The 115,343-nt window shown below is 37.0% G+C and carries 115 protein-coding genes (1 of these 115 running past the window's edge); 37 read left to right on the top strand and 78 right to left on the bottom strand.

The features are described 5' to 3' along the window. The 11 genes from nuoL to Q0983_RS12450 form a co-directional block, all read right to left on the bottom strand. Window positions 1-410: the start of an NADH-quinone oxidoreductase subunit L gene (nuoL, locus tag Q0983_RS12500; RefSeq protein WP_299553662.1), read on the bottom strand. The gene continues 1,510 nt to the left of window position 1, outside the view; the window shows 410 of its 1,920 coding nt (coding positions 1-410); the start codon lies at window positions 408-410; its stop codon lies beyond the left edge, outside the window. A 166-nt stretch (window positions 411-576) separates the two neighbouring features. Next, a complete protein-coding gene (gene nuoK / locus Q0983_RS12495) occupies window positions 577-894 on the bottom strand; it encodes an NADH-quinone oxidoreductase subunit NuoK (protein ID WP_299553659.1) in 318 nt (105 codons plus the stop codon). 98 nt (window positions 895-992) lie between these two features. Next, window positions 993-1,553 carry an NADH-quinone oxidoreductase subunit J gene (locus tag Q0983_RS12490; protein WP_299553656.1) on the bottom strand — a complete coding sequence of 187 codons (561 nt, stop codon included), beginning with the start codon at window positions 1,551-1,553 and terminating at the stop codon, window positions 993-995. Between the two features lie 3 nt (window positions 1,554-1,556). After that, the gene (locus tag Q0983_RS12485; protein WP_299553653.1) at window positions 1,557-2,033 is read right to left on the bottom strand and encodes a 4Fe-4S binding protein; all 477 of its coding nucleotides are present in this window, start codon (window positions 2,031-2,033) and stop codon (window positions 1,557-1,559) included. Window positions 2,034-2,038: 5 nt separating this feature from the next. Next, on the bottom strand, window positions 2,039-3,103 hold the full coding sequence (nuoH, locus tag Q0983_RS12480) for an NADH-quinone oxidoreductase subunit NuoH (RefSeq protein WP_299553650.1): 1,065 nt from the start codon (window positions 3,101-3,103) through the stop codon (window positions 2,039-2,041). A 10-nt stretch (window positions 3,104-3,113) separates the two neighbouring features. Then, a complete protein-coding gene (locus Q0983_RS12475) occupies window positions 3,114-4,238 on the bottom strand; it encodes an NADH-quinone oxidoreductase subunit D (protein WP_299553647.1) in 1,125 nt (374 codons plus the stop codon). Window positions 4,239-4,243: 5 nt separating this feature from the next. Then, entirely contained in the window at window positions 4,244-4,795 is a 552-nt protein-coding gene (locus Q0983_RS12470; RefSeq protein WP_299553644.1) for an NADH-quinone oxidoreductase subunit C, read from the bottom strand. Window positions 4,796-4,799: 4 nt separating this feature from the next. Continuing rightward, entirely contained in the window at window positions 4,800-5,366 is a 567-nt protein-coding gene (locus tag Q0983_RS12465; protein WP_299553641.1) for an NADH-quinone oxidoreductase subunit B, read from the bottom strand. Beyond that, window positions 5,357-5,707 carry an NADH-quinone oxidoreductase subunit A gene (locus tag Q0983_RS12460; RefSeq protein ID WP_299553638.1) on the bottom strand — a complete coding sequence of 117 codons (351 nt, stop codon included), beginning with the start codon at window positions 5,705-5,707 and terminating at the stop codon, window positions 5,357-5,359. The genes Q0983_RS12465 and Q0983_RS12460 overlap by 10 nt, the downstream gene beginning before the upstream one ends. Window positions 5,708-5,720: 13 nt before the next feature. Beyond that, window positions 5,721-6,734, bottom strand: coding sequence for a 2-oxoacid:ferredoxin oxidoreductase subunit beta (locus tag Q0983_RS12455; protein ID WP_299553636.1), 1,014 nt, complete (start codon window positions 6,732-6,734; stop codon window positions 5,721-5,723). Window position 6,735: 1 nt separating this feature from the next. Further along, complete coding sequence (locus Q0983_RS12450) at window positions 6,736-8,589, bottom strand: 2-oxoacid:acceptor oxidoreductase subunit alpha (protein ID WP_299553633.1); 1,854 nt, start codon at window positions 8,587-8,589, stop codon at window positions 6,736-6,738. A gap of 169 nt (window positions 8,590-8,758) precedes the next feature. On the opposite strand from Q0983_RS12450, the gene Q0983_RS12445 reads away from it, so the two are divergent. The 3 genes from Q0983_RS12445 (at window position 8,759) to Q0983_RS12435 (ending at window position 13,408) form a co-directional block, all read left to right on the top strand. After that, window positions 8,759-9,109, top strand: coding sequence for a 4Fe-4S dicluster domain-containing protein (locus Q0983_RS12445; RefSeq protein ID WP_299553630.1), 351 nt, complete (start codon window positions 8,759-8,761; stop codon window positions 9,107-9,109). A gap of 283 nt (window positions 9,110-9,392) precedes the next feature. Beyond that, a complete protein-coding gene (gene nifJ / locus Q0983_RS12440; protein WP_299553627.1) occupies window positions 9,393-12,923 on the top strand; it encodes a pyruvate:ferredoxin (flavodoxin) oxidoreductase in 3,531 nt (1,176 codons plus the stop codon). Window positions 12,924-13,030: 107 nt separating this feature from the next. Further along, window positions 13,031-13,408, top strand: coding sequence for a HEPN domain-containing protein (locus Q0983_RS12435; RefSeq protein ID WP_299553624.1), 378 nt, complete (start codon window positions 13,031-13,033; stop codon window positions 13,406-13,408). Between the two features lie 10 nt (window positions 13,409-13,418). Here the strand turns inward: Q0983_RS12435 and Q0983_RS12430 are convergent, their stop codons facing one another. Together Q0983_RS12430 and Q0983_RS12425 are read right to left on the bottom strand one after the other, a co-directional pair. Further along, entirely contained in the window at window positions 13,419-13,661 is a 243-nt protein-coding gene (locus Q0983_RS12430; RefSeq protein ID WP_299553621.1) for a NifU family protein, read from the bottom strand. 53 nt (window positions 13,662-13,714) lie between these two features. Continuing rightward, complete coding sequence (locus Q0983_RS12425) at window positions 13,715-14,851, bottom strand: Mrp/NBP35 family ATP-binding protein (RefSeq protein WP_299553619.1); 1,137 nt, start codon at window positions 14,849-14,851, stop codon at window positions 13,715-13,717. Between the two features lie 159 nt (window positions 14,852-15,010). On the opposite strand from Q0983_RS12425, the gene Q0983_RS12420 reads away from it, so the two are divergent. After that, complete coding sequence (locus tag Q0983_RS12420; protein ID WP_299553616.1) at window positions 15,011-15,844, top strand: hypothetical protein; 834 nt, start codon at window positions 15,011-15,013, stop codon at window positions 15,842-15,844. Window positions 15,845-15,903: 59 nt separating this feature from the next. On the opposite strand, the gene Q0983_RS12415 is transcribed toward Q0983_RS12420, so the two are convergent. From Q0983_RS12415 to trmB, 3 genes are read right to left on the bottom strand one after another with little or no spacing between them, the layout of a single operon-like run. After that, window positions 15,904-16,233, bottom strand: coding sequence for an MGMT family protein (locus tag Q0983_RS12415; protein WP_299553613.1), 330 nt, complete (start codon window positions 16,231-16,233; stop codon window positions 15,904-15,906). A 2-nt stretch (window positions 16,234-16,235) separates the two neighbouring features. Beyond that, window positions 16,236-16,865: a LysE family transporter gene (locus Q0983_RS12410; protein WP_299553610.1), complete on the bottom strand. Its 630-nt coding sequence runs from the start codon at window positions 16,863-16,865 to the stop codon at window positions 16,236-16,238. Between the two features lie 2 nt (window positions 16,866-16,867). Beyond that, window positions 16,868-17,542, bottom strand: a complete 675-nt coding sequence (trmB, locus tag Q0983_RS12405) for a tRNA (guanosine(46)-N7)-methyltransferase TrmB (RefSeq protein ID WP_299553608.1) — start codon at window positions 17,540-17,542, stop codon at window positions 16,868-16,870. A 125-nt stretch (window positions 17,543-17,667) separates the two neighbouring features. Between trmB and Q0983_RS12400 the strand changes: the two genes are divergently transcribed. Further along, window positions 17,668-18,732: a glycosyltransferase gene (locus tag Q0983_RS12400; RefSeq protein ID WP_299553606.1), complete on the top strand. Its 1,065-nt coding sequence runs from the start codon at window positions 17,668-17,670 to the stop codon at window positions 18,730-18,732. On the opposite strand, the gene Q0983_RS12395 is transcribed toward Q0983_RS12400, so the two are convergent. Further along, window positions 18,706-19,749: an ATP-binding protein gene (locus Q0983_RS12395; RefSeq protein ID WP_299553603.1), complete on the bottom strand. Its 1,044-nt coding sequence runs from the start codon at window positions 19,747-19,749 to the stop codon at window positions 18,706-18,708. The two genes, Q0983_RS12400 and Q0983_RS12395, sit on opposite strands and share 27 nt — an antisense overlap. Window positions 19,750-19,755: 6 nt before the next feature. Continuing rightward, window positions 19,756-20,436 carry a response regulator transcription factor gene (locus Q0983_RS12390; protein WP_299553600.1) on the bottom strand — a complete coding sequence of 227 codons (681 nt, stop codon included), beginning with the start codon at window positions 20,434-20,436 and terminating at the stop codon, window positions 19,756-19,758. Between the two features lie 196 nt (window positions 20,437-20,632). Here Q0983_RS12390 and Q0983_RS12385 point away from each other — a divergent pair, with 196 nt between their 5' ends. From Q0983_RS12385 to Q0983_RS12375, 3 genes are all read left to right on the top strand, one after another. Continuing rightward, complete coding sequence (locus Q0983_RS12385) at window positions 20,633-20,980, top strand: T9SS type A sorting domain-containing protein (protein WP_299553597.1); 348 nt, start codon at window positions 20,633-20,635, stop codon at window positions 20,978-20,980. 110 nt (window positions 20,981-21,090) lie between these two features. Beyond that, complete coding sequence (locus Q0983_RS12380; protein WP_299553594.1) at window positions 21,091-22,005, top strand: T9SS type A sorting domain-containing protein; 915 nt, start codon at window positions 21,091-21,093, stop codon at window positions 22,003-22,005. Between the two features lie 79 nt (window positions 22,006-22,084). Beyond that, entirely contained in the window at window positions 22,085-23,065 is a 981-nt protein-coding gene (locus tag Q0983_RS12375; RefSeq protein ID WP_299553591.1) for an acyl transferase, read from the top strand. Window positions 23,066-23,213: 148 nt separating this feature from the next. Here Q0983_RS12375 and tyrS read toward each other — a convergent pair whose 3' ends face one another. After that, window positions 23,214-24,509, bottom strand: coding sequence for a tyrosine--tRNA ligase (gene tyrS, locus Q0983_RS12370; RefSeq protein WP_299553588.1), 1,296 nt, complete (start codon window positions 24,507-24,509; stop codon window positions 23,214-23,216). A 290-nt stretch (window positions 24,510-24,799) separates the two neighbouring features. Here tyrS and Q0983_RS12365 point away from each other — a divergent pair, with 290 nt between their 5' ends. Further along, window positions 24,800-25,810, top strand: a complete 1,011-nt coding sequence (locus Q0983_RS12365) for an NAD-dependent epimerase/dehydratase family protein (RefSeq protein ID WP_299553585.1) — start codon at window positions 24,800-24,802, stop codon at window positions 25,808-25,810. Here the strand turns inward: Q0983_RS12365 and Q0983_RS12360 are convergent. The 3 genes from Q0983_RS12360 to Q0983_RS12350 are packed head-to-tail and all read right to left on the bottom strand — an operon-like array spanning window position 25,785 to window position 28,414. Continuing rightward, window positions 25,785-26,324 (bottom strand): DUF4296 domain-containing protein, encoded by a 540-nt coding sequence (locus Q0983_RS12360; RefSeq protein ID WP_299553583.1) that lies wholly within the window; start codon window positions 26,322-26,324, stop codon window positions 25,785-25,787. The two genes, Q0983_RS12365 and Q0983_RS12360, sit on opposite strands and share 26 nt — an antisense overlap. Further along, a complete protein-coding gene (locus tag Q0983_RS12355) occupies window positions 26,321-27,661 on the bottom strand; it encodes a dihydroorotase (protein WP_299553580.1) in 1,341 nt (446 codons plus the stop codon). Before Q0983_RS12355 ends, Q0983_RS12360 begins: the two co-directional genes overlap by 4 nt. Before the next feature lie 30 nt (window positions 27,662-27,691). Beyond that, the gene (locus Q0983_RS12350) at window positions 27,692-28,414 is read right to left on the bottom strand and encodes a polyprenol monophosphomannose synthase (protein ID WP_299553577.1); all 723 of its coding nucleotides are present in this window, start codon (window positions 28,412-28,414) and stop codon (window positions 27,692-27,694) included. Between the two features lie 115 nt (window positions 28,415-28,529). Between Q0983_RS12350 and Q0983_RS12345 the strand changes: the two genes are divergently transcribed. Both Q0983_RS12345 and Q0983_RS12340 read left to right on the top strand, forming a co-directional pair. Further along, window positions 28,530-29,174, top strand: a complete 645-nt coding sequence (locus Q0983_RS12345) for a DUF4271 domain-containing protein (RefSeq protein WP_299553574.1) — start codon at window positions 28,530-28,532, stop codon at window positions 29,172-29,174. A gap of 22 nt (window positions 29,175-29,196) precedes the next feature. Next, window positions 29,197-29,946, top strand: coding sequence for a uroporphyrinogen-III synthase (locus Q0983_RS12340; RefSeq protein ID WP_299553571.1), 750 nt, complete (start codon window positions 29,197-29,199; stop codon window positions 29,944-29,946). 61 nt (window positions 29,947-30,007) lie between these two features. Here the strand turns inward: Q0983_RS12340 and pckA are convergent, their stop codons facing one another. Next, entirely contained in the window at window positions 30,008-31,624 is a 1,617-nt protein-coding gene (gene pckA / locus Q0983_RS12335) for a phosphoenolpyruvate carboxykinase (ATP) (protein ID WP_299553568.1), read from the bottom strand. Window positions 31,625-31,687: 63 nt separating this feature from the next. Beyond that, the gene (locus tag Q0983_RS12330) at window positions 31,688-32,083 is read right to left on the bottom strand and encodes a DUF423 domain-containing protein (RefSeq protein WP_299553565.1); all 396 of its coding nucleotides are present in this window, start codon (window positions 32,081-32,083) and stop codon (window positions 31,688-31,690) included. Between the two features lie 193 nt (window positions 32,084-32,276). On the opposite strand from Q0983_RS12330, the gene Q0983_RS12325 reads away from it, so the two are divergent. Together Q0983_RS12325 and Q0983_RS12320 are read left to right on the top strand one after the other, a co-directional pair. After that, window positions 32,277-32,747 carry an Lrp/AsnC ligand binding domain-containing protein gene (locus Q0983_RS12325; RefSeq protein ID WP_299553562.1) on the top strand — a complete coding sequence of 157 codons (471 nt, stop codon included), beginning with the start codon at window positions 32,277-32,279 and terminating at the stop codon, window positions 32,745-32,747. A gap of 72 nt (window positions 32,748-32,819) precedes the next feature. After that, window positions 32,820-33,353, top strand: coding sequence for a hypothetical protein (locus Q0983_RS12320; RefSeq protein ID WP_299553559.1), 534 nt, complete (start codon window positions 32,820-32,822; stop codon window positions 33,351-33,353). 93 nt (window positions 33,354-33,446) lie between these two features. Here Q0983_RS12320 and Q0983_RS12315 read toward each other — a convergent pair whose 3' ends face one another. Then, a complete protein-coding gene (locus tag Q0983_RS12315; protein ID WP_299553556.1) occupies window positions 33,447-34,988 on the bottom strand; it encodes a glycine--tRNA ligase in 1,542 nt (513 codons plus the stop codon). Window positions 34,989-35,095: 107 nt separating this feature from the next. Here Q0983_RS12315 and Q0983_RS12310 point away from each other — a divergent pair, with 107 nt between their 5' ends. Continuing rightward, window positions 35,096-35,776, top strand: a complete 681-nt coding sequence (locus tag Q0983_RS12310) for a phosphoribosyltransferase family protein (protein WP_299553553.1) — start codon at window positions 35,096-35,098, stop codon at window positions 35,774-35,776. Between the two features lie 55 nt (window positions 35,777-35,831). Further along, window positions 35,832-37,547 (top strand): Ig-like domain-containing protein, encoded by a 1,716-nt coding sequence (locus Q0983_RS12305; protein WP_299553550.1) that lies wholly within the window; start codon window positions 35,832-35,834, stop codon window positions 37,545-37,547. Here the strand turns inward: Q0983_RS12305 and Q0983_RS12300 are convergent. The 11 genes from Q0983_RS12300 to Q0983_RS12250 form a co-directional block, all read right to left on the bottom strand. Further along, window positions 37,534-38,313 carry an amidohydrolase gene (locus Q0983_RS12300; RefSeq protein WP_299553547.1) on the bottom strand — a complete coding sequence of 260 codons (780 nt, stop codon included), beginning with the start codon at window positions 38,311-38,313 and terminating at the stop codon, window positions 37,534-37,536. The genes Q0983_RS12305 and Q0983_RS12300 overlap by 14 nt on opposite strands. 2 nt (window positions 38,314-38,315) lie before the next feature. Continuing rightward, window positions 38,316-39,461 carry a methionine aminotransferase gene (locus tag Q0983_RS12295; protein ID WP_299553545.1) on the bottom strand — a complete coding sequence of 382 codons (1,146 nt, stop codon included), beginning with the start codon at window positions 39,459-39,461 and terminating at the stop codon, window positions 38,316-38,318. 144 nt (window positions 39,462-39,605) lie between these two features. After that, a complete protein-coding gene (locus tag Q0983_RS12290) occupies window positions 39,606-40,298 on the bottom strand; it encodes a LytTR family DNA-binding domain-containing protein (RefSeq protein ID WP_299553542.1) in 693 nt (230 codons plus the stop codon). A 70-nt stretch (window positions 40,299-40,368) separates the two neighbouring features. Next, window positions 40,369-41,364: a histidine kinase gene (locus Q0983_RS12285; protein ID WP_299553538.1), complete on the bottom strand. Its 996-nt coding sequence runs from the start codon at window positions 41,362-41,364 to the stop codon at window positions 40,369-40,371. Between the two features lie 252 nt (window positions 41,365-41,616). Next, entirely contained in the window at window positions 41,617-42,840 is a 1,224-nt protein-coding gene (gene lhgO / locus Q0983_RS12280; protein ID WP_299553535.1) for an L-2-hydroxyglutarate oxidase, read from the bottom strand. A 322-nt stretch (window positions 42,841-43,162) separates the two neighbouring features. Next, on the bottom strand, window positions 43,163-44,932 hold the full coding sequence (locus Q0983_RS12275) for a DNA mismatch repair protein MutS (RefSeq protein ID WP_299553532.1): 1,770 nt from the start codon (window positions 44,930-44,932) through the stop codon (window positions 43,163-43,165). A gap of 62 nt (window positions 44,933-44,994) precedes the next feature. After that, complete coding sequence (locus Q0983_RS12270) at window positions 44,995-45,687, bottom strand: zinc metallopeptidase (RefSeq protein WP_299553529.1); 693 nt, start codon at window positions 45,685-45,687, stop codon at window positions 44,995-44,997. Window positions 45,688-45,873: 186 nt separating this feature from the next. Further along, complete coding sequence (gene ald / locus Q0983_RS12265) at window positions 45,874-46,974, bottom strand: alanine dehydrogenase (RefSeq protein ID WP_299553526.1); 1,101 nt, start codon at window positions 46,972-46,974, stop codon at window positions 45,874-45,876. Between the two features lie 217 nt (window positions 46,975-47,191). Further along, the gene (locus Q0983_RS12260) at window positions 47,192-47,461 is read right to left on the bottom strand and encodes a SemiSWEET transporter (RefSeq protein WP_299553523.1); all 270 of its coding nucleotides are present in this window, start codon (window positions 47,459-47,461) and stop codon (window positions 47,192-47,194) included. A 9-nt stretch (window positions 47,462-47,470) separates the two neighbouring features. Beyond that, on the bottom strand, window positions 47,471-48,457 hold the full coding sequence (locus Q0983_RS12255) for an AbiH family protein (protein WP_299553520.1): 987 nt from the start codon (window positions 48,455-48,457) through the stop codon (window positions 47,471-47,473). Next, window positions 48,457-51,486 (bottom strand): class I tRNA ligase family protein, encoded by a 3,030-nt coding sequence (locus Q0983_RS12250; protein WP_299553785.1) that lies wholly within the window; start codon window positions 51,484-51,486, stop codon window positions 48,457-48,459. Before Q0983_RS12250 ends, Q0983_RS12255 begins: the two co-directional genes overlap by 1 nt. 142 nt (window positions 51,487-51,628) lie before the next feature. On the opposite strand from Q0983_RS12250, the gene Q0983_RS12245 reads away from it, so the two are divergent. The 4 genes from Q0983_RS12245 to Q0983_RS12230 all read left to right on the top strand — a co-directional run bounded on the left by Q0983_RS12245 (window position 51,629) and on the right by Q0983_RS12230 (window position 54,119). Next, window positions 51,629-52,540: a DMT family transporter gene (locus Q0983_RS12245; RefSeq protein ID WP_299553517.1), complete on the top strand. Its 912-nt coding sequence runs from the start codon at window positions 51,629-51,631 to the stop codon at window positions 52,538-52,540. Window positions 52,541-52,637: 97 nt separating this feature from the next. Continuing rightward, entirely contained in the window at window positions 52,638-53,516 is an 879-nt protein-coding gene (locus Q0983_RS12240) for a permease-like cell division protein FtsX (RefSeq protein WP_299553514.1), read from the top strand. Window positions 53,517-53,526: 10 nt separating this feature from the next. Continuing rightward, window positions 53,527-53,862 carry a hypothetical protein gene (locus Q0983_RS12235; RefSeq protein WP_299553511.1) on the top strand — a complete coding sequence of 112 codons (336 nt, stop codon included), beginning with the start codon at window positions 53,527-53,529 and terminating at the stop codon, window positions 53,860-53,862. A 2-nt stretch (window positions 53,863-53,864) separates the two neighbouring features. Then, a complete protein-coding gene (locus Q0983_RS12230) occupies window positions 53,865-54,119 on the top strand; it encodes a DUF3098 domain-containing protein (protein ID WP_299553508.1) in 255 nt (84 codons plus the stop codon). 138 nt (window positions 54,120-54,257) lie between these two features. Here Q0983_RS12230 and Q0983_RS12225 read toward each other — a convergent pair whose 3' ends face one another. Next, window positions 54,258-54,482 carry a helix-turn-helix domain-containing protein gene (locus Q0983_RS12225; protein WP_299553505.1) on the bottom strand — a complete coding sequence of 75 codons (225 nt, stop codon included), beginning with the start codon at window positions 54,480-54,482 and terminating at the stop codon, window positions 54,258-54,260. Window positions 54,483-54,668: 186 nt separating this feature from the next. Here Q0983_RS12225 and Q0983_RS12220 point away from each other — a divergent pair, with 186 nt between their 5' ends. Further along, window positions 54,669-54,974, top strand: a complete 306-nt coding sequence (locus Q0983_RS12220; protein WP_299553503.1) for a hypothetical protein — start codon at window positions 54,669-54,671, stop codon at window positions 54,972-54,974. On the opposite strand, the gene Q0983_RS12215 is transcribed toward Q0983_RS12220, so the two are convergent. The 5 genes from Q0983_RS12215 to Q0983_RS12195 form a co-directional block, all read right to left on the bottom strand. Next, entirely contained in the window at window positions 54,943-56,070 is a 1,128-nt protein-coding gene (locus Q0983_RS12215) for a glycerate kinase (protein WP_299553501.1), read from the bottom strand. The genes Q0983_RS12220 and Q0983_RS12215 overlap by 32 nt on opposite strands. 11 nt (window positions 56,071-56,081) lie before the next feature. Beyond that, window positions 56,082-57,689 (bottom strand): sodium:solute symporter, encoded by a 1,608-nt coding sequence (locus Q0983_RS12210; RefSeq protein ID WP_299553499.1) that lies wholly within the window; start codon window positions 57,687-57,689, stop codon window positions 56,082-56,084. Further along, entirely contained in the window at window positions 57,686-58,303 is a 618-nt protein-coding gene (locus tag Q0983_RS12205) for a GNAT family protein (RefSeq protein ID WP_299553496.1), read from the bottom strand. The genes Q0983_RS12210 and Q0983_RS12205 overlap by 4 nt, the downstream gene beginning before the upstream one ends. Before the next feature lie 4 nt (window positions 58,304-58,307). Further along, window positions 58,308-59,621, bottom strand: coding sequence for a trehalase family glycosidase (locus Q0983_RS12200; protein WP_299553493.1), 1,314 nt, complete (start codon window positions 59,619-59,621; stop codon window positions 58,308-58,310). 178 nt (window positions 59,622-59,799) lie between these two features. Continuing rightward, window positions 59,800-62,475, bottom strand: coding sequence for a carboxypeptidase-like regulatory domain-containing protein (locus tag Q0983_RS12195; RefSeq protein ID WP_299553490.1), 2,676 nt, complete (start codon window positions 62,473-62,475; stop codon window positions 59,800-59,802). Window positions 62,476-62,601: 126 nt separating this feature from the next. Here Q0983_RS12195 and Q0983_RS12190 point away from each other — a divergent pair, with 126 nt between their 5' ends. From Q0983_RS12190 to Q0983_RS12175, 4 genes are read left to right on the top strand one after another with little or no spacing between them, the layout of a single operon-like run. Next, a complete protein-coding gene (locus Q0983_RS12190) occupies window positions 62,602-63,624 on the top strand; it encodes a LacI family DNA-binding transcriptional regulator (protein ID WP_299553487.1) in 1,023 nt (340 codons plus the stop codon). Window positions 63,625-63,680: 56 nt separating this feature from the next. After that, window positions 63,681-64,475, top strand: coding sequence for an undecaprenyl-diphosphate phosphatase (locus Q0983_RS12185; RefSeq protein ID WP_299553484.1), 795 nt, complete (start codon window positions 63,681-63,683; stop codon window positions 64,473-64,475). Window positions 64,476-64,478: 3 nt separating this feature from the next. Beyond that, on the top strand, window positions 64,479-65,168 hold the full coding sequence (gene truB, locus Q0983_RS12180) for a tRNA pseudouridine(55) synthase TruB (RefSeq protein WP_299553481.1): 690 nt from the start codon (window positions 64,479-64,481) through the stop codon (window positions 65,166-65,168). 42 nt (window positions 65,169-65,210) lie between these two features. Next, the gene (locus Q0983_RS12175; RefSeq protein WP_299553479.1) at window positions 65,211-65,933 is read left to right on the top strand and encodes a hypothetical protein; all 723 of its coding nucleotides are present in this window, start codon (window positions 65,211-65,213) and stop codon (window positions 65,931-65,933) included. Here Q0983_RS12175 and Q0983_RS12170 read toward each other — a convergent pair. Next, window positions 65,917-66,534 carry a thioredoxin family protein gene (locus tag Q0983_RS12170; RefSeq protein ID WP_299553476.1) on the bottom strand — a complete coding sequence of 206 codons (618 nt, stop codon included), beginning with the start codon at window positions 66,532-66,534 and terminating at the stop codon, window positions 65,917-65,919. The genes Q0983_RS12175 and Q0983_RS12170 overlap by 17 nt on opposite strands. Before the next feature lie 93 nt (window positions 66,535-66,627). On the opposite strand from Q0983_RS12170, the gene Q0983_RS12165 reads away from it, so the two are divergent. Beyond that, window positions 66,628-67,194 (top strand): DNA-3-methyladenine glycosylase I, encoded by a 567-nt coding sequence (locus Q0983_RS12165; protein ID WP_299553473.1) that lies wholly within the window; start codon window positions 66,628-66,630, stop codon window positions 67,192-67,194. A gap of 3 nt (window positions 67,195-67,197) precedes the next feature. Here Q0983_RS12165 and Q0983_RS12160 read toward each other — a convergent pair whose 3' ends face one another. Continuing rightward, the gene (locus tag Q0983_RS12160) at window positions 67,198-69,027 is read right to left on the bottom strand and encodes an alkaline phosphatase D family protein (RefSeq protein ID WP_299553471.1); all 1,830 of its coding nucleotides are present in this window, start codon (window positions 69,025-69,027) and stop codon (window positions 67,198-67,200) included. A gap of 105 nt (window positions 69,028-69,132) precedes the next feature. Between Q0983_RS12160 and Q0983_RS12155 the strand changes: the two genes are divergently transcribed. Further along, complete coding sequence (locus Q0983_RS12155) at window positions 69,133-69,711, top strand: hypothetical protein (RefSeq protein WP_299553468.1); 579 nt, start codon at window positions 69,133-69,135, stop codon at window positions 69,709-69,711. Next, entirely contained in the window at window positions 69,692-70,375 is a 684-nt protein-coding gene (locus Q0983_RS12150; RefSeq protein ID WP_299553465.1) for a DUF2490 domain-containing protein, read from the top strand. The genes Q0983_RS12155 and Q0983_RS12150 overlap by 20 nt, the downstream gene beginning before the upstream one ends. Window positions 70,376-70,433: 58 nt before the next feature. On the opposite strand, the gene aat is transcribed toward Q0983_RS12150, so the two are convergent. The 3 genes from aat to Q0983_RS12135 form a co-directional block, all read right to left on the bottom strand. Continuing rightward, on the bottom strand, window positions 70,434-71,063 hold the full coding sequence (aat, locus tag Q0983_RS12145) for a leucyl/phenylalanyl-tRNA--protein transferase (protein ID WP_299553462.1): 630 nt from the start codon (window positions 71,061-71,063) through the stop codon (window positions 70,434-70,436). Window positions 71,064-71,195: 132 nt separating this feature from the next. Then, window positions 71,196-71,573: a DUF3127 domain-containing protein gene (locus tag Q0983_RS12140; RefSeq protein WP_299553459.1), complete on the bottom strand. Its 378-nt coding sequence runs from the start codon at window positions 71,571-71,573 to the stop codon at window positions 71,196-71,198. Window positions 71,574-71,592: 19 nt separating this feature from the next. Further along, window positions 71,593-72,471, bottom strand: coding sequence for a flavin reductase family protein (locus Q0983_RS12135; protein WP_299553456.1), 879 nt, complete (start codon window positions 72,469-72,471; stop codon window positions 71,593-71,595). A gap of 121 nt (window positions 72,472-72,592) precedes the next feature. Between Q0983_RS12135 and Q0983_RS12130 the strand changes: the two genes are divergently transcribed. Beyond that, window positions 72,593-73,744, top strand: a complete 1,152-nt coding sequence (locus Q0983_RS12130) for a HAMP domain-containing sensor histidine kinase (protein ID WP_299553453.1) — start codon at window positions 72,593-72,595, stop codon at window positions 73,742-73,744. Window positions 73,745-73,747: 3 nt separating this feature from the next. Beyond that, the gene (locus Q0983_RS12125) at window positions 73,748-74,098 is read left to right on the top strand and encodes a hypothetical protein (RefSeq protein ID WP_299553450.1); all 351 of its coding nucleotides are present in this window, start codon (window positions 73,748-73,750) and stop codon (window positions 74,096-74,098) included. Here Q0983_RS12125 and Q0983_RS12120 read toward each other — a convergent pair. Beyond that, window positions 74,093-74,482, bottom strand: coding sequence for an HIT family protein (locus tag Q0983_RS12120; protein WP_299553448.1), 390 nt, complete (start codon window positions 74,480-74,482; stop codon window positions 74,093-74,095). The genes Q0983_RS12125 and Q0983_RS12120 overlap by 6 nt on opposite strands. Before the next feature lie 10 nt (window positions 74,483-74,492). After that, complete coding sequence (greA, locus tag Q0983_RS12115; protein WP_299553445.1) at window positions 74,493-74,966, bottom strand: transcription elongation factor GreA; 474 nt, start codon at window positions 74,964-74,966, stop codon at window positions 74,493-74,495. Window positions 74,967-75,206: 240 nt separating this feature from the next. On the opposite strand from greA, the gene Q0983_RS12110 reads away from it, so the two are divergent. Then, a complete protein-coding gene (locus Q0983_RS12110; RefSeq protein ID WP_299553442.1) occupies window positions 75,207-75,635 on the top strand; it encodes a hypothetical protein in 429 nt (142 codons plus the stop codon). On the opposite strand, the gene pnuC (Q0983_RS12105) is transcribed toward Q0983_RS12110, so the two are convergent. The 10 genes from pnuC (Q0983_RS12105) to Q0983_RS12060 form a co-directional block, all read right to left on the bottom strand. Then, window positions 75,632-76,195: a nicotinamide riboside transporter PnuC gene (gene pnuC, locus Q0983_RS12105; protein ID WP_299553439.1), complete on the bottom strand. Its 564-nt coding sequence runs from the start codon at window positions 76,193-76,195 to the stop codon at window positions 75,632-75,634. The two genes, Q0983_RS12110 and pnuC (Q0983_RS12105), sit on opposite strands and share 4 nt — an antisense overlap. After that, window positions 76,195-76,953, bottom strand: a complete 759-nt coding sequence (locus Q0983_RS12100; protein ID WP_299553436.1) for a 2OG-Fe(II) oxygenase family protein — start codon at window positions 76,951-76,953, stop codon at window positions 76,195-76,197. Before Q0983_RS12100 ends, pnuC (Q0983_RS12105) begins: the two co-directional genes overlap by 1 nt. A gap of 7 nt (window positions 76,954-76,960) precedes the next feature. Then, window positions 76,961-79,096, bottom strand: coding sequence for a TonB-dependent receptor (locus tag Q0983_RS12095; protein WP_299553433.1), 2,136 nt, complete (start codon window positions 79,094-79,096; stop codon window positions 76,961-76,963). A gap of 339 nt (window positions 79,097-79,435) precedes the next feature. Next, window positions 79,436-79,843, bottom strand: a complete 408-nt coding sequence (gene arfB / locus Q0983_RS12090) for an alternative ribosome rescue aminoacyl-tRNA hydrolase ArfB (RefSeq protein ID WP_299553430.1) — start codon at window positions 79,841-79,843, stop codon at window positions 79,436-79,438. Then, complete coding sequence (locus Q0983_RS12085) at window positions 79,843-81,393, bottom strand: DUF4301 family protein (protein WP_299553427.1); 1,551 nt, start codon at window positions 81,391-81,393, stop codon at window positions 79,843-79,845. Before Q0983_RS12085 ends, arfB begins: the two co-directional genes overlap by 1 nt. Further along, a complete protein-coding gene (locus Q0983_RS12080) occupies window positions 81,383-81,961 on the bottom strand; it encodes an ATP-binding protein (protein ID WP_299553424.1) in 579 nt (192 codons plus the stop codon). Before Q0983_RS12080 ends, Q0983_RS12085 begins: the two co-directional genes overlap by 11 nt. Then, entirely contained in the window at window positions 81,922-82,554 is a 633-nt protein-coding gene (gene pnuC, locus Q0983_RS12075) for a nicotinamide riboside transporter PnuC (RefSeq protein ID WP_299553421.1), read from the bottom strand. The genes Q0983_RS12080 and pnuC (Q0983_RS12075) overlap by 40 nt, the downstream gene beginning before the upstream one ends. After that, window positions 82,538-82,798 carry a thiamine-binding protein gene (locus Q0983_RS12070; RefSeq protein WP_299553418.1) on the bottom strand — a complete coding sequence of 87 codons (261 nt, stop codon included), beginning with the start codon at window positions 82,796-82,798 and terminating at the stop codon, window positions 82,538-82,540. Before Q0983_RS12070 ends, pnuC (Q0983_RS12075) begins: the two co-directional genes overlap by 17 nt. A 133-nt stretch (window positions 82,799-82,931) precedes the next feature. After that, on the bottom strand, window positions 82,932-83,657 hold the full coding sequence (locus Q0983_RS12065; protein WP_299553415.1) for a geranylgeranylglyceryl/heptaprenylglyceryl phosphate synthase: 726 nt from the start codon (window positions 83,655-83,657) through the stop codon (window positions 82,932-82,934). 1 nt (window position 83,658) lies between these two features. Continuing rightward, window positions 83,659-84,285 carry a 4'-phosphopantetheinyl transferase superfamily protein gene (locus tag Q0983_RS12060; RefSeq protein ID WP_299553412.1) on the bottom strand — a complete coding sequence of 209 codons (627 nt, stop codon included), beginning with the start codon at window positions 84,283-84,285 and terminating at the stop codon, window positions 83,659-83,661. Window positions 84,286-84,350: 65 nt separating this feature from the next. Here Q0983_RS12060 and ahcY point away from each other — a divergent pair, with 65 nt between their 5' ends. Further along, window positions 84,351-85,667 carry an adenosylhomocysteinase gene (gene ahcY / locus Q0983_RS12055; RefSeq protein ID WP_299553409.1) on the top strand — a complete coding sequence of 439 codons (1,317 nt, stop codon included), beginning with the start codon at window positions 84,351-84,353 and terminating at the stop codon, window positions 85,665-85,667. A 173-nt stretch (window positions 85,668-85,840) separates the two neighbouring features. Here the strand turns inward: ahcY and Q0983_RS12050 are convergent, their stop codons facing one another. Further along, a complete protein-coding gene (locus Q0983_RS12050; protein ID WP_299553405.1) occupies window positions 85,841-86,845 on the bottom strand; it encodes a phytase in 1,005 nt (334 codons plus the stop codon). Between the two features lie 20 nt (window positions 86,846-86,865). Then, a complete protein-coding gene (locus Q0983_RS12045; RefSeq protein ID WP_299553402.1) occupies window positions 86,866-89,640 on the bottom strand; it encodes a TonB-dependent receptor in 2,775 nt (924 codons plus the stop codon). Window positions 89,641-89,924: 284 nt separating this feature from the next. On the opposite strand from Q0983_RS12045, the gene Q0983_RS12040 reads away from it, so the two are divergent. Then, window positions 89,925-90,698: a T9SS type A sorting domain-containing protein gene (locus tag Q0983_RS12040; protein ID WP_299553399.1), complete on the top strand. Its 774-nt coding sequence runs from the start codon at window positions 89,925-89,927 to the stop codon at window positions 90,696-90,698. Between the two features lie 105 nt (window positions 90,699-90,803). Here Q0983_RS12040 and rpmA read toward each other — a convergent pair whose 3' ends face one another. From rpmA to Q0983_RS12020, 4 genes are all read right to left on the bottom strand, one after another. Then, window positions 90,804-91,064: a 50S ribosomal protein L27 gene (gene rpmA, locus Q0983_RS12035; RefSeq protein WP_299553396.1), complete on the bottom strand. Its 261-nt coding sequence runs from the start codon at window positions 91,062-91,064 to the stop codon at window positions 90,804-90,806. Between the two features lie 58 nt (window positions 91,065-91,122). Then, window positions 91,123-91,644: a 50S ribosomal protein L21 gene (gene rplU, locus Q0983_RS12030; protein WP_299553393.1), complete on the bottom strand. Its 522-nt coding sequence runs from the start codon at window positions 91,642-91,644 to the stop codon at window positions 91,123-91,125. A 97-nt stretch (window positions 91,645-91,741) separates the two neighbouring features. Then, complete coding sequence (locus tag Q0983_RS12025; protein WP_299553390.1) at window positions 91,742-92,194, bottom strand: DUF4199 domain-containing protein; 453 nt, start codon at window positions 92,192-92,194, stop codon at window positions 91,742-91,744. Between the two features lie 181 nt (window positions 92,195-92,375). Continuing rightward, window positions 92,376-93,254, bottom strand: a complete 879-nt coding sequence (locus Q0983_RS12020; RefSeq protein WP_299553387.1) for an EamA family transporter — start codon at window positions 93,252-93,254, stop codon at window positions 92,376-92,378. A gap of 160 nt (window positions 93,255-93,414) precedes the next feature. Here Q0983_RS12020 and Q0983_RS12015 point away from each other — a divergent pair, with 160 nt between their 5' ends. Next, entirely contained in the window at window positions 93,415-93,804 is a 390-nt protein-coding gene (locus Q0983_RS12015) for a heavy metal-associated domain-containing protein (RefSeq protein ID WP_299553384.1), read from the top strand. Window positions 93,805-93,913: 109 nt separating this feature from the next. Here Q0983_RS12015 and gldD read toward each other — a convergent pair whose 3' ends face one another. The 4 genes from gldD to mutY form a co-directional block, all read right to left on the bottom strand. Further along, window positions 93,914-94,471, bottom strand: a complete 558-nt coding sequence (gldD, locus tag Q0983_RS12010; RefSeq protein WP_299553381.1) for a gliding motility lipoprotein GldD — start codon at window positions 94,469-94,471, stop codon at window positions 93,914-93,916. Window positions 94,472-94,575: 104 nt separating this feature from the next. Beyond that, the gene (locus Q0983_RS12005; protein WP_299553377.1) at window positions 94,576-95,880 is read right to left on the bottom strand and encodes a gliding motility-associated protein GldE; all 1,305 of its coding nucleotides are present in this window, start codon (window positions 95,878-95,880) and stop codon (window positions 94,576-94,578) included. Between the two features lie 114 nt (window positions 95,881-95,994). Next, on the bottom strand, window positions 95,995-96,444 hold the full coding sequence (gene ssb / locus Q0983_RS12000; RefSeq protein WP_299553374.1) for a single-stranded DNA-binding protein: 450 nt from the start codon (window positions 96,442-96,444) through the stop codon (window positions 95,995-95,997). A gap of 82 nt (window positions 96,445-96,526) precedes the next feature. Beyond that, on the bottom strand, window positions 96,527-97,567 hold the full coding sequence (gene mutY, locus Q0983_RS11995; RefSeq protein ID WP_299553370.1) for an A/G-specific adenine glycosylase: 1,041 nt from the start codon (window positions 97,565-97,567) through the stop codon (window positions 96,527-96,529). A 142-nt stretch (window positions 97,568-97,709) separates the two neighbouring features. On the opposite strand from mutY, the gene Q0983_RS11990 reads away from it, so the two are divergent. The 3 genes from Q0983_RS11990 (at window position 97,710) to Q0983_RS11980 (ending at window position 102,202) form a co-directional block, all read left to right on the top strand. Then, complete coding sequence (locus tag Q0983_RS11990; RefSeq protein ID WP_076698473.1) at window positions 97,710-98,000, top strand: HU family DNA-binding protein; 291 nt, start codon at window positions 97,710-97,712, stop codon at window positions 97,998-98,000. Between the two features lie 524 nt (window positions 98,001-98,524). Continuing rightward, entirely contained in the window at window positions 98,525-100,069 is a 1,545-nt protein-coding gene (locus tag Q0983_RS11985; RefSeq protein ID WP_299553360.1) for a ribonuclease E/G, read from the top strand. A 234-nt stretch (window positions 100,070-100,303) separates the two neighbouring features. Then, window positions 100,304-102,202 (top strand): AAA family ATPase, encoded by a 1,899-nt coding sequence (locus tag Q0983_RS11980; RefSeq protein WP_299553358.1) that lies wholly within the window; start codon window positions 100,304-100,306, stop codon window positions 102,200-102,202. Between the two features lie 30 nt (window positions 102,203-102,232). On the opposite strand, the gene Q0983_RS11975 is transcribed toward Q0983_RS11980, so the two are convergent. The 5 genes from Q0983_RS11975 to Q0983_RS11955 form a co-directional block, all read right to left on the bottom strand. Further along, a complete protein-coding gene (locus Q0983_RS11975; protein ID WP_299553355.1) occupies window positions 102,233-102,946 on the bottom strand; it encodes a membrane or secreted protein in 714 nt (237 codons plus the stop codon). Window positions 102,947-103,031: 85 nt separating this feature from the next. Further along, window positions 103,032-103,478 carry a hypothetical protein gene (locus Q0983_RS11970; RefSeq protein ID WP_299553352.1) on the bottom strand — a complete coding sequence of 149 codons (447 nt, stop codon included), beginning with the start codon at window positions 103,476-103,478 and terminating at the stop codon, window positions 103,032-103,034. Between the two features lie 14 nt (window positions 103,479-103,492). Next, the gene (locus tag Q0983_RS11965) at window positions 103,493-104,533 is read right to left on the bottom strand and encodes an aldo/keto reductase (protein WP_299553349.1); all 1,041 of its coding nucleotides are present in this window, start codon (window positions 104,531-104,533) and stop codon (window positions 103,493-103,495) included. A gap of 300 nt (window positions 104,534-104,833) precedes the next feature. Then, entirely contained in the window at window positions 104,834-105,793 is a 960-nt protein-coding gene (locus tag Q0983_RS11960; protein ID WP_299553346.1) for an OmpA family protein, read from the bottom strand. 32 nt (window positions 105,794-105,825) lie between these two features. Continuing rightward, complete coding sequence (locus tag Q0983_RS11955; protein WP_299553344.1) at window positions 105,826-106,590, bottom strand: exodeoxyribonuclease III; 765 nt, start codon at window positions 106,588-106,590, stop codon at window positions 105,826-105,828. A gap of 309 nt (window positions 106,591-106,899) precedes the next feature. Here Q0983_RS11955 and Q0983_RS11950 point away from each other — a divergent pair, with 309 nt between their 5' ends. Further along, window positions 106,900-110,322: a hypothetical protein gene (locus Q0983_RS11950; protein ID WP_299553341.1), complete on the top strand. Its 3,423-nt coding sequence runs from the start codon at window positions 106,900-106,902 to the stop codon at window positions 110,320-110,322. Here the strand turns inward: Q0983_RS11950 and Q0983_RS11945 are convergent. The 4 genes from Q0983_RS11945 to Q0983_RS11930 form a co-directional block, all read right to left on the bottom strand. Continuing rightward, window positions 110,319-111,239: a M28 family peptidase gene (locus Q0983_RS11945; RefSeq protein WP_299553338.1), complete on the bottom strand. Its 921-nt coding sequence runs from the start codon at window positions 111,237-111,239 to the stop codon at window positions 110,319-110,321. The genes Q0983_RS11950 and Q0983_RS11945 overlap by 4 nt on opposite strands. A 10-nt stretch (window positions 111,240-111,249) precedes the next feature. After that, window positions 111,250-112,419, bottom strand: coding sequence for a carboxypeptidase-like regulatory domain-containing protein (locus tag Q0983_RS11940; protein WP_299553335.1), 1,170 nt, complete (start codon window positions 112,417-112,419; stop codon window positions 111,250-111,252). 118 nt (window positions 112,420-112,537) lie between these two features. Beyond that, a complete protein-coding gene (locus Q0983_RS11935; protein ID WP_299553782.1) occupies window positions 112,538-113,278 on the bottom strand; it encodes a succinate dehydrogenase/fumarate reductase iron-sulfur subunit in 741 nt (246 codons plus the stop codon). Between the two features lie 22 nt (window positions 113,279-113,300). Next, complete coding sequence (locus Q0983_RS11930) at window positions 113,301-115,316, bottom strand: fumarate reductase/succinate dehydrogenase flavoprotein subunit (protein WP_299553332.1); 2,016 nt, start codon at window positions 115,314-115,316, stop codon at window positions 113,301-113,303. Window positions 115,317-115,343: the final 27 nt, after the last annotated feature.

The following is a 115,343-nucleotide window of genomic DNA, read 5'->3' as shown; positions in this document are numbered from 1 at the left end:
CCGTACATAGAAAAGGTAAACAGCCCCAGAAACGCAAAGAACTTCGTATAGCCTTCATCCCCTTTCATATAGCCCCTGCTATAAATATGCACCATTAATGATACTACGGAAACCACTACGAGCATCATGACTGAAATAGGGTCCACCAGTATACCCATGTCTATATGAAGGGTGTCCGTAAAATGCATCCAGACAGTCTTTTCTGTGAAGGTCTGATAGACGCCATCTACTTTCCCATTTACAAAAAAGTATTGATACGCTGCATAAAAAGACAACATGGCGGAAGCTAACAATCCGAAAACCCCAACGTAACCAGAAACAGCAGGTTTAATTTTTTGGTTAAAGATTCCTAATAGCAGGAACACTATAAAAGGAATGATCGGGATCAGTATGATGTATGTTATATTCATAGACTATTCAACTTCAACTTGTGACAACAGCCTGTCTTTGACGTTTCCTTCGACAGAAGACCAGTTTAAAAACGCTGTTGTGTTTATTGAACTCATCTTATTTAATCGTCTTCTTATTAATCAATTGTTTTATACTTCTAACTTCCAACTTCGGGCTTCTAACTTTCTAGTGCTTCATGACCTCAGTGTCTTTAACTTCAACAGAGCTAATTTGCCTGTACAGATTTATTATTATGGAGACCGCCAAAGCAGTTTCCGCGGCCGCCACGGCAATAATAAAAATTGAAAAAAATACACCCTGCAACATATCCGGATATAAATATTTATTGATCACCACGAAATTCACTACGGAGGCATTTAAGATCAACTCCACAGAAATTAACATGGATATCAAATTCTTTCTTGTTAAAAACCCATAAACCCCAATAAAAAACAGGATGGTGGTTACGGTTAGTATTTCATATATGGTAATCCCTTCTATCATAAAACTTAATTTAAGACGGTAGACCGATGACGGCAGACCGAAGTTGAAGGGTTAATTTTTATTTTATTTCTCATCTTGCCTGATATTTTTACTAAAATTCAAATCTCATTTGAACCGGTATTAATTTGGCTTCTGTCTTCTGTCTCCGAGCTTCCTTTCTCTAATTTCTTGCCCTTGGCAATGATGATGGCCCCGATCATAGCAGCCAGCAGTACCACACTTATCACTTCAAAGGGCAGAATAAACCCTCCGGCTTCAACACTTAATAATTTTGATCCAATATCGGCTGTGCTAGTGGTCAGATCATTTTCCACAACTTTAAAATCATGCGTGTAAATTGTATTTAAAACCACGCCAATTCCCAATAAACAGGCAATCCCTGTAATGACCTGCTTTAAGGGTTTTGCTACTTCCAGTTCTAATTCAATATGGTGTACCAAAAGCACGGAAAATATTATTAAAACAATGATGCCCCCGGCATAAACCGTAAGTTGTACCGCCGCCAGAAAATTATAGTCTATCAAAAAGAAAATGCCTGCAATGCCTGCCAGAACAAATAATAAAAAAATAACCGACCTCAACATCTTACGGCTCCTCACAGCCGCCATGGCAAATACGATCATGGTTAAGGCTAAAATGTAAAATATAATTCTTTCCATTGTTTAATCTTCCACTCCGGGTCTTAACTTAGAACCCGGCTTATTTAAAACCCTGGTTAAAGCGGTTCTATCGTAAACTGAATTTTCAAAATTCTGTCCCCATTCAATAGCATCGGTTGGACAAACATCAATACACAGCCCACACATAGTGCACATACTTAAATGGTACACAAACTTGTCTATTTTCTTTTTCTTTTTACCGGTATTTTCATCCAAGCCTCTATCCCAAATAATCTCTATGGTACCATTGGGACAAGCAATTTCACATTTCTGACAGCCCGTGCATGCATGCTCATTATTCTCATCATGCGGCATAATAACTTCGCCACGGAATCGATCAAACATTTTAAGTGTTGCTCTGTTATCCGGATATTGCTGGGTAATCGCTCCTTTTCTGGAATTCAAAAAATACTTTCCGGTCACACTCATCCCCTTCAGCAATGTTTTAATTCCCTGGTATATGTTAGAAAAATAGCCCATACTATTTATATCTGAATAATTAAGTTTTGCCAAACAATAAATGCCATAATTACAATATTTACCAGATTAATCGGTAGTAAATATTTCCACTCAAGTGTTAATAGCTGATCTACCCGTAATCTTGGAAAGGTCCATCTGAACCACATCATTAAAAACACAAGTATTAAGGTCTTTGCCAGAAACCAAAATGCTCCTAACCATGGAACGGATTCGGTGATCCCGAAAGGAGACAACCAGGCTCCGAAAAACACCGTGGTTCCAATGGCTGCTATTAAGAACATATTGATAAACTCCGCTAAGAAAAAATAGGCGAACTTCATTCCCGAATATTCCGTATGGAAACCGGCTCCTAATTCCGATTCGGCCTCCACCATATCAAAAGGTGCTCTGTTGGTTTCTGCAGTTCCGGCTATCATAAAGATCATAAAGGCAATGATTGCAGGAATATGCCCCTGAACAATCAACCACCCGCTTTTTTGTACTTCTACAATTTCCGAAAGTTGTAATGATCCTGTTAAGAGAATCATAGTTAAAAGCGACAAGCCCACTGATAATTCATAGCTAATGGTTTGAACGCCACTACGCATGGCACCAATTAGGGCAAACTTATTGTTACTAGCCCAGCCTCCTAATAAAATACCTATGACCCCTATTGAGGATATTGCTATTAAAAAGAAGACGCCAATATTGATATCAAAAGCCTGAAATTCTTTAGTAAAAGGTAAAACTCCCAACGCCATTAAAGAAGAGATGATCACAAAATACGGGGCTAAATTGTACAGAAATTTATCGGCCCTATCAGTCCCAGTAAGCTCCTTTGATACCAGTTTCAGGGCATCTGCCATGGTTTGAAGTAAACCCTGAAAACCAACCCGGTTCGGACCAATACGCAATTGAAACCAGGCGGCTACTCTTCTTTCTATCAAAACAAGAAATAAGCCTGCTACTGAAAATATCCCTAAATAGATCAAGGCAACAATGACCATGGCCATATAATTAGCCGCAGTCTCGGACATCATTCCAAGTAGCCATTCCTGAATATTTTCGGTTATATTTAAAGCTATTCTCATGCTCTGTTCTTTATCTATCTATATCCGGAATTACCAGATCTAAAGTAGCCATAGTGGCCACTAAGTCTCCTATTTTCCCACCAACTGCCATATGGTTAAGGGCAGATAAGTTTGAAAACCCCGGCGACCTGAATTTTAATCTATAGGGGTTTTTCGTTCCTGTACTAATGATATAAACTCCTAATTCGCCTCTTGCCGTTTCCACTTTTTGATAGAATTCCCCCTTAGGTAGTTTTATCACAGCATTTGTTTTTACCCTGTACTCTCCATCCGGTATATTATCTATTAACTGTTCTACAATTGATAGTGATTCCCATAATTCCTTAATTCTCACATTATAGCGTGCGAAGGTGTCTCCATCAGTTTCTAATGCTTCATTAAAGGTAACTTTATCTAACGCACTATAAGGGTGGTATTTTCTAACGTCGCAGGAATAACCGGAACCTCGCCCTACAGGCCCTGAAACACCAAATGATATGGCATCTTCTTTTGATAAAACACCTACGCCTTTGGTACGCTTCTGAAATATGATATTTTCTGTCAATAATCTATCGTATTCCGGAATTTTCGTCTTGAAATGTGCCACAAAGTTCTTAACCCTGTTAATAAAGTTAGGATGGATATCCCACATTAATCCTCCCGGAACATTGTAGTTCATAGTTAATCTGGCACCACAGGTTTCTTCAAAAATATCATTGATCATTTCCCGGTCTCTAAACCCGTAAAAAAAGGTAGTAAGCGCACCTACATCCATTCCCATAACACCCCACCAAAGACAATGCGATGCAATCCTGGTAAGCTCTCCAATAATGGTTCTTACCACTTTTACACGATCCGGGATCTCAAGTTGTAAAGCGTTTTCAACCGTTAAACAAACCGCTTCATTATTAATATGTGAAGACAGATAGTCCATTCTATCTGTTAAGTGCACTATTTGTTGGTAGCTATCCCGTTCACACATCTTCTCGATGGAACGATGGATATAACCCAGATCCGGTTCTACTTTTTTGATGATCTCACCGTCAATAGTTAATAAAAGGCGAAGCACCCCATGCGTAGCAGGATGCTGAGGTCCCATATTAATGAAATACTCTTCCGATTTAAAACTATTATTCAAAGTAGTGGTTTCTTGCATACACACTATTTAACGACCATATTTATAGCATCTTCATAATCTTTTCTAAGCGGAAACCCATCCCATTCCGGTGTTAAAAAGAGACGCTTTAAATTTGGGTGATTATTAAACTTTATTCCGAAAAAATCAAAGACTTCGCGTTCATGAAACTCTGCGGTTCGCCATATATCCCAAACCGAATCAAAGGTTGGATTTTCCCTGTCCTCTGTCTTTACTTTAACTACTATATTATGCCGATGAGCCGTAGATTCCAGATGGTATACGATGCCCAGTTCCGTTCCCCAATCAACACCGCTTAAACAGAATAAATAATCAAAACTTGTTTCTGTATTGGCTTTTAACTTACTCATTAATTCATGTAAATGGTCCGGACTTACCTCAACATTTAAAAATTGTGACCCTTCCTCGGCAAATTCCAACAAACTGGGGTTTACAGGATCTTGTGGTACAGGATCCTCCCCATCATCAGCCAAGACTTCTACCTGATCAACAACCTTATCAGCCTCAGGATTCGGAAACCAACTACCAATTAGTATTTGCAATGCTTCGTTAGTCATAATCTTATTGATAAAAGCCTTCATCAAACCCTTCAATAGGGTTCTTCTTTTCTTTCATGTTCTCGGTCCTGATCTTGTCCTGTAACATGAGCATACCTTCCAATAAAGCTTCGGGCCTTGGCGGGCATCCCGGAACATAAACATCTACGGGGATCACATGGTCTGCTCCTTTTACTACGGAATACGTATTATAGAAAAATGGCCCTCCGGAAATAGCACAGGCTCCCATCGCTATAACATATCTGGGCTCTGCCATTTGATCATACAACCGTCTTAACACAGGCGCCATTTTATTTACAATAGTACCGGCAATAATAATTAGATCGGCCTGACGCGGTGAAGGGCGTGCTACTTCAAATCCAAACCGCGAATAATCGTGCCTGGAGGCTCCCGTCTGCATCATCTCAATGGCACAACAACTGGTTCCAAAATATAAGGACCACAACGAGTTTGATCGGCCCCAATTAATTATTTTATCTAATGAGGTCACCACAATATTGGCACCGTTCCCGGCAGGAATTACTTTTCCGGGAAAATCATCCGGTATTTTGTATGTGTTATCTACTCCCATTTTAATGCGCCTTTTTTCCATGCATAAAGTAACCCCAGTCCAAGTATGAATAAAAAGATGAATATCTCAATAAAAGCTAAGCCTCCAAAATCACCAAAAACCACTGCCCAGGGCACCAAAAAAGCTACTTCCACATCAAAGATCAAAAACAATATGGCGAAAAGGTAATATCCCACTTTAAACTGTACCCAGGTAGGTCCTATGGTTTTCATACCGCTCTCATAGGGTTCCCGCTTCTGCGTGTTATCTGATTTATGAGATACTAAATTTGACAAAAAATTAGCTCCCGCCACCAGTACAACTCCGGCAAGAAAAAAAACAATTATAGCTTCTGATCCCATAGATCTTTATTATTTATTCAACCTCGTAAATATCCCCGGAAAAGAACAAATCGTCAGTAACACTGAACTTCGAATTTGATTTAACTTGTTCTATTTGATCATTTTTTCGTTCCTCCAGGGTTACATCATCAAAACTTCTGATAATACCCGTAACTTTAGGGTAATGTAACCGCACCAGCATTTGGTGTAGCGTAGGATCTTGTTCTTTAGCATCGTGAACCAGAATATCTTCTTCTGTAACACCATCCTCTCCAATGGTTACCACTTCAAGTTTCAAACCGTTTAGAACAAGCCCTTTATCTTTTTCTTTACCAAAGATCATAGGCTTACCATGCTCAACATACAATTGCCTGTCTTCCCGAACAGCTTTATCTGTAAACTCGTCATAGCAGCCATCATTAAAAATCGGGCAGTTCTGCAGTACCTCGATAAGGGAGGTCCCTTTAAACTTTTCAGACTCAATAAAAATTTGAGTCATTTCTTTTGGTGTATTACCCCCAATTCGTGCGAAGAAACGCGCTTGAGCCCCTATGGCCAATTCTCCGGCTGAAAACGGTGGTTGCGTATTTCCGTAAGGGGAAGATTTTGTTTTCTGTCCTACCAAAGAGGTTGGCGAAAACTGTCCTTTTGTTAAACCGTATATTTCATTATTAAAGAGTACGATGTTTAAATCAACATTCCTTCTTAAGGCATGTATAAAATGATTTCCACCAATGGCCATGGAGTCGCCATCACCTGTTATTACCCATACACTCAGGTCAGGGTTAGCTAATTTAGTTCCGGTAGCAATGGCCGGCGCCCTCCCATGAATACTGTGCATACCATAGGTGTCCATATAATAGGGAAAACGCGAAGAACAGCCTATTCCCGAAATGAACACTACATCTTCTTTTTTAACACCCATCTCAGGAAGCGCCTTTTGCATGGCTCTTAAAATAACATAATCGTCACAACCGGGACACCATCTAACTTCCTGGTCACTGGCAAAATCCTTAAAGGTGTATTTATTGTCTACCGTTGTTTCCATACTATTTTACCAATTGTTTAAATTTTTGAACTAACTCCTCATTACCAAAAGGTAATCCCTGGATCTTATTGAACTGCAAGATTTCAATATCAAAATGTTGTTTTAATACTTTAGCGAACTGTCCGTTATTTAGTTCACAAACCAATACTTTCTTAAATCGCTTTAATACATCCAACGTATTTTTAGGCAAGGGATTTATATAATTGAAATGTGCAAGACCTATAGTATCAACCCCTTCCTCTGTTACATGTTTTACAGCCGAATATATGGATCCGTAAGTACCGCCCCAGCCAACAACCAATAAATCACCTGAATCAACAAATTCCGGTTTTAATTCCGGGATAGCATCCTGAACGCGCTTTATTTTTTCAGCCCTGATATTGACCATATACTCATGGTTATCCGGAACATAAGATACGTTTCCACTTACACGGTCTTTTTCCAGACCACCAACTCTATGTTCTAAACCGGGGGTTCCCGGTATAGCCCAAAAACGTGCTAAGGTTGTATCGTCTCTATCATATGGATGCCAATTCTCTTTAGCCTCCCGGATAATTTTACTTTTAATTTCAGGCATGTCCTTAACGGATTTAATCTTCCAGGGCGCCGAACCATTTGCAATATATCCGTCTGTTAACAAAACTACCGGAGTCATATGCTCCAAGGTAAGTTTTGCGGCTTCATAGGCAAAATCAAAACAGTTTGCAGGTGTACTGGCGGCAATAACAATAACGGGGCTCTCACCATTTCTGCCGTACAATGTCTGAAGCAAATCAGATTGTTCCGTTTTTGTTGGTAATCCTGTTGATGGCCCTCCTCTTTGTACATTTACCACAACCAAAGGCATTTCAATCATCATGGCCAAACCCAAAGCTTCTCCTTTAAGGGCCAAACCCGGCCCAGAAGTTGTGGTAAGCGCCAAATTCCCTCCAAAGGAGGCACCTATGGCGGAGGTTATACCGGCAATTTCATCTTCTGCCTGAAACGTTTTTACTCCAAAATGCTGGTGTTTTGCCAACTCATGAAGAATATCGGAAGCCGGAGTAATGGGGTAAGACCCTAAAAACAGATCCAAACCACATTTCTCAGACGCTGCCAAAAACCCCCAGGCGGTTGCCGTATTACCCATTATTATTCTATAGGTTCCGGCCTCCATCTTGGCAGGAGCAATAGCATAAGCATTGGGAATCAATTCAAGCGTTTCGGCAAAATAGTACCCTGTGTTTAGTACTTTAGTGTTAGCCTCAATTAATGCGGGTTTTGACTGGAACTTTTTCTTAAAGAACTCTATGGTGTGATCTGTAGATCTGTCATACATCCAGTAAACCATCCCTAAAGCAAACATGTTTTTACTTCGTGTAATACTCTTATTGTCTAATCCTTCAACATCTTTTAAGGCTTCTTTTGTCAATGACGTCATGGTGACCTCAATAACCCGGTAGTTATCTAAACTTCCGTCCTCTAAGGGGTTGCTCTCATATTGCGCCTTTTCCAGGTTCTTTTTAGTAAAAGCATCTGTATCTACAATAATGGTATGACCAGGCTTTACCGCATGTAAATTGGTCTTTAAACCGGCTGGATTCATTGCAACTAATAAATCTACTTCATCTCCGGGCGTACTGATCTCAACACTACCTATATGCACCTGAAACCCGGACACGCCATACAGACTCCCCTGAGGGGCTCTAATCTCCGCAGGATAATTAGGAAATGTTGCTATATCATTACCAAACATAGCAGAAGTATCAGAGAACTGCGTACCGGTTAATTGCATCCCATCGCCGGAATCACCAACAAATCTAATAATAACTGCTTCAAGTGTTTCCGGATGATGCTTAATTTGAGTTGTTGTCATGCAATAAAAAAGTTAAAAATCTAATTAAATTTATTAAAAATCTATAATTTTATGGATACGATAAGTTTCAAATATAATTTTACTTTTTTGCAAGCAATATGAAATTTATCATATAAATATTTTAAAAAGATAGCTATTTTTACAAATCATGTCTTAAAAATAATAAATTATGGCGATTATAATAACCGATGAATGTATTAATTGCGATGCCTGTATCGTAGAATGTCCTAATAACGCAATTTACGAGCCTGATCAGGAATGGGCCTATGCAGACGAGACCGCTTTAAGTGGTACTGTGACGACTCCTGGTGGAGAGGAAGTTGATGCTGATGAAATGAACGAACCTATCTCTGATGAATTCTATTATATAGTACCTGATAAGTGTACCGAATGTAAAGGTTTTCACGAAGAGCCACAATGTGCTTCTGTTTGTCCGGTAGACTGTTGTGTGCCTGACGAAGACCATGTAGAATCAGAAGAAGAATTATTAGAGAAAAAAGCCTGGTTACACGCCGAATAATTGTTCGGTATAATACTCGGGCTTAAACAATTTTATATTAAGAAAGGGATCTCTTAAAAGGGAACCCTTTTTTATTTCCCTTTATACGCCACATTTTCAGACATGATAATTGTCATAGTCTAATACGGGTATTCATTTTAAATTTATGTGATATTTAATTGTACACACCTAAACGTTATTCACTTTTATAACCTGATTAGGTCTACTCTTAGTCTGTAATTTTATAGAACAGAGGTCTTCAGCCTTATTAAATTCCACATTGCTAAATTAAGACTCCTTTATTATGAAAAATGAATTCCCAAAACTCATTTGTGATGCTAATGAAGCCGTTGCAAGAGTTGCCCATAAGACCAATGAAGTATGTGCCATTTATCCTATAACACCTGCCTCTCCCATGGGGGAGCATGTTGATGTATTTAGTTCCAAAGGCCAAAAAAATATTTGGAACAATATTCCGAGAATCGTAGAAATGCAAAGTGAAGGTGGTGCCGCCGGAGCCGTTCACGGGTCCTTACAGGCAGGAGCACTGACAACTACGTTTACGGCGTCTCAAGGATTGCTGTTAATGATCCCGAACATGTACAAGATAGCGGGAGAACTACTGCCTTCAGTCATTCATGTTGCGGCAAGGACAGTGGCTACGCATGCACTATCCATTTTCGGAGATCATTCCGATGTCATGGCGACCCGCCAAACCGGATTCTCAATGCTATTTGGTGGTTCCGTTCAGGAAGCCCATGATTTTGCTTTAATATCTCAAGTAGCCGCATTGAAATCCAGAGTGCCTTTCTTAAATATATTCGACGGATTTAGAACGTCTCACGAAATCTCTAAAATTGACGGGTTTACTGATGACATTATTAAGGACATGATGCCTGATGACGACATCATGGCTCACAAAAAAAGATCACTAGATCCTGACAACCCGGTCATTAGAGGTACATCACAGAATCCGGATGTATTCTTCCAGGCCAGAGAAGCTGCAAATTCCTATTATCAGAAAGTTCCAGACATTGTTGATGACACGATGAAGGAATTCTACAAGCAAACAGGCAGACGTTATAGCTTATTCTATTACGTAGGACATCCCGAAGCAGAAAGAGTTATTGTTATTATGGGATCAGGCCAGGGCCCTGTTATGGAAGCTGTTGACACCATGGTTAAAAACGGGGAAAAGGTTGGAGCCGTTATCGTACGCCTGTTCAGGCCTTTCTCTATTAAACATTTTGTTGATGCCTTGCCGGAAACTGTTAAAAAAATTGGGGTTTTAGACAGAACAAAAGAGCCCGGAAGTTTAGGCGAACCGCTTTATCAAGACGTTGTAACCGCATTTAACGAAAGTGACAGAGCCATGCCGAAAGTTGTAGGTGGGCGTTACGGTTTAAGTTCCAAAGAGTTTGACCCGGCCATGGTTAAAGCTGTATTTGATGAACTTGATAAACCGGAACCTAAAAATCACTTCACAATAGGTATTAATGACGACGTTACGCATACAAGTTTAGAAATTGGTGAACGATTTAAAACAGCTAAGAACACATTTAACTGTATGTTCTTTGGTTTAGGATCTGATGGTACGGTTGGCGCCAATAAAAATTCCATTAAGATCATTGGAGAAACTACGGATAATTATGTCCAGGGGTATTTTGTATATGACTCTAAAAAAGCCGGAGCACAAACAGTGTCTCACCTGCGCTTTGGACCTGATCCGATCTACTCCACATATTTAATCCATAAAGCTAATTTCGTGGCCTGCCACCAGTTTCACTTTATAGAAAAATATAACATTCTGGATCATATTAAAAAAGGAGGTACCTTCTTATTAAATGCACCTTATAGCAAGGATGACATATGGGAAAAACTTCCAAAATTAATGCAGGAACAGATCATTAATAATGAGCTGGAATTTTATGTGATCGATGCCTCGAAAGTGGCTCACGAAGCCAGCCTTGGCAAGCGCACCAATACGGTTTTACAAACGTGTTTCTTTGCCATCTCCGGTGTATTGCCTAAAGACGAAGCTATTGCTAAAATTAAGGAAGCCATTATAAAATCATACTCCAAAAAGGGAGAGGCCGTAGTTCAAATGAACTTTAATGCCGTTGACAAATCGCTGGAAAACCTACAAAAAGTAGATTATCCAAAACAGGTTACGAGTGATGCAGGTCTTAAGCCTATATTAACCGGCGACGCAGACCCGTTTGTAGAGGAAGTTCTTGGCAAGATCCTGGTCGGTAAAGGCGATGACCTTCCGGTAAGTGCCTTCCCGGTAGATGGCACCTTCCCGGTAGGAACCTCTCAGTTTGAGAAACGCGGTATTGCCGATTTTGTTCCGGTTTGGGATGATGTGAACCTATGCACGCAATGTAACAAGTGTATAGCTATTTGTCCGCATGCCGCCATAAGGGCAAAAGTGGTTAAAAACGATGAATTGAAAGATGCACCGGCTACTTTAAAATCTGTGCCGGCTAAAGGAAGGCCTTTCTCAAAAGAAGAGGAGTCTTATGTGCTTCAGGTTTCCCCACAAGATTGTACGGGTTGTGACCTTTGTGTAGCCTTCTGTCCTGCTGTTAGCAAGGAAGACCCAGACTTTAAAGCTATTAACATGCATAGTAAACTTAAAGTTGAAAGTGTGGAAGATCTGAACTGGAATTACTTTGTAGACCTTCCGGATTATAACAGAACCGAATTGCAAATTACTAATGTAAAAGGATCGCAATTCCTTGAACCGTTATTTGAGTTCTCAGGGGCCTGCTCCGGTTGTGGTGAAACACCCTATATTAAAATGTTGACACAATTATACGGTGACAGCATTATGATTGCTAACGCCACGGGTTGTTCTTCAATTTACGGTGGTAACCTGCCAACTACACCCTATAAGGCAAATAAATTTGGAAGAGGTCCGGCCTGGGCCAATTCATTGTTTGAAGACAATGCCGAATTTGGTATGGGAATGAAATTAGCCTTATCAAAGAAACAGGAATATGCAGCCGACTTATTGGAAAGTTTGAAGGGTGAGGTTGGAAGCGAATTGGTTGAAGCCATTCTAAACAATCCGGAAAAAACGGAAGCTGAAAAGGCGGAAAATTTTGCGAACATAGATAAACTGAAAATTAAGTTAGCGCAAATTGATAATGCTAATGCCAAAAGGTTAATGCAACTAACCGAATACTTACGCAGAAAATCTGTTTGGATCGTTGGAGGTGACGGTTGGGCTTATGATATAGGCTATGGTGGTGTTGACCATGTACTGGCCTCTGGTGAAAATATTAACATCATGGTGCTAGACACAGAGATTTACTCCAATACCGGCGGGCAAACTTCTAAAGCAACACCTTTGGGTGCCAGTGCTAAGTTCTCCGTTTCCGGAAAACGCACAAGCAAGAAAAATCTAGCTTTACAAGCCGTGTCCTATGGCAATGTTTACGTGGCTCAAATAGCCATGGGTGCCAAAGACCTTCAGTCTCTAAAAGCAATTGAAGAAGCTGAGGCGTATGACGGACCGTCCCTAATTATAGCTTATTCACATTGTGGTGATCATGGTTATAACCTAAGAGACGGCGCTAAGCAACAGGAAAAAGCCGTACAGAGTGGGTACTGGCCACTGTTCAGGTTTGACCCTTCTAAGCCTAAAGGCAAGAAATTTAAGCTTGATTCTAAAGCACCTTCCATTCCTTTGGAAGACTTTATGTATAACGAAACCCGTTTTACCAGAGTTGTTAAGGAGAATGCTGAATTAGGAGCTCAATTATTAAAGCAAGCACAAGAAGAAGTAAATACCAATTGGGAACGTTTAGAACTGTATAGGGACATTTAACATTCTTATGGTATGATAAATATGATAAGTAACATTCAGAGTAGCACAATTTGGTGCTATTCTGAATGTAAATAATTAAAGATCACAAACTAAATAATTAATGGATCATGGAATCTAGCGCTGACAAACTTTTTTCGACGGCCATTGAAAATCTCAATGCGGCTAACAAAGAGTTGTACAAACCTGAAGAAGACGTTGTGTCTTACGCCGTTTGTAAGAACTCGCAATATGCTATTGAAAACTATTTACGAGGATTCCTAACAAAAAACGGAATTGACACAAGTAGTTTAATTACTATCGCTGAACTTTATGAGGCATGTAAGAACATAAATATCAACTTTGAAAAAATTGATCTATCAGACTTTCAATGCAAATCCTATAAAATAGATTCAGGCTATTGCAACGAATATGCTAAAGTAAACAGTTGCTTTGCTACGGCAGACGATTTGGATACGTTTCTCAGGAAAGAGAAGATAATATCATAGCAGATTGACATTAAACCTCAATATTGATAACCTCTTCAATCTGGGGGGCATACTTTTTTATGGTCATTTCAACACCAGATTTTAAGGTCATTTGGTTAACACTACAACCAACACATGCACCTTCTAGTTGTACGCGTACTAATTTATCGTCCTCTATAGACAAAAGCGAAATGTCACCGCCATCACTTTGTAAAAACGGACGGATCTCATCTAACGCCTTTTCAACATTTAGCTTAATTTGCTCACTAGTCATTATTTCTATATTATTGAGTTCGCGAAACTTTGTTTTCTTCCGATGTCATCTTTTTACTTTTTAATTGCCGAACAACCTGCCATCGTTGTAATCTTTATAGCTTCTGTTGGCGGTAAATTATCGTTTCGTCTAACCACCTCCTGCACCACATTCTGAGTCAGCTTTTCAAAGGCCTTCTCTAACGGCGTGGCCGTCTGCAACGCTGCCGGACGACCAACATCACCGGCCTCTCTGATACTTTGCACCAATGGAAGTTCTCCTAAAAACGGTACGTTTAAATCTTCGGCTAAATTCTTGGCACCTTCTTTTCCAAAGATATAATATTTATTATCCGGCAATTCTTCCGGTGTAAAGTACGCCATATTTTCAATAATTCCTAAAACCGGTACATTAATACTGTCTTGCTGGAACATAGCCACACCTTTTTTGGCATCGGCCAAAGCTATATTTTGCGGAGTACTAACCACCACAGATCCGGTAATTGGTAATGACTGCATAATACTTAAATGAATATCACCCGTTCCCGGTGGTAAATCTATCAACAAGAAATCTATGTCTCCCCAATGCGCATCAAAGATCATTTGGTTTAAAGCTTTGGATGCCATGGGCCCACGCCATACAACTGCCTGATTAGGCTGGGTAAAGAATCCGATAGATAATACTTTTACACCGTAATTTTCAATGGGCTTCATTTTAGACTTTCCGCCTACATTGACCGCTAATGGTTTTTCATTGGCAACATCAAACATAATGGGTATGGAAGGCCCGTAAATATCGGCATCTAAAACACCTACCTTAAAACCCATTTTTGCAAGTGATACTGCTAAATTGGCTGTGACCGTAGACTTACCCACACCGCCTTTACCCGAAGCTACCGCTACTATATTTTGAATCCCGGGGATAGGTTTTCCTTTGATCACATTTGCTTTAGGTGTCGCCGGTGCATCAACCTTTACATTTACAGTAATTTTAGCTTTTTCATAGACCTTCTCATGAATGGTTTTAAGAATATCAACCTCCGTACGTTTTTTAGCTTGCAAACTAGGGTTTTTAATAGTGATGTCAACAATAACCTCATCAGCAAAAGTCACCACGTTTTTTACAGCACCGCTTTCTACCATATTCTGACCTTCACCAGGAACCGTAATATTCTCTAAAGCCTTTAATATGTCTTGCTTGTTAAGTTTCATTTCTTTTATTAAGAATCGTTCTAAAAGCAAAGATAATCATTAAAGCTAGAAGATAGAAGGCCGAAGCCAGAAGTTTTATTTATGGTATAATGTAAAATACTTATACTACAAAATTGGTATGATTTGTGTGTCAAAAATGGTATTCTGAATACATTACCAATGCAACAAAAACTACTCTTAATTTTACTGGTTGTTTTTATTGGCAACACGGGTTTTTCCCAAAGTAAAATAGAAAAAGCTGAAGAAAGCTTAAAGCAAAACGACGACTCTAATAGTGAAGTTAAATTTGAGGGCAATGATAACGCTTCTACAAATTCTGACACCTCTCTTCTGGAAGAAACTATAGGTAGATTGTTTGTGGAAATTTTTGCCTATACAGCTTATGGTATTTTAATTGAAAGTCCTTTCGAAAAAGATAGTCCCAGTAGTTCTGCTACATTAACGAAACATCCCTATTTTAATTCTAATAATGGTAATTATAGTTATGAATGGGATGATCATTCTGCGGTAGGCAGAACAACCATTTCATCAAGGTATATTTTTGAAAACTCACGTTTAGATGGCAACCACTTAAACATAAACTTTCGGTTTTATAATAAACTAGCTTTAGAAATGGACTACCTTCAACTCTGGGAGCATAATCCGAATTTCGGATATCATACGCTTGCCCTTTATACGGCTTTGGCAAAATACCATAGAGTTAGAACGAAACGATTTGACGGTTGGTGGGGTATTGGAGCATCTTATGTAGATGGGAACGTTGATGATTTTGGTTTTACACTTGGTCTGGGTGCTGAAATTTTCCTGGGAAAGCCTATTAGTATTGAAACCAATTTCAATCATACTTTTATAAATAATAATTCCATTAATAAGTTTAACGCTTTAATTAATTATCACATAAAGCAATACAAATTAAATGGAGGCTATGAGTCCTTAAAAATCGGGAGTCAATACTTTTCAACCATAAGCTTTGGTTTGGGAATGTCTTTTTAGTAATTATTTGTAAATTTTTTGAAAAATTAGGAAATAATAACAAAAATTCCGTATGACAACTACAGTTCTACGGAAGGATCCCAAAAAACGACCTCAAAATCCTGAATTTGATTATCAACAACTTTGATGCCTTCACTTTCCAAAAGTTGTTGCATAAGGTTTGTGCCATCAAAATGATGCTTTCCGGTAAGTAGCCCCTTTCTGTTTACCACTCTGTGCGCCGGTACATCCTTTCCTCCGGAACCATTCATAGCATACCCCACCATACGGGCACTTCTTACCGCACCCAAATATTTTGCGATGGCCCCGTAACTGGTAACACGTCCGTAAGGGATCAACCGGGCCACCTCGTAAACTTTATCAAAAAAACTTAAAGTCTCCGGTTTCATTACTACAGTTCTTTTATAATATTTATTAAGGTAAAAACGGAAATAACTCCGGTAATCCCACCAATGATATAATTCATATTCCTTTGAGATGTGAAGGCCCTGCTTTTGATCTTATCAAAAAAGAAAATATACATATACAACATAACAAAAGTTCCGGTAGCGGCACCAGCGACATAAGAAATAATGCTTATCTGCTCAAAATTCAACCAGCCGAATGACGCCAAAGTAATGGTCATATAGGCCTGATACGGTATAGGGAATACATTTATGGAAGATAAAAACATGCCTTGAAAAAACCGGCTGTGCTTACTTCTGATTTTTGGGGTAATTTGTTGTTTTGTTGTGGCTTTTGCAACGAATAAAAAATAAACCGTTATGAGCACAAAAATTACAAAAGCTACCCGCTGAAGCACGTCAATTACTTCCGGATGATTACTTAAATATCTGGCAAATATTGAGGCAATATAGGTTTGTACCGCAACGATGGCACATACCCCGATTGAAAAAATAATACCTCTTCCATGACCATCTTTTAAACTAATTTTTGCTGCTGTCATATTTAATAACCCGGGCGGAATAACACCAATTAAAGCAATAAACAACCCTAAAAAGAAGATAAACGTAATATTCAATGTTAGTTAATTTTAAATCTAATATACGTAATTGGTTTGTTTTGTTCCAGGTATTGAGACTCATAAAATGTTTGAATGGCCGTGACGTCTTCAGGGCTTCCTTCCTGCTTGTAAACATCGTGATTGGCATACAAAACATCATGGCCTGCACCATGCAAAAGGCCTAATGTATAACCATGCATAAACTCGCTGTCGGTTTTTAAATTGACAATACCATCCGGTTTAAGGACACGCCTGTATTTATTCAAAAAATCTGTATTGGTCATTCTGTGTTTGGTACGCTTGTATTTTATTTGCGGATCCGGAAAAGTAATCCAGATTTCATCTACTTCATGCTCCGCAAAAGCATATTCTATAAGTTCTATCTGCATACGCAAAAAGGCCACATTGGAAATGTTTTCTTCAATAGCAGTTTTGGCCCCTCTCCAAAAGCGCGCTCCTTTTATATCAATGCCTACAAAATTTTTGTCAGGATATTTTCGTGCCAATGCCACCGAATATTCCCCTTTTCCACAACCCAGCTCTAAAATTATGGGATTGTTGTTGTTAAAAACCGTGGTTCTCCAATGTCCTTTTAACTCATATTCCGAATTTACCAATATGTCTCGTTTAGGTTGATAGACGTTTGAAAAGGTCTCGTTTTCCTTAAATCGTTTTAGCTTATTTTTACTACCCACTTATTTATTAACTATTTCTTATTATTTGCAATTATTTGGTAAAATTAAGGAAATATACAACAGTGTTTATATCTTTATTTTTGCATTTACTCATTACTTGAGATTTCAAACGAAACGCTATTTTCGTGAAGCAAAATAAAAAACGGATTTTAGTTGCGCCCTTAAACTGGGGGTTGGGGCACGCCACCAGATGCATCCCCATTATAAATGCTTTATTACACCAGGGGTTTGAGCCTGTAATTGCCAGTGATGGTGTAGCCTTAACATTGTTGCGAAAGGAATTCCCAACACTTTCATCCATTGAATTACCATCATACAATGTTACCTACGCCAAAAAAGGCAAGAACTTTAAATTAAAACTGATCAAAGATGCTCCAAAAGTTTTACAAGCTGTTAAAGCGGAAAGAAGAGCTACTAAGAAGATTGTTGAAATGCAGAACATTTCAGGGGTTATTTCCGATAACAGATTGGGTGTACACAGCAAAAAAGTGCCATCCGTTTTTATAACGCATCAGCTTAATGTGTTGAGCGGAAGCACCACCTGGCTAAGCACTAAGATGCACCAAAGGATCATTAAAAAGTTTGATGCGTGCTGGATACCTGATACTGAAGGTGATATTAACCTAAGTGGCAAATTGGGACATACGGATACTTTTGACATTCCCACTAAATATATCGGTCCGTTGAGCAGGTTTGAAAAACAATTTGTAAAACCTGTAAACAAAATTTTGGTTTTAATTTCAGGCCCAGAGCCTCAGCGTACTTTACTTGAAGAAAAGCTACTTTCTGAACTAAAAAATTATCCTGAAAAAGTAGTGTTTGTTAAAGGGGTTATGGAAAGCGAACAGACCATACAGGTTAAGGGTAATATGACGGTTTATAATTTTATGACCTCAGGTTTGCTGGAAAAAACAATAAATGAAAGTGAACTTGTTATTTCAAGGTCCGGTTACACGACTGTAATGGATTTGGCAAAATTGAATAAAAAAGCCTTTTTTATCCCTACGCCGGGACAATTTGAACAGGAATATTTAGCTAAACGCTTAACCAAACTAAATCTCGTCCCCAGTTGTAAGCAAGAGGAGTTTACTATTGATAAAATTGAAGAAGTCAGAAAATTTGAAGGTTTAAAAGCCTTTGATTATGTGATAAATTACAAGAAATTATTCAGCCTTTTCAAGAGTAAATGAAAACTCACTTCCTACACCGTACTCACTTTCAACATATATTTTCTCGTTATGGGCTTCAATAATATGCTTTACAATAGATAAGCCCAAACCCGAGCCGCCTTCTTTTCTGGAGCCACTTTTATCTACCCTATAAAAACGCTCGAATAAACGTGCCAAATGCTCTTTTTCAATACCTTCTCCATTATCTGTAACCCGGACAATCACCTTGTTTTTAATAAGATTTTCTATGCTAACCTCGGTAGTTCCTTTTTGCCTTCCGTACTTTAAAGAGTTCATGATCAGGTTTGCCAATACTTGCTGAATCCGCTCTTTATCTGCATTGACCATCACCGGACTGTTGTAATCCATATCAAAGGTTAAGGTTATCTTCTTTTTACTGGCTTTCATCTCGAACATTTCAAACACACTTTCAACCAATTCTATGATATTAAACTTTTCCGTTTTCAGACTTAAATCACCCACTTCCAACTTGGTAATCATATCCAGGTCTTTAATGATATAACCCAATCTTTCAATGCCTTTACTGGCTCTTGTTAAGTACTTCTTCCTGATTTTTTCATCATCCATAGCACCGTCAAGTAAAGTTAAAATGTAACCCTGAACGGTAAACAAAGGTGTTTTTAACTCATGAGACACATTTCCTAAAAATTCTTTCCGGTATTGCTCTCTAACTCTAAGGGTTTCTATCTCTATTTTCTTATCCCTGGCATACTTATCAATCTCCTGGGTTAAGGTTCTCATATCTGTAGTAATGGCCCCTTTCGTTAAACTTGCCGACTCTAAAAGTGTTAAATCGTCGTATATTCTTTTAACCCGCTTGTAGATAAAACGTTCTACCCTAAACTGAATAATAGCAAAAGAAAACACGTATATACCAACAGCCAGAAATAGTGGATGATACCATTTTAGTTCGAAGAAATAATATAAAAAAACACTCGTTAAGAGCGTTATATAAATGGTTATATAAAGCGATGTATTTATCGCAAACCTGTACGATCTTTTAAATTTTGTCTGCATTTGGCATTAATCAACAAACTTGTATCCAACGCCTTTAATGGTTTTAAAACTATCGTCTCCTAATTTCTCGCGTAGTTTACGAATATGAACATCAATGGTTCTACCCCCAACTACCACTTCGTTACCCCATACGGTATCAAGAATTTCATCACGTTTAAAAACCTTACCCGGCTTTGATGCCAATAAAGATAATAATTCAAATTCTTTTCTGGGTAAGATTATCTCTTTTCCTTTGGAGGTAACTTTGTATTCATCCCTGTTAATTACCAGGCTGCCAATTTTAACCGTATCGGCAATATCTTCTTCTTTATAACGTCTTAAAAGTGCCTTTACTTTACTAACCAGTACTTTTGGTTTGATCGGTTTAGTGATATAATCATCTGCCCCCGCATCAAAGCCGGCCACTTGTGAGTAATCTTCACCTCTGGCAGTTAAAAAAGTTATGATTGTATTTTTTAAATCGGGATTTTTTCGCATTAATTCACAAGCCTCTATACCATCCATTTCAGGCATCATTACATCCAAAATAATTAACTGCGGCAACTCTTTTTTTGCCTTTTTAACACCTTCAAAACCGTTCTCTGCAGTAATTACCTGGTAGCCTTCGCTCGATAAGTTATATCCTACTATCTCCAAAATATCCGGTTCATCATCAACTAGTAGTATTTTGATATCTTTTTTCTTCATTCTAAATTAAAGTTTGTAAAAAGTAAATATAAAACTTAATGGACAATATACTTAATATAGCCTAATTAATAACATTAAGGTAACAAACAACTTACTGAAATTTAACCTTTCGACCAATAACATAAATCTTTAACACTTTTTTGGTACAACTTTTGTAATAATTTTATTAATTTTAATGCAAGTGTAAATAAAGCGTATGAAAAAAAACTACTTGTTAACCATATTTTTCTTTTTAGCATTTTTATTTTACTCTCAGCTTGGAGAGGCTCAAAATTTTGCTAATGATACCCCTGTTCAGGAAAAAATAGAAGGACTGTCTATATACCCCAATCCCGTTAACAGTGGTAAAACCTTTGTTTATATTACTTCAAAAAAGAACTTAGTAAAAAGAATTGAGTTTTTTAATGTTTTAGGAAAACGAATTTATTCCACAACATTAGTTGGTAAAGAATTAAACATTTCTAACCTAAGCAAAGGTGTCTATATTTTAAAGATTACCGAAGGCGGTGTCAGCGAAGAAACCAGAAAATTAGTAATAAAGTAAGCATAGTGTTATTTCGTTTTATCGTGGAATAACAACCTTACGTCGTATATTTATATATTTTTGTAAGATTTTTATTTATATTAAAAGACTAATTTTATTAATCTTTTATTATGAAAAATCTTAACATTTTATTTTTGTTTTTATTAATTTCAGGTGTTTCCTTTGGGCAAACTACATCAGATCGTTTTGCCTATACCGATGGAAATCTTGTTGGAAATGGCGGATGGACCAGCCATAGTGGTTCCGGGGGCTTTATACAAGTTTCATCAGGTCAAGCCGTAATTGTTCATGGATCTGGATCAAAGGAAGATGCCAACATCTCATTTTCTGCTGTTTCCGGAAGTATTTATTACAGTTTTGACTTTTCAGTTGATGATTTAGGCAACCCTTATTCTGGCACAGACAATGAATATTTTGCTCATTTTATGGTTGGAACCGGTAGTTTTAGTGCACGTCTTGACATAGTTCCTCCTTCAGCTGGTGGTGATTTTAACGTAGGCATATCCACTCTTGAAAGTAGTGCTGATAATACTTGGCCCACAGATCTGAGTTTTGCAACTACTTATCGTGTTACAGTTAAATATGATCAAAACTTGAATCAAGCCCAATTATGGATAGATGCCACCCTGGAAACTGACACTTCTATTTTAGGTTCAGATGAAACTGATCCCGGAAATGCTATAACAGCTTTCGCACTCCGCCAATCAACTTCAAGCGAAAATGAAACGATCAGGATAGACAACTTAGTAATTGCCAGTTCTTTTAGTCAGGCTTTGTCAACTAAAGAAAACCAAATTGAAGGCTTCTCAATGCACCCCAACCCAACAGATCCGGGCTATGTAACTATTTCAAGCAAAAGCAATTCCAAAATGCAGGTGAGTGTATTTGATATGCTAGGAAAACAAATTTTAAGCAGCACTGTTAGAGATAATACTTTAAATGTGTCGGACTTAAATACTGGTATATACCTATTAAAAGTATCACAAGACGAGACCATATCTACAAAAAAACTGGTAATCAAATAATAACGGGAAACATATATTTTAAAAGCGTTGCTGTAGGTAACGCTTTTTTATTTTATCTACTTTTGTCTAACGAAACATTATGACAGACCCTAATACCATCTTTGACATTAAAACAGAACAAGCGTTTGACCAAAAAGCGCTTGAAGTTTTTAAATTTCAGTTTGAAAACAATAGGGTGTATCGGTCTTTTTGTGATTTATTATATAAAACACCCAGTGACGTACATACCACAAAAGACATTCCTTTTTTGCCCATTCAGTTTTTTAAATCCCATCCTGTTTTAAGCTCGAAAAAACCTATTGAAACAACGTTTACAAGTTCCGGAACCACGGGAAGTTCAATCAGTAAACATCATGTTACTGATCTAAAAATGTACGAGCAAAGCTTTAGTCTGGGCTTTAAACAATTCTACGGAAATATTAAAGATTATGTAGTTTTGGCCCTGTTACCATCGTACTTGGAGCGTGAGGACTCCTCACTCATTTATATGGTGGACGCGTTAATAAAACAATCCAACCATCCTGAAAGCGGCTTTTATTTAAATAACCTATCGGAATTAAAAGAAACCCTGGTCAGGTTGGACTCCCGGGAGAAAAAAGTATTACTTATAGGGGTGTCTTTTGGGCTTTTGGATTTAGTTGAAAGGTATCAATTCAACCTAAAAAATACTGTTGTAATGGAAACCGGGGGTATGAAAGGCCGTAGAAAAGAATTGATAAGAGAAGAGTTACACCAAATACTAAAATCCGGGTTCGGGGTGGCCACCATACACAGTGAATATGGTATGACAGAGCTTTTAAGTCAGGCCTATTCAAAAGGCAATGGTATTTTTAATTGCCCGAACTGGATGCGTGTTCTTTCCCGGGATACCGAGGACCCGCTTTCTATCCAAAAAACAGGTAAAACAGGTGGTTTGAACATCATTGATCTGGCCAATATCAATTCCTGTTCCTTTATTGCTACTCAGGATTTAGGACGCATACATGCTGATGGTTCTTTTGAAATTATCGGACGTTTTGATCACTCTGATATTCGTGGTTGCAATCTTATGGTGTTATAACTATCTGCCCTTAAAAAATTTGAAGTTTTTTGTAAGCTTTTGAACTATAAAACGACAAAACCTTAAAGCTAAGAAAAAGAAAGATTAGTTTTTAATTGGTTGGTTAGTTGTATAAGGCCTGATGTTCTTGCATCGGGTCTTATATGTTTTACGCTATTTTAATTATAAAATAGTTTCTTCTCCCGCGTTGAAGCAGAACAAATTTCTCATTTATCAACTCGTTAGAAGTAATCATAAACCCTTCTTTTACCTTTTCTTTGTTTACAGAAATAGAGTTTTCTTTTAAGGCCCGTCTGGCTTCGCCGTTAGATTTTAAAAACCCGCCTTTTTCAGCTAAAGCAGCAATAATATCCAAACCGTTTTCCACATCAGAAGCTGAGATTTCAGTTTGTGGCACACCATCAAACACATCTAAAAAGGTCTGCTCGTCCAGCTGTTTTAAATCATCTCCGGTAGATTTCCCGAAAAGGATATTACTTGCTTTTATAGCGTTATCCAAATCAGCTTCAGAATGTACCATTTTGGTTATCTCTTCGGCCAAACGCTTTTGCAAGACTCTCAAATGCGGTGCTTCTTTGTGCGCTTCAATTAAAACATTTATTTCTTCTTCGTTTAAAAACGTAAAGATCTTAATATACTTCTCGGCATCTTCATCAGAAGAATTCAACCAGTATTGGTAAAACTTGTACGGTGATGTTCTTTTAGCATCCAGCCATACATTTCCGCCTTCAGATTTTCCAAATTTAGAGCCATCGGATTTTGTGATCAACGGACAGGTAATGGCATAACCTTTTCCTCCTGCAATACGTCTGATCAATTCTGTTCCGGTAGTAATATTTCCCCATTGGTCACTTCCGCCCATTTGCAACGTGCAATTATCCGTTCTGTATAAATGAAGAAAATCATACCCCTGCACCAATTGATAGGTAAACTCCGTAAAACTCATACCTTCTGAAGCATCAGAGGATATTCTGTTCTTAACCGAATCTTTAGCCATCATATAGTTTACAGTAATGTGCTTGCCAACATCTCTGATAAATTCAAGAAACGAGAAGTCTTTCATCCAATCGTAATTATTCACGAGAACAGCGGCATTATCGGCGTCGCCTTCAAAATCTAAAAAGTGTGCTAACTGCCCTTTTATGGCCTCCTGGTTATGGCGAAGTGTCTTCTCGTCCAATAAATTACGTTCGTTAGACTTCCCGGAGGGATCTCCAATCATACCTGTGGCACCACCAACCAAAGCAACGGGTTTATGTCCGCAACGCTGGTAATGCGCCAAAATCATAATAGGTACCAGGTTTCCGATATGTAAAGAATCTGCAGTAGGATCAAACCCAATATAAGCACTTTTCATGCCTTCCATTAAATGTTCTTCTGCTCCGGGCATAACCGTATGAACCATCCCTCTCCAGGTTAATTCTTCTACAAAATTCTTTATCATCTTATCTGTCTAAATTTTAATAACGCACTAATAATCAAGTCTTAATAATACCTGTAAAACAATGACTATTGTTTACCAAAAGCCCACCACGGGCCATCGATTTTTATAAAACTATGCAAAGATAAAAATCAATGTATAATTACTTAGGTATTCTGAATAATTCTTTACTCAAAAGTCATTCCTTTAGTTTACTAAAGGTTTCCGTTGAAACTGTCATTCCCGTGAAAATGGGAATCTAAGTAATGAATATTTCAACTAATATAATTTGAAATATTCATTACTTTAGTCGCATGATTTTAGTAACAGGCGGTACAGGATTAGTAGGTGCACATTTGCTTTTTAAGTTAATAAGTGATGGTGAAAAAGTAAAAGCCATTTACCGAAACGAAAAAAAATTAAACAATGTAAAAAATGTGTTTTCCTGTTACACAGAAGACTTCCAAACCTATTACAATAAAGTCGATTGGGTTAAAGCCGATATCATAGACATTCCAGCCCTTACTGAAGCTTTTGAAGGTATTGATTACGTATACCACTGCGCTGCATTTGTATCATTTGAACCGGACAAGTATCATCTTTTAAGAAAAACCAATATTGAAGGCACGGCTAATGTTGTAAATCTTTGTTGTGCTTTCAACATTAAAAAACTTTGTTACGTAAGTTCCATTGCTACCCTGGGAATGACTCTGAACAACGAACCTATTACCGAAGAAACCATTTGGAACCCGGAAGCGGATAACAGTGTGTATGGCATTACAAAATATGGTGCCGAAATGGAAGTGTGGCGTGCCACCCAGGAGGGGTTAGATGCTGTTATTGTGAATCCCGGTGTTATTCTTGGTGCCGGTATATGGCGGTACGGCAGTGGAAGTTTGTTTAAAAGAGCGCGTAACGGATTAAAACATTACACTACCGGAACTGTTGGATTAGTATCTATTGATGATGTTGTTACGATTATGATACGACTTATGAAAAGCACTATTAAAAATGAGCGTTTTGTTTTAGTTGCAGAAAATTGGACTTATAAACAGTTCTTACAGGCACTGGCTGTGTCTGTGAATGCAGATCTGCCAAAAAAACTAGCTAAAGCTTCACTATTAAAGTTTGCCTGGAAATTAGATTGGCTAAAAACAAAACTAACCGGAAAAAGAAGACGTTTAACAAAGCATATTGTTAAGTCTTTATCTACAGAAAAGGACTATAATAGTGATAAGGTTAAAAACACTTTAAACTACGCTTTTAAGCCTATTGATAATAGCATTAAAGAAGTAGGTGCTATTTTTCTAAAACAGGAGGCGTAATTAAAACGCCGCCTTCTTCACTTATATCTGAAAGCGACTTCTTAGATAAAGAATCTTGTATTCTCTTAATAACTAAAGAATCACTGACCTTTGAAAGTTTAACAGAGTCTCTTTCTTTTAAAACAGTCTCAAGTGAGTCTTTACTTTTTTGCTCTGCTTCCTTTCGCTCTTTATCCTGTAGTTCCTTATAATGGGCCTTAAGCTTATCCAAACTGTCTTTTACCATAAGGTAAATCTCTTCGTAATCTTTTATATGATAGGCATAGTAAGCATTGCTTTCCGCAAATTGAGTACTATCAATATTATATTTTTCAAAAATATAAGTATCCTGAAAAACACCGTTTTCCTCCAGAATCCTACGATTAATTGTATTAGCCGACGCTATTAACTTAGAATCAATTAATATATTAACCATCTTTTTTTTAGAAATTAAATTCTTAGGTTTTTTAGGGCCACCACAGCCAACAATGGTTAATACCGAAATAAAAACTATGATAAATCGTTTTAACATCATCTATTAAAAGTTAATCGTTTAGCATATCTAACCTTACTAAATTTGGCATTTTGATAGGCAATATTACCGTTTATAAACGTATGGGTAATTCTCGATTTAAAAGTGGCGCCCTCAAACGGCGACCATCCGCATTTATACAAAATGTTCTCTTTTGTTACGGTCCAGGGGTTATTTAGATCTACTAAAACCAAATCTGCAAAATACCCTTCTTTTATAAAGCCACGCCTGTCAATTTCAAATAAAATAGCCGGATTATGACACATTTTTTCCACTATTTTTTCCAATGAGATCTTCTCCTTATGATACATCTCTAACATGGCCGGTAAAGCATGCTGCACTAAAGGTCCTCCGGACGGTGCTTTAGTATAAACGTTCTTTTTCTCTTCTAAAGTATGTGGTGCATGGTCTGTAGCCAGAACATCTATTCTGTCATCAAGTAAGGCTTCCCATAATTGTTCCCTGTCCTGCGCTGTTTTTACGGCCGGGTTCCATTTAATAAAGGTTCCTTTTTTATCATAATCCTCATCTGAGAACCAAAGGTGATGTGTACAAACCTCGGCGGTAATCTTTTTATCTTTTAAAGGAATATCGTTATCAAACAACCCGGTTTCCTTTCCTGTTGACAAATGAAAAACATGCAACCTTGCCCCGGTTTCTTTTGCTAATTCTATAGCTTTTGAAGATGACAAATAACAGGCTTCTTCACTTCTGATTACAGGGTGTTGCCTGATTGGAATATCATCCCCATATTTTTCAATATGTTCCTGAAGATTCTTTTTTATGGTGCCTTCATCTTCACAATGCACTGAAATTCTCAAATTGGTGCTCTCAAAAATCTTCTTCAAAACTTTGGGATCGTCTACTAACATATTCCCTGTGGAAGATCCCAAAAACAATTTCAATCCTGCTACCTGGTTGACATCCAGCTTTAAAATTTCGTCCAAATTATCATTGGTCCCACCAAACATAAATGAATAGTTAGCCGAAGAGGTTTTAGCTGCCATCTTAAACTTCTCTTCTAACTTTTCAATCGTTGTGGTTTGCGGGTTGGTATTAGGCATTTCTATAAAAGAGGTAATCCCACCGGCAATAGCGGCTTTAGATTCGGTTTCAATATTGGCCTTATGGGTAAGGCCCGGTTCTCTAAAATGCACCTGATCATCAATAGCTCCGGGTAACAAATATTTCCCTTCGGCATCCAAAACCAAAACATCCGGAGATTTTGGTGTAAGAGATGTTCCTATTTTCTTTATATACTGGCCTTCAATTAATATATCGCCATTAAAAACAACACTTTCATTTACAATGTTGGCATTCTTAATAAGTGTTTTTTTCATCTGCTTTAAATTTTTAGTCATCAATAGACATTACTTTTTAAAAAGACTCTTTAGTTTCATTGATATAACTCCAAAAATAGCTTCAGATATGATGCCCTTGCTTAATTTAGATTCTCCTTTGGTCCTGTCAGTAAAAATCACGGGAACTTCGGTTATTTTAAATTTCTTTAAATAGGCTTTAAACTTCATTTCTATTTGAAAGGCGTAACCGATAAACTTAATAGTATCTAAATTTATAGCTTCTAAAACCTTGCGTTTATAACAAACAAAGCCAGCCGTAGTGTCGTTAATGTTCATCCCCGTTATAAATCGTACGTATTTTGAGGCACAATAAGACATCAACACTCTTCCCATGGGCCAATTAACTACATTTACACCTGTAATATACCGGGACCCAATTGATAAATCTGCACCTTCAAGGGCACAGGCATCATATAAACGCTTCAAATCTTTCGGATCATGTGAAAAATCCGCATCCATTTCAAAAATATACTGATACGCTTTGCTTAAGCACCACTTAAATCCATGAATATAAGCCGTCCCTAACCCGGATTTTTCCTTGCGTACTTCTAAAAATAATCTGTCCGGGAAATCGGTTTGAAGTTCTTTAACTTTTAATGCTGTTAAATCCGGTGAGTTATCATCAACAACAAGAATGTGGATATCATCCGATTGAGAAAATACCGCCTTAATAATTGCCTCTACATTGTCAATCTCATTATAAGTAGGAATAATAACTATGGCTCCTGTCATTCTTATTATATTGAGCTTTTATATTTAGCAAATGTACGGTAATAAGCGTTTATTTTTTTTAAATTTTCCTTAATTATTTAAGGGTCTTGTTATTAATTTGTGATAATTTTAGGGCATGCTTAGGGAAATTGTATCAAATGAGTTATTTACGGTTTTATTGGTCATTGGACTTGCCGTTGTGGCCATTGCCAAATTAACGGATCCTAAGCGTTTTAATGATTTTATCTTCGTAATAGGCAATTCAAAATACCTGAAAATTTATACTAAAGATCAAAAATTCTTTGACAAGTTTGATGCCTTACTATTTGGGAACCTGATTATTACCAGCTCCATATTTACCTATATTTCTTTTCAGTATATAACTGATAATAAAGGTATTTCAATCAATACACTTTTTAAACTGGCCATAGGCATTGGTGCTTTTATTTTAATCAAAGTGCTTATTGAAAGACTTATAGCTAGCCTTTTTGAAATTGATAAATTAATTGATGACTACATTTTTCAGAAAATAAGCTATAAAAATTATTTGGGTATTTTACTCCTACCCGTTAATGCCCTTTTGTTATACAGTTTCCAGTTATCGTTACCTTTAATTTATGTAATGATTATAATTTTATTAATAGTGAATGGTATCGGGTTAATTACTTCTTTTAAAACGCATCAAAGTTTAATAAAACAGCATTTTTTCTATTTTATTTTGTATCTTTGCGCTCTCGAAATTGCACCCTATGTGATATTATATAAGGTGTTTATGACCTAGAACAAAGAACAAACTTGCGCTTATGAAAGTGAAAACAATTTTAGTATCTCAACCAGAACCTAAAATAGAGAACTCACCTTACTTCGATTTACAAGAAAAACAAAAAGTAAAAATAGATTTCAGACCTTTCATTCATGTTGAAGGTGTTACTGCAAAAGATGTAAGACAACAAAAAGTTGATTTAACCAAGTATACTGCTATTATCCTAACTAGTAGAAATGCTGTGGATCATTTTTTCAGGGTTGCCGAAGAAATGCGTTTTAAAGTACCTGACACTATGAAATATTTCTGTCAGTCTGAAGCTGTTGCCTATTATCTTCAAAAATATGTGGTATACAGAAAACGTAAAATCTATGTTGGCAAACGTACTTTTTCTGAGCTTTCACCTTTAATTAAAAAATATAAAGACGAGAAATTCTTATTACCTAATACTGATAAGGTAAAACAAGAAGTTCCTGATACCTTAAATGCTTTAGGTGTAGACTGGAAACAAGCCACATTTTATAAAACCGTTGTTAGCGATCTGTCTGATTTAGCAGATGTTTATTACGATGTATTGGTGTTCTTCAGTCCTTCCGGAATTGAATCATTATTCCAAAATTTCCCGGATTTTAAACAAAATAATACGCGTATTGCCGTTTTTGGAAATACTACTATTAAAGCGGTGAAAGAAAAAGGATTACGTGTTGACATTGCGGCACCAACTCCTGAAACGCCTTCAATGACTATGGCTTTGGAAAAGTACATTGAACAGGTGAATAAAAGAAAATAATTAAGATCTTATATAAGGTAAAAAAGGCTGATTTTTAAAAAAATCAGCCTTTTTTATTTCTTTAAAATGCATAACGTTGCGGTCCGCCACGTCTTATTTCTTCATTGCAATGCGCTTCAAACTTTTTAAAGTTATGTCTAAAGGCATTGGTCAGTTTGAACGCCATAGTATAATAAGCCTTGTCGTCATTCCATGTTTGTCTTGGACTTAAAACACTTGTTGGCACGCCCGGACACGTTCTGGGTTGTGCCACTCCAAAAACAGAGTGAATGTGGTAATCGTCATAATTATACAATCCCAAATCGCCATTCAATACGGCATTGATCATCGCCCTGGTGTATTTTAACTCCATACGCCTGCCAACACCATAAGGGCCTCCGGTCCATCCGGTATTTACCAACCAAACATTAACTTTTGCTTCAATCATCTTCTGACTCAACATTTCAGCATACTTAGCCGGATGCAATGGCATGAACGGTGCTCCAAAACATGCCGAGAACGAAGGTACCGGCTCCACTACGCCTGCTTCTGTTCCTGCTACTTTAGCCGTGTAACCGGAAATAAAATGATACGCTGCCTGGCTTGGTGTTAACTTGGAAATTGGTGGGATCACCCCAAAAGCATCAGCTGTTAAAAAGAAAATATTCTTTGGATTCTTACCAATAGACGGTATTTGAATATTTTCAATATGGTGAATGGGGTAGCTAACCCTTGTGTTTTGGGTAATGGAGGTATCTTCGAAATCCACCACCCCGCTCGAATTTAAAATGACGTTTTCAAGAATAGCGCCTTTTTTAATAGCATCATAAATTTCCGGTTCTTTATCTCTTGAAAGGTTTATCACCTTGGCATAACAGCCCCCTTCAAAATTGAACACGGTGTTCTCATTGGTCCATCCATGTTCGTCATCGCCAATCAAGCTTCTGCTAGGGTCTGTTGACAAAGTGGTTTTTCCTGTTCCGGAAAGCCCAAAGAAAATAGCGGTATCACCATCTTTCCCAATATTGGCACTACAATGCATTGGCAACGTGTTCTTGAACACGGGAAGCACAAAATTTAAAACTGAAAAGATACCCTTTTTAATTTCGCCGGTGTATCCCGTACCGCCAATGAGGGCTATTTTTTTAGAGAAATCCAAAATGGCAAAGTTGTGTTGACGGGTGCCGTCTACTTCAGGATTTGCCCTAAAACCGGGTGCATTAACAACTGTCCACTCCGGGTTGAAATTATTCAGTTCTTCTTCAGTAGGCCTTAAAAACATATTATGGGCAAACTGATTACTCCAGGGGTATTCATTGATCACCCGGATACTCAACTTGTAATTTTTATCCGCACAAGCATAACAATCTCTAACAAAAACTTCCTTACCGGACAGGTAATCCACTACCTTACTGTAAAGTTTATCGAACTTATCAGCATCAAAAGGGATGTTAATATCACCCCACCAAACGCGGTCTTTGGTAATATCATCTTTAACAATAAACCGGTCTTTGGGAGAGCGCCCTGTAAATTCACCCGTATTTACTGCTAAAGCTCCGGATGACGCTTCGGCCCCCAATCCTTTTTCAATGGATATATCATGTAATTGATCAGGGGAAAGCTGGTAATTTATTTCAGCATGCTTTATGCCGTAACGTTCCAACGAAATCGTTTTCGCAACTTGATTGTAGTTATCCATAATTTGCTCATAAATTATTTAAAGCGCAAAATTAATACAATTATTTTGATAAATTATTTATTTCTAGCGTATTTTATATGTTAATTTTGAGAAATTCACAATTAGCACGCCCCAGGCTAAAATAAAAAGTAAACCGCCAATGGGCGTAATAAAACCAATGGTTTTAAAATTGAAAGAGGACAAATCATTAGTTGCTAACCCATAAATTGAGCCTGAAAAGAACAATACTCCAAAAACAATTAAATAAAAGATAACTTTTTTAATCTTTTCATTAATTAGTGTACTACTTCCAACAAACAATAGCAGAATGGCATGATACATTTGATAACGCACACCTGTTTCAAAGGTTTTCTGCGCTTCCGGTGAAATTAATTCTTTTAGACCATGAGCTCCAAAAGCGCCTAAAATAATTGCAATAAGTCCTAAAACTGATGCTGTAACCAATAGTGTTTTCTTCATTTTAATTGTTTTCTTAATTATTGCAAAATTACTTAACTAATCTTAACAGGGAGTATTTTTGAGATTTAAATAAATGTCCTAAACAATTGATTAAGAACAAAATCCCATTTAAACGAACAATCATTTACATAAAAATAGTTTTAATTTGAAACCAAATGATTAAATTTGTCTTTTAAACAGAAACTATAGCTACATGAAAAATAAAGATAAAGCCCTTACTATTGATGGCATAGATAAAAAAATATTGCGTGCTTTAATGGTGGACGCCAGAACACCTATTCTTGAGATAGCGCGTAATGTGGGTATTTCAGGTGCCGCTATTCATCAACGTTTACGTAAACTTGAAAAATCCGGATTAATTACCGGATCTAAATTTGTAATTAACCCCAGGGTTTTAGGATATACGACGGTTGCTTTTATTGGTGTTTATTTGGATAAAGCCATTCATAACCCGGAAGCTATCAAGCAGCTTAAAAAAGTACCTGAAGTTCTTGAATGCCACTATACCACGGGAAACTGGAACGTTTTAATTAAGATTATTTGTAAAAATAATGCCCATTTAATGCATTTACTTAATGATGAGATCCAAACCATCTCAGGGGTTTCCAGGACAGAAACATTTATTTCATTAGACCAACAGATTGACAGACAAATGAGGATTTGATACATGTAAGATATTTTCTATATTTGGTACGATTATTGCGTCCATTTTCCAAATCAACTTAAGCTATTAAAAATGAAAAAATCTTCTATTATTTTAATTGCCCTATTACTGTTATCATTACCATCATTTTCACAAGAAAAACAAGTTAGTAATCAAAGTCTGGAAAATGTGAGCGAAATTAAGCTCAATGGCATTCTATTGATCCTAGGTGTGTTTGAACCCTCTTATGAGTTCATTTTAAATGAAGAATCTGCAATCGGCATTTCAGCCTTCTTACCTTTTGATAAGGATGTTACAGATGAAATAAAATATTATATCTCACCTTATTACAGAATGTATTTTGGTAATAAGAATAATGCTTCCGGTTTTTTTGGAGAGGCATTCGGTATGTTAAATAATTCCAACAGAGAGTTTGATTTATTTGATACCGAGGAAGACAATTTTAAAACCGATTTTGCGCTCGGGTTTGGGTTTGGAGGTAAATGGGTCAACAAAAGAGGTTTTATCTTCGAATTATCTATGGGTATTGGCCGAAACTTATTTTACAATGATGATGACGATCCTTTAGTTGGAAAAGGAGGCATCACTTTAGGCTACAGGTTTTAACTTTGAAAAGTGATAAAAAACAAAATCCCGGATATTTTATCCGGGATTTTGTTTTTTTATAGATTCTTCACTACGCTCAGAATGACAAGGTTATTACATTTTCATCAACCAGGAACGCACATCCACTTCTTTCTTAATAATGTCGCGTAAATCGTCAATCTTAACACGCTCCTGCTCCATAGCATCTCTATAACGAATCGTTACCGTATTATCTTCCAGAGTATCATGATCTACCGTGATACAGAATGGCGTTCCATTGGCATCCTGACGCCTGTAACGTCTGCCAACGGCATCCTTTTCATCATAAATAACATTAAAATCCCACTTTAAATCCTCTACAATTTTACGAGCTATTTCAGGCAGTCCATCTCTTTTAATCAATGGTAACACAGCTGCTTTTACAGGTGCTAAAACACTTGGTAATTTTAATACGGTTCTGGTGGTACCATTTTCCAAAGCTTCTTCCTGTAATGAATTTGAGAATACCGCTAAAAACATTCTGTCTAAACCAATAGACGTTTCCAGCACATAGGGCACATAGCTTTTATTTTCTTCAGGATCAAAATACTGTAACTTTTTTCCCGAGTATTTTTCGTGCTGGCTTAAATCGAAATCCGTTCTGGAGTGAATGCCTTCCAACTCCTTAAATCCGAATGGAAATTTAAACTCAATATCAGCCGCGGCATCAGCATAATGCGCCAGTTTTTCATGATCGTGGAAACGATATAAATCTTCACCCATTCCTAAAGATAAGTGCCATTTTAATCGGGTTTCCTTCCAATGCTCATACCATTCTTTTTGAGTCCCGGGTTTAATAAAGAACTGCATTTCCATTTGTTCAAACTCACGCATTCTGAAAATAAACTGCCTGGCTACAATTTCATTTCTAAACGCTTTACCGGTTTGCGCTATTCCGAAGGGGATCTTTAAACGACCGGTCTTTTGAACGTTCAGGAAGTTTACAAAAATACCCTGGGCTGTTTCCGGACGGAGATACAAATCCATGGCACTATCTGCAGAAGCTCCTAATTTGGTATCGAACATCAAATTGAACTGCTTCACATCCGTCCAGTTTTTTGAACCTGTTAAAGGATCAGCAATACCCAACTCTTCAATCAGTGCTTTTACATCTGCCAGATCTTCATTCTCTAAAGATTTAGCCATTCTTGACAAGGTAGTATTTATTTTTTCCTGGTATCCAAGAACCCGCCCGTTAGTGCTAACAAATTCTTCTTTATTAAAGGCATCCCCAAAACGTTTGGCAGCTTTGGCCACTTCTTTATCTATTTTAGCCTCCAGTTTCGCGCAATAATCTTCAATTAAAACATCGGCTCTGTAACGCTTTTTAGAGTCTTTATTATCAATTAAAGGATCATTAAAAGCATCCACGTGTCCTGAAGCTTTCCAGGTAGTTGGATGCATAAAAATGGCAGCATCGATCCCTACAATATTTTCGTGCATTTGTACCATGGCTTTCCACCAATAGTCACGAATGTTTTTCTTTAATTCCGCTCCGTTCTGAGCGTAGTCATATACTGCACTTAAACCATCATATATTTCACTACTTTGAAACACATAGCCGTACTCCTTAGCATGCGAAATAACCTTCTTAAATTTATCGTCTTGATTTGCCATAGGTGCAAAAATAAAAAACCCTAGTAAACTAATAGCTTTCAGCCTTAAAAATTAAGGTGAAATTGCTATATTTTTCCTTAAGTTTATAACTGTCTAACTATTTTTAAATGCTAAAATCATTAGTAAACCTATTTTTTCCTAAAGTATGCTATGCCTGTCTTAATGTATTGCAAGACAATGCGGATACTATTTGTATTGATTGCAGGCACGATTTGCCGGTAACCAATTTCCATTTTGATGACGATGACAGCATAAAACAAGTATTATACGGTCGCGCTGATATTGAAAACGGCACGGCACTTTTTAGATTTGAAAAACAAGGGATCGTTCAAAGGCTTATCCACGGACTAAAATATAAAGGTTACGAAAACATTGGCTACACCCTGGGAAATTGGTTAGGCGGTGAGTTGAAAGAAATTGAAAGGTATCAAACTATTGATGCTGTTATTCCGGTACCGCTGCATAAAAAGAAGTTACGTAAAAGAGGCTATAATCAGGTCGCCAAATTTGGACAACAAATTGCTTCAAACTTAGGAACTGACTACGTTGATGATGTTTTGGTTAAAATAACGAATACCAGGTCTCAAACTAAAAAAGGCCGTTTTTCAAGATGGAAAAACAGCGATGAGCTTTTCTCATTAAGTAATATGGCCTCTATTAAAAATAAACATATTCTGCTGGTTGATGACATTATTACCACTGGTGCTACACTGGAAGCCTGTACATCGGTATTAAAGCAAGTCCCAAACGTTAAAATTAGTATTGCTACTATGGCAATAGTCCCTTAAGTCGTCCGTTATATCTCTAAAATTGCGTAGGTTTGTGCAAAATTTAAAATTGGTAATGACTAAGACCCTTTCAAATTTTATTTTACTCGATAATCGAGATTTAAATACACCCAAATTTGTTTCAAAATTGTTAACGTTTTTTTCTTCTAAGTATCTGGTAGGTTTGTTCCGAGTTAACGCATTATTTTTTTTAAGTCTTGTTTTTATAAACTGTGCTAACCGTGGCACTCCCGAAGGCGGGCCAAAAGATGAAGAACCACCAAAAATTGAAAAAGAATTCCCAGAAAATTATACTACCAATTTTGAAGGCAATGAAATTGAGATTGAGTTTGATGAGTTCATAAAGATTAAGGATTTACAAAAGCAGCTTATTATTTCGCCTCCAATGGAATACCAGCCAGAAATAAAACCCCTGAGTGGTGCCAGCAAGAGAATCACCATTAAAATTCTGGATACCCTTCAACCCAATACAACATACGCTTTTAACTTTGGCAATAGCATTACCGATAATAATGAAGGCAATCCATATCCGTACTACAGATATGTATTTTCAACCGGTGATTTTATAGATTCGCTAACCGTTAACGGGAACATTGTTGATGCATTTCATAAAGAACCCGAAACCTTTGTTAATGTCGCCTTATACGAAGTAGATTCCACCTTTACAGATTCTATTGTTTATAAAGATGTTCCTAAATATATAACGAATACCCTTGATAGTTTAACCACCTTTTCCATTGAAAATGTAAAAGCCGGAAAATACATGCTCATGGCTTTAAAAGACAATAATGGGGATAATAAATTTCAGCAAAAATTTGATCAAATAGCGTTTCATAAAGCATTTATTACAGTTCCGACCGATTCGCTATATACTATGAAATTGTTTAGCGAGAACTTAGATTTTAACGCTGTGAAACCTAAATTAGTTTCCGGAGAGAAGATCATGTTCGGTTATGAAGGTGATTATAAAAACATGAAAATTGACATACTTTCTGAAGTTCCGGAAGAATTCAAATACTATATTACCAAAGATGAAAAAGCAGATACTTTATACTATTGGTACATACCAAGGTTAGAAGTGGATTCTTTACTTTTTAAAGTATCACATACTGATTATGAAAAAGAATACACGGCCAGAATTAGTGTGCAGGAAAGAGATTCATTAATAATCGAAGAGTCGGTTTCAGGAACTATCGGACTTGATGAACCCTTTAAAATTACCGGTAGCACCCCGTTTGCTGCTTTTGATGTTTCAAAAGTGACACTTATTGATAAAGACTCTGCTAATGTTGATTTCACAACCAGGTTTGACACTATAAACAACACTTATGTTTTCGACTTTAAAAAAAGTTATGAAAACAAGTATGCCATGAAAATTTTACCGGAAGCTTTTAAGGATATTTTTGATGACACACATGCTGACACCCTATTGTATTCTTTAGGCACCAAAAAAGAATCTGATTATGGTTTTGCGCGCCTTACATTGGTGGGTGCTAAATATCCGGTAATAATCCAGTTAACAGATTCTAAAGGTGATGTTAAAGTTGAAAAATATTCTACAAAACCGGAACAAGTTGATTTTTATAATATAACACCCGGTAAATATTACATTAGGGTTATTCATGACGCAAACGGCAATAAAAAATACGATCCCGGAAACTATTTAAATAAGATACAACCGGAAGATGTAAGCCATTTTATTTTTAAAGATGATGAACAAATACGAGCAGCCTGGGGATATCCAACTATTCTTAACTTTACTTCAGAATAAAATCATCTCTGTCATTTAAAAACTTCAGGGTATTTCGATACTTTTGAATGTGCCGCTTTTCCAGAGTTATCGTTTCAATTTGCTCTTCATAAGGTCGAATAGACGTCATTTGGTTTCCTAATACATCATATGCCGCCGAATGACCGGAATACCCAATTTTGACACCATCTACACCAACTCTGTTGACGCCGATACAATAACTCATGTTTTCAATGGCACGGGCCTTTAACAACGCATCCCAGGCAGACACTCTTGGTTTCGGCCAATTAGCAACATAGATCAAGACGTCATAATCTTCAGTGTTTCTGGCCCAAACCGGAAAGCGCAGATCATAACAAATAAGCGGGCAAATTTTCCAGCCTTTATAACTGATAATTACCCTTTCTGTTCCGCCGGCATATGTTTTCTCCTCACCTACCAAAGTAAACGTATGCTTTTTATCATAGGTAGTTAGCTTTCCCGAAGCCTCAACAAACAACAGACGATTGTAAAACTTCCCGTCTTCAGAAATAACCACACTACCCATAATAGCTGTATCCAGTTTTGACGCCATTCGCTTCATCCAGGAAACTGTTTCTCCTTGCATGGTTTCGGCCACCTCACCCGCATTCATGGTAAAACCGGTTGTAAACATTTCGGGCAAAACAACAAGGTCGACTTTTTCAGAAATCGACTCTAATTTTTCTGAAAAATTATTACGATTTCCTTTTGGGTTTTCCCAAACCAAATCCGACTGAACTAAGGCGACTTTTAATTGATCTTGCATGCTTAAATGGTGTTTAAAATATCGGCGGCTCGTTTAAGGGTATCTTCCTTTTTTGCAAAACAAAACCGAAGTACCTTTTCATCTGATCCATCTGCATTAAAAACGGATAATGGTATGGAAGCGATTTTCTTTTCGATCGTCCATTGTTTTGCTAAATCCACATCATATTCCTGATTGATCCCGGAATAATCCAATAGCTGAAAATAAGTCCCTTTTGCCGGTGTGAATTTAAACCTGGACTCCTTTATCAACTCTAAAAACAGATCTCTTTTCTGTTGGTAGAAACCGGGTAAGCCTAAATAATGCTCCGGGTTTTTCATATAGTCTGCTATGCCTTTTTGTGTGGGATGGTGGATACAAAACACATTAAACTGATGCACTTTTATAAATTCTTTCATCAGTTCCCTGGGGGCGCAGCAATACCCAATCCGCCATCCGGTATTGTGAAAGGTTTTGCAAAAAGATGCCACTACAAAAGTTCTCAATTTTAAATCGGGAAACAAACAAGCACTTTGGTGTTGAAGCCCGTCGTAGATCATGTGCTCATACACCTCATCACTTAACACAATAATATCGGTATTCCTGGTCAGTTCCTGCAATGTCAACATATCTTCTTTCGAAAAAACCGAACCTGTGGGATTATGAGGCGAATTAATAATGATCATTTTGGTTTTATCATTGAGCTTCTCCCTGACCTCATTCCAATCCACTTTAAAATCAACAGACGCCCGCATATGAATGGGCACAATGTTGCCTCCGTTAAGCTCCACCATAGGTTGATAACTGTCATAAGCAGGTTGAAAAACAATAACCTCATCATTCTGATTTACGAACGTTGTTATTATAGTAGCAATAGCCTGAGTAGCTCCTGCCGTAATGGTGATCTCTCTTTCAGGATGATAACTTGTACCATACAGTGCATCAAACTTCTTTGCAATGATCTCCTTCAGCTCTAAAAGGCCACGCATGGGTGCATAGTGATTACAGCCGGAATTCATAGCTTTGCTTACCAGGTCAATTAACTTTTTGTCACTATCGAAATCCGGAAAACCCTGAGACAAGTTGATGGCATTATGCTCAGTTGCCAAAGTGCTCATAACCGTAAAGATGGTAGTCCCTACATTTGGAAGTTTAGAAGTATGCTGCATAGGTTAAATGTACATGTTTTTTTTCATTTTTACATGTTTGAAACATACCCCTTACTGCCCTCTTATTTGGAAGGATTACGGGAGGTGTAAAATTACTTCTCTCTGGTTTATTCCGGAAAGAAAAACAACACATATCCACAAACCCTAAATCCCTAAGGCGTTTAATAAATTAGGTTTATACGTTCTGCCTATCGGGATTTTATATCCACTCAGAAATACGGTGTTCCCGGATATCTTATCCACAAATTCGCTGTTAATAATAAAGGACTTGTGCACTTGAATAAACTGCTTCCCCCGGAGCTTCTCTGCCCAGTTTTTTAGTGAATCTATAAAAGAAAATTTTTGAGTCTGTGTAACGAGTGTGATATAATTTCTATCAGATTCAATATAAATAATGGTATCCAATACTATTTTATGCATGGTCTTATCCACATTCAAAAAAATAGTTTCGCTCTTATTTTCTTCTGAATTGTTTTTCGGAACGTCTACTCTTTCCTTAGCTTTATTAATGGCTTTTAGGAACCTGTCAAACGAAAACGGTTTTACCAGGTAATCAACAATGGTTCTAAGTTCAAAACTGCTCACGGCATAATCCGGATAGGCTGTGGTCATGATCACAGCCGGTGGATCTTTGATGGTTTTTATAAAATCAAGTCCGGAAATATCGGGTAGATTAATATCCAGGAACACTACATCCACCTGATTGGAATTCAAAAACGAATTCGCCTCAATAGCTGCTTTAAATGTGTTCAGCAATTCCAAACCCGGTATTTTACCAATGTAGTTTTGTAAAATTCTTTGGGCCGGTATTTCGTCTTCTATGATAATGCAAGTCATATTCTAATAGTTTGTCTGGTCTAGTCTTTCGTCTTCGCTTAAGATAATCCAGAGTTGAGACCTTTTCAATTTACCTCTCGACTGCGCTCGAGGGGACATTAGTTAAAATTAATTTTAAATACACTTTAAAAGTCTCTCCCTTTTTGATATTAAGTTCATAAGCATCTTCATAGATAAGCGCTAATCGCTTTTCTAAGTTTTGCAATCCGATCTTAAAACTGGAAGCTTCGTCTTCATCCTTAAACCCATTTTCACATACACATTCCAAAACACCACTCCCAACTTTAATTAAAATAGAAATATCACTATGCAAGGCACTGTGCTTAAACGCATTTTCAATGATCGTAATCAATAATAACGGCGCTATTTCATAGTCATAGGAATCTATATCTTTTTCATATTGAATCTGCTTAACACCTTCAACTCTTATTCTTTGAAACCTGATGTAATTATCTATGAACTGAATTTCTTTTTCCAGGGGAACAGTCTTTGAATTGCTCTCGTGCAAGACATGTTTTAAGTTATCAGACAGCATTAAGATCATGTCAGGCACTTCATTAGGTTTTTCTATGGAATACGAATAAATGGTATTTAAATTGTTGAACAACACATGGGGGTTTATTTGAGATTTTAAAAACTTCAGTTCCATTTCCACATGTTCTTTTTTTACGGCCGCTACTTTTTCCTGTTCATCTAAAAACCGATACAGCATCCAAACAAATGAGAAGAAGATCAAGGGTACTAAAGACTGCCACAGGTAATCACTCAAACATTTAAAAACGGTACAACCGCATTTTGCAAAAGAATAACAATACAACTGTGTGGCTAAAAAGGATATGATGACGAACACAAAAATATAGCCTACATACATTTTCTTTTTTACAAAAAAGGGTAACAACCACAGGTTATTGGCATACACAATTATAACCAGAAGGAACAAGTATTGAAGAAACGGATTTTCCTTCCAATAGAAATTCGAGAACAGAAAAAGGGACACAAATACAAACAGCATCCAGAACAGGATGTGTACCAGTACTCGCGAAATATGTTTATTTACAATTCCCATATACAGATGAAAAGTACTGAGAAAAGTAAAAACCATCAAAAAGTAATGTACAAAATAACGTTTTGTAGTTACCAACGTCAAAATATGTCGTTTGTAAACAAATCTATTTCATTAATCACGTCAATTTAACTGTCTGTACAGTTTATTGGAATTTGATGATGCTACATGCTATTTTTGGTAAACAATCACTAAACGAACAGTTTTCAAAACCTCACCTTACTTAACCTACGTTTTTTAACATTCAGAGCGTATTTAACCCAAATCAAAATGTGTTGTTGCCATATCACAGATTTGATCACCAATAGCTAAACAGGCTGTGGCTGCCGGTGATGGGGCATTGAGCACATGAATGCCCTTGTCTTTGTATTCTATCCTGAAATCGTCTTGCATGGTACCATCTTCTTTTAATAACATGGCACGGACACCGGCTCTTCCGGGTTCAATATCACTCATGGTTAACGACGGTATTAATCGTTGCAATGTTTTTAAGAATCTCTTTTTTGAAAAGGCCCTTTTGTATTCATTGATAGCAAAACCGGTATGGTTTTTAAGCAGGTTCCAGGTTCCGGAATAGGATAAGGCATCCATGGTATCTTTTAAATTGAAGTCTGTTTTTCCGTAACCTTCCCGTTTAAAAGTCAATACGGCATTGGGTCCGCACTCCACATCGCCATTGACCATTTTGGTGAAATGGACACCCAAAAACGGGAACGCGGGATTCGGCACCGGATAAATTAAATTCCTGACCTTAGTTTTCGCTGCTTCCGTTAGGTTGTAGTAATCACCCCGGAAACTGACAACCCGTTCTTTAAGGTTTATGTTATCCTTTTTTGCTAAACGGTCTGCCTGCAAGCCGCCACAAAAGATCATATGTTTGGTCTTGTAGGTGTTTTTAGAAGCAATGACTTTGGTTGTTTCGTCATTATGCTCATAGGCAAGCACTTCTTCCCCTAAAACAATGTGACTTTCCGGTTGTTTGGCCTTTAGCAAATCTGCCATGGTATGGGTAGCGCCTATAAAATCGATGATACCGGTACAAGGCACCCAAATACCGCCAATACTTTTAACATGTGGTTCAATATCTCTTAATTGGTTCGCATTGATCTTTTCTATGCCTTCGGTATTATTGGCCAAACCATTATTGAATATCTTATCTAAATACGGCAACTCACTGTTATCTACAGCTGCCACCACTTTACCACATACTTCATGTTTTACCTGATACTTTTTAGCGAAAGCCACCAGCTGTTTTCTGCCATCCACACAATTTTTTGCTTTTGAAGACCCCGGTTTATAATACAAACCGGAATGAATAACTCCTGAATTATTCCCGGTTTGGTGTGCAGCCAGTTCCTTTTCCTTTTCTATAAGCAATATTTTTAAGGAAGGATATTTCAATTGCAATTTGTAAGCCGAAGCTACGCCAACAATACCGCCGCCAACTATGGTAATATCATAAACTTTTTGAGTACTCAAAATAATCTTTTTAAACGTGAGTTTGCCATAGTTATTTTTTATTAACACCGAAGGTCATTAATTATGTATGTCGGGTTGAGCGCAGTCGAAACCTAATTAAGATTCCTGTTTTTTAAGACCTTTCGACTGCGCTCAAGGTGACAATCATTCATTTGAGTGATTAAAACGGATTAATAAATAATTTTTTTAAACTATATTATTTAGATTCCCGCTTTATTCATTGGTTCTTATTTTAAATTTTTGAATTCATGAATCTTCGATTTCGCGGGAATGACAATTTAAAAGGAAATCCGAAGCGATGCTTCGGAAAACATGTTTCAATTTAAACAATATCCATCTTTTTTAAGAGAAAAGAGGCATTCATATTCTGGCAGACCCCTTGCTTTAATTTATAATCAAAATGAAGTTCATCCTCAATAATTTGAGCATCGAAAAAATAGTTCTTTACATCATCCAATTGGGCTTCAATCTCGCATAAGCTCAAATCGTGGGTGGCTATGATCCCGGTGGCATTGGAGGCTACTAATTTCTCAACAAACTTCTTCGACCCTATAGCTTTATCCGTACTATTGGTGCCTTTTAATATTTCGTCTAAAACTATAAAATAAGGCTCGTTAGCGATGGTATCTACTATGAATTTCAAACGCGTTAATTCCGAGAAGAAATACGAGCTATCATCGGTTAACGAGTCGGTGGTCCGCATACTGGTGATCAATTTCACCGGTGTATACCGACTTGATCCGGCACAAATCGGTAATCCGATATTCGCCATCACGATATGCAAAGACACGGTTCTTAAAAAAGTACTTTTACCTGCCATATTGGCTCCGGTAACAATAAAGAACTGTTCGTTGTTAATGGTTAAGTCACTATCTATTCGCTTGGTTTTATCTAGAAGCGGATGCCCTAAATCTTTAGCTTTTATAACGACATCATCCTCTAAAATTTCCGGATAAACAAACTCCGGGTGATTATATGCATAATTCCCTAAGGCGTTATAAGCGTCAAAAAACGATACTACTTCAAACCAGTCTTCTACCTTATTGGCATATTGCTGTATCCATTGCTCAATACGATAACTGTTTTTAATATCAGTTAAAAAATAGCCATTCCCAAAAATAGCGCCGATAATGTTGTTCCGGTTATCTAAAGCATCGAGGGCCCTGGAAAGCTCCTTAAAAATAGTGGAGGCTTCTTTCTTTTCAGACTTAATTTGTGCTTGCTTTTTATTTAAAAGTTCCGAAGTAAAAGACTCTTGTTCGATTAACTTCAACAACTGCGCATATTGCCTAAAGGTATCTTTGACCTTATCTACATGTAAGGACAATACATTTATCTTTTTTATATAGCGCCCGGTGATAGCCAGGCCTACCAACAACCAATAACCAATTAAGGATACGTCGATTAGATTAACCAGGATTAATCCAAGTAAAACAACGGTTGCGACAGTAAAACCTAATGGTAGCCATCGCATCATATTTGGCAAAAATGTCTGGTAATTTTTTAACCAACCCACAATCTCTTTGGCAGGTGTTTCAACCTTGACCAAACTTGAGGTTGCGGAATAATGTTGTCGCCATTCGGGTTTGGTAGCAAGTTCTTTTATAGCCTCCTGCCTTACGGGAATATCTTCTATATTATTGGCCTTTAATAAAGAGGCAAGCGTTTTTGTACCTTCGTTTATGGTGGTTCTATTTAAGAATTGAAAAAACGATCCCCGACCGAATAAATCGATATCCAAACTATAATAGTGATTCGGGTCCTGAAACTGCAGCCCCTTATCTCTATTGTGAAAATCGCCGGAAGCTATTTTTAATTCCTCCTGATTGATATTAGCTAAAGCTTCATTAAAAGCTTTTTTATGTTTAACATCGGTATACCTTGAAAGCAGTTTTACAAATATGATGATCCCTGCTATAGCAATTGCAACTGCTAATTGCCAAGTATGGAATGCCAGGTAAACCCCAAAACCGGTTAAAACAAAAACCAGCAGGCGCAACAAACTCAAAGTGGTCATTCTTTCATAACACGCTTTAGCCTTTAGCTGATACGTTTCCCGGTGTTCTTTATAATATTCCAAAGGATTGTTCATAAAATCAAAGAAACAAAAAAGCCCTGAAACATCAGAGCTTTCGTTATCTTATATTGAAATGGTTAATCTCTGCCAAAAACTTGCAGCGCCCAATACAATAAGTTGGCCAACGCGCCAATGGCCGCTACTAAATAGGTTCTAGCCGCCCATTTAAGCGCATCTTCAGATCCTTTGTATTCTTCCTGAGACACCATATTTTTATTTTTTAACCAGGCTAAGGCACGATTACTGGCATCGTATTCCACGGGAAGCGTAATAAAACTAAACGCCGTTGCGAATCCCATCATGACCAAACCGGCTACGGCAACCCACCAGCCCAGACCTAATCCGGCTGCACCACCTAAAATAAGGCCTCCGATAATTAACCATTGCGACATACCCGAACTTACACTCACCACAGGTACTAAGGTAGAACGCATTTGCAACCAGCTATAAGCTTGTGCATGTTGTACGGCATGCCCGCACTCATGAGCAGCCACAGCCGCAGCAGCTGCATTACGTTGATGATATACGGCTTCACTTAAATTAACGGTTTTATTCTTTGGGTTGTAGTGGTCTGTTAACCTTCCGGGAGTTGAAATCACCTCAACATCGTAAATGCCATGGTCTGCTAACATTCTTTGAGCAATTTCCGCGCCGCTCATCCCATTTCGTAACTGGGTTTTAGAATACTTTTCAAACTTTCGCTTTAAAGTATTACTAACGGCCCAACTGGCCAACATAATAGCTCCTATTAGTATATAATATCCAAACATAATTTTAGTCTTTAATTTATAGTAAAGATAGCAATAATTACACCACTTTAGCTCTCATGAAACTTTGTCAGATTGAAAAATCGATCATTTAACATTTTTTAACCTATTAAGTGCTTTTTAAACAAAAAAAGCCCTGACAAACGAATCTGTCAGGGCCCTTCTGCTATTAATCAATTCAACTATTACCTAAGCCATTTCGAATTCCAGATCGAAAGCTTCGGCTATTTCTTTATATACAATTTTACCATTAACCACATTTAAACCTTTGGCAAGTGGTATACTATTTTCACAGGCTTTTTCCCAACCTTCATTGGCTAACTTAATGACATAAGGCAAGGTTACATTGGTTAACCCAACAGTAGATGTATAAGGAACGGCTCCCGGCATATTGGCAACCGAATAATGCACCACATCATCAATAATATAAGTTGGCTCTTCATGGGTTGTTGGCCTTGTGGTTTCAAAGCACCCGCCCTGGTCCACTGCAACATCCACAATCACCGTTCCGGGACGCATCTCTTTTAGCATGTCCCTGGTTATCAACTTAGGGGCTTTGGCACCTTTAATTAATACGCCTCCAATGATTAAATCGGTATGCGGTAAATGCCTTCTGATATTATACTCACTTGAAAACTCCGTATGTACATTTTCAGGCATGATATCGGCAATGTATCGCAACTGTTTCATGTTGATATCCATAATAGTTACGTTAGCGCCTAATCCGGCAGCCATTTTAGCCGCCTGAATACCAACAATACCACCACCCAAAACCAATACGTGCGCCGGAGGCACACCAGGGATACCACCTAATAAAATACCACGTCCTTTAATTGGCTTTTCCAAATATTTGGCGCCTTGCTGAATAGACATTCTTCCTGCCACTTCAGACATCGGGATCAATAGCGGTAATGACCCATCCGGATCTTCAACGGTTTCATAAGCAATACAAACCGCTTTACTATCGATCATGGCTCTAGTAAGCGCTTCACTGGAAGCAAAATGAAAATAGGTAAATACCGTATGGTGTGACTTAATTAAAGGATATTCCTTTTCAATAGGTTCTTTTACCTTAACAATCATGTCTGCGGCACCATAGATATCTTCAATGGTGTCAAGAATAGTAGCACCGGCTTTAATATAATCTTCATCGAAAAAACCACTGCCAAAACCGGCATTTTTCTGTACAAAAACGGTATGGTTTCTTTTAGTTAATTCAAACACGCCCGAAGGTGTCATACCCACACGGTTCTCATTATTTTTTATTTCAATAGGAACACCAATTTTCATATCGTAATAATTTTTAAGTTATTTCTAAAAAATGATTGCAAATTTAAAACAATAGATTGAAAAATAATTCGAAAAAATCGAAATAATTAAAGAAACCATAACAAATTTAACTTTTTATTAGGAATCAAATAAAATAGACCGATTTACTAGAGATTTGTTATGGTTTCTTTAATCCAAGACGCTCGCTTAAGACAAAACCCCTAATTTGTTAAGCTGTTTATTGACGTTTATCGTACTTTATCTTAAAATACAGTAGTAAAAAAGACGATATAACGGTGATGGTATTGGCAAGGATCATGGCAATGCTTTTTACCAATATCCCGTAGATAAGCCAAAATATAATACCTATAAAAAAGATTAGGAACATAGGTAATGAAAACGAAGATACATCCCTGGTTTTCCAGGTTTTATAGACCTGGGGTAAAAAAGCCGAGGTTGTTAATACCGCAGCAATTAAGCCTATAATTTCGATGTAGTCAATAACCATATAAAACCTTTAAGCTTTTATTGCCTGCGCCATTGGCTCACATTCTGGCATTGGAACTAGTTTCGAGTCAATAATTGAATTGTTATTTAGGGTCTTGAAAATATTAGATGAAATATCTTGAAAATTATTTTCGCCGCTATTTAAATGATAAAAAATCTTAATTCTTCTTACATTATTGTGTTCAAATATTTGTCTTAACAAAACCCTATCTGAGATTCCACATGAATGACCAAAAACATTTAATTCAATATTAGAATGATTATTTAAAAAAGCCAACAAATTTCTTTTGTGAGATTTTAAGGGGTATATGTGTGTTTTATGAAAAAGAGTGAAATCATTGTCATAGTCTCTAATCCTAAAATAATCGTCATTTTCATCCCCATAACCAAAAACTATTGGATTATCAGTCTTAAATAGCTCACCATGTATATGAATCATTTTAAAATTAAAATCAGGAATTTTTGACTTCAATTTTGGCAAATATTTACCTAATGTATTCGTATAATTGAAATTTAAAAACAAGTTATCCTTATGTTTGACATCTACAAACTGCTCCAGATATTTGTCAATGATTTCGTCTTCACTATTATTTGATAAATCAAATAAATATTTCTCCAAATACTCTTTTACTTGTATAAACTCACGTTGTAATTTTTCAAGTTGACTCCAACTCCCGTTTTTAATATTTTTTAATAAGATGAAATAGTACTCTTCAATATCAACCCAATTTGCTTCAAAAAACCTATCCATTAAATTTCTGAGAAAATCGTTCTTAAATGATATTTGCTTGAAATTAACTAGGTCCCGAAGTTTAGTCTTTATCGTTTCATAGTCTTTGTCTTCCTGTGGAACTTTTCCAACATCAAACAAATTGTCTCGAATATCCTGATTAAAGTTAATTGATTCTTTAACTAAATATCTTATGAAATCACCGTAAGAAGTTTTTAAGTCATGTGACCTATCAAAGCCATTTCCAACTATGTTTAATACTGCCATTAACCTACTATATTTACGATCTTCCCGGGCACCACAATCACCTTTTTAGGCGTGCGCCCCTGAAGCTGGTCTTTAGTTTTATCAAACTCTAAAACGGTTGCTTCAATATCGTCTTTACTCATATCTAAAGGCAGTTCCATGGTAAAACGCATTTTCCCGTTAAAGGAAATAGGATATACTTTAGTGCTTTCTACCAAATGACTTTCATCAAATTCCGGGAAGGGAGCCGTTGCAATAGACTCAGTATTTCCTAAGGCTTCCCAAAGTTCTTCCGCAATATGTGGTGCATATGGCGATATTAAAATCAATAAAGGTTCCAAAATGGCTTTACTGCGACACTTTTGAGCGGTTAGCTCATTAACCGCGATCATAAAGGTAGATACCGAGGTATTGAATGAGAAATTCTCAATGTCTTCCTCTACCTTTTTAATGGTTTTATGAAGCGTTTTTAGATTATCCTTTGTTGGTTCGGCATCGGTAACTTTCAGGACACCCTCCTGGCCTCCCTCAAGGGAGGAATAATACAACTTCCATAATTTCTTAAGGAATGAATACACACCAGTAATACCGGCTGTATTCCAGGGTTTGTATTGTTCTAAAGGCCCAAGGAACATTTCGTATAGACGTAAACTGTCGGCTCCATAGTCTCTAACAATGTCATCCGGGTTCACCACATTGTATTTGGATTTGGACATTTTTTCGACGTCTCTTCTTACTTTATAAACATCATTATCTTTAATAACCTCACCATTTTCATCAAGAAAAACAGCGTCCTTATATTCTTCTCTCCAGTTTTTGAAGCCTTCAACATCCAATTCATCAGAAGAATTTACAAGTGAGACATCTGCATGAATTTCATTATTGTAAACTATCCAACTATACTTTGGATTGCTATTTAGCATTTCTAAATCTTCAGAAGACATATACTTTTTCAAATTATCTTTGAAGTTAGAATCTTCTTCCTCATTATAATATAAGGGAATGAATATCGACTTATCAAACTTAATTTCCTTAACAAAACTTCTAGCCTTGTTTCCCTTTTTCAGTTCAATAATATTACCCCCAGCTCTATAAACAAAAGCACTCGTCCCTAAAATCATCCCCTGGTTAATCAGCTTTTTAGCATACTCATCATGGTTTACATAGCCTTTATCAAACATGAATTTTTGCCAGAAACGCGAATACAATAAGTGTCCCGTAGCGTGCTCGGAGCCACCGATATACAGATCTACCTGTTGCCAGTAATCGATCGCTTCTTTTGAAAAGATGGCTTCGTCATTATTCGGGTCCATATAGCGGTTAAAATACTGCGAACTTCCGGCCCAGCCGGGCATAGTATTCAGCTCCAATGGAAAGACCGTGTTATTATCGATCTTATCGTTTTCAACCACTGTATTACTTTCAGTATCCCAGGCCCAAACGGTAGCATTCCCTAATGGTGGTTCTCCGGTTTCGGTCGGTAAATATTTTTCAACTTCGGGTAGTTCAACAGGCAAATGTTCCGTATCGATCATTTGTGGCAACCCGTTCACATAATACACCGGGAAGGGTTCGCCCCAATAGCGTTGGCGACTAAACACCGCATCTCGTAAACGGTAATTGGTCTTGCCTTCGCCCTGACCTATTTGCTCCAATTCGTAAATAACCCGTTTGGTAGCTTTTTTATAGTTCATGCCATTAATGAAATCACTATTGGCAATAATGGTGTTGTCTTTATCAGCAAAAGCTTCTTCCGATATATCAATGCCTTCAAAAATATTGGGGATCGGAATATCAAAATGTTTTGCAAAATCATAATCACGCTGGTCTCCGCATGGCACCGACATCACCGCACCCGTTCCGTAGCTTGCCAATACATAATCGCCAATCCAGATGGGGATCGGTTCTTTAGTAAACGGGTGTTCTGCATAAGCTCCTGTAAACGCCCCTGAAATGGTTTTTACATCAGACATTCTATCTCGTTCACTACGTTTGGCTGTGGCTTCTATATAAGCATCCACCTCCGCTTTTTGCTCCGGTGTTGTGATTTTTGAAACAAGATCGTGCTCCGGGGCCAAGGTCATAAAACTTACTCCGAATATGGTATCCGGACGCGTCGTAAAGACTTCAATAGTGTGAGACCCTTCGACTGCGCTCAGGGTGACATTTGGCAATACATTAAAAGCCACAGAGGCTCCAACCGATTTCCCTATCCAGTTACGCTGGCTTTCCTTAAGTGAATCGGTCCAATCAATAGTATCTAATCCCTGAAGTAAACGTTCCGCATAAGCTGAAATACGCATACTCCATTGGGTCATTTTCTTTCTAATTACGGGATGTCCGCCACGTTCGGAAACCCCATTTACAATTTCATCATTGGCCAATACCGTTCCTAAAGCCGGACACCAGTTTACTTCGGTCTCCGCCAAATAGGTCAATCTGTATTGTAATAAAACTTCCTGTTGTTTTTCTGATGAAAATGCGTTCCAGTCTTCAGCAGTGAAATTCTCAACTTCATCGTCGCAAGCCGCATTTACATTAGTATTCCCTTCGGCCTCAAATAGTTTTATTAATTCGGTTATATCCTCAGCTTTGTTAGTATCGTAATTGAACCAGGATTCAAACAGTTGGATAAAGATCCATTGGGTCCATTTATAATATTTAGGATCTGATGTACGAACCTCACGCGACCAATCAAATGAAAATCCAATCTGGTCCAACTGACGACGATAGGTGGCAATATTCTCCTTGGTAGTGATTGCCGGATGCTGTCCGGTTTGTATGGCATATTGTTCTGCCGGCAAACCAAAACTATCATACCCTTGCGGATGCAGTACGTTAAAGCCTTTATGACGTTTGTAACGTGCATAAATATCAGAGGCAATATACCCTAAAGGATGCCCAACATGCAGGCCGGCTCCGCTGGGATAAGGAAACATGTCTAACACATAATACTTAGGCTTCTCTGAATTATTTTCGGCTTTAAACGTTTGGTTATCGGCCCAATATTTTTGCCATTTGGCTTCTATCTGGTTGAAATTGTATTTCATCATCAGTCTTTTTCAAGGTGCAAATTTAAGCTTTAAATAGAAATAAGTGTGCCTAATCCTTAAAAAATGGCCTGACTAAACATTTGTAAAATAATAGACCTAAATTTGGTTTTTGAAATCCTTCAATTTAAAAAGTAAGGCATTGCAAAGCAATATTATAAAAGCACACCTGGCACTTTTTGCGAGTCATGTTATTTATGCAGCAAATCACTTTATTGCTAAAGGGATCATGCCTGAAAAAATCAATCCAAATGCATTGGTTGTATTTCGCGTTATTGGTGCCGGGTTACTATTTTGGGGGATCAAGTACTTTATAAGGGAACGGGTAGCCGGAAAAGACCTGTTTAAACTGGCATTATGCGGATTGTTTGGTGCTTCTATGAATCAACTGTCTTTTTTTCACGGACTTAATTTAACATCGCCAGTAGACACTTCAATCATCATGACCTCAGCGCCTACAGTTGTTTTTATATTGAGTATTTTCTTTTTGAAAGAAAAAGTTACCGGCGCCAAACTACTAGGCCTAAGCATTGGTGCTTTAGGTGCCATAAGCTTAATCTGGTACGGACAGGTAGCAGATGATAACAGCTCTTTTTTAGGAAACCTGTTCATTTTTATTAATGTCTTGTTTTACTCGTTATATCAGGTGCTAGTAAAACCATTAATGCGCACCTATCATTTTATTACTATTATAAGCTGGGTTTTTCTATTTGGGCTTATCTTTTTAGTCCCCATTGGTTTAAAAGATGTTATTTACAATACAAATTACGGAGCCTTTGATACGAGTACCAGTTTAGCCATTGCCTATATTATTGTATGCACGACATTTTTAACATTCTTATTTAATATTTACGGATTGCGGCAAGTATCTCCGGCCGTGGCGGGAAGTTATTCCTATGTGCAACCAGCTGTAAGTTTTATTATTGTTCTTATTTTATCTTATGTGTTTCACAATGAGATTTACAACAAAGACATTGATCCGGTAAAAATTATCAGTTGCTTTTTGGTCATTATTGGGGTATATCTCATCAGCAGACAACCAAAAACCGGTTAAAAACCTGAACCCTGAAAGCAACAATGTTGATATGTTTTAGTTTATATAAATAGACATGTCATATACTTTACTATTTTTACAACATTAATCGCTATTTATGACTTCATATTACGAAAAACAGCAAAAACGCCGACTCATTTCTTCCTATTTTTCAGTGGTTTTAAGTATTGCCTTGGTGTTGTTTTTATTAGGATTACTGGGTATCATTCTCTTAAATGCCAAAAAAGTATCGGATCATTTTAAAGAGCAGGTGGTGGTCACCATTTATTTAAAGGAAAATGCCAAAGACATAGAAATCAAACAGCTTGAAAAAAGCTTAACCATGAGCGATTATGTAAAATCTACCGAATACGTCTCGAAAGAACAAGCGGCTGAATTCATGAAGGTGGAAACCGGTGAAGATTTTATGGATTTTGTGGGATACAATCCGTTGCAGAACTCTATCGATGTACATTTAAAAGCGGATTATGTCACCTCGGAACATTTGGAAACAGTTTCTGCCGAGGCCCTGAACAAAAAGTTTGTGGATGAAGTAAGTTATGATAATGACCTGGTGAACCTTATGAATGATAATGTCAAAAAGATCAGTTTTTGGGTATTGGTTATCAGCGCCTTATTTACAGTTATTGCTGTTTTACTTATAAACAGTTCGTTGCGGCTTTCCGTATATTCCAAGCGTTTCACTATTAAGACCATGCAAATGGTTGGCGCTACCAAGCAGTTTATCAGGCGTCCGTTTGTCTGGAAAAGTATTCGCCTGGGCATTATTGGTGCTACGTTAGCGCTAATAGGGATGGCCATTGTTTTTTATTATCTGAACAGAACATTCCCGGAACTGGAATTAATGAGTAATGCGGTACTTGTTGTATTGTTATTTGTTGTGGTTTTTGCTTTGGGGATTGTAATTACCTGGATAAGCACACATTTTGCCACCCAACGTTTTTTGAATTTAAGGACCGATGAGTTGTATTATTAATATAAAAGCAATGAAAAAATTTATACTTCTCTTGGGTATTGCTTTAATAGGTGTGTCTTGTATCATAAAAGACCCCAAACCGGAAGATTGTGTCATTCAAACTGAAACCATTATTAATATTAAGGAGGGAACATCATTTGACATTGTGTTTAGCGATAGTCATGGAGACCACTATTACATAAACCGAGGATTGGAACGCGGACTAAATTTAGATTCTCTTAACGCAAAAGTTTTAAATAAATCCGTTAATTTGCATCTGGCTAAGGTATTGGGTGGTTTGGTAATTTCAGAACATATTACCCAATTATCTGTTGATGATGCTATTATTTTTACCGAATTTAATTAACCATGGGAGAGAAGAAACGAAAAGAAAATGCGAAGCCAATCTTTGTATTTGGCAAGAAAAACTACAAATGGATGTTTATAGGTTTGGCTTGTATTGCCCTTGGCTTTATTTTAATGTCCGGAGGCGGTAGTGACGATCCTAATGTTTTTAATGAGGCTATTTTTAGCTGGAGACGTATCCGATTAGCGCCTGCTTTAGTCCTTATTGGTTTTGGGATTCAGATCTATGCTATTTTGTTGAATCCTGACAAGAAATAGTTTTGGATTCCTGCCGTAGTCTATCTTGAGCGACAGTCGAAAGGCAGGAATGACAGTCCTTTTCACTTTGACCTCCCATCGATTTCTATAATGAAAACCACTTGAATAAGTAAAACTTCGCATGGTGAGATAGAGACATTACTCTCCAATCATTTTGAAAAACTCGGAAATTTTTATTTCACGAGCTTCGCAGATCTTATACAGTGTTTTTACCGGTATACGATAGCCTTCTTTTTCTTTCACAATCTTGCGAACTGTCTTTTCGTCAATATTGTGGTCGATTGCAAAGCTACTTTTAGTTTTCGCTTTAGAAACCCATTCATTAGCTATATAATTACATATTTTCTTATCTATATCAACCATTTAACAAAGAAAAATTTTGCTAAACGATTATTTCGGACTATCGTCCGATTTTAAAAAAATCTTCATATATTTGAATAACCCAATTCAAAATACCATGACAAAAACGAACCAATCAAACAATAATTTTTGTGATTTAACAACTAATGAAACCATCAGAAAACTAGCCCTGGAATGAAAACAACAAAAATGAGCCCACAAGAATTTAAAGCAAAGTATGGGCATACGCTGCACACAGACCCCAAAACGAAACAGAACTATATAAAACTACCTATCTGTAGCTTAAACGAACTAGCCTATATGCAAGAATCCTTACTCGACGGTATATTGCTACTAACACAATTAGAGAAAAGACATTATAAAAATGAACAGATGCAAAGTACCGTGTACTGGTTGTGCAGGTTAACCCTGAACAGTTATGCGCATGATGAAATAAACGGGCTATCTGAATGGTTAAAAAATATTAATACAGAAAACTCTCGGCAAAATCCTTAGCTATCTGTCTTACATAAACGTATCCGTTTTGCATGGCATCTTCTAAAGAAATTGCTTTACCGATAACCGAATCGGCATAATCAATTCCCATATTTACTGTTTCTTTTTTGGAAAGTGCTATAGCACCACAAAAAGCAGCGACTTTTATTTGGTTTGCTTTGGCTGATGACAGCACCCCCTGAATGGTTTTACCTGACATGGTTTGGGAATCCAGTTTACCTTCCCCGGTGATGATCCAATCAGCACCTTGTATCAGTTCATCAAACCGAGCCAAACTTTTAATCAATTCAATTCCGGGTTTTAAATCGCCATTAAGAAACACTTTAGAGCCTATTCCCATACCTCCAGCCGCTCCGGCTCCTCTTACCTGTTGTGCATCTACATTAAAAACAGCCTTAATGATCTTAGAAAACGATTCCAGGCCTTTGTCCAGCATATCGATGTCTTCAGCAGAAGCCCCTTTTTGAGCGGCATACACATAAGCGGCTCCATTTTTTCCGAACAACGGGTTTGTAACATCACATGCTACGCTAAAACTTACATCATTTAATTTTGGATGTATTTTTGAAACATCCACAGAGGCTATTTTTGATAAATTGGCTCCAATGGGAAGCAACTCCTGACCGTCCTTATCTAAAAATCGATATCCCAGAGCCGTGGCCATACCTATACCACAATCGTTTGTGGCACTACCTCCAATCCCCAAAATAATTTTCTTAGCACCTTTTTCAATGGCATCTGCTATCATGTCTCCGGTACCCAAAGTAGTGGCATTTTTACAATCAAAGGCTTCCGGCTCCAGAAGTTTTACACCGGAGGCTTCAGCCATTTCTACAAAAGCGGTCCCGGTTTCTTCAGAATATAAATAAGAGGCATTAACAGGTTGAAAAAAAGGGTTGTTTACCTCAACATCTAAAACCTGGCCTTTTAGATAATAGTCAATCACCTCAATGGTTCCGTCGCCACCATCGGCAAGCGGTAGCTTAATAATTTCCGCATCCGGTATTACTGCAAGAACACCTTCTTCTACGGCATTACAAAACGCTGATCCCGTTAGAGAATTTTTAAATTTATCCGGTGCCAGTATTATCTTCAAAGTATTATTATTTAACCTAATAGTTTAGCCATAGAGATGGCAACAAGTGTAATAACTACAAAGAAACCTAAAAGTATTGCAACTTCGCGTTTTCCGGCCTTATAAAAAACAACCTCAAGCCCTTCCCGAACCTCTTTTTTAATAACCAAACTTATAGTATAAGCTACAATGACTGTTACCAGGCAACCTATGGCATTCCACCAGAACCAAAATACCTCGGGAACATATAGCCATAAGTACATATTGAACAACACGCCTGCTACAATACCAATATTGGCACCCAAAGCATGTGTTTTTTTGGTAAGAATGGCTAAAATAAAGGCCGCTAAAATCGGTCCGTAAAACACAGAACTGATCTTGTTGATCACTTCGATAACAGTACCTTCTATACTGCCGGCAAAAAATGCAAAGAACAGGCATACCAGACCCCAAAATACTGATAATAATCTTGAATTCATTACATATTGTTTATCAGTCATATCAGGCTTAAAACGTTTAATAAAATCTTCTAAAGATACTGCCGATAATGAATTAACCGTAGAACTGAGGGATGACATAGCTGCCGACATAATAGCAACAATAAGAATCCCTATAATCCCATTAGGTAAATATTTAATAATAAAAACCGGCACCATAAGATCGGCTTTTTTACCTTCCAGGCTACCAATATTACTTTGATACACACTATCCATGAGCTCCTGGAATCCAAAATCCTGTAATAACAAAGTTCCTAACACCAGTCCCATGATACAATACGTTAGTGTGATAGGGAAACGTAATAAGCCATTGGCTAAAAGTAATTTTTTAATGGTGGGCATGCCTTTAGCCGATAACAGGCGCTGAGACTGCGTTTGGTCTGTTCCGTAATAGGAAGCATACAGGAAAAATCCACCAATGACCATAGGCCAAAAACCAAATTCGTCCTGTTTGTCTCCATTATTGAATCCCCATTTTGAGAAATCAACTGCCGTAAGCCGGTCTTTATCTACATGGGTTAAAAAGTTGTCCAGTCCCCCTAATTCACTAAGTCCGTATACCAAACAAATGATAATGCCGAAGAATAGTATAAGCATCTGGATTACATCACCCCAGATGACTGCTTTCATGCCTCCCTGAAAGGAATATATCATAGTAATGACCCCGATGATCAAAATGGATATCCAAAAATCAATTCCAACCGTAGCCTGAAGTATTAGTGCCATGGTGTATACCATAACACCGGTAGCTACGGAACGGCTTATTTGAAACACAAAACTTATTAATAGGCGCGAAGACGCATCAAAGCGTTTTTCAAGGTATTCATAAACACTTACTATACCTGAATTGTATAAGGTTGGAATGATTGCAATGAGCAGAAATGCCATGGCCAGAGGCACACCGAACTCGTATGTTAACCATTGCAGACCGCCGCCTTCTTTTAACCCTACAAACGCCGGTGCCGAAATAAAACTTATAGCCGACAATTGGGTTGCCATAGTTGATAAACTCAACGGAAACCAACCCATGGATTGTCCGCCTAAAAAATAGTCTTTGGAATCATTATTCTCTTTAAAGAAGTAACCAATGCCTAAAAAAGCCAATAAGTACACTACTATGATGATATAATCTATGTAATTCATAATGCTTTACTTTTAGTTTTTAACTTTTGTTCCAACATCCTTTTTGCGCTGTGCTTCCATTCATGCTTAAGGATACTCATCAACACAATATCGGCCCTTCCTTTTCCGTCTAATGAAGGTATAAAATTTCTTAAAACACCTTCTTTTTTACAGCCAACACTTGTCATTGCCGCAATACTTACTTTATTTTCTATATGAGCCCCGAACCCTATACGCTCTAATTGCAGTTTTTCAAATATAAATTCAAATAAGAGATACTTACAATGCTTATTTAATCCGGTTCCCCTAAAATTTTCACCATACCAGGTATGCCCAAGTTTGATGGTTTTAAGATCTTTTGAATACTCATATAATCGGGTCATGCCTGCATATTCATTCTTAGTTTTATCAAAAACCACAAATGGGTATTCCTTTTTAAACCTACGATTCTCAATTGCAGAAAGTACATACCTGGTTAAGTTTTCCAATCCGTTACCTTTTTCCAGTATATAGGTCCATAAATCTGTTTCGTTAGCTATAGACAATAACGGCTCTATGTGTTCTAACTTCAGCGGACTTAATCTTACGCGGTTATCTTCTAAAACATAATCTGTATCAAAATCAAACTTTAACACTTCATCAATTCTTTTCCAACAAATCAATTAACAAGGCTGCACTCCAGGAAAAATTGTTGCCACCATAACCTGCATTTCCGGCCTTGTGGACTTCTTTTCTGGAATCGAAATACTCGTAGAACCCGTTTTTATCAATAATCTCTATGGAATCACTTTTTACGCGTTCAGCAATATCAGTATAACCATATCGATTTAACCCATCAAAAAGCATCCAATTTAAATTTATCCAAACCGGGCCTCGCCAATATTTTTTGGGGTTGAAGCGTTCACTATCCGGATCGAAAGAGGCACATAAATATTGACTTTCTTTCCCGAACTTATTCATCATTACTTTAATCATATTGTCCGCCCTTTCTTTACCGGGAATGTTAGCAAATAAAGGTGCAAAAGAAGAAGACGATAAAAACCTTAAGGGCCTTTTATTTCTTAAATCATAGTGCACGTAAGCTCCCAAGTCTTCATCATACAGCTTTTTGTTAAAAGCATTTATGGCTTTTTCCTGCCATTGTTTTAGCTGACTTATTTTCGCCTCATTGTTTCCTATCAATTCATACAAGGTCAGTAAACTTTCATTGGACTTTATCAGCATGGCATTAAACAACGGATCCTGAATCAAAAAAGGAGAAAGTTCTGCTATTTTCTCATCACTGTAATTATGCTCTTTTGCAATGTCTATGATGTAAAGATAATGGTCATACTCCCGCTTTGATGGCCTTTCCGAAGCATCAACATGCGTAGTATCTCTACGCTCGAATGTATATTCCGGCGGGTTCATAGTATCCCAGATATCGTCCCAAATAGGAGAATTATCAGTCCCTGACTCCCAATTGTGATATATATATACCAAGCCTTCATTTTCAGGGTCTCTATGCCGATAAAAATAGTCATGATTGAAATATACCTTATCTATAAGATCTTCAATAAACTTTAAAGTAGCCTCCTTATCCTTGCTGATTCTATAAATTTCTTCCAATACAAATCCTGTAACCGGTGGTTGTGTCATTCCGGTAGACCTATATTTTTTTGAAGACTGCGGATGTAAATCGGAACGATGAAAATCCGGACCCGGGAAGTAGGTATCACTTTCCGTATGAAAGATAATATGAGGAATAAACCCATTACCCCATTGGGCATCAAGCAATGTTTTTATTTCCTGTTCGGCTTTTTGCATATCAAAATGTGCAAACCCAATAGCTATTAAACCGGAATCCCAAAACCACTGGAACGGGTACAATTTAGCACATGGAATGCTAAATCCTGCTCTCCAGTTGTTTTGAAGAACCTCCTTCGCTTTATTGTATAGTGATGCATTTTTCATTATTTCTACTAATCAGTTTTTATTTAAATAAAGGCTTGCCAGATTCAACAAGCCTTTAGATTGAGAGATGCCATTAATCATTATAAACAGCTCTTTAAAAAAACTCACCACCCAAAACCTAAGCCAAAAAGTGGTGAGTCAACTAAACCTAACTACTTCTGAACAAACGAAAACAATCTTAAAAATTAAATGTGGCTGTTAGGAAAAAACGTCTGGGCAATATGGGTCTTCCGAAGAAAAACTCCGCATCACCTTGTTGATTAATGTTTCTGGGATCTCCCTCGGTCACGCCTTCATCGTCAAATAAATTGAAAATAGAGAATCCAAGTCTTAATGTATCACCACTGTCATTGGCTCCCATAGGGAATTCATATCCGGCTCCCAGACGGCCTATAGTGATGGCATCCAGCTCTACATTATTATTATCTGCTGCGAATTTGCTACCTGTATGATTAAGTGAGAATAAGGCATCCCATTTACCATTGTCAAAATACACGCCTAAGGTCCCCAAGAAATTTGGTTGTCTGGCTAATTCGTTACCCTCATCTACCGTTGTTGTTGTATTTGCAACCAAATCTGTTCTTTCGTTCTTTGTTATTTCATGGGCCTGATACGTAGTAGACCCTCTTAAATTAAAGTTTTCAGCAAACCTCCAATCGTACGTTGCTTCTAAACCTAAGGTGCTCGTACTTTGGTCTGATCTGAATAAATCCACTAAGGTTCCATTACTAAACCCTTGATCAATTTTAATTCTGTCACTTAGACCAACATAGTAAGCAGCCAATGAGCCTTTCAATTTCTCTGTTCCAACTTTTGCACCGGCCTCAAACTGAATAATTCTTTCCGAATCATATTTACTTCCGGTTACACCTGTAGCAATGGGAGCGAACCCTCTGATCTGAGGGAAAAAGAACCCTTTAGAGAAGTTGGCATATAAATTAACCGCTGTACTTAATTTGTACAAACCGGCTAAAGAAACCGCCCAGTCTGTAGCATCAACATCCGCACGCGTAAAGCTGCCGTCTGCAAAATTCACATTGGCCAGCTCCGGAGTCAGCTCCGGATTATCATATACCTGGGACTCTACTATATTTCCGTTATTAAAAGTTCCTTTAGTGTTTTCAATTCTAAACCCAACATCAAATCGCCATTTATCAAAAACCATCTCATCTGTTAAGTAAAAAGCCGTTCTACTTTGTGATAAAAATCTGTTAGAAGTCATCCCAATTCTGTTATACAATCCACCATCTGAAAAGACTACATTGTTTCCACCGGCATCTGTATAGCTTAAGTTTACCAATTTAGGGTTATTGTTAAATTCTGATAAAACTCTGTACTGGTAGTTTACATCTTCGGCCTCAGTACGCGCTAAAAAGAAACCTCCTGTAATATTGTGAGTACCATTCTCTACATTAAGCGTCTTAGTTAAAGAGGCCTCCCCTGAGTAGTCTGTCATTGGTCTTAAACGGTCAATATGCAAATTATCCAAAACCAGGTCAGAACCACTTATTTGATCGCTTGTTCCCTGATAAGAGGCAGAAAAGCCAAGATTTCCGGGAGCAATATTATTTACATATTCGTTTAATGTAATCGGGTTGTTGTTGTCTCCATTACCGCCAATGTACAGGGCGAAATTATGCTTATAATTTGCATATCTTATTTTGGACTTAAATTTTAAATCATCCGAAAAATTGTATTTAAAATCACCCATTATATAACCTCCCTGGGTGTGAACACCATCTTCAATAGGACTTTCATAAACGCCACCGGCTGTCAGGAACGAAGTCCGCGCCAATTCACCCGAAAGTAACTGAGAGACAGCCTTCCCATCATTACCGGGAAGCCTGGTTCTGGTAGCACCATCTAAAGGAAGCGGTAAGAAGAATTGTGCCTTATCATTGATAAACTGTCCGTGAATTGTAAAGGATCCATTTTCAAACTTCTGTTTGATATTGGCTCGGAACTGAACCCCTTTGGTAGGTAATCCCGTATCAATAGGGCCATCATCTTTTCTAACAAAACCGGTGAACGCATAATAGGTATTGGATTCCTCGCCTCCTAATTTTCCACCGGTGTAGAAGTCTGTCTTTAACCTACCTTCATCTGCCCACTCAATGTTGATTATGTTTTCATCATTAGAATCTCCTGTTTTACTGGTATAATTAATAATACCTGCCACGGAACCGGCCCCGTATAACACGGCGGCACCTCCTCTAACAAACTCCACACCTTTAAAACCGATGTCCGGTCTTGCATACACATCATGAGCCGAAGAGTTTAAACCAAAGGTGCTCATTAGAGGCATACCGTCATATTGTAAAGGATTAAAAACATATTGTCCACCGGAAGGCAACCCTCTTACAAATATGTTAGAGGCCGTTTCACCACCACCACCTTCGGCAGTAATACCCGGAATACTTCTTAAAACATCCGCCTGAGAGTTTACAGAAAGTTTGGTTATTTCTTTCTGCTTTAAGGAGCTAATAGACATAGGTGTTTCTTTTTGTGATCTGAAGGTTGCGGATGCCGTTAAAACCACCTCATCCAAACTGGTACCTCCTTCCTTTAAAACGATTTGTAGGGTAATAGCCGTTCCATTTAGTTCAATGTCTTGCGTATAAGTTTCATAACCAATATATGACACTTGTAATTTTTGAGTTCCCGTAAGACTGGTACTAAAACTAAAATTTCCGTCAAAATCTGTTGTTGCTCCGGAAGAACTGTTTAGTATCAAAATATTTGCTCCGGTCACCGGCACGCCACTTCCATCTTTTACTGTTCCTGAAATATCAGTTTGCGCAACCATTGCAGAAACACTAAAAATGCATAATAAAGTTAAAATAGCTTTTTTCATTTTTTTGATAATTAGTTAATTTTGACGCTAATTAAATAATAACTTTCTATTAAAATTCACAAAATATTGCCATATTTGTACGCAAACGTTTGCGGGAACGTTTGCATTTTTTAATATTATTTGGTAATGAAAAAAGAAACCACCTCTTTAAAGAAGTTAGCCCAAGAATTAAATTTATCGGTCTCTACCATCTCCAGAGCTTTAAATGACCATCCTGATATTAGTGAAGCTACTAAAGAAAAAGTCCAAAAGTTAGCTGCAAAACTGAATTATGTCCCCAATATATTTGCCAAAGGTTTCAGGCAGCAAAAAACCAACATTATCGGGGTTCTTGTTCCCAATATTACGCATTACTTTACTTCTACTATTTTAAAAGGCATCTTAGAAGAAGCCTCTTTAAAGGGATACAGGGTTATTATTTCTGAGTCGAATAATGATGCTATTAAACAAACCGAAATGCTTAATACCATGTTACAATTCAATGTAGATGGTATTTTAATGTCCATTTCAAAAGTAACCAGAGAAGTTGATGATATCCTTAAAGTTATTGATAATGTTCCACTAATATTATTCGATAAGGCCTCAAACAAAATCCCTTGCTCGCAAGTTGTAATTAATGAAGAAGAATCGGCCTATAATGCCATTGAACACTTAATTAATATTGGCAAAAAGCGCATAGCCATTATAAAGGAAAACGAATATTCTTATAATTCAGAACGTCGTTATTCCGGTTATTTACGTGCTCTGAAGGAACATAATATCCCAATAGATGAAAAAATAATCATAAGTGTAGATGATATATCACTAAGACAGGGGAGACGTATGGCTAACTTACTGTTAAGTATTAAAAACAAGCCGGATGCAATTTTTGCTATTACCGATAGTGCCGCCATAGGTGTTATACAGACCCTGAAGAAATTCAATATAAATATCCCGGAAGAAATAGCTGTGGTAGGCTTTAGTAATTCTAAAAATTCTACCATTATAGAACCCATGCTCACTACCATTGATCAACCCGGAGAACGCATTGGTTCTACTGCGGTCAAATACCTCATTGAAGAAATTGAAAATCCTGACTCTATTGGCAATAAAACCATTGAGATCAAGGGCCATCTTATAATCAGGGATTCCACGTTTAAAGCTTCTTAAACATAATTTCATCTGCAATTCCTCTTTTAGTATTCCTATTTTAATATTTTTGCGCCATGGATATTATAGACGCAACTATTTTAGGTATTATTCAGGGGCTGACCGAGTTTTTACCGGTTTCTTCCAGTGGCCATTTAGAATTAGGAAAAGCCATTCTGGGTGATAATTCCATTCCGGAAGAAAGCTTATTGTTTACCGTAGTACTTCACTTTGCCACGGCTTTAAGCACCATTGTTGTATTTAGAAAAGATGTTTTAGATATCATCAAAGGTTGCTTGAAATTCAAGTGGAATGAGGATCTACAATTTGTTGCAAAAATTGCTGTTTCCATGATACCGGCTGTCGTAATCGGGTTCACATATGAATCCCAATTTGCTGAATTGTTTGGTGGCAATATAAAACTAGTAGGCTTTATGCTTATAATAACTGCCTTATTACTTTATCTGGCAGACAAAGCCAAAAACACCGACAAAAAGGTAAGCTTTAGTAATGCCTTTGTAATAGGTGTTTCACAAGCTATTGCCATGTTACCCGGAATTTCGCGTTCGGGAGCCACGATTTCCACATCGGTATTATTAGGCAACGATAAAACCAAAGCCGCTCGCTTTTCATTCTTAATGGTGGTACCACTGATCTTTGGGAAGATAGCCAAGGATATCATGAGTGGTGATATTTCAACGGAAAGCCAAAATTTCACTACTTTATCCATTGGGTTTATTGCTGCATTTATTGCCGGTTTATTCGCATGTACCTGGATGATTGCCTTGGTAAAGAAGAGTAAGCTATCTTATTTTGCTATTTATTGTGTAATCGTTGGACTTATTGCCATTGCAGTTTCATTTTTAAACTAAAATATGACTGCTGAAGATTTCCTTTCCGGACAAATAATATTGATAGATAAGCCGCTTCACTGGACCTCCTTCCAAGCGGTTAATAAGCTACGTTGGGAGATCAGGCGTGCTTTCAACATTAAAAAAATAAAGGTTGGTCACGCCGGCACTTTAGATCCTTTGGCAACCGGGTTGCTGGTGATCTGTACCGGTAAAAAAACCAAAGAAATCAATACGTATCAGGCACAAATAAAAGAATACACCGGAACCTTTGTTTTAGGAAGCACTACGCCTTCATTCGACCTGGAAACTGAAATAGACCAACAACATCCTACGAGCCACATTACAGAAGATCTAATTCATGAAACCACCAAAAAATTTATTGGTGATATTGAACAATATCCCCCGTTATTTTCAGCTATAAAAAAAGATGGCAAGCGCTTGTATGAATTTGCCAGAGCAGGAAAAGCCGTAGAAATAAAACCAAGGATCATCCACATTTCGGAATTTGAAATCACTAAAATCAATGGTCTTAATATTGACTTTAGAGTCGTTTGCGGTAAAGGCACTTATATCCGTTCTCTGGCTGATGATTTTGGAAAAGCTTTAAATTCCGGCGCACATTTATCCGCTTTAAGACGCACCAAAATTGGTGATTTTAATATTGAAAATGGGGTTTCCATTAAAGGGTTCATAGCCGGTTTAAAAGGCTAAAACACATATTTTTACGTATATTGGGTAAACATTTTGTTAAAAATGCAGCTCTCAGATCAACATAAAGCCCTACTCTTAACCCTTCTTGTTGCAGGAACGGTGGTGCTTTCCGTATTTAGTTTGAGCCTAAAAAGGCAGCAAAAAGGTATTGCTGAAAGTTATTATGAAATTGAAGCTGAAGAAGAATTAACCGAAGAAGAAATCAAAGTTCTGGAAGCTTTAGAAAAGCTTAACAGCAGCAAAGCAGAAACCAACAGTGCTTTTAATCAAACCCAAAGAGCGAACCAATTTGCCCAGGCTTATAAGCCCATTGCCCCTCCTGAAGATTACGTACCTGAACACAATGACTTCAACAGTGACGAAACCTTGAACAACTATAAGGAAAAGTATAAGAATACTCATAATGATAAACTAAACGACGAAGCCTTTTCGCAGTTCAACAAAGCCAACGATGTTTTAAAAAAGCAACAGGAAGAGGCCAATAACGTTAACAGCACCATTGGTTTTTCTTTAAAAGACAGGTCTAAAGTTCATATTCCCATACCTGTTTACCTTTGTGAAACCGGTGGTAAAATAGTGGTGAATATTACCGTAGATGCCAAAGGAAATGTAGTTGACGCCTATGTCAATACCTCTTCAAACTCTGATAATGAATGTTTGGTTGAACACGCCTTAGAATACGCCAAAGAATCTGTTTTCAGTACAGATACTTCAAAACCAACCCAAATCGGGTCCATTACTTTTAACTTTATTGGTAAAAACTAGGTTGGAATTTGCGTAACATTTCGGTTACATCCTCAACTGCCGTTAAGCCCCTATCGTTATTATACCAATGTTGTAAATCTTCTTTAAATTGTGGCGTTAAAGCACCGTTTGCAGCCTTAAACCTGTTCACATAGCCTGTGGCTTCACTCGGCCTGGGCCCATAAGTATCCAAAACCACCCCTGTTTCATCATCTATCATTATTAACTTAGGAACTGCTCGATTTCCATCGGTTAAAAACAAATCCATCAATTCCGGGTTTTCATCTCTTATAATCAGTCGCATGCTTATCTTGGGGTTCAATTCAGCGATCTTATTCAATACAGGTATTATATGAGCCGCATCACCACACCAGCTTTCCGTAATAACCAACCAGGTTACATTGGTGCTAAAATCCAAAAGCTGTTTTTTAGATTTTTCACTTATTTTTAAAGTTTTATCCCAACGTTTCATACGCCGGTCATTCAACTTGGTGAAGTCAATTCTAGCAACACTTTTTTCATCTCCAGTGGTTCGTCCCTCGTTGGCTAGTTGCATCATTAACGCACGGTAAGCCTCATAAGACATACTCTTTTCTATACTTGATTTTATAATAGTGTTCATGACAAATACTTTTTGTGACGATACAAATTTAGTATCTTGCTATTCTTTATAAGATGACATTTGTCATGAGCAACCAATAAAACTTACATTATTATGGCCAATAAACACAGATGTAGCTGGTGCGAAGGCGATGAACTCTATGAAAAATATCATGATGAAGAATGGGGCGTGCCTGTTTATGATGATGATAAATTATTTGAATTTTTAATTCTAGAAACGTTTCAGGCCGGTTTAAGTTGGATTACCGTATTGCGTAAACGTGAAAATTTCAGAAGGGCTTTTGACAATTTCGACTATAAAAAAATTGCCCATTACAAACAGGGTAAAATTGATGCTTTGCTTCAGGATGCCGGTATTATTCGAAATAAATTAAAGGTAAAAGCAACCGTTAGCAATGCCCGGGCTTTTATGGATGTTCAAAAAGAATTTGGCAGTTTCAGCAAGTATATTTGGGACTTTGTTGACGGCAAACCCATTAAAAATAACTTTAAAAGTTTAAGCGAGATTCCGGCAAACACACCATTAAGCGATACTATCAGCAAAGACTTAAAAAAACGCGGATTTAAATTTGTAGGTACTACTGTTGTTTATGCTCATATGCAGGCTACAGGTATGGTAAATGACCATATTACCAGTTGTTTTAGGTATAACCAGGTATAAACTTTACAAGCTTATATTCTTAGTGGCCCTGTTCTTCTTTTTTGCCTGGACTTCTATGGTTTGCTGGCTATCCCCTTCACCAATTTTAATCTTGTAAGCCCCTTCCTGATGCACTTTGGGCTGATACAAACTCCCTTTTATTCTTTGGGAAGAAATTACTTCTCCTGACGTTTTTTCAACCACAGTAACCACTTGATCTTCTTTAGAAATCTGAAGTTTTGGTAATTCAAACCCGTTTAAAATACTATAATTATCTTCTTGTGACACGGTTACCGGCCACCCGGGATATTGTTTACTGTTTGGATCACTCATATCCACATTTCTACCCCAGCATTCAAAAGTAATTTCACGTTTGGGTTTGTCATACCTGATAATCCCATAACCGGCAGCACGGGTATTCAACCTATCCCCGGATTCCATATTTTCTTTAAAATTAGGATTGGCTATGGCTTCAACCGTAATTTTATTATTAAAACCATCTAAAAACTCGCCGGTATAATAAGGTGCTCCTTTTTTACGGTTCTTTCCCGGTACTTTAGGATCCCACCAGCGCACCCAAAAGTTGGCCACTGCAGGAACCGCAAAGGAATAACCGGCATCATTCCAATCATCGATACCATGACGAATAACAGAACCTAAATGCTGGTCACCGGCCACCATGGTTGAAAAGCTTTTACGAATTACTTTTAAAGCCTTATTACGTCCCGTTTGCGGCCATCCGTTAGAATCGAAATCAAATCTTATTTCGTTTTTTCCTTTGTTACCATAATTAGCCGATTTACAGAAAATAGTCTGAGATAATACCGATTTCATTTCAGCATTTTCCCAATCGGTAGTCCAATCTTCCAAAAATTTTAATTGCCTGTCGCCTAGCATAGTAGCACCGGGAACATCAAATAGCTTTGGATCCAAATCATTAAAGCCCTTATGTGCTTTTCTAACTTTATCTGTTATAGGCTTTGGCCCGCTTTTAAATTTTCTGTCTTCTAAAATAGCAAAACTCATACCGCCCCATTTTAAATCAGTATAATACACCCCAATACCCCTTTCTACAGGGGTTGGATCATACGGATCCGGTAAATGACTGGTTTGCGCGCGCTCCACCTCCTTGATATATTCAACAGGCATGTAGTAGCCTCCCATATTCCCATGACGTGAAGGTGCTTCCTTACCACCGGCTCCCCAAAGATTGCCCTGGCCTATATCGTGATCATCGGGTACCGTAATAGTTGGTGTATTACGTATTATTTCTCCAAAATCCCTGCCTAACTGTAACCAGTGAATCAAATGAAAACTATGATCATAGACCTGATCACCTGCAAAATATAACAAGTCCGGCTTGATCTTTTTTAGGTTTTCAATGATATCGGTTTTCGGAATGTTACCATCATGTCTTGAGTAAATGGAATTACAGGAGAATGTCACCATGACGAATTCATCGTTATCCACAGGGTTTTTCCTGATAATACCATTGTAAAACCCTTTATCCATAAAGTTAACACGATATTCCACCTCTTTGGTATCGTCCCAGTTCTCTAATCTAAAATGTGCCGTATAACCGGGATACTGTATCCTGGAATGCGCCACCGTTTCCCATTGCCCCTCTTTCTTTAGCTGTAAACTGGCTTCAAAAGGTTCAAAATCCTGAATGGGATAGAACTGGGCTGTCATTTTTACCGTATGCTCATGTACCGTGTACAATGCAAAACAAATGCGGTCTTTGGGTTTTAGCTTCTTAGAATATTCATAGGTTCCCAAATCCTGCCCGTGGACAACAAAAAGACCGAACAAAAAGGCAACAACAATTAATAATGGTTTTTTTAGTGTGATCATGGAAGAAAAATTTTTATAAAGATAGCCAACGGGTACAGGATTAACACTGACAAATAACCTTTTTTTAATTACATTTGGTTAATAATTGATAACATAAGTTCATTTATGAAATCCTTGTATATTGTTTGTATAATGCTTTGCTGTACTTTAAGTTTTTCGCAAACGAAAAATGAAAAGGAAGAACGTATTAAACCTTCGGAATTTCCGGAAGTGGCCCGAAGCCACTTTAACAATATTTCCGGTAAAGTGAAGTATTTAAAATTCTTTAAAGAAACGGATGGTGACAAGCAAAGTTTTGAAGCGAAGTTCAAATACAAAAGGCAGCATTACAGTGTAGAATTTGACAGCTTAGGTAAATTGGAAGATATTGAAATTGTAATCAAAGAAAAAGATATTCCCAGGGCAACTTTAGAGAACATCGAGAAGTATTACGACGAACATTTTAAGAAAGTACGCTTGATTAAAATTCAAAAACAATTTGTTAATATTACCAAAAGGACCGATAAGCAATTTATTAATTTCATTTTAAGAAAACCCAATAATAAACACACCCATTTTGAAATAATAGCTGAAATAAAAACTAAAAAACGCCGCGAATTACGAGAACTTACCTTTGACAGACACGGAAATTTTGAAAAATCGAGGCTTGTTACCTCGTCGTCATATGAGCATGCATTATATTAAAACCATCCCCTTTATTGTTCTTTTTTTTATTTGTTTTTCAGGATTAGCTCAGGATAACTTTGATGTTCTGGGTGAATCATCCTTCGCATTAAACCACAAAGTTTCTAAGGATTACAGCATGAATTTTGCCTTTAGAAGTCGTTATTTTTTACATAAAGATGCTTTGCAATACACCCAGCAGCAAGTGGATGTTTTCCATTTTTCAACCTTTAAATTGAATTTTATACATAAGTTGAGTTTTGGAGTATATTACCGAAACCGCGATTGGTTTGATACGGGTAGTGATGAATTGCGGTTTATGCAACAATTCAATTATATTAAACAGCGACTGGGTGTTCGTTATGGTCACCGATTTAGGTTAGAGCAACGTATTTTTGATAATTTCACCGCTTTTAGACAACGTTACCGTTTTGCAGTAGATTTTCCTTTAAATGGTGAAAAACTGGACATAGGCGAGGCTTATTTTATTGGTAGTACCGAAGCTTTATTAAGCCTTAGCAAAAAAACCACACCGCTTTTAGATCAAAGATTTACCACTCAAATAGGCTGGCAGGTAAGCCAAAGCTTAAAATTACAAGGCGGTTTGGAATATCGCTTGGAAAGTTATAATGCTTCAACAAAAAGCTTTCTATTTGTAATGACTAGTGCGATTTGTAAATTGTAGTAGTTTGTTTAATGTTTCAATATGGTTGCTCCTTAATAACCCAAATCGTTATCACAGATCAACCCTTTAAATGCTCCAAAAAAGTGTTTCTGGAAATCTCTTCGGCTCCCAAACTTTCCAAATGATTCGTATAGATCTGGCAATCTATCAATTTATAATCGGTGTTTTGTATAAACGTGATAAATCCTGCTTTACTGGCATTATTTACTTTGGCAAACATACTTTCGCCACAAAACACCCCATTGTTCAGATCAACGCCGTAAAAACCGCCAACAAGTGCATCATCTTGCCATACTTCAACAGATTTGGCATATCCCAGTTCATGTAATTTTATATAGGCATCGATTATACTTTTAGTGATCCAGGTACTTTCCTGTCCGTTTCGTTTGGCTTTAGCACATTCCTTAATAACAGCTTTAAAAGCCTGGTTTACCGTAACGGTAAAGTCCTTGTTACGCAAAACCTGCTTCATGCTTTTAGAAACCTTCAGTTTTTCAGGAAACAACACAAATCGTGGATCCGGGCTCCACCATAAAATAGGTTCTTCAGAATCAAACCAGGGAAAAATACCGGACTTATATGCCAGCACTAAACGTTCTACAGATAAGTCCCCACCAACAGCCAACAGCCCTTCGGAGGTAGCCTGATTCACATTTGGGAACCATATGTCATTGTTTAAATAATGCATCTAAAACATTCTTGATATTTTTTTCAAGGAAAATTCAAACTACAATATTGTGTAAAAATAACAAACCTCAACATTAATTTGTTGAGGTTTTTACTCGAGACCCTTCGACTGCGCTCAGGGTGACAATTTATACTAAAATGGCAGATCGTCGTGATCCTCTTCTTTTAGTTCTCCGGCAGGTTCAAAAGCATCCATTGGAGGTACCGGAGGCACATCGCCAGCAGCCGGTTCCTGCTGTACAGCTTCAATTCTCCAACCTTGAATAGAGTTAAAATATTTGGTTTCCCCCTGAGGATTCACCCATTCTCTACCACGTAAATTGATATTTATCTTTACTTGTTGTCCTACCTGATAATTGTTTAATAAGTCGGTTTTATCCTGAACAAATTCCACCATAATATGTTGCGGATACTGCTCCTCTGTGGTTACAACTATTTCTCGCTTTCTAAAACCATTGGCTCCAAAGGTTTGTGTTTCTCCTATAACTTTAATTCTTCCTTGAACTTCCATTTCTTAATTTATATATTTATTATTTATTCTCACTTAATAGTATTTTCCACGCACTTTCCACATCTCCAAAGCTTAAATAGTTGCGTGCCAATTTATGCTTTTCTCTGTGCGTTGCTGTTTTTATGTTCGGATAGCGATCACTTAAATCATTTATAAAAGCTGCAACATCTTCTTCGTTTGGTAAAGTTTCTACATTACCTAACATCCCTAGATCGTTTCCGGTTAAGATCATACTGTTTTTCACATGCTCCGGAAAACTATCAACACCAATGCCTAACGTTGCTATGGGTTTGGGTATTTCAAAAAAGCCCTTTTTAGCTCTACTGTAAAAGCTACCTCCGGCGCGGGCTACCAAATCCAATTTAGTTTGATTGATGGTTTCATCTTCATTTAAAACGGCATCATCGACATGCAACTTTAACACCTCACAGATCACCAAATTACCCGCACCGCCTTCAGATCCTAATGCCACCACCTCATTCACTTTACATTCAAACTGTACCGGTGATTCTCCTACCCTGAATGGCTTGACCAAATCGGACTTTAACATGGTTAAACCTGCTTTTTCAAACTCATTAACCCCTTCCGGATATTCCGTACTGCTCAATGACATTTGATGCACCATATCAAAATTCACCACATTAATAACCACTTCTTTTGTGGTTTCAACGTTATGCAATGTATGTTTGGTTGTATTGTCCCTAACCCGTCTTGCCGGTGAAAAAATCATAACCGGCGGATTAGCACTAAACACATTAAAAAAACTAAAAGGTGACAAATTTGGTGTCCCGTTTTTATCAACAGTACTCGCAAAAGCAATGGGTCTGGGTGCTACAGCGCTCAACAAATAGCTGTGCAATTTCCCGGTTGATAATTCTTTTGGTTCAAACGACGCCATTAAACGCTTTTAGTTTCAACAAATGTAACCAATAAAGCGTGCAACTAAAAACCGATTTACTAACAACTTGGGCAATAATATTAACAGATTTACATTATATTACATGTTAAATTAAGTTTTAATGATGTTTACTAAGCACCAAAATGCCTTTCGCTGGTTTATTGTAGCTGCCTCATTTATTGTTGTGTCTGTTATCATGTGGAAAACCTATGAGTTTTTTCAGCACTTTAAGCATGAAGAACGCACTAAAATGGAAATTTTGGCGTCTTCTCATTCAGATTTAATAAAAACGGATAATCTTAATGCTGATATGGGAGATTTGCCACTAAAGGTAATTACCAGTAATAAAACAACACCTATGATCATGGTCAACAAAGACGGCATCATAGACTTCAACAATATAGACCCGATAAAAGCCAAAGATTCCATATATATACAGAAACTAATAGCAAAATTTGAAAAGGAAAATACACCTCTGGAAGTATCTTATGACGGTAAATTGTTCATCACTATTTATTATGGCAACTCACCGTTGCTTAACAGGCTTAAGTACTATCCTTTGGCACTGATACTTATTGTAGTATTGTTTGGAGCTGTGATCTTCTTTTTTTACAGCAGCAATAAAAATGCAACCCAGAATAAGCTTTGGTCCGGTATGGCAAAAGAGACCGCGCATCAAATTGGCACACCATTATCCTCTTTAATTGGTTGGACTGAGATTTTAAAAAGCGAAAATATCAATCCCGATTATATTAATGAAATTGAAAAGGATGTTGACCGATTAAAGATCATCACGGAACGTTTTAGTAAAATTGGATCTTTACCGACGCTGGAAACCGCCAATATTGTTGAAGAAACTATTAATTCATACGATTATTTAAAAGCCAGAGCGTCTGACCTTATCGAGTTTAAACTGATAACTCCGGATGACCATATTCCCGTTGAACTAAACAAGCAATTATACAGCTGGACGATTGAGAATCTGGTTAAAAATGCTATTGATGCCATGAAAGGGCGTGGCAAGTTAACAGTTGAAATTTCCCAGCTGGAAAACAACGTAAAAGTAACGGTAACCGATACCGGAAAGGGCATTCCGAAAAAGCATTTTAATAAAATTTTCGAACCCGGTTTTACCACTAAAAAACGGGGTTGGGGATTAGGTTTATCGCTCACCAAACGCATTATTGAAGATTTTCACAATGGTAAAATAAAAGTGCTCCACTCTGAAAAAGATAAAGGCACTACCATTCAAATAAGCTTAAAACATGCTTAAGTTATGAGTGAATCATTTATTAATTTAAAAGAAGTTGTTTTAAAGAATAACTGCCCGGAGTGTTTCAACAATGAAGGGCTACGGCTCACTTTTCAACAGAAAATAGTGGAGACTAAGTTTTACAGGTCCGTTACTTCGGATGTCAGTCATATTTTAGAATGTAAGGTATGTAACTCTATTATTTATCCGGTGCAATGGACCGATGCTATTGAACGTGTATTTGAATATCAGCAAAAAGCTATACAACCCAAAAAGCCCTCAAAATATTTGAAACAGGCTTCCTGGATTGCTATTTTATTATTTGCCCTGGTAATTATTGTTATTACCGTATTGGCAATTTATCCTATTTTATAGATGGGCTTGAATAGACCTGGCTATTTCCTGGAATTCCTCAGTAGATAATTTTTCCTTTTTAATAAAACGGGCGTCATCCATGGAATGTAACGGAATTAAGTGTACATGCACATGTGGCACCTCTAATCCAATAACCGACACACCAACTCTTTCACACGGAATGGCTTTTTCAATAGCCATCGCAATGGTTCTTGAAAAACTCATGAGTCCGTTATAGGTGGCTTCGTCTAAATCGAAAATCTTGTCAACCTCCTTTTTAGGGATACAAAGGGTATGCCCTTTACTGTTTGGGTTAATATCAAGAAACGCAAAGAATTCCTCCGTTTCGGCTATCTTGTAACAGGGAATATCGCCATTAACTATTTTCGTGAAAATTGAAGCCATAAACCAAAGTTTATCGTGTTATCTCAATAATATCGAATTTCATGACACCATTTGGCACCTGAATTTCTGCTACTTCACCTACAGATTTCCCTAACAAGCCCTTGCCAATTGGAGAATTTACCGAAATTTTACCCGAAGCCAAATCTGCTTCACTTTCGGCTACCAAGGTATAGGTCATTTCCATACCGTTGGTTTGGTTCTTTATTTTAACGGTTGATAACACCAATACTTTTGAAGTGTCCAGTTGTGATTCATCAATCAATCTGGCATTAGCCAAGGTTTCTTCCATTTTAGATATTTTCATTTCTAAAAGCCCCTGTGCTTCTTTTGCTGCATCATACTCTGCATTTTCACTCAAATCGCCCTTATCTCTTGCTTCTGCAATGGCTTGAGATGCTTTTGGGCGCTCAACATCCTTTAAGTGATTTAACTCGTCTCTTAATTTTTTTAATCCTTCTGCCGTGTAATAAGATACTTTACTCATAACTTCATCGTTTACTCACTAGGTGAGGTTTATAATGCTTCGGGCATGACCTCGAATATTTAAAATAGTTTTTGCTAAACACCTCATATTGCATACATAGAGGTAGTTTATTGAATAAAAAGATGCTGAACGTGTTCAGCATCAAAAAAATCCCGCTTTCACGAGATTGCAAATGCAAATATACAAAATATTTAAGTGTGTTTGCTTTTTGTTGTAAATTGCGGCTCACATTTATAGCATATGAAAGTTATTTATATCCTTATTTGCCTGGTCTTTCTAAGTGCCTGTAGTGGAAATTCAGGAGAAGACGAAAACTGCAAGTTTTTGTTAGACGTCAATGTTCATGAAACTATAAATTTAAGTCTCCCTCAATACAGTCAGTTGCAATTTGCAGGAAATTCGATATATATCCCTAATGCCGGAAACGCCGGTATTATTATTGCCAGTACCGGCTTTGATTTTTATGCCTGGGATGCCAGTGACCCTAATCGTGTGCCAAGTGCCTGTTCCACTTTGGTACCTTCCGGATTAGAAGCTACTTCCAGTTGCCCTGATAAGAACAAATACAGCCTTGTTACCGGAGCGCCTTTAGAAAATTCGTCGTTACGCTGTTCTCTTAAGTTTTATAGAGTTGAAAAAAACGGGAATAACCTTTTGATTTTTAATTAAGCGGGTTGCATTTGTTGCTTCCACTTGAAATAGCCAACAAAAGAAAAGATCAAATACACAACGGTTAAGGCACTATACCAGTTTAAATCTTTACCTAAATACAGCGCAATGGTAACGCCGTTAATTACAATCCAAAATTTCCAGGAACCCAGCCATTTTTTAACTTCCATATAGCTGGCTATGAAACTAAAAATGGTAGTATGGGCATCTAAATACGGGGCTGCCGCATCGGTATAATTCCCAAAGAAATAACCCAATAACAGGGAAAGCACTTCTCCTATTAGAATGATAAACAAATAATGTCTCACAGGTAAATCAGTCACCTTAAAAACCTGGTTCTGTTGCGTAGACCTTTTCCAATATATCCAACCATAAACTCCAATGATCACATAATAGGTGTATAAAATAGCTTCGGAATACAATTGTGTTTTATAAAATAATACAATACTGAATAAAGAACCTATAATGCCAAAGAGCCAGCAAAGAATTTGCTCCTTAATCAGGAATACCAAATAAGCCAGTCCACATATCACCGCTATTATTTCTAAATATAGGTCCATTAAAAAAGCGACAAATAGTTTTGATAATAGGCTTCACTTGTAAACTGCCTGCCATGAAACTCCAAATGTTGAAAGGGCTTTGGTATGGAAAAAAAAGCAAAGGAAAAACGTTCCAAACTTTTGTTTGTAAAATCTACCTGATGTCCTAAAGCTTTATATGCCCCTTTGGTGAGATACTCTAACAAATAGCCCGGGAAGACTATAATATTATCTACCGTTTTTAATACTTGTTTTTGGCCTAAGGCATTATGATGTGCAAATCCCTCGGGAACTCCAAAAACAAAAACTGTAAACAACGACACATCTACATGTTTAGACAATCGCAATTCTGATGAAACACTTTCATTAACAGGTGGGTAGTAATTGCAGGATACCATATGCCCGATGTTAGCCTCATAAAATTGCCTTAGTCCCGGAATTTTCAAATCATCCATAATCTCCCATTCAACCTGTCTTATTCGCGTTATTAAATGATCCCATTCCTGAGTTAAGAAGGGATGAAACGCTTTGGGAAAATCTTCTTTTTTAGAGAATTCAGACAATACAAAGGAGTGCAACAAATCCGTATCGTATTGATTCAAGCTATCTTTTTGGCCTAAATAAGAATACCCATCAAACGCACCTTTATAGTGCGCTTGAAGGTAGTCACGTTTATAAACTTCCGGTTTTTCAAGAAAGGCCTTAAATCCCTTTTTGAGAACGCTATCAGAACTCTTAAAATATGCCGTTTCTACTAAACCAAAGGCTTCAGGTAACATTCTAATATCAAAATCTTAATGTAGCCCCAACCAGGAAGTTTGTTGTAGCCTGTGGATAGAACCCGGCAAAATAGCCCGTAGTTGTGCCCGTAGGACTAGATGAATCATCAAAATCAAACGAGCCAAAGTAACCGTTAGACACATATTCCTTATTGAATATATTATTTACTAAAGCAGATAACACAATTGATTTAAATATCTTATTCGGTTTGATCTCATAAACCACGTTAAAATCACTTACAAAATAGCTATCTAACACAGATTCGGATGAATCTATATTACCCATATATTGTTCACCAACATATTTACTTAAAAGTGATAATTGTAAGTTTTCCGCTGGAAAGAAGTTAAGGGCATTACCTATAACCAAATCCGGTGAAAATGAAATATTAGTATTTCCCAGGTCTACTAATTCTCCATCAATAGAACTTGTGAAATCTCTATTTTTATTTCTACTTAAAGCTACGTTTGTAGACGTACTGAACGCGTTACAGAACTTAATATTGGCATCAACCTCTAACCCCAATCTATAGCTCTTACCACTGGTGGCTCTTATAGGGCTTCCAACATCATCCAATTCGCCGGTTAGCACCAGTTGATTCTGATAGAACATATAGTAAATATTAGTATTTACGGCTACTTTACCAGTGTTATGACGCCACCCTAATTCAATATCATTCAAAGTTTCATTTTCTGTTACTCCGGCTTTAAAATCATCACGATTAGGCTCTCTATTCGCTCTGGCATAAGAGGCATAAAAACTATTGGCTTCGCCAGACCTATAGGTTAATCCGAACTTAGGATTAAAAAAACTAAAATCTGCATCGGTTACAAATAATTCCCTGTCAGAATTCAAACCATTGGTTTTGTAACTCACAAAACGACCCTGTAAGTCTACAAATCCGGTAATTTCTTTACTTAATTGAAATGTTGCTTTTGAGAACACACTAAAATCATTCTTAGTGGCATCACCTTCGTAGTAACGGTCGCGAATATCAGTGTTTGCTGCTAAATCAGAGCCCCAGATCACTTCTCCAAAGTGATCGCCGGTATACACACTATAGGATAATCCCGAAATAATTTCAAAACCATTATTCTTATAGGTTACGTTAGCATTGGCTACATAAAAATCGTTATCCAGCCATCTGCGTACTATAACATCAGAATCGTCTTCAATTAAATTTGCAAAATCTGCAGCTGACTCTTCAGGTTTGTATTGTTCAAAATACCCTTTCCCTTTGGTATAGTTTAAACTAATATTTGTAGACCAGTTATTATCAAAACGTTCATTCCAATGTAATTGAAAATGATCTTGCCAATAGTTATCGGTTTCATTGTCGTAGGTATACGGATTTTGGCGACGGTCTTCCCTAAGCTGTTCTGCTGTTAATCCGGCCCATGACTGATACGTATATTCCTTCCCTCCAAAAGTTATGGCTTTAATTAAGGTATTATCATCTTTATAAACCCCCTGTAAAAAGAAGGCCTTTAAATCTGTAAAAGCTCTATCTACATAACCATCGGAATCTATTTTTGAGAAACGTCCTGAAACTTCAAAATGATCATTCAATAGGCCTGTACTCAATTTCACGGTGTGTCTTCTTGTATTGTAACTACCAACACTTGTTGAAATTTCACCATAAGCCTCTTTTGAAAAAGCATCCGTTAGCAAATTCAAACTAGCTCCAAAAGCACCTGAACCATTAGTTGATGTCCCTACACCACGCTGTAATTGTAAACTTTCTGTTGACGAAACAAAGTCTCCCAAGTTTACCCAAAACGTTCCCTGACTTTCAGCATCGTTATACGGAATACCGTTAATAGTTACATTGACGCGTGTTGCATCTGTACCACGTACTCTAATACCGGTATAACCAATACCTGCTCCGGCATCACTGGTTGTTACTACGGATGGCAAGTAATTTAGTAAAATAGGAATATCCTGCCCTAAATTACGTTTAGCTAATTCTTCTTTACTAACATTAGAATGCGTAATAGGTGAGTTGGCATCTACTCTTACCGCTTTTACTAAAACTTCATCTAATTTTTCTGTTGAAGTTGAGTCCTGTTGTACTTGATTTTGTTGTGCACTCGCACTGACTGATAACACTAAAAGTGCTAAAAAAAGAAATAAATTTTTCATGTCGATTAAAAAATTATAATCGAATAAAAAGAGGTAATTATTCTTTTGGTTTATAAAATGATTTGTTTCGAACGTCGCAAACTTGCAAAAAAGCATTGCTTTTTCGGTACTCGCTAAAAACATCTACCGGATGTTTTCTTAACGTTCGTAATCCCTAAACAGCATTACCTGTTCCAGGTTCATTGGGTATGATCTCAGCCCTCCGGAAGTTAAAAGTTAAACGTTAAAAGTCTTAATGACTACCAACTGAAAACTGAAAACTGGAAAAGCACCCCTTTTTGAGAACGGCGCAAAGATACACCAGAATTGCGAATTATAAATCATGTTGTATGATTTTTTTTAATCCATATCCGGTTTTTGCCTGTTAGCCTTTTTTTCTGCCTGTTTCCGTTTGTTCTTCAATCGCTTTCTGATAACAGACCTAGGCGTTTTTGTAGCGACTCTTTTTTTCCTGACTATTAAGGACCGCCGAATCAATTCAAAAAACCGTTTAATTACTAATGCTTTGTTTTTATGCTGACTTCTGGTGTCATCACATTGTAAGACAAGTACTCCGTCTTTGGTTAATTTATGGCGAAGCTTTAATAAAAGTTGTTGTTTTTGATCTTCTGAAAACACCAAAGAATTGTTCAAATCGAAATATAATTCAACTTTTGTAGCCACCTTGTTCACATGCTGACCACCACTTCCGGAGCTTTTCACCGCCTTGAATGTAAATTCTTTTAATAAGGCTTCTTCGCTAAACATTATTCTACCTGATGCGCCGGTTTTAGTAAATCATTTACCGTTTTTACCGGATTAAACGTTTCTAAAGGAACTTCAACAAAAACCGAATTCCAATAGGCCATACTACCGTTCCATAACCCGGGCAGTTCCAAAGCTTTAACATCTGTTCCGTTTTGAGTTTTCATGGTTATAAAGGCAGCCTCATGATCTACATACGCTTTAAGGTTGAATTTTTCGCCCTTATAATTTTTAACCCCACAAACCAAATCTGTTGGGTTGAAATGAGTTGCTTTATAAACTATGCCTTGCTGTTCTTTACTACTAAAATTAATTTGAGCAAATTCGACTATTTGAAGTGAAACATTACCTTCATTATCCCTTACCCAAAAGGGCCCTCCGCCCGGTTGTCCTTCATTTTTAACCATGCCACACACTCTAATCGGTCTGTTGAGTTTTTCTTTTAAATAAGCACTTTTCCTGTCTGAGTTATAGTCGTCAAAATCTGGTGAAACAGTTACATTTAACCTATGAATTAAAAACAATGCCATAATTTTGAAGTCTTCATCATCGCAATCATTTTTATCTAATTTATTCAAATAGGCAAATACTTTTTCCTGGACACTTAACAGTACGCCTGCCAATAATTTTTTGTATTCTGAAATAGCTACATTTTTATCTGCAACGGTAATGTTATCTATATTCTTGATAAAGATAAGGTCATAATCTAAATCGTTTAAATTTTCTAAAAGTGCTCCATGACCAGCCGGTCTGAATAAAATAGAATCATTTTCATTTCTATAGATCGAATTATCTGAAGTTAGCGCTACAGTTTCGGTAGCTTCTTTTTGATAGGAGTAGGTAACTTTAAATTCAACACCAGTGGCTTTTTTCAGATCTTCGTTTATTCTTTCAAACTCAGACTTAAAGTAATCCTGATGTTTTTCCGAAACTGTAAAATGTAAATTTGCCTTTCCATTTGAACTTGCATATAAAGTTGATTCCAACAAATGTTCACCAAACGCTGTAACCATATCTTCTTCATATCTATGAAATGGCAATAATCCTTTTGGAAAAAAACTATAGTTTAAAGCCTCTTTATTCAACATAGCTTTTACAAACGCAATACATGTTTCATCATGCGAAAAGTAGTCAAAATCAGGGACCGTTCTCTTCAACTCCCTAATGACTTCCGTATAAAATGGTAATGCTTCCAAACTCGAAAAAAAGATTCTTACCAAATCATTATTTTGTCTGTCAATAAACTGGCTGAGCGTTTCTTTGTCAGAATTAAACGTTCTTAGAAACTGAAATAGAAATTTAAACATTCTGGTGGCTGCTCCGGAAGCCGGTACAAACTTTATAATAGATAAGTCCTCTTTCTTCTTTTCATAGTAGCTGATATAATCCTGCATTTCATTTTCACTAAAGCGTTCAATGCCTCTTCCAATGGTAGCAGCGGCTAATAGCTTAGAATAAGACATCCCGTTTTTTAAACGCGCTATTTGGGCATAAACCTGATCTACAGTGATCCCTTTTTTATGTATTAGTTGAATGTCTTTTTCAGTGAACATTATTTTTCTTTTTTAATAGCTCATCAATATGTTTAACTGCTGTTTTCAGACGCTCCTCTTTATTTCCTCTTATGAGCACATACGGCCTGTTTTGTTTTATCAATTCGTTCTGAAAAGCTTCAAACATGCGTTCTCTTTCGTTCGGTTTATCCCGTAAATCATCTGCTTCCCATGGGGTATCAATATAGGTTAAAAAATACAAATCATACGTGTTTTTTAAAGCATATTTTTCAAGAATCGGATCACAATTCCCAACATAATAGGCTTCCGAATATACTTTGGTTTCCAATAAGTCCGTATCACAAATTAAAACCGTATCGGTTTTTTCGGCCAACTCATTTTCAAGGCGCATTTGTCCCTCGGCTATGGGCAATAAATCTTTTGGTTCACAGGTTTTACGTTCATTGTTCCATTTATTTTGAAGATACTCGCGGGCATACTCCGGTACCCAGACCGAGTTGTAATACCTGGCCAGCTGTCTGGACAATGTTGTTTTTCCGGTAGATTCCGGACCAAACAAAACTATTTTTATACAGTTCGCAGGCTGTTGTTTAAGCTTTTCTTCCATGCCATATATCCTTGGATTGCTAAAATAGTAAAGATTAAGTACTGAAGCGATAACATACCCCAACCCCTGGAAGCATATAACGGAACCGTTATAATATCAGCGAAGATCCAAAGGGTCCAATTTTCAATTTTCTTATTAGCCATGTACCACATAGCTGTGAAAAAAACACCCGAAGTAAAAATATCAATGTAGTTTGACGGTCCTATTTCTGTCCCATATCCTTTATAAACAATATAGGTTACCAACATGGTTAAAAGAAACATTGCAAAACCAATTAACTTCTCTTTATTGTTAGTTCTTGAAATAGGCACAATATATTTGTTCTCTTTTTTTCTGGACCAATTCCACCATCCATAAATACTCATGACTGAATAATAGAAATTCATCATCATGTCTCCCATTAATTCATCCTTCAAAAAAATATAAACGGTAATTACAGTGGCTATTAATCCTGTTGGATAAACTAATATATTTTCCTTTTTTGCATAAACCACACTGGCAATTCCAAAAACAAACGCAATTGCTTCCAGAACTATAAGATCTGCTTCCCTGTTTCTGTACGGTTCGAAAAAAAAATCAAAAATGGGGCTCATAGTCGTGTCTGTCAGACTTAACAATTTTCATATATAGCAAACCTTTATCAACCAGTTCAAAAGCTTCTTTTACTTCAGAGTTCAACACATGCATCACCTCGTCGTAATCACCATATACCTGGGTACTTAAAGGATTCTCCAAAACTTTTAAGTTGGATGCTCTTAATTTTTTGATAAAATGAATAATAGCCGGTTCAAAGTCGTCCTGTAATGGCGTTAATGTTAATTCTACTGATATTTTCATAAGTATTGGTGGCTGAGGCTCTCGAAGTCACCGCAATTTTTGAGTTAATGTCGCTTTGAGAACCCCTGCGACCTATTTTATTCTTTATGAGATACTGAACTAAATTCAGCACAAGCAAGTTCAGTATGACAAATTACGATCGTAATTCGTCAAAAAACGATTCGTCTTCTTCAAAAGCGGTTCCAATAACTACCCAATCTGCTCCTGCTTTATAAGCCTGATCCAGCTGTTGTTTAGTTCTTATGCCTCCTCCTACAATGATTGGAATACTTATTTCCTTCTTTACTTTAGCTATAATATCCCCGGCAACCGGATGCTTTGCTCCGCTTCCCGCTTCTAAATAAATAAGCTTCATCCCCAATAGTTCCCCAGCCTTTGCGGTATCAATGATTTTCTGAATATTATTAATTAATAAAGGTTTTGTATTTGTCTCGCGCTCAACGGCCGTTTCCTTTCCGCCTTCAATTAAAATATAGCCAGTTGAAATTACTTCCAGCTGTGTTTTAGCCAGTTTTGAAATAGATTTAACGTGCTTACCTATTAAATATTCCGGGTTCCTTCCCGAAATAAGCGATAAAAATAAAAGTCCGTCAGCTTTATCGGTAATCTGATTGACATCACCCGGGAACAATAGTATGGGAAGGTTTGTATGCTTTTTTATTTCATTAACTAAAACTTCCGTTGCATTTCCTTCAACAGTACTTCCACCGACAAAAATATGGGTTGTAACCGACTGATTTAATTTTGAAATAAAATTGGCAGTGTTAGCCAGGGGCATCTTATCCGGATCTATTAAAACCGATAATAATTTGTCTCCTCTTAAAATGGATGATTGTATGTTCGTATAAATTGTATCCATTTTAAGCCGTAACATAAGCGCATGAAAACCCTTCGAATTCTAAAAATCGGACATCATAACGGTGCTTTTTGCTTTTATAGTCAATCCAAGCCGTGGTTTCATTATCTTCAATTCTAAAAGGAATAGCCAGGCAATGGTCTTTAAAGCTTAATCCGGGCGTTGCAAAAAGTTTGTATAACGATTCTTTTATACACCAAAGCAAGGTAAGCTTTCTAATATAATCCGGAGCTTTTTTATCTAAGTAGTCGCTCTCATAATCAATAAACTTATGAGCTATTACAGTAATCTTGTCTCGCTGTTTTTCTACATCAATCCCAACCATTAAATCACTAATAATGACTGCAGCATAGTTAAAGGAGTGTGTAATCGATATCTGTTTCCCGTCCTTTAAATGGGGCTTCCCGCAATCATCATAGTACAAATCGGCATCCTGATAACCAAACGCCCGTAACAAATGACGAACACTTAAAAACCCGCGTTGGTGCATTTCGCTTTTCATATCTTCAACGCGCTCCAAACTTGTCTGAGTTAAAGCAAGCGGTTTCATTAGGTCCTCATAAGACTCAGTGATCTTCCAGACTTTAACACAAGTTTGTGAATTGGGAGTAATGGTTTTATATAGAGGCATTTAATTTTCTGAAAGTTATTGGTTATCTTTGCGGTCTAAAATTTAAGACCCACAAATATAACAATATGAGTACAAAAACAGTTGCTTACGTTCCTAATAAGGTTAAAGATATTTCATTAGCCGCCTGGGGAAGAAAAGAGATTGAATTGGCCGAAGCCGAAATGCCCGGGTTAATGAGTTTACGTGAAGAGTATAAAGATACCCAACCGCTTAAAGGCGCGCGTATTGCCGGTTGTTTACATATGACCATTCAAACAGCCGTATTAATTGAAACCCTGCAAGCTTTAGGCGCTGAAGTAACCTGGAGTTCTTGTAACATTTTCTCTACGCAAGATCATGCCGCAGCTGCTATTGCTGATGCCGGAACCGCTGTTTATGCATGGAAAAACATGACCGAAGAAGAATTTGACTGGTGTATTGAACAAACCTTATTTTTTGGTGAAGACAGACAACCACTTAACATGATCCTTGATGATGGTGGCGATTTAACCAATATGGTTTTAGATAAATACCCTGAATTAGTTTCTGGTATTAAAGGTTTGAGTGAAGAAACCACTACCGGTGTTCACCGTTTATACGAGCGTGTTAAAAACGGTACGTTGCCTATGCCTGCCATTAATGTAAATGATAGTGTTACCAAAAGTAAATTTGATAATAAATACGGTTGTAAAGAAAGTGCCGTTGATGCTATTCGTCGTGCAACAGATATTATGTTAGCGGGAAAACGTGTAGTAGTTTGTGGTTATGGTGATGTTGGTAAAGGTACAGCTGCCTCTTTTAGAGGGGCCGGAAGTATTGTTACCATAACAGAAATTGATCCGATTTGTGCACTACAAGCAGCCATGGATGGTTTTGAAGTAAAGCGTTTGGAAACTGTTGTTGCCAATGCCGATGTAGTCATCACAACTACAGGAAACAAAGACATTGTTAGAGCGGAGCATTTTGAAGCTTTAAAAGACAAAGCCATTGTATGTAACATTGGGCATTTTGATAATGAAATTGATATGGCCTGGTTAAATGCTAACTACGGCGATACTAAAGTAGAGATCAAACCTCAGGTTGATAAATATTCTGTTAACGGAAAAGACGTTATCATTTTAGCCGAAGGACGTTTAGTTAATTTAGGTTGTGCTACGGGACACCCGAGTTTTGTAATGAGTAACTCATTTACTAACCAGACTTTGGCTCAAATTGAGCTTTGGAATAATTCTGAAGCTTATGAAAACAAAGTGTATATGCTGCCTAAACATTTAGATGAAAAAGTGGCAAAATTACATTTAGCTAAGATTGGCGTTGAGTTAACAGAACTCAGAGAAGACCAGGCCGAATATATTGGCGTTACTGTTGAAGGCCCTTATAAGCCAGAACACTACAGATATTAATTATCATGCTGAACTTGCCTGTGCTGAATTTAGTTCAGTATTTCAGCATCTCATAACACATAATCCCAGACAAAACTACTTGTCTGGGATTTTTTTGTTTCATTAATTCCAATCAATATAAAAAGCCCTTTTCTGTAACAGAAAAGGGCTTCGGATTATTACAAAATAACAAATTACTCTTGTAAACTCAATTTCTTTAAATCATGAAAAAAGAAGGTCTTATCATCATTCATACTCACAAATAAACCGCTGGGAAACTTATCTCCTAAAGCTGCAGTAGTCACTTCGCAACCATCTGTTTCAGTGGTTCCGAGATTAATTTCTTTTATAAAAGCGTTCGTTTTTAAATCGAAAATATTAAAAGTGCCTACTTGTTGATTAGACACAATCAAGAACGATTCTTTTGGATAATGCGCAATGGCGATACCCTCAATATCATCTTTGAAATAGTCCCCGCCAAAACAATAAATCTCTTTATCCCCTTTTGAAGGTTCCGCATGATATTTTCGGATACAATGCCCTTCATCGGAATAATAAACAATGCCTTTTTTATCATCTACGGCAATGGCTTCAATTTCTTTTTTACCACTAAACTCCCCGAACTTTCTAACCAATTTGGCATGAACTCCTAAACTATCAGAAATAAATTCATATTGATGCAAATACCCTTCTTTCGGGCCTGTTTTTCTACCAACAACAGCATAAAGCTTATTGGATTCCGATGACCTATACAAAGCGATTCCCATTGGCAAATTTGCTTCGGGCAGCGTTGCATCTATGAAAACCGGAAAGCCTCCATGGTCTAATGGCTTCATATCAGGAACCGAGAACAGCCTGATTTGTTTGCGCTCTCTTTCGGTAAATGCTATCACATCTATTTGTGTAGAATCATTTAACTGAAAACCATATTCTAAATCTACATTATTAGGGCGCTTTAACCCTCTGATGGTTTTGTCTTCAATGATCTTTCCGTCTAAATCAAAAGCGTAAATAGCGCCTTCGGTATTTTTATCGGTACCAAAAACGATGCTTTTTGAAGCATCGTTTTTGTTTACCCATATAGCAGGATCGTCGGTATCATGCAATGTCTTTTCCGTAATAACATCCGGTGCAATTACAGGCAACTTTTTCCCGCATGAAGCCAATAGCAATCCAACTATAATGACATATTTATTCATTATAAGATTTCTTATGCTTCTTATTTAAATAAATCATATTTCAATCCAAACGTAACACGTCTTCCGTAGTACTCAGCCTGCATAGTTCTGGCTCTTACCCCCTGGTAATAACGCAAAGGCTGGTCTGTAATATTATTTAAATCGAAATAAATCCGTAAGGTATCATTGAAAGCATATGACGCATTAAAATCCAATAAGAATTGCTCATCGTAATACCTGTCTTCCCATCTATTCCCACCAACTTCATCAACGTAAGCATCAGAGAAGTTAGCTGACAAACGTAAGTTTAATTTTTTTCCGTTGTAAGCAACAGATCCATTAAACATGTTAGGCGCTGTACCTGGTAAGTCTACATCTGTTCTTTCTTCACCGTCACCATTTCTAATACCATTGGCATCAGAAGTTAAATAGGTATAGTTCGCCATAACGTTAAAGTTTTTAAGGAACCCTGGCAAGAAATCCAATTGGCGTTGGAAAGACACCTCTGCTCCTGTGATCGTAGCGTCATCTCCATTCTGAGGTTGGAAAGCATCAAACCCGGTTCCCGGATCCGTATATTGGAAGGTATAAATAAAATCCGAAATATTCTTATGGAATACCCCACCGGAAATAATCCCAACATTTTTAAAGTAATGCTCAGCCATTAAGTCAAAATTCATAGACTTGGTTGCATCTAATTCCGGATTTCCTAAAACGATCTCTTCATCATCATTAATTACATCTATACTTGGCACCACATCTATATAATTTGGCCTGGCTAAGGTGTTTGTCCAGGCAAAACGTAAAACCGTGTTGTCAGTTACGTTATACTTTAAATGTAAACCAGGTAAAATGTTTACATAATCTTTTTCCTCTGTAATAGTACCGATTACATCTTCTTCATCTTCAATCTGGTTACCGGTAGCTTCCGTCTTTGTACTTTCTACTCTTACACCGGCTAAAACACTAAACTTATCAGATAACTTTTGGTCTACCATAGCGTAAGCAGCATAAACTGTTTCCTTTACATTAAAGTTAGCTCTAACGAACTCATCCGGAACAGACTCCGCTTCAAACAATCCCGAATTTTGTAAATCCAGGGTTCCTAAATATTCAGGATCCACAAAAACACCTGCTGCATATTGACTACCAGCTAAATAATCCGGGTTTGTTTTATCTACCAATGGTAACCCGCTAAAGTTGTCAAAAATGCTGCTTCCCGGTGCATACTCAAAGAAGTTATTATCTCTTACCTTTTCCTTAAGTTTCGCTCTGGCTCCAAATTTTAAAGAACCTCCGGTACCAACCAGATCTACAGGTAATTTAAAGTTAGCGAAAAAGTTAAAATCTTCTTCTTCCGTATACTGGTTCTCTTCAGTGATTTCTCTTAAGCTGTAATTACTTAAACCTACATCGCTCGAATTAACAGGAGAGATTACCGGAAACTCTGTATCAGATATGTCAATATTAAAAGGAATTGGGTCTCCTCCGGATGTTTCTTCCAATTCATAAGAAATATAGCGCTCATTAAGTCTTTCTTCTGACGCTTTTGCGAAAGACGCTAACCAATCAAACTCCAATTTCCCGAATAGGTGCTCACCACCTAAGCTGTAGTTCTGCATACGCTGGTCTTCTAAACGCGTATTTTTATTTCTATCATTGTCAATACCACCTTTAGTCTGTCTTCTAATTTCACCTTGAAACCCTAATTCCGGGTTATCTTCGTCAACATACTCGATACCTCTATAACGTAATCTAAAACGATTTTCCCTGTCGTCTCTCCAGTTATACATGGTCTTAACGAATACTTTGTTATTGGCATCGAAAGCATAGTCTAAATTAACCGAAAAACTACGTCTGATACGTTGCACTAAATAGGTTCTGATATCGTGTTCATTAATGAAATCATCTTCATTGTCATCCCACTCAAATTCAATGTTATCCGACCCAAAATCTGAGTCGTTGATAGAAGCAGAAGCCATCCAACCAAATTTTCCGTTCTCAGTCCTGTCTCCAATTAAAAACGATCCGTTAACAATACGTCTGTCATTAATAGTATTAACACCGGAACCTAAAGTAGCTGCTGCTCTAAATGAGCTGGGGGATGTTCTGGTAACCAGGTTTACAGAACCTCCCAATGCATCAGCATCCATATCCGGAGTAACCGCTTTATTAACTTCAATAAGTTGGATCATATCCGATGGAATAAGATCCATTTGAACATTTCTGTTATCCCCTTCAGCAGAAGGTATACGACTTCCGTTTAAAGTAACAGAATTCAATTGTGGAGCCAGACCTCTGACTATAATGTTTCTTGCTTCCCCCTGATCTACCTGCATGGTGATGCCCGGGATACGCTTCACCACATCACCAATATTGGCATCCGGGAACTTACCAATTTGATCCGTAGAAACTACATTGGTAATGTTTTGCTTATTCTTTTGTGCATTTAATGCTTTAGCCTGTCCACCGTTATAACCATTGATTACAACACCCTCTAACTCTAAAGCCTTGGCCTTAATGGTTATAGTAACATTAGCAGTTTGACTGTCACTGACTTCCACCTGTGCTTCGGTATCCGAATAGCCTAAATATACTACTTTGATAGTTTGACTTCCCGATGGGATATTTACGAATAAAAACCTTCCATCCACATCAGAAACAACCCCTTTGCTTAAAGATTCTATCAATACATTCGCAAAAGGAACTGCAAGCCCTTTTTCGTCAATAATGGTTCCTTGAATATTTCCATTTTGAGCAAATCCGATAAATGAAAACAGTAAAGTAAAGAATAAAAATACGTAACGTTTTTTCATGATTAATTAATTGTTAGTTATTTAAGCGAAATAACAAAACCACTTTCCCATCCTCATTAATTGGGGTTTAAGATAATGTTATAAATAAGCAGGAAAATACCTCTGTTTTAAATTGGCTTAACATTAAATAAATCTTTTGAAAACATATTAATTCTAGTAGGAATGTATAATCATTTCCCAGGCGTTTTTCTCAAAACCCATTTCTAATGAAATGAAAATCATATCAGGAGTTCCAATCTCGCAACTCTGGGTACTTTTGAAATACTAACAATTAAAAATATTTTATGATGAAACAATTACTTAAACTTTTAACTTTAACAATTGCTTTGGGAACGATTAATTTTAGTTCAGGACAAATGACCGTCTCAATAAGTGGGGCAAATCAACTAAGTGAAGACGGCTTTTTTATGAATAATGGGGTGGCAGCAGATTTGATAATAGTAGTAGACAATATTCCTGACCCTTTGAGTAGTTATACAAACTCTCAAATTAGATTGATTGAAGACGGCTCTGCAAATATCACCGGTGCAGGATTGGCTACCAATTTCTTTTTTTCAATTGATCCTGCAGAAGCTGACGTATCGGGTGATCCACACTTAAATTTTATAACAACCGGATCAGGTAATAAAACAAGAACTTTTAATATAACAAGTTTAAATCAAAGCTTATCCGGTCTTCTTTCCGGAGCCGATAAGGACGTTGACTTAGTAGCCAGATTTGTTATGACAGACGCTAGTGGTACAGCTTTTACAGGCTACGATGCACTTACTAATGGTGATAACAGATATGGTTTTGTTCATGATATTACTATAAGGCAAGGTATAACATTATCCAATTCAAAATTTGACAATATCTCTAAAGGCATTTACCCAAATCCGGTTACAACTGAATTAACAATAAGTAATAGTATTAAAACCAACAGTTACGAAGTGGTTAACATGCTTGGTAAAACCGTAAAAGAAGTAAAAGCTACGGGGCGTATGGATGTATCTGATCTAACCAGTGGTATTTACTTATTAGTAACGGATTCCGGTGTAGCTAAGTTTGTGAAAAAATAATTCCTGAAACTAAATAAAATTGATAAACAAAAACCCCTTTCCAAATTGGAAAGGGGTTTTTTAACTCTTCGACCCTGCTCAGGGCCAGTATTTTAAATCTAAATCCTAAGCCTCAAAAGGGACTACAGATACATAAGATTTATTGTCTTTCTTTTTTGTGAATTTTACAATACCATCAACTTTGGCATGTAATGTATGATCTTTTGAAGAGTACACATTTTCACCCGGGTGATGTGTATTTCCTCTTTGTCTTACGATAATGTTTCCTGCAATTGCAGCCTGACCACCAAAAATCTTAACACCTAAGCGTTTCGATTCTGATTCTCTACCGTTTTTCGAACTTCCGACTCCTTTTTTATGTGCCATTTTATTTCGATTTTATATTGCCTGTCTGCCTGATGCAAGACAGGTAGATTATACTTTTTTAACTTAAAGCAGCTATTAAATCGGCTTTCTTCATTGAAGAAATTCCAGTGATACCTTTAGCTTTAGCCAATTCTTTTAATTCAGCTACAGTTAATTTACTTAAATCCTGTGTTGCTTCAGCTGGTTTAGCTTCTGCTTTTGGTGCCTCAGCTTTAGGAGCTTCTTTTTTAGGAGCTTCTTTCTTTGCCGGGGCAGCTTTTTTGGCTCCCGTAGCAGCAATGCTTTCAATTACTATTTCTGTTAATGCCTGGCGGTGACCATTTTTTACACGGTAACCCTTACGTCTTTTCTTTTTAAAGACGATTACTTTATCACCTTTTAGGTGCTTAACGACTTTAGCTCCAACCTGAGCGCCGTCTATAGCCGGGGCGCCAACAGTTACATTGTCACCATCTGCAACTAAAAGAACGTTATCGAAAGCTACTTTCTTACCTTCTTCTGTCTGTAAACGGTTAACAAAAACTTTTTGGTCTTTTTCAACTTTAAATTGATGCCCTGCTATCTCTACAATTGCGTACATAGCGTAACGTTTTTATTAATTAATTCATTAAACAAACCCCTTTGATTCCTCAAAGGCGGGTGCAAATATACTGCTAATTAATTAAACTACAAACGTTTTATGGATTTTGAGGAACATTTCTGCTGTTTTTAAAAAGCTGCATGACAGACAAGGTAGCTACTACCGTTGTTGCTAACCCCATAACAGCTACAATGAAGGTTACCATGCCAATATCCACATTAAATTTACCATTAAAAGTTTGCAATAACTCAGGTAAGAAATTTGAGTTTATTTCTGTGGAATAAAACAAAAAGAAAGCTGTGAACAGAATAGTGGCTACAAAGCCGGTAATAATACCCGTTTTAAAGCCTTCAGCATACGAAAACGAATCGGACAATTGCAATTTACTTAACCTTACGGCCTCATACACGCCAAAACCTGTAATAAGTGCATTAAAAAAACTAAATGCTGGATTTATGTGCTTATCGAACAATGACAGAATCAAAAAATATGCTACTAAAACAGCACTTGTAACGAGGCCAAATCTGATGGGAAGTGATATTTTTTTCATGTGCTAATCCTTTTTTTTTGGTTAATAATCACATGTAACCTCTGCTTATAAAATCATTAATATATCAATGGGGCTAATAATTATTCTACCGTGTCCGCTTCCTCTTTTTGAAGTTAGCATGTTCTTAAATTTCGTAAAAAAAAACGAGAATTAATAATTTAGCCCTGATTATTTCAGATGATCAGGTCCTTTTTTTATGTGCCAAATACACCCCAATGAGTATCATAATAGCTGCTATAGCCTGCAAAAAACCAAATTGCTCTCCGTCTAAAACACCCCAAAAAACAGCAACTATGGGCATTAAATAAGCTACAGAAGATGCAAAAACCGGTGTAGACACCTGCACCAATTTATTGAACAGTACCTTAGCAATAGCTGTTCCAAACAATGCTAAGAGTACCATATATAACAAAGCTGGTTTTAAATGTTCATTTGTAAGAACTTCTTCTTTAAAAAAACCGGTACAAATTAAAATCACTACCGCCGGAATTATAATAACCACAAAATTTCCAATAGCAATTGTTAAGGCGTTCACATGTTGAAGATGTTGTTTTAAAATATTAATACTGGCAGCGTACATGAACGTGGCTATTATTACCAAAGCAGCGTACAAATAATTTTGATTGGGGTTTAAAGAAGCACCATTCATAATTAACATGATGGTTCCTGCCAGTCCAATAAAAACACCCAAAACCTGTCTTTTGGTAGAGTTTATTTTAAACACAAAAAACCCAAGTACAATAGTATTCAAAGGCACCAACGAGTTTAAAATAGAAGCTATGGCACTATCTATTTCCGTTTCTGCAAAGGCAAAAAGAAATGCCGGAAAAAATGTACCCAATAATCCTGTTAGAATCATCCATTTCCAATCTCTAACGGCAATATCATGTACTTTTTTAAATCCTATGATAAAAAGAAATATACCCGTAAATATAATTCGAACCGCTCCCAGTTGCATGGGTGTTAACCCTTCTAATCCTTTTTTAATGAGTATAAATGAACTTCCCCAAATTACTGACAGTATAAACAGGTAGATCCATTTAGGATGAAGCGCCTTCATAGGTGTTTCTTTTGAAACACAAAATTCAACTTTTTTAACTTAAAAAAACAGCTTTATTTAGTAATTTTGCACAATATCAGGTGTTAATATATTCTTAAGCCCTTTGATTATTAATGCCCGTTTAATTAAATTCATTTTAATTTTAAAAGTATCTCATATAATGAACACATTAAAAAGTATTATGGCGCTTGCAATAATGGTTTTACTAACTGTTAGTTGTAAAAACGAAACCAAACCGGAAGTGAAAACGGTTGAAGTCGCTGCTGAAGCTTCAAAAACAATAGACCCAAATGCCACTTACGCAAAAGCCGAGTTTACCATTGATGGTATGACCTGTGAAATAGGTTGCGCTAAAACCATTGAAAAGAAAATAGCCAAGATGGAAGGTGTAAAATCAGCTACTGTTGATTTTGACAGAAAGTTAGCTATGGTTGAATATAATGAAGCTAAAGTAACTCCAACGTCTTTAGAAACAACCGTAACCAATGTTGCCGATATTTATAAAGTAAGTGACATGAAAACTGTTGAAGCGTTTTCAACTAAAAACTAAAAAGAATAGAAACGTATAATTCTGAATTCATTTCAGAATCTTAAAAATCACCTTTGAAATGAGAACCTGAAACAAGTTCAGGTTGACAACATGCCGTTTTATGGAAGTTTTATTTCCACCTGATGGTTTCCATAATGTGTTTAATATCTTTTTGCAAATAATTGGCTGCCGGTAAAATAGAATCGTAATTAGGTCTTGCATAAAAATATAAAGACCCTGTTAAAAAATGGTTCACACTATCGGTGACGTAAAACTGTGCCGGAGAGGCTACATTGCCTTTTACTTCCGATAACATTCCATAAACTTTTTGGCTGCTATTCTCATAGGGCGTTACCGGAATTTCATCAGCTTTTTTAGTATGCTCTAACGTAAGCTTTTGGGCATCACGTAAAAAATCTTCCAGATTCTTTTTATTACCTTCAATAGCTTTGTATGTTAAGAATATGGTACCTTTTAAGGTTTGGTATTCTATATTGATGCCATAACTTTCGGTAGAAGCCTTCATTTTTTTTGAGATGAGTTTAGTGGCCAACATATTGGTCTCAAAAGTAAAAGGCATTTCAACTTTAGCTCCAACATATTTGGCTTCCGGGTAATCCAGTCTTAAAAACGCCTTGGGTTTGGGTTTATAATCTTCACCACATGACACTAACATTAAAATGCCCATTATCGAGAACGTTTTTAACAATAAATTGAAAGTTGCCCTTAAAATCATAGTATAGTATTCAGTTTGCAGTTACAGTGATCCGTCTGTGATAAATGTGATAAAAATTAATTGATTGTAAATTTTACAAGTTTAATTCTTTTTCTATCTAAAGCTTCAATAGTAAAAACGTAATTTCTAAAATTTATTTTACTATTCAATTTTGGGAAACTCCCTGATATTTCCAGAACAAAACCTGCAATGGTTTCGGCTTCGCCTTTGTTTTCTTCAAAAAGGGCCTCATCTTCAATTTTAGTAATCTTATAAATGTCTTTTAAGGCCGTTTTACCTTCAAACACATAATTGTTAGCATCCAGCTTGGAGTATTGCAAATCTTCATCATCAAACTCATCGCTAATATCACCCACTATTTCCTCAATAATATCTTCCAAAGAAACTAACCCGGACGTTCCGCCATATTCATCAACTACAACCGCTAAATGCACTTTTTTCTCCTGGAACTCAGCCATTAAATCGTCTAACTTTTTATTCTCCGGAACAAAAAACGGTTCTTTAATTAAGTGCACCCAATCAAACTGCTTTTTATTGATATGAGGCAGTAAATCTTTCACATAAAGGATCCCTTTAATTTGATCAATATTGTCTTCGTATACCGGAATCCTGGAATATCCGTTTGAAATGATCTCAGGCATGATCTCGGCATATTTCTGATCAATATTTAACGCAAAAATATCAATGCGAGGTCTCATGACCTGTTTGGTATCAGTGTTTCCAAACGACACAATCCCCTGTAATATTTTGTGTTCTTCCGTAGTGGTGTCTTCTTCACTTGTAAGCTCTAAAGCTTGTGATAACTGATCTACACTTAAATTGGATTTTCGTCTACCCAGTTTATTATGAATGGTCAGGGTTACACTTTGCATTGGCAAACTAATTGGCGAGAAAATCACATCTAAAACCTTTAACGGATAGGCCATAAAAGACGCAAACTTAACATTATTCCTACTGGCATAGATCTTTGGCAAAATTTCACCGAACAGCAAAATAAGAAAAGTGATAACAACAACTTCAATGATAAATTTCACTCTTGGATCTGCTATGTCCGCAAACATAAAATCACCCAAATAGGCAAACAAAATAACCGTGGCAATATTTATGAAATTATTAGCTACCAAAATAGTGGCCAGTAATTTTTTAGGATGTTCCAGAAGTTTTGAAACCACTTGTATGCGTCTAGACTTTTCTTCCAAACCCACTTCAATATCGTTTTTAGTGAGCGAGAAGAGCGCCACTTCAGCTCCCGAAATAAGTGCAGAACAAACTAAAAGAAGAACCAGCAATGCAAAGCTGGAAATCATTGAAAAATCTAATGCAATGACTAAATTTAAAAAACTCGCGGGATCAGGGTCCAAATACTTTGGTTTTAGTTAAACAAAAAGTTTTTAAAAACTTTTGACGGCTTCCTGTTTTCACAGGAATGACAAATTAATGAAATCTCAACCAAAGTTGAGACGTGCTTTTTCATTTTAAAACGGAAGATCATCGTTTTCGTCTTCAATAGGTTCGCTAACCGATTGTTGTTGATTTGCAGCAGGCTGTTGCGGACTCTCAGCGGCTTGTGCATTTTGCTCACTTTCCTTTTTAGTAGTTAAAAAGGTAAAATCCGTACATTGAATTTCGGTGCTGTAACGTTCATTACCACTATCATCCTGCCACTTACGTGTTTTTAAACGTCCTTCTATATAAACCTTATCACCTTTGCTTAAATACTTTTCGCAAATTTCGGCACCTTTATTTCTAACTACTATATTGTGCCACTCGGTATTGGTAATGCGTTCATTGGTTTGCCTGTTGGTATAGGTCTCATTAGTAGCTAAAGGAAACCTGCCAACACACCCGCCACCTTCAAAATAATGCATTTTCACCTCATCTCCTAAATGCCCTATTAGCATAACTTTATTTAACGTTCCTGACATAGCTTTAATTTATTATAGATGCAAAATTACTTAATTGTAACTCTTTTTTAAAATTAATAAAAAAATATGGTTTAAGGGCTTTTTAGAAATGAAATACTTCTATAAAATTCCCAATTAAAATGGGTACTGCATAATGATATATATCGGTAACGGGAATGCCTTCAACGGGAAGTTCTTTAACTTTTACTATCCAAAACTTAACGTATAAATGCTGATGGGATAGCTTATGAACTATGTTGTCTTCATTATAAAGCGATAAATCAAACGGCACATTTTTTAATAAGTCATGCGTTACTGTTTGTCTCTTAAAAGTTTTAAAATCCACATTCGATTTTGTTTCCACTAAAGGAAACTGATACAGGTTTTGCCAAATACCTTTGCCTTCCCGTTTTTCTAAAATAGTTTTCCCATCTTCAGAAATGAAGACCAGGAAATTGAAATACTTTTTTTTGGCTTTTGCGGATTTAATTTTAACCGGTAATTCACTTATTTTATTTTTATTAAAAGCTATACACGAATCACTTAACGGGCAAACCGAACAATCCGGATTTTGAGGCCTGCATTGTACTGCTCCAAATTCCATGATGGCCTGATTAAAATTAGCGGGATGCTTTTTATCAATAAGTTCTTGAGCTAGTTGTTTAAATTCCTTGCTCCCTTTGGTGCTGTTTATAGGTGAATCTATCCCAAAATAACGTGACAATACTCGGTATACATTACCATCAACTACAGCCGTTGGTTCATTAAAACAAATGGACGCTATCGCACTGGCAGTATAATCGCCCACGCCCTTTAATTTTAATAACTCTTTATAGGTGTTTGGGAATTCACCTTCTAATGCATCCACTATATATTTTGCGGTGGCATGAAGGTTTCTGGCTCGGGAATAATACCCGAGGCCCTGCCACAATTTTAACACCTTACTTTCATCGGCTTTTGCCAGATGAAAAACCGACGGAAATGCTTTTAAAAAACTATAATAATATGGTAACCCCTGCTTAACCTGTGTTTGCTGCAAAATTATTTCGGAAAGCCAAATGTAATATGGGTCTTTTGTCTGTCTCCATGGAAGTTCACGCTTATTTATTGAATACCAGTTAATTAAGATTTTTGAAAATTGCATTGACACTTTTTCTACAAAGTGCTAAAATAAACGTTTATAATATTAAATTTTAATGAATTAGGTTTGAAATATTGAATATTAAATCCCTATATTTGCATCCCTTAAAAATATTATATAGTAATCTAAAAAATAAAAATTTAAAATGACGAAGGCTGATTTAGTAGCAAAAATTTCTGAGAAATTAGGAATTGAAAAAGGAGATGTTCAAGCGACTGTTGAATCTTTTATGGAAGAAGTAAAAACTTCATTAGAAAGTGGCGATAATGTGTATTTAAGAGGTTTTGGCAGCTTCATTATTAAAACAAGAGCAGAAAAAACCGGTAGAAACATTTCTAAGAACACTACCATTAAAATACCTGCTCATAACATTCCTGCATTTAAGCCTGCAAAAGTTTTTGTTGAAGGTGTAAAAACTAACGTGGACGTTAAGTAATAAAACATAATACTGTCCCGATAGCTATCGGGATTATTCAGTATTAAACGAATAAATTATTAATTAAAAAAATACACTATTTATGCCAAGTGGTAAAAAACGCAAGAGACATAAGGTAGCGACGCATAAGCGTAAAAAACGTAGACGCGCTAATCGTCACAAAAAGAAAAAATAAATCAAAAAAGTAGTTAGATTAACTACTTTTTTGGTTAAAAAACAAAAACGTTCTTTGAAATGAGTTCCATGTGAACTCCACGGGTAAAAATCCTGTGATGTATTGTTTAAAATTGATTTGTACTGTCATACTGAGCGCAGTCGAAGTATCCTATTTATCACAACTTAAAGTTGAACCAATAAATGCTTCATGCTCATTCAGAATGACACCTTTTTTAAACAATCAAAAAAATATTGTTTAATCCATCTGTACAATTCAGTTGGCAGTTTTCAGCCACAGTTAGCAGTTAATATACTGTAAACCGAACACTGAGACTGTAGACTAGAAGGTATGGATAAAAATTAACTACATGGATAAAGAATTGATCATCCGATCTAGTTCCGATGCTGTTGATTTTGCCTTATTAAAAGATGGAAAACTAATTGAATTACAAAAGGATGAAGACGAGAACAATTTTTCGGTTGGTGATGTGTTTATAGCCAAAATAAGAAAAACGGTTCCGGGTTTAAATGCTGCATTTGTTAATGTAGGTTATGAAAAAGATGCTTTTTTGCATTATCATGATTTAGGCCCAAAATTGCCTTCACTTTTAAAATTCTCAAAACGTGTAAGCACAGGTAAACTAAGAAATTTTTCTTTAAAGAATTTCCCATTTGAAAAAGATATTGATAAAGACGGCAAAATTGCCGATGTCTTAAAATCAAATCAATCGCTATTAGTACAAATAGTAAAAGAACCCATATCAACCAAAGGCCCGAGAATAAGCTCAGAGCTTTCTATTGCCGGTAGATATATTGTTTTAGTGCCTTTTTCTAACCGTATTTCTATTTCACAAAAAATAGAATCACGCGAAGAGAAAGACCGTCTAAAACGCCTGGTAAAAAGTATAACACCACAAGGGTTTGGCGTTATTGTACGTACGGTAGCACAAGGCAAAAAAGTAGCCGAACTAGATAAAGATTTACAGAATTTGCTTAGTCGTTGGACGGCAATGTGTAAAAAGTTACATAGAGCCCATCATCCCAGTAAAGTGTTAGGAGAAATGAATAAAGCCTCGTCTATTTTACGAGACATTTTTAACGACACTTTTACCGGAATAACAGTTGATGATGAAGAGCTTTATTACCAAGTAAAAGATTATCTGCAAGAAATTGCACCAAAGAAAGAATCAATAGTTAAATTGTATCAGTCTAAAGTTCCGATTTTTGAAAAATTCGGGATTGAAAGACAAATAAAAACCTCTTTTGGCAGAACCGTTTCTATGGCTAAAGGTGCTTATTTAGTAATAGAGCACACCGAGGCTTTACATGTTATAGATGTAAATAGCGGAAATCGTTCAAACAAAGCCAGTAACCAGGAGGATACAGCACTGGAAGTTAATTTAATAGCTGCTACAGAAATGGCGCGTCAATTACGATTACGTGATATGGGCGGTATCATAGTGGTAGATTTTATTGATATGACCAATGCCGAGAACAGGCAAAAGCTCTTTAATCATCTTCGTGAAGAAATGAAAGATGACCGGGCAAAACATAAAATATTGCCACCCAGTAAATTTGGCCTGATACAAATAACAAGACAGCGTGTACGTCCTGAAATGAATATTAAAACCCGCGAGGAAAATCCTAACGGGATTAACGGTGCCGAAATTGAAGCACCCATCGGACTCGTACAAAAAATAACGCAGGATCTTGAAGTATTGTTCAGAAAAGACTATAAAAAGGTGACCTTAAACACACATCCTTTTATAGCAGCCTTTTTAACCAAAGGTTTTCCATCTATACGTTCAAAATGGTTTTTTGAACATAAAAAATGGGTTAAAATTTTACCAAGAGATGCTTACACATATTTAGAATATCATTTTTTCGATAAAGATGGTAATCAAATTAAATAACTTAAAAAGCCTTACTATTTGTTTAGTAAGGCTTTTTTGTTTTTGGGCGTTACCCTATCGGGTCGGGTTTTCCGCTATATCTTTTTCTCGTACCTCAAAAAAGGATGCCGCTGCAATCCCTAACGCATCTACCTGCAAACAACAGTGTTTACCAAAATTAATTGCTTACCCCAAGCTTACGGAAGAGCTAAATCTTTAAAAATACGTCATTGCGAAGGTAATTTCTAATTACCTGTGGCAATCTCACATCAGCAAAGAGATTACCACGTCGTACCTCCTCGTAATGACGGTACATTTGTTTTGTTTAAAGAAAATAGAGTTTATCCTGAGCGTAGTCGAAGGGCTGCTATCATAACGCTATTAATCCAACTATTCCCTTTTGGTTTCTTTTTTATAAGAAAAAACTTAATTTCACATATCTTTACATTAAATGATAATTCGAATATGATTCCAAAATTGATAATAGAAAATATTGAGTTCAATAATGGAGAAAAAATCTCAATTAAAGAAAATGCAATTACAATTTTTGTAGGAGCTAATAATGTTGGAAAAACTGTTGCACTTAAGAACATACATATGTTGTCTCATATGAGTGGTTGGGGAGCTAACCACGATGTAATTACAAATATAAGTATCAGAAGCGTTGGCTCTCAAAACGATATTGCAACTTTTTTAGAATCAATAAGAACTGGTTCAAATTACAAATTCAACATTGCAGGTAATCTTCGCACTATTGAAGAAGGAAGTAAACTTTGGGGTAGTGATCACAGATATTTTGGTCAGTTTTTCATTAAAACAATGCTTGCTGAACAAAGAATTACTCATTCAAATGACAGACCTTGTCTAGATTATTATAAAGAACAACCTAGACATCCAATTGATTTTATGTACCTAGATAAATCATTTGAGGATAAGATTAATAATTATTTTAGACAAGCATTTAATTTAGATTTGATAGTAGATAGGTTTTCTGGAAAGACAATTTATTTAAAAGTTGGAAATAGACCCGAATTATTGGAAAGTGAAGACTATTTATCAAAATCATATAATGACAGAGTTAAAGAGTTATCTAATTTATCAGATCAAGGTGATGGTATGCGGAGTTTTGTTTCCATTTTATTAGAGATGATTTCTAGTAATAAACCATCATTAATAATTGATGAACCTGAAGCATTCTTACACCCGCCGCAAACTAGACTTTTAGGAAAATTGATTGGAAAACTCTTTTCTGAAAGACAAATTTTCATTTCAACTCATAGTTCTGATTTGATTAAAGGTATTTTAGAAAGTAAGAATCAGAATATAAATATCATCAGAATATCAAGAAATAAAGAAGTCAATTCAGGAGCGTTATTAAATAATAATGATATCAAAAGTATATGGATAGATCCAATATTGAAGTATTCTAATATTATTGATGGATTGTTCCATAAAAGTGTAATAATATGTGAAAGTGATGGTGATTGTAAGTTTTTCTCAGTGTTATTAGATTCTGAATTTGAAAATGATAATCGTTATCATAAAATTTCAGACACTTTATTCGTTCCTGCACATGGAAAAGCTAAAATCCCAACCATAGTTAAAGCTCTTAAGAAAATTTCTGTTCCAACTTATTCTATTTGTGATTTCGATATATTCAATAATCAAACACCCCTAAAAGAGCTAATTGAAGCCCATAATGGAGATTGGAGTATTGTAGAGCCTAAATGGAAAATATTTTATACTCAAATAAATCAAATTAAATCTCAACTAGATAAAGAAGAAGCAAAAAAAGAAATACTAGAAATACTTGACTCAGTTAAAACTACAAATCTAGACAGAAAACAAATAAACAAAATTAAAGACGTTTTAAAAGTTTCAACAGCGTGGTCTTTTGCAAAAAAACAGGGGTTAACATTTGTTCCTTCGGGAGACGCTCATCACGCTTGTTCAGAAGTTATAGCCTATTTAAATGACATTGGGATTTTTCCATTGCCGGTGGGTGAACTTGAAAGCTTTGATAAAAGTATCGGTGCTAGTAACAAATCTAAATGGTTAGAAAAAGTATTACTGCAAGATTTCAAAAACAAAAATGTTTTAAAGGAAGCTAAAACCTTTATAAATAATTTGGTAGAAAAAATATACAAGGATTAAAATGTCAAAACTGTTTGCCTTACTAAAAACCTACTCCCTAACACTCCATATTTCATGAATGGGATTACCTTTGCTGGAGAGCCCGGAATGATGCCAGTTACCATCTTTCAACTCATAATTAAACTTTAAGCTAAGGCCTGCTTTGGAATCATCCCTGGAAAAGAATTCGATGTTCTCGGTATACTCGCCATCTTTGGTAGTGTACGTACCGCCACCGGTTCCCATAAATTGTTTGGTTTCGGTATTATAGGCTATCCACTGAAATCGGGTTCCGGATAACATCTTCATAGTCTTTCTTGGCCTGTTTGTATCCCGTGTCTGGGTTTTGCCGTCTCTTATTCTACCGGACATTAACCAGGCGCCTTGCAGTTTTCCGGGGGTGCCATTATCAATTCTTTTTAATTTCATGTCGGTACCACCGGCAATTTGGATGGTATTGTCAATAATGATCACTTTAAAACTCACCTCAGTTCCCACACGTTCTGCATTATCCGTATGAAACTCAACTTTTTCAGTCATGGTATCACCTTCCAATTTCCAAGTGCCGCCATTAGTGTGAATAAACTTTCCAGTAGTGGCGTTATATTTTGCCAGTACCTGGTAACCTTCTGCAAAAATTACCACACTTCTTATCTTATCTCCATTATCTGAAGTTTCAAAGGCTTCCCAGGCACCAATGATACTCTGGGCGTACATCCCCAATGGCAAAAATGTACAGAAGCATATTGCAATTATTGCTCTCATAGTTTTAAATTTCACAAGTTGGTATACCAGAAGAATTTCACCTAATAAAATTAAGATTTATAATTTAACCTTGTATCAAGAGAAGCTAAGCTTTCTCATAAAACTTTCCGCCAACCACAAGCGCAGCAGAAATGATCATTAGATTTTTAATAATGTATTGTCCTTCCATAGTAGGTAAAAACACGTTATTGTTTTGATACACTACCTCCGGCAGGAACACTAAAGGCATAAACGTACCGGTCATTTGTAGAAACAACAAGGCTATGGCAATACGGGTTGCTTTTTTAAACAGGAACAAAATACCAATGGTTACTTCCCACCAGCCAATAACATGTACCCACACATCCGGTTCAATAAAGGGTAACCAAACCACAGTAGCTTTCACCAATGGAATGGCAGCCGATAATCCAAAAGGTTTCAAAATTCCAAACCAAAAAAAGATAATGGCAAAGGAAATCCGCAATGCAGGAACACCCCAAAGCTTCATATACTTTGCAATAGTCGCATCAATCTTTTTTAATACGGATGTCATGATCCATTTAAAGTTTAAGGTGCCGGATTAGGTATGGCATTATGTATGGCATTAATTTGCGTTATTAGCTCATCACTTAAATGGACATCAATACTGCCTATATTCTCTTCCAGTTGTTTAAGCGTGGTGGCTCCAATGATATTACCTGTTACAAAAGGTTGCTGGTTTATAAAGGCTAAGGACATTTGAGTTAGAGACAAACCATAGTCTTTTGCTAATTCAAAATACCGCTCTGTTGCCTCTAAGGCTTGTGGACTGTTATAACGTCCTGCAAACCTGGGGAACAAATCAAACCTGGAGTTTTTAGGTAGTTTGCCACTAATATATTTTCCGGAAAGCGAACCGGAAGCCAATGGTGAATAGGCCAAAAGACCCACGTTTTCTCTAATAGACAATTCTGCCAGATCCCCTTCAAAAGTTCTGTTCAATAAAGAATATGGATTTTGAATAGTCCTTATTCTTGGTAAATTATTGGTTTTGGATTCCTCTAAATAACGCATGGTGCCCCATGCCTTTTCGTTCGAGATTCCTATTTCCCTGATTTTACCGGCTTCAATAAAACCTTGTAATGTATGAAGGATCTCATTAAAATTATCTTCCCAGGTATCATTGGGATTATGCATATAATCTCGTTGTCCGAAAAAATTGGCTTGTCGCTCCGGCCAGTGCAGTTGATATAGATCGATATAATCGGTTTGCAAGCGTTTTAAACTGTTGTCTAGTGCTTCCTTAAGGGCTTCGGTACTAAATCCTGTTGTGCGAACATGGGCCGTATATGCTCCAGGGCCACAAATTTTTGTGGCTAGTATGATCTTATCCCTGTTGCCTGTTTTTTTAAACCAGTTTCCTATGATCCTTTCGGTATCGGCATAGGTTTCCGCATTGGCGGGCACCGGGTATAATTCGGCGGTATCAAAGAAATTCACCCCTTTCTCAAAGGCATAGTCCATTTGTGAAAAGCCTTCTTCCTGGGTGTTTTGATTGCCCCAGGTCATGGTGCCCAGGCATATTTTGCTGACTTTTATATCGGTGTTAGGTAGTGTTGTATATTTCATTTATTATATTTTGTCATTATTCGGTGGATTCCTGCCAAAGTTTATCTTGAGCCCTTCATCTCGGCTCAGGACAGGCTAAGGCCGAAAGACAGGAATGATAGATTTAATTTGATCTTTCGGAATCCTTAGTGGTAGTAAATATAAAAACCTTTCAGGTTTTTTTTGATCCCTGAAAGGTTTTTATTGTATCAATGATTGGGTAATTATTTAAGCTCTTGGTGAGATGCTGAAACAAGTTCAGCATGACAAATAAAAGAGTCGCTTACCAAATTCCTCATCATTTAAGGAGTCGCCCGCATGTTAATTGTCATTCAACAACCTGGAAAGTTCATCCAGCTTAGGTGTTAAAATAACTTCTATACGCCTGTTTTTAGCTTTTCCTTCTGCGGTATCGTTAGTGGCAACCGGTGCGTATTCTCCACGTCCGGCAGCTGTTAGATTTTCCGGATTGATAGCGGCATTTTCCCTTAAGATATTAACTATCGCAGTGGCACGTTTTGTTGACAGATCCCAGTTGCCGCTTAATTGGCCACTACCTTTGTAAGGCACGTTGTCCGTGTGACCTTCAATTAAAACCGCAATATCCGGATTGTCCCCCAGCACGGTCCCCAGTTGCTGTACCGCTCTTCGGCCTTCTGCATTAACAGCCCAACTTCCTGAACTGAATAACAGTTTGTTTTCCATGGAAACATACACTTTCCCATCACGTTGCTCTACGGTTAGTCCTTTGCCTTCAAAGTCTGTTAAGGCTCTTGAAATGGCATCTTTTAAAGCACTCATGGCGGCGTCTTTATCGGCAATCACTTTCTCCAATTCTGCAACTCTGTTAGAACGATCCTCTAATTCCTTTTTAAGCTTTGCCAATCTGGCACTTTCGGCTGCTAAAGCTTGTTCTTTGGCTTCTAACTGCGCTAAGAGTTCCCTGTTCTTTTGTGAATTTTTTGCAATGGCTTCCGAACTGTTTTTCTCCAAAGCTTCGTACGATGCCTTTAAAGCTTCATAATTAGATCTCATAGCATTGTAATCGGCTCGTAACTTGTCACGGTCGGCTAACGCCTCTTCATAGGCGGCCTGAATTTGTTTTAACTCATTGGTAGCTGCATTTTTAGCTTTTAAAAGGGCTTCGTTTTCGTCAGAAAGTTTCCGGTTCTCGTTTTTTAAATTATTGTATTTCCCTTCCAGTTCTTTATAAATTTTTGGAGAGACACAAGAAGCAAAAACTGCTAAGGTCAGTACTAAGAGTGAGATTCTTTTAATCATTAGGTTAGGTTTTTGGGTTTGACAGTATTAAATTATTTATCTATTTCAAGTAGTATCGGACAGTGATCACTATGGACAGCATCCGAGAGTATAACGGCTCTTTTTATATTTTCTTGTAAGGGTTCGGCAACCATGGCATAATCCAATCGCCAACCTTTGTTATTGGCTCGTGCATTGGCTCTATAACTCCACCAACTGTATTGTTGCTTTTCAGGGTTTACAAACCGGAAGGAATCAATGAATCCGCTATCTATAAAAGCACCGATCCACTCACGTTCCACAGGTAAAAACCCAGAAACATTTTTTAAGCCTTTAGGATTATGGATATCTATTTCTTCATGACAAATATTGTAATCGCCACAAATGATAAGGTTTGGAATGGTTTTTTTAAGCTTGTTCACGTACTCCTGAAACATAGCCATATACTCTAGTTTATGTTCCAACCTAGCAATATTTGTGCCAGAAGGCAAATACAGGCTCATAATTGAAAAATTATTGAAATCCGCACGCAAATTGCGCCCTTCAAAATCCATGGATTCAATGCCCGTTCCATATTCTATATGATCCGGTTTCTCTTTACTTAAAATGGCCACACCACTGTACCCTTTTCTTTGAGCGCTAAACCAATAATGGTAATTGTAGCCGGCTTCTTCAAAAACACTCAGATCCAATTGCTCTTTTAAGGCTTTAATTTCCTGTAAACAAATCACATCCGGATCGGCTACTTTTAGCCAGTCTAAAAACCCTTTATTAATTGCTGCTCTTATGCCATTTACGTTATAGGATATTATTTTCATTTCGTCTGTTTGTCTTTCTGAATTTCTTAAAACTATTCACTATTAGGTATGTGAAACTGAAACAAGTTCAGCTTGACGCAAAACTCTTTTTCAAATAGTTCCGGACATTTCAGCTAAAATAAATAATGCATTACTTTTACACTATTAAATTAAGTGACATTTTACGGTTTTCTGATAAAATGACTTGACGAGATCCCGTTTTTCAGCGGGATTAGTTCAAATAGCTATTTCGAAAGTGTTTTTCAGGCTTATCAAAATAGCATTTTTACTAACAAAATATTTTAAACTAATTGCAGTTTAAGTATCTAAATGAAATACTTTTTACTTTTTCTTCTTTTTACCATTAGTATCTATGGATTTGCTCAGGAGCAAAATTCTAACTACAAAATAGTAAAAGTAGCAGTAAAAGATACTATTCAAATTGATAGTGTTAGTATCAATTCCAACGCATTTTCCATAAGAAGAAAAGACCAGACTTTAGTTGATTCCTCTTTTTATCAAATTGATTTTGCAAAAGCACTTTTAGTATTTAAAAAACCCGTTGAAACCGACTCTATCCTTATTAACTATTTGAAGTTTCCCGAGTTTCTGACTAAAACATACAAGCAATTAGATGAGTCTATTATAGTTTCTGATAACAGCAATACCCAAACCCTTTATAAACTATCACAACCCAATACCGATAACACCTTTACACCTTTTGACGGCTTAACAACCTCCGGAAGCATCTCCAGAGGTGTCACCATTGGAAATAATCAGAACTCGGTTTTAAACAGTGAATTGGATTTACAGATTACCGGAAAACTAAACGATAAAGTGTCACTTAGAGCGTCTATTCAGGATGCGAACATTCCACTTCAAGAAAGTGGCTATAGTCAACGTCTGGATGAGTTTGACCAGGTTTTTATTGAGCTGTTTAGTGATACTTGGAATATTAGAGCCGGTGATATTGACCTACAAAATAACAACTCCTATTTTGCCAGGTTTTCCAAACGTGTTCAGGGGCTATCGGTTAATGCGAATTTAGGAAATGATAATACACAATCTAATGTATTTGCCGCCGGGGCTATTGTACGCGGACAATTCACCCGGAGCCAGTTTACAGCACAGGAAGGCAATCAGGGGCCTTACAAATTACAAGGGCAAAATGGCGAATTGTTCGTACTCATTGTGTCCGGAAGTGAAACCATTTACGTGAATGGTGTTCCCGTAAAACGCGGTGAAGACCAGGATTATATTATAGATTATAACGCCGGAGAAATTATTTTTAACTCCACCTATCCCATTACATCGGAGATGCGTATCACTGTGGACTATCAATTCAGTGAGCGCAATTATTCCCGCTTCGTGGCTTACGGCGGTGGCAACCTGACTAGTGAAAAATTAAAAATTGGTGTTTCGGTGTATTCCGAAAGCGACGCGAAAAACCAACCTTTACAGCAAAACCTATCTGAAGCGCAAGTACAAATTCTCGCTGATGCCGGTGATGATCGTTCACAAATGGTCGCACCTTCTGAAGTTCAGGAAGCCTTAAATGAAAATCGCATTTTATATAGAAAAGAGCTTATTGGCGGTGTGGAAGCTTTTGTGTTTTCTAACGATCCCAATGACGAATTATACCGGGTTACCTTTACCCGGGTTGGTGCCAATCAAGGTGATTACATACTCAGTAATATCAATGCCATTAATAACATTTACGAATATGTTGGGATTGGTTTGGGAGATTACGCTCCCATTGTTCAACTGGTAGCTCCTACAAGGCTTCAAATCGCGGTTGTTAATGGAAGTTATCAACCCAATGAAAAGACCAATATAGCTTTTGAATTAGCCGGCAGTAAAAACGATCTAAACTTATTTTCAAGTTTGGATGATGATGATAACAACGGATTCGCCGGTAAGTTAAATATCGAACAAAGCTTAATAAAAAAAGACAGTCTTTGGTCCCTGAATGTCTTTGCCAATGCAGATCATATCCAAGATAATTTCAGAACTATTGAACGTTTATACAATGCTGAATTTGCCAGGGATTGGAACTTACTGTCTTCAAACGGCACGGTTTCCAACATCAATATTGGAGACCAGACCTTAATGCATTCGGGTTTACGTTTGTTTCATCCTAAAAAAGGACTGGTCAATTATCAGTTTGAGCATTTAAATTATTCTGATGGATTCAACGGAAACAGACATGTAGCCAATATTAATTTATTACTGAATAAATTCAGGATTAACTCCTATTCCAGTTTTTTAAATGCGACATCTGATGTAAATGAATCCACTTTTTTAAGGTCACATAGCACGGTTACCTACGGAATGAGGAAAGGCTGGATTGGGACCAAGTTAGCTATTGAAGACAACGAACAAAAAGAGGTGGCCACCAACACGCTAACACCGCTGAGTCAAAAATTTAAATCGTATGAATTATTTATGGGTGTTGGTGACAGTACCAAAGTTTTTGTAGAAGTTGGATTTAAAAACAGAGTGAATGACAGTATTAGAAATAACGAACTTCAAAAGGTAAATACTTCAAACACCTTTTACCTGGACTCTAAACTCATTCAAAACAAAAACACCAATTTATCATGGTATGCCAACTACCGGAACTTAAAAAGTGAAGAAGCGGGAGTTGATGATGAGCAGTCTGTTAATTCAAGACTTCAATTCAATCAAAAACTCTTTAAAAACATCGTGCAATGGAATACCATTTTTGAAACTAATTCGGGGACACTACCTCAACAAGATTTCACTTATGTGGAAGTTGAAGCAGGCCAAGGCACGTACACATGGATTGATTATAACGAAAACGGGATTCAGGAATTAGAAGAATTTGAAATAGCCCAATTTCAAGACCAGGGGAAATACATCAGAGTGCTGTTACCAAACAGGGTTTTTATAAAAACACACCAAAACAGGTTGAGCCAAACTATAACTATTAATCCCTCTCAATGGTCCGTTAGTGCAAAAAAATCAAAGAAATTCTGGTCCCACTTTTATAATCAAACCAGTTATTTAATAGATAGAAAAATTAGACGGGACGGCACTGGTTTTAATTTAAATCCTTTTGAAAGTGACGCGGATAATCAACTGGGTTTACAGCTCAATTTTAGAAATGTTCTATTCTTTAACAGAGGAAAACAAAAGTATACCACGTCTTATACGTATCTGGAAAACAAAAGCAGAAATACCTTGTCTATTGGGTTTGTTCAGAATAGTTTAAAAAGTCATCAGCTTAATTTTAACCATAAACTATCTGATAATTGGCTGATGAATATGTTGGCAGCTATAGATGATAATGAAAGTGTTAGTGAGAATTTCACCAGCAGGAATTACAACTTTGAAGAAACCCGTTTTAATCCAAAATTATCCTATTTGTTCAATGATAATTCAAGCTTTGATGTATTTTATCAATACGCCAAAAAAGAGAATCTGATCGGTGGATTAGAATCTTTAAAACAACAAAAATACGGTGCCTCTTTTATGTTCTCAAAAAATGCCAAAAGCGCTATCAATGGTGAATTCAATGTCTTTTCAAATACCTTTAGCGGCAATGTCAACACACCGGTAGCATATCAAATGTTGGAAGGATTACAACCGGGAAAAAACTTTACCTGGACACTTTTGGCTCAAAAGAAACTCACTAAATTTTTGGACTTAAACCTGAGTTATTTTGGAAGAAAAACCGAAACCAGCAGAACCATTCATACCGGTTCTATTCAGTTGAAAGCTTATTTTTAATGTGAGTCAATTTTATTAAAAACCGAGATGATGACCTTCACAGCTTCGGTATAAAATTCCGGATGAATGTTTTCAAAATCATCGGTTGGCTCATGGTAATCTTCATGATCTTCCACCCCAAAATACAAGAATGGAATGCCTCTCTTATGAAAATTTGCGTGGTCTGAAGCATAGACCCAGCTCTCCTTGCCATCATACCCATCATGACCAACCACAAGCTTCACTTTTTTTGATTTGTTGCAGCAAACTGCTTTTTTTAATGACTTGTTTAGGTTAGAACCAACCACATATAATTCATTTTTATCGCTTCTGCTGATCATATCCATATTCAGATTGATCATTATTTTTTTTGGAGAAAAGAACAGGTTATTTACAAAATAAGAGGACCCTTTCATCCCTAGTTCTTCAGCATCAAATGCTGCCAAAATAACCGTATGTTTCGGTGGGTGTTTTCTAAAATATTCTGCAAAACTAAATAAAGCACCTAACCCGGAAGCATTATCATCAGCTCCGTTATAAATCTTGCCATGTTTTATGCCTTCATGGTCATAATGTGCACTGATAACAATAATCTTATTGGGCTCACAGGTGCCTTTTATATAACCTATCACGTTGGTCCCTTTATATTCTTTTCGCCCCTTAGTAAATGCAAAAGGTTGCTCATAGGTCTTCTTTATAGGCTTTACCTTTAAACTATAAAACTGATTGATTATATACTTTTTAGCCTTTACAGCACCTTTAGTACCGGTGCGCCTGCCTTCAAAAGCATCCGAAGATAAAGCCTCAACATGTCGCAATAAAGCCTCTCTATCAAAATAAGGTTTTGAACACTCTTGAGAATAGCCAATGGAAACACAAAAAACACTAGCATTTACTAGTGTTAATAATAGTTTATATAAGTTTTCGAAATACCTCAATATCCCATCACTAATTTACCGCATTAAACTGTTGCTCTAAAGGAACGCCATAAATAGATTCCAACTCTTTTTTACTCTTCTTATAAAAAGCAGTTTCCGGCGGATTGCTAAAGTTATTCCAAAAATCAGGATTATACTTTACATCCATATCTCCCATATCATTTCTATAACCTTCATAATTACCAACTTTGATCTTTTTCTTATCGGTTTCAACCCCTAAAACAAAAACTTCGTGCCTGTATGATGCCTTTACTTTTGACGCATTAGTTTGCAATAATTTACGTTGCATTGGGTTAATAGCTATATCTTTTTCCCAAACTCTGTTATGGTAGCTTAAAACCAGCTTTCCATCGCTAGTTTTCTTGTAAATATAAACGGCATTTAAATCTGATGTTTCTATCCTATAAACACCATAAGTCTCAACACCAATAAATAATTTAATTTTTTTCCATTTGTTCTTTTTCCCAACGCCTTCAAGTATTACAATATCTTCACCATCGTAAGATGAATCTCCAATCTTATTCCAATTATATGCTTTTTGGTTAATGCCTTCTCTTAAAGGATTTCTTTGTGCTGTAACCATAACCTGGTGTCCCGGATATTTATCCTTAATAAATCTATAATCCGCCGACTTTCTCCCTTCAATAACTTCTGCTCTCATAAACTGCGGGTCTATTGGCCCCCGGTCCACAACTTTAATATAATGCTCAATAAGAAATCTTGCTTTTTCCGCCTCTGTGGAAAACCTTCGATACAACATATTAAGTTGATGTGTTTTACTTATTGTTGTATTCTTTAAATTTTTAATAGCATGCTTCACATAATCTATTGAAGCCAGAATATTCACCTCGTCCAAAGAAACAATGTCCTCCTTTAAAACAATTACTTTTTCTTCTAAGTTGAGAAAATCCCGGACTTTAATTTTAAAAGTTAAGTAGCCAATACTGGACACTTCCAAAACATCTTCGAGGTTACTCTTTGCTAGTTGCAAATAGAAATTGCCATCTTCGGTAGTAGCAGTACCAACATATTTTGAAGGAATTCCAACGGCTGCATATGGTACTTCGTAACCATGTTCATCCTTAACCAATCCTTCCAATTCAATCTTTTCCTGCGCTGGCAATACCACTTGAAAACCAATAAGGAAAAACAAAGCGATGTTTAAATGTAATCGAGACATAAATAAAATGTTGTTTTATAAATTCAATATACAAATATTTCGGTTTGCATATTAAAAAACAAAACCCATGCCTAAGAATAGGTATGGGTTTTTTTTAACAACATTTTATCTTTTATACCTAAAATGACGCTTTTAAAAGCTCTCTGTTCATTCTGGCAATAGTGTCTAAAGAAATTCCTTTAGGGCATTCCACTTCACAAGCGCCTGTGTTAGTACAATTACCAAAGCCTTCCAGATCCATTTGCGCCACCATATTTTTTACACGGTCTGCCGCTTCTACCTGACCTTGCGGTAATAAAGCGTATTGCGATACTTTGGCCCCGACAAACAACATAGCTGAAGAGTTTTTACAAGTTGCCACACAAGCACCACAACCAATACATGTGGCAGCATCCATGGCTTCATCGGCAGCATGTTTTGAAATTGGTATGGCATTGGCATCTTGGGTATTTCCAGATGTGTTTACAGAAATATAACCACCTGCTTGCTGTATTCTTTCAAAAGCAGTTCTGTCAACTACTAAATCTTTAATTACAGGAAATGCAGCGGCTCTCCAAGGCTCAATATAAATGGTATCTCCATCGTTAAACATACGCATGTGTAACTGGCATGTAGTAATACCTCTATCCGGCCCGTGAGCTTCACCGTTGATGTATAATGAACACATCCCGCAGATGCCTTCTCTACAATCATGGTCAAACGCTACAGGCTCATCACCTTCAGCAATTAGTTGCTCATTCAGAACGTCCATCATTTCTAAGAAAGACATGTGCTCTGAAATATCATTCACTTTGTAAGTTTCCATCTTACCTTTTGATTCAGCATCTTTCTGACGCCAAATCTTTAATGTTAAATTCATTCCTTTTCCAGACATAACTTTCTTATTTATAAGATCTTTGTTTTAATTCTATATCTTTAAATTCTAACGTTTCTTTATGAAGTACCGCATCTGCAGGCTCACCTTTATATTCCCAGGCGGCTACAAAAGCAAAATCTTTATCATTACGTTTTGCTTCTCCTTTTTGCTCGCCCGACTCTTCAACAGATTCTTCTCTAAAGTGACCTCCACAAGATTCTTCTCTAATTAAGGCATCTTTAGCGAATAACTCTCCCAATTCTAAGAAGTCAGCAACACGACCTGCTTTTTCCAATTCAGGATTCATCTCATTGGCATCACCGGGAACTTTGACGTCTTTCCAGAATTCTTCACGTAAAGCTTTGATCTCATCCATGGCTTCTTTTAAACCTGTTTCATTACGTGACATACCAACTTTGTCCCACATAATCTTCCCTAAACGCTTATGGAAGTGATCCACGGATTTCGTACCGTTATTGCTCATAAAGAAGTTAATTCTATCTTTTACAGCTTTCTCAGCTTCTTCAAATTCCGGCGTATCTGTTGGAATTTCGCCGGTTCTAATATCATCGGACAAATAATCCCCGATAGTATAGGGCAACACAAAATATCCATCAGCTAAACCTTGCATTAGCGCTGATGCCCCTAATCTGTTTGCACCGTGGTCTGAGAAGTTTGCTTCTCCTATACAGTACAACCCGGGAACTGTAGTCATTAAGTTATAGTCTACCCAAACGCCACCCATAGTATAATGTGTTGCAGGATAGATCATCATCGGTGTTTTATATGGATTCTCATCAACGATCTTCTCATACATTTGGAATAGGTTTCCGTATTTAGCCTCAACAATCTTTTCTCCTAACTCAAGAATCTTTGTTTTAGAAGGGTTATCTATTCCCTGGATCTTGGCTTGCTCTTTTCCGTAACGCTCAATAGCTGAAGCAAAATCCAAATACACTGCTTCGCCTGTCGCGTTAACGCCATAACCCGCATCACAACGCTCTTTGGCAGCACGAGATGCCACATCACGAGGCACGAGGTTACCAAAAGCAGGATAACGTCTTTCCAAGTAGTAATCTCTATCTTCCTCTGCAATTTCGGTTGGTTTTTTACGGCCTTCTCTAATAGCCATGACATCGTCCATATGTTTAGGCACCCAAATACGTCCGTCGTTACGTAACGACTCAGACATCAAGGTCAATTTAGATTGATAATCTCCCGAGCGTGGAATACAGGTCGGGTGAATTTGCGTATAACAGGGATTCGCAAAAAATGCTCCTTTTTTATGGATTTTCCAGGCCGCTGTAACATTAGAGCCCATAGCATTGGTTGACAGGAAATAAACATTTCCGTATCCGCCTGTTGCAACCACTACCGCATGTGCCGAATGACGCTCAATCTCACCGGTAATTAAATTTCTGGTGATAATGCCTCTGGCTTTTCCATCAATAAGCACCACATCTAACATTTCGTGGCGATTATACATTTGAATCTTACCACGTGCTATTTGACGGTTCATGGCTGAATACGCTCCCAACAATAACTGCTGGCCCGTTTGTCCTTTCGCATAAAACGTTCTTGATACCAATACACCTCCAAAAGAACGGTTGTCTAACAATCCACCATAATCGCGGGCAAATGGAACCCCTTGAGCTACACATTGGTCAATGATATTAGCAGACACCTCTGCCAAACGATACACGTTGGCTTCACGGGAACGGTAATCACCTCCTTTTACGGTATCATAAAATAATCGGTATGTAGAGTCACCATCACCCATATAATTTTTTGCTGCATTAATTCCTCCTTGTGCTGCAATGGAATGCGCTCGTCTTGGGGAATCCTGGTATGCAAATGCTTTTACATTGTATCCTAACTCAGCAAGTGTTGCGGCTGCAGAACCTCCTGCTAAACCTGTCCCCACCACAATCACATCAATAAGACGTTTGTTAGCCGGGTTTACTAAATCGATTTTATCTTTATAAGTAGTCCATTTATCTTTAATAGGACCCTTTGGTACTTTTGAATCTAAAACACTCATATTCTAAAAATTAATGGTGATTAAAAT

Origin of the sequence: Seonamhaeicola sp. (assembly GCF_028281565.1) — a bacterium.
Classification (GTDB): Bacteria; Bacteroidota; Bacteroidia; order Flavobacteriales; family Flavobacteriaceae; genus Seonamhaeicola.
This window is presented reverse-complemented; position numbering and strand designations above follow the sequence as displayed.

Excerpts from the sequence above, each read along its gene's own strand:
- nuoK (WP_299553659.1), bottom strand. The coding sequence starts at position 894 with ATGATAGAAGGGATTACCATATATGAAATACTAACCGTAACCACCATC.
- Q0983_RS12490 (WP_299553656.1), bottom strand. The coding sequence starts at position 1,553 with ATGGAAAGAATTATATTTTACATTTTAGCCTTAACCATGATCGTATTT.
- Q0983_RS12485 (WP_299553653.1), bottom strand. The coding sequence starts at position 2,033 with ATGGGCTATTTTTCTAACATATACCAGGGAATTAAAACATTGCTGAAG.
- nuoH (WP_299553650.1), bottom strand. The coding sequence starts at position 3,103 with ATGAGAATAGCTTTAAATATAACCGAAAATATTCAGGAATGGCTACTT.
- Q0983_RS12475 (WP_299553647.1), bottom strand. The coding sequence starts at position 4,238 with ATGCAAGAAACCACTACTTTGAATAATAGTTTTAAATCGGAAGAGTAT.
- Q0983_RS12470 (WP_299553644.1), bottom strand. The coding sequence starts at position 4,795 with ATGACTAACGAAGCATTGCAAATACTAATTGGTAGTTGGTTTCCGAAT.
- Q0983_RS12465 (WP_299553641.1), bottom strand. The coding sequence starts at position 5,366 with ATGGGAGTAGATAACACATACAAAATACCGGATGATTTTCCCGGAAAA.
- Q0983_RS12460 (WP_299553638.1), bottom strand. The coding sequence starts at position 5,707 with ATGGGATCAGAAGCTATAATTGTTTTTTTTCTTGCCGGAGTTGTACTG.
- Q0983_RS12455 (WP_299553636.1), bottom strand. The coding sequence starts at position 6,734 with ATGGAAACAACGGTAGACAATAAATACACCTTTAAGGATTTTGCCAGT.
- Q0983_RS12450 (WP_299553633.1), bottom strand. The coding sequence starts at position 8,589 with ATGACAACAACTCAAATTAAGCATCATCCGGAAACACTTGAAGCAGTT.
- Q0983_RS12445 (WP_299553630.1), top strand. The coding sequence starts at position 8,759 with ATGGCGATTATAATAACCGATGAATGTATTAATTGCGATGCCTGTATC.
- nifJ (WP_299553627.1), top strand. The coding sequence starts at position 9,393 with ATGAAAAATGAATTCCCAAAACTCATTTGTGATGCTAATGAAGCCGTT.
- Q0983_RS12435 (WP_299553624.1), top strand. The coding sequence starts at position 13,031 with ATGGAATCTAGCGCTGACAAACTTTTTTCGACGGCCATTGAAAATCTC.
- Q0983_RS12430 (WP_299553621.1), bottom strand. The coding sequence starts at position 13,661 with ATGACTAGTGAGCAAATTAAGCTAAATGTTGAAAAGGCGTTAGATGAG.
- Q0983_RS12425 (WP_299553619.1), bottom strand. The coding sequence starts at position 14,851 with ATGAAACTTAACAAGCAAGACATATTAAAGGCTTTAGAGAATATTACG.
- Q0983_RS12420 (WP_299553616.1), top strand. The coding sequence starts at position 15,011 with ATGCAACAAAAACTACTCTTAATTTTACTGGTTGTTTTTATTGGCAAC.
- Q0983_RS12415 (WP_299553613.1), bottom strand. The coding sequence starts at position 16,233 with ATGAAACCGGAGACTTTAAGTTTTTTTGATAAAGTTTACGAGGTGGCC.
- Q0983_RS12395 (WP_299553603.1), bottom strand. The coding sequence starts at position 19,749 with ATGCAGACAAAATTTAAAAGATCGTACAGGTTTGCGATAAATACATCG.
- Q0983_RS12390 (WP_299553600.1), bottom strand. The coding sequence starts at position 20,436 with ATGAAGAAAAAAGATATCAAAATACTACTAGTTGATGATGAACCGGAT.
- Q0983_RS12385 (WP_299553597.1), top strand. The coding sequence starts at position 20,633 with ATGAAAAAAAACTACTTGTTAACCATATTTTTCTTTTTAGCATTTTTA.
- Q0983_RS12380 (WP_299553594.1), top strand. The coding sequence starts at position 21,091 with ATGAAAAATCTTAACATTTTATTTTTGTTTTTATTAATTTCAGGTGTT.
- Q0983_RS12375 (WP_299553591.1), top strand. The coding sequence starts at position 22,085 with ATGACAGACCCTAATACCATCTTTGACATTAAAACAGAACAAGCGTTT.
- tyrS (WP_299553588.1), bottom strand. The coding sequence starts at position 24,509 with ATGATAAAGAATTTTGTAGAAGAATTAACCTGGAGAGGGATGGTTCAT.
- Q0983_RS12365 (WP_299553585.1), top strand. The coding sequence starts at position 24,800 with ATGATTTTAGTAACAGGCGGTACAGGATTAGTAGGTGCACATTTGCTT.
- Q0983_RS12360 (WP_299553583.1), bottom strand. The coding sequence starts at position 26,324 with ATGATGTTAAAACGATTTATCATAGTTTTTATTTCGGTATTAACCATT.
- Q0983_RS12355 (WP_299553580.1), bottom strand. The coding sequence starts at position 27,661 with ATGAAAAAAACACTTATTAAGAATGCCAACATTGTAAATGAAAGTGTT.
- Q0983_RS12350 (WP_299553577.1), bottom strand. The coding sequence starts at position 28,414 with ATGACAGGAGCCATAGTTATTATTCCTACTTATAATGAGATTGACAAT.
- Q0983_RS12345 (WP_299553574.1), top strand. The coding sequence starts at position 28,530 with ATGCTTAGGGAAATTGTATCAAATGAGTTATTTACGGTTTTATTGGTC.
- Q0983_RS12340 (WP_299553571.1), top strand. The coding sequence starts at position 29,197 with ATGAAAGTGAAAACAATTTTAGTATCTCAACCAGAACCTAAAATAGAG.
- pckA (WP_299553568.1), bottom strand. The coding sequence starts at position 31,624 with ATGGATAACTACAATCAAGTTGCGAAAACGATTTCGTTGGAACGTTAC.
- Q0983_RS12330 (WP_299553565.1), bottom strand. The coding sequence starts at position 32,083 with ATGAAGAAAACACTATTGGTTACAGCATCAGTTTTAGGACTTATTGCA.
- Q0983_RS12325 (WP_299553562.1), top strand. The coding sequence starts at position 32,277 with ATGAAAAATAAAGATAAAGCCCTTACTATTGATGGCATAGATAAAAAA.
- Q0983_RS12320 (WP_299553559.1), top strand. The coding sequence starts at position 32,820 with ATGAAAAAATCTTCTATTATTTTAATTGCCCTATTACTGTTATCATTA.
- Q0983_RS12315 (WP_299553556.1), bottom strand. The coding sequence starts at position 34,988 with ATGGCAAATCAAGACGATAAATTTAAGAAGGTTATTTCGCATGCTAAG.
- Q0983_RS12310 (WP_299553553.1), top strand. The coding sequence starts at position 35,096 with ATGCTAAAATCATTAGTAAACCTATTTTTTCCTAAAGTATGCTATGCC.
- Q0983_RS12305 (WP_299553550.1), top strand. The coding sequence starts at position 35,832 with ATGACTAAGACCCTTTCAAATTTTATTTTACTCGATAATCGAGATTTA.
- Q0983_RS12300 (WP_299553547.1), bottom strand. The coding sequence starts at position 38,313 with ATGCAAGATCAATTAAAAGTCGCCTTAGTTCAGTCGGATTTGGTTTGG.
- Q0983_RS12295 (WP_299553545.1), bottom strand. The coding sequence starts at position 39,461 with ATGCAGCATACTTCTAAACTTCCAAATGTAGGGACTACCATCTTTACG.
- Q0983_RS12290 (WP_299553542.1), bottom strand. The coding sequence starts at position 40,298 with ATGACTTGCATTATCATAGAAGACGAAATACCGGCCCAAAGAATTTTA.
- Q0983_RS12285 (WP_299553538.1), bottom strand. The coding sequence starts at position 41,364 with ATGGGAATTGTAAATAAACATATTTCGCGAGTACTGGTACACATCCTG.
- Q0983_RS12275 (WP_299553532.1), bottom strand. The coding sequence starts at position 44,932 with ATGAACAATCCTTTGGAATATTATAAAGAACACCGGGAAACGTATCAG.
- Q0983_RS12270 (WP_299553529.1), bottom strand. The coding sequence starts at position 45,687 with ATGTTTGGATATTATATACTAATAGGAGCTATTATGTTGGCCAGTTGG.
- ald (WP_299553526.1), bottom strand. The coding sequence starts at position 46,974 with ATGAAAATTGGTGTTCCTATTGAAATAAAAAATAATGAGAACCGTGTG.
- Q0983_RS12260 (WP_299553523.1), bottom strand. The coding sequence starts at position 47,461 with ATGGTTATTGACTACATCGAAATTATAGGCTTAATTGCTGCGGTATTA.
- Q0983_RS12255 (WP_299553520.1), bottom strand. The coding sequence starts at position 48,457 with ATGGCAGTATTAAACATAGTTGGAAATGGCTTTGATAGGTCACATGAC.
- Q0983_RS12250 (WP_299553785.1), bottom strand. The coding sequence starts at position 51,486 with ATGAAATACAATTTCAACCAGATAGAAGCCAAATGGCAAAAATATTGG.
- Q0983_RS12240 (WP_299553514.1), top strand. The coding sequence starts at position 52,638 with ATGACTTCATATTACGAAAAACAGCAAAAACGCCGACTCATTTCTTCC.
- Q0983_RS12235 (WP_299553511.1), top strand. The coding sequence starts at position 53,527 with ATGAAAAAATTTATACTTCTCTTGGGTATTGCTTTAATAGGTGTGTCT.
- Q0983_RS12230 (WP_299553508.1), top strand. The coding sequence starts at position 53,865 with ATGGGAGAGAAGAAACGAAAAGAAAATGCGAAGCCAATCTTTGTATTT.
- Q0983_RS12225 (WP_299553505.1), bottom strand. The coding sequence starts at position 54,482 with ATGGTTGATATAGATAAGAAAATATGTAATTATATAGCTAATGAATGG.
- Q0983_RS12220 (WP_299553503.1), top strand. The coding sequence starts at position 54,669 with ATGAGCCCACAAGAATTTAAAGCAAAGTATGGGCATACGCTGCACACA.
- Q0983_RS12210 (WP_299553499.1), bottom strand. The coding sequence starts at position 57,689 with ATGAATTACATAGATTATATCATCATAGTAGTGTACTTATTGGCTTTT.
- Q0983_RS12200 (WP_299553493.1), bottom strand. The coding sequence starts at position 59,621 with ATGAAAAATGCATCACTATACAATAAAGCGAAGGAGGTTCTTCAAAAC.
- Q0983_RS12195 (WP_299553490.1), bottom strand. The coding sequence starts at position 62,475 with ATGAAAAAAGCTATTTTAACTTTATTATGCATTTTTAGTGTTTCTGCA.
- Q0983_RS12190 (WP_299553487.1), top strand. The coding sequence starts at position 62,602 with ATGAAAAAAGAAACCACCTCTTTAAAGAAGTTAGCCCAAGAATTAAAT.
- Q0983_RS12185 (WP_299553484.1), top strand. The coding sequence starts at position 63,681 with ATGGATATTATAGACGCAACTATTTTAGGTATTATTCAGGGGCTGACC.
- truB (WP_299553481.1), top strand. The coding sequence starts at position 64,479 with ATGACTGCTGAAGATTTCCTTTCCGGACAAATAATATTGATAGATAAG.
- Q0983_RS12175 (WP_299553479.1), top strand. The coding sequence starts at position 65,211 with ATGCAGCTCTCAGATCAACATAAAGCCCTACTCTTAACCCTTCTTGTT.
- Q0983_RS12170 (WP_299553476.1), bottom strand. The coding sequence starts at position 66,534 with ATGAACACTATTATAAAATCAAGTATAGAAAAGAGTATGTCTTATGAG.
- Q0983_RS12165 (WP_299553473.1), top strand. The coding sequence starts at position 66,628 with ATGGCCAATAAACACAGATGTAGCTGGTGCGAAGGCGATGAACTCTAT.
- Q0983_RS12160 (WP_299553471.1), bottom strand. The coding sequence starts at position 69,027 with ATGATCACACTAAAAAAACCATTATTAATTGTTGTTGCCTTTTTGTTC.
- Q0983_RS12155 (WP_299553468.1), top strand. The coding sequence starts at position 69,133 with ATGAAATCCTTGTATATTGTTTGTATAATGCTTTGCTGTACTTTAAGT.
- Q0983_RS12150 (WP_299553465.1), top strand. The coding sequence starts at position 69,692 with ATGAGCATGCATTATATTAAAACCATCCCCTTTATTGTTCTTTTTTTT.
- aat (WP_299553462.1), bottom strand. The coding sequence starts at position 71,063 with ATGCATTATTTAAACAATGACATATGGTTCCCAAATGTGAATCAGGCT.
- Q0983_RS12140 (WP_299553459.1), bottom strand. The coding sequence starts at position 71,573 with ATGGAAGTTCAAGGAAGAATTAAAGTTATAGGAGAAACACAAACCTTT.
- Q0983_RS12135 (WP_299553456.1), bottom strand. The coding sequence starts at position 72,471 with ATGGCGTCGTTTGAACCAAAAGAATTATCAACCGGGAAATTGCACAGC.
- Q0983_RS12130 (WP_299553453.1), top strand. The coding sequence starts at position 72,593 with ATGATGTTTACTAAGCACCAAAATGCCTTTCGCTGGTTTATTGTAGCT.
- Q0983_RS12125 (WP_299553450.1), top strand. The coding sequence starts at position 73,748 with ATGAGTGAATCATTTATTAATTTAAAAGAAGTTGTTTTAAAGAATAAC.
- Q0983_RS12120 (WP_299553448.1), bottom strand. The coding sequence starts at position 74,482 with ATGGCTTCAATTTTCACGAAAATAGTTAATGGCGATATTCCCTGTTAC.
- greA (WP_299553445.1), bottom strand. The coding sequence starts at position 74,966 with ATGAGTAAAGTATCTTATTACACGGCAGAAGGATTAAAAAAATTAAGA.
- Q0983_RS12110 (WP_299553442.1), top strand. The coding sequence starts at position 75,207 with ATGAAAGTTATTTATATCCTTATTTGCCTGGTCTTTCTAAGTGCCTGT.
- pnuC (WP_299553439.1), bottom strand. The coding sequence starts at position 76,195 with ATGGACCTATATTTAGAAATAATAGCGGTGATATGTGGACTGGCTTAT.
- Q0983_RS12100 (WP_299553436.1), bottom strand. The coding sequence starts at position 76,953 with ATGTTACCTGAAGCCTTTGGTTTAGTAGAAACGGCATATTTTAAGAGT.
- Q0983_RS12095 (WP_299553433.1), bottom strand. The coding sequence starts at position 79,096 with ATGAAAAATTTATTTCTTTTTTTAGCACTTTTAGTGTTATCAGTCAGT.
- arfB (WP_299553430.1), bottom strand. The coding sequence starts at position 79,843 with ATGTTTAGCGAAGAAGCCTTATTAAAAGAATTTACATTCAAGGCGGTG.
- Q0983_RS12085 (WP_299553427.1), bottom strand. The coding sequence starts at position 81,393 with ATGTTCACTGAAAAAGACATTCAACTAATACATAAAAAAGGGATCACT.
- Q0983_RS12080 (WP_299553424.1), bottom strand. The coding sequence starts at position 81,961 with ATGGAAGAAAAGCTTAAACAACAGCCTGCGAACTGTATAAAAATAGTT.
- pnuC (WP_299553421.1), bottom strand. The coding sequence starts at position 82,554 with ATGAGCCCCATTTTTGATTTTTTTTTCGAACCGTACAGAAACAGGGAA.
- Q0983_RS12070 (WP_299553418.1), bottom strand. The coding sequence starts at position 82,798 with ATGAAAATATCAGTAGAATTAACATTAACGCCATTACAGGACGACTTT.
- Q0983_RS12065 (WP_299553415.1), bottom strand. The coding sequence starts at position 83,657 with ATGGATACAATTTATACGAACATACAATCATCCATTTTAAGAGGAGAC.
- Q0983_RS12060 (WP_299553412.1), bottom strand. The coding sequence starts at position 84,285 with ATGCCTCTATATAAAACCATTACTCCCAATTCACAAACTTGTGTTAAA.
- ahcY (WP_299553409.1), top strand. The coding sequence starts at position 84,351 with ATGAGTACAAAAACAGTTGCTTACGTTCCTAATAAGGTTAAAGATATT.
- Q0983_RS12050 (WP_299553405.1), bottom strand. The coding sequence starts at position 86,845 with ATGAATAAATATGTCATTATAGTTGGATTGCTATTGGCTTCATGCGGG.
- Q0983_RS12045 (WP_299553402.1), bottom strand. The coding sequence starts at position 89,640 with ATGAAAAAACGTTACGTATTTTTATTCTTTACTTTACTGTTTTCATTT.
- Q0983_RS12040 (WP_299553399.1), top strand. The coding sequence starts at position 89,925 with ATGATGAAACAATTACTTAAACTTTTAACTTTAACAATTGCTTTGGGA.
- rpmA (WP_299553396.1), bottom strand. The coding sequence starts at position 91,064 with ATGGCACATAAAAAAGGAGTCGGAAGTTCGAAAAACGGTAGAGAATCA.
- rplU (WP_299553393.1), bottom strand. The coding sequence starts at position 91,644 with ATGTACGCAATTGTAGAGATAGCAGGGCATCAATTTAAAGTTGAAAAA.
- Q0983_RS12025 (WP_299553390.1), bottom strand. The coding sequence starts at position 92,194 with ATGAAAAAAATATCACTTCCCATCAGATTTGGCCTCGTTACAAGTGCT.
- Q0983_RS12020 (WP_299553387.1), bottom strand. The coding sequence starts at position 93,254 with ATGAAGGCGCTTCATCCTAAATGGATCTACCTGTTTATACTGTCAGTA.
- Q0983_RS12015 (WP_299553384.1), top strand. The coding sequence starts at position 93,415 with ATGAACACATTAAAAAGTATTATGGCGCTTGCAATAATGGTTTTACTA.
- gldD (WP_299553381.1), bottom strand. The coding sequence starts at position 94,471 with ATGGGCATTTTAATGTTAGTGTCATGTGGTGAAGATTATAAACCCAAA.
- ssb (WP_299553374.1), bottom strand. The coding sequence starts at position 96,444 with ATGTCAGGAACGTTAAATAAAGTTATGCTAATAGGGCATTTAGGAGAT.
- mutY (WP_299553370.1), bottom strand. The coding sequence starts at position 97,567 with ATGCAATTTTCAAAAATCTTAATTAACTGGTATTCAATAAATAAGCGT.
- Q0983_RS11990 (WP_076698473.1), top strand. The coding sequence starts at position 97,710 with ATGACGAAGGCTGATTTAGTAGCAAAAATTTCTGAGAAATTAGGAATT.
- Q0983_RS11985 (WP_299553360.1), top strand. The coding sequence starts at position 98,525 with ATGGATAAAGAATTGATCATCCGATCTAGTTCCGATGCTGTTGATTTT.
- Q0983_RS11975 (WP_299553355.1), bottom strand. The coding sequence starts at position 102,946 with ATGAGAGCAATAATTGCAATATGCTTCTGTACATTTTTGCCATTGGGG.
- Q0983_RS11970 (WP_299553352.1), bottom strand. The coding sequence starts at position 103,478 with ATGACATCCGTATTAAAAAAGATTGATGCGACTATTGCAAAGTATATG.
- Q0983_RS11965 (WP_299553349.1), bottom strand. The coding sequence starts at position 104,533 with ATGAAATATACAACACTACCTAACACCGATATAAAAGTCAGCAAAATA.
- Q0983_RS11960 (WP_299553346.1), bottom strand. The coding sequence starts at position 105,793 with ATGATTAAAAGAATCTCACTCTTAGTACTGACCTTAGCAGTTTTTGCT.
- Q0983_RS11955 (WP_299553344.1), bottom strand. The coding sequence starts at position 106,590 with ATGAAAATAATATCCTATAACGTAAATGGCATAAGAGCAGCAATTAAT.
- Q0983_RS11950 (WP_299553341.1), top strand. The coding sequence starts at position 106,900 with ATGAAATACTTTTTACTTTTTCTTCTTTTTACCATTAGTATCTATGGA.
- Q0983_RS11940 (WP_299553335.1), bottom strand. The coding sequence starts at position 112,419 with ATGTCTCGATTACATTTAAACATCGCTTTGTTTTTCCTTATTGGTTTT.
- Q0983_RS11935 (WP_299553782.1), bottom strand. The coding sequence starts at position 113,278 with ATGAATTTAACATTAAAGATTTGGCGTCAGAAAGATGCTGAATCAAAA.
- Q0983_RS11930 (WP_299553332.1), bottom strand. The coding sequence starts at position 115,316 with ATGAGTGTTTTAGATTCAAAAGTACCAAAGGGTCCTATTAAAGATAAA.